The 113,991-nt window shown below is 68.2% G+C and carries 110 protein-coding genes and 1 pseudogene (2 of these 111 running past the window's edge); 42 read left to right on the forward strand and 69 right to left on the reverse strand.

Annotated elements, in window-relative coordinates; all coding sequences use genetic code 11:
• The 5 genes in view from B7R24_RS15175 to B7R24_RS15195 are tightly spaced (at most 52 nt apart) and all read right to left on the reverse strand, a layout consistent with a single transcriptional unit that may run on beyond the window.
• On the reverse strand, positions 1-475 hold the 5' portion of the coding sequence (locus tag B7R24_RS15175) for a cysteine hydrolase family protein (protein ID WP_253259489.1). Its footprint begins 239 nt before the window's first position; the window shows 475 of its 714 coding nt (coding positions 1-475); it begins with the start codon at positions 473-475; its stop codon lies beyond the left edge, outside the window.
• Positions 472-1,638, reverse strand: a complete 1,167-nt coding sequence (locus B7R24_RS15180) for an LLM class flavin-dependent oxidoreductase (RefSeq protein ID WP_116419801.1) — start codon at positions 1,636-1,638, stop codon at positions 472-474. Before B7R24_RS15180 ends, B7R24_RS15175 begins: the two co-directional genes overlap by 4 nt.
• A complete protein-coding gene (locus B7R24_RS15185; protein WP_116419802.1) occupies positions 1,635-2,741 on the reverse strand; it encodes an ABC transporter substrate-binding protein in 1,107 nt (368 codons plus the stop codon). Before B7R24_RS15185 ends, B7R24_RS15180 begins: the two co-directional genes overlap by 4 nt.
• A 52-nt stretch (positions 2,742-2,793) precedes the next feature.
• Positions 2,794-3,690 (reverse strand): ABC transporter permease, encoded by an 897-nt coding sequence (locus tag B7R24_RS15190; protein ID WP_116419803.1) that lies wholly within the window; start codon positions 3,688-3,690, stop codon positions 2,794-2,796.
• Positions 3,687-4,487: an ABC transporter ATP-binding protein gene (locus tag B7R24_RS15195; RefSeq protein WP_253259490.1), complete on the reverse strand. Its 801-nt coding sequence runs from the start codon at positions 4,485-4,487 to the stop codon at positions 3,687-3,689. The genes B7R24_RS15190 and B7R24_RS15195 overlap by 4 nt, the downstream gene beginning before the upstream one ends.
• Positions 4,488-4,799: 312 nt before the next feature.
• Between B7R24_RS15195 and B7R24_RS15200 the strand changes: the two genes are divergently transcribed.
• The gene (locus B7R24_RS15200) at positions 4,800-5,705 is read left to right on the forward strand and encodes a DUF4190 domain-containing protein (RefSeq protein WP_172582859.1); all 906 of its coding nucleotides are present in this window, start codon (positions 4,800-4,802) and stop codon (positions 5,703-5,705) included.
• Positions 5,706-5,865: 160 nt separating this feature from the next.
• On the opposite strand, the gene B7R24_RS15205 is transcribed toward B7R24_RS15200, so the two are convergent.
• From B7R24_RS15205 to B7R24_RS15230, 6 genes are all read right to left on the reverse strand, one after another.
• Positions 5,866-7,491 carry an HNH endonuclease signature motif containing protein gene (locus tag B7R24_RS15205; protein ID WP_172582860.1) on the reverse strand — a complete coding sequence of 542 codons (1,626 nt, stop codon included), beginning with the start codon at positions 7,489-7,491 and terminating at the stop codon, positions 5,866-5,868.
• Between the two features lie 166 nt (positions 7,492-7,657).
• Positions 7,658-8,542, reverse strand: coding sequence for a hypothetical protein (locus tag B7R24_RS15210; protein ID WP_147304065.1), 885 nt, complete (start codon positions 8,540-8,542; stop codon positions 7,658-7,660).
• The gene (locus B7R24_RS15215; protein WP_116419807.1) at positions 8,539-9,363 is read right to left on the reverse strand and encodes a heavy metal-binding domain-containing protein; all 825 of its coding nucleotides are present in this window, start codon (positions 9,361-9,363) and stop codon (positions 8,539-8,541) included. The genes B7R24_RS15210 and B7R24_RS15215 overlap by 4 nt, the downstream gene beginning before the upstream one ends.
• Entirely contained in the window at positions 9,363-10,289 is a 927-nt protein-coding gene (locus B7R24_RS15220; protein ID WP_116419808.1) for a heavy metal-binding domain-containing protein, read from the reverse strand. The genes B7R24_RS15215 and B7R24_RS15220 overlap by 1 nt, the downstream gene beginning before the upstream one ends.
• A gap of 210 nt (positions 10,290-10,499) precedes the next feature.
• Positions 10,500-10,913 (reverse strand): hypothetical protein, encoded by a 414-nt coding sequence (locus tag B7R24_RS15225; protein WP_116419809.1) that lies wholly within the window; start codon positions 10,911-10,913, stop codon positions 10,500-10,502.
• A 45-nt stretch (positions 10,914-10,958) separates the two neighbouring features.
• Entirely contained in the window at positions 10,959-11,300 is a 342-nt protein-coding gene (locus B7R24_RS15230) for a DMT family transporter (protein ID WP_116419810.1), read from the reverse strand.
• 40 nt (positions 11,301-11,340) lie between these two features.
• On the opposite strand from B7R24_RS15230, the gene B7R24_RS15235 reads away from it, so the two are divergent.
• Entirely contained in the window at positions 11,341-12,600 is a 1,260-nt protein-coding gene (locus B7R24_RS15235) for an MFS transporter (protein WP_253259491.1), read from the forward strand.
• Here B7R24_RS15235 and B7R24_RS15240 read toward each other — a convergent pair whose 3' ends face one another.
• Positions 12,601-13,239, reverse strand: a complete 639-nt coding sequence (locus B7R24_RS15240) for a TrmH family RNA methyltransferase (protein ID WP_116419811.1) — start codon at positions 13,237-13,239, stop codon at positions 12,601-12,603.
• Positions 13,240-13,365: 126 nt separating this feature from the next.
• On the opposite strand from B7R24_RS15240, the gene B7R24_RS15245 reads away from it, so the two are divergent.
• Entirely contained in the window at positions 13,366-14,676 is a 1,311-nt protein-coding gene (locus B7R24_RS15245; RefSeq protein WP_253259506.1) for an Nramp family divalent metal transporter, read from the forward strand.
• A 9-nt stretch (positions 14,677-14,685) separates the two neighbouring features.
• Here B7R24_RS15245 and B7R24_RS15250 read toward each other — a convergent pair whose 3' ends face one another.
• Positions 14,686-15,366: a metal-dependent transcriptional regulator gene (locus B7R24_RS15250; RefSeq protein WP_116419813.1), complete on the reverse strand. Its 681-nt coding sequence runs from the start codon at positions 15,364-15,366 to the stop codon at positions 14,686-14,688.
• A 125-nt stretch (positions 15,367-15,491) separates the two neighbouring features.
• Here B7R24_RS15250 and B7R24_RS15255 point away from each other — a divergent pair, with 125 nt between their 5' ends.
• From B7R24_RS15255 to B7R24_RS15265, 3 genes are all read left to right on the forward strand, one after another.
• Positions 15,492-15,725 (forward strand): hypothetical protein, encoded by a 234-nt coding sequence (locus B7R24_RS15255; protein WP_116419814.1) that lies wholly within the window; start codon positions 15,492-15,494, stop codon positions 15,723-15,725.
• 71 nt (positions 15,726-15,796) lie between these two features.
• Positions 15,797-16,675 (forward strand): KPN_02809 family neutral zinc metallopeptidase, encoded by an 879-nt coding sequence (ypfJ, locus tag B7R24_RS15260; RefSeq protein ID WP_116419815.1) that lies wholly within the window; start codon positions 15,797-15,799, stop codon positions 16,673-16,675.
• Between the two features lie 72 nt (positions 16,676-16,747).
• Positions 16,748-17,548, forward strand: coding sequence for an HAD-IIA family hydrolase (locus B7R24_RS15265; protein WP_116419816.1), 801 nt, complete (start codon positions 16,748-16,750; stop codon positions 17,546-17,548).
• 22 nt (positions 17,549-17,570) lie between these two features.
• Here the strand turns inward: B7R24_RS15265 and B7R24_RS15270 are convergent, their stop codons facing one another.
• The 4 genes from B7R24_RS15270 to pyrE form a co-directional block, all read right to left on the reverse strand.
• On the reverse strand, positions 17,571-19,382 hold the full coding sequence (locus tag B7R24_RS15270) for a leucine-rich repeat domain-containing protein (protein WP_116419817.1): 1,812 nt from the start codon (positions 19,380-19,382) through the stop codon (positions 17,571-17,573).
• A gap of 94 nt (positions 19,383-19,476) precedes the next feature.
• The gene (locus tag B7R24_RS15275; RefSeq protein WP_172582861.1) at positions 19,477-21,393 is read right to left on the reverse strand and encodes a DUF2207 domain-containing protein; all 1,917 of its coding nucleotides are present in this window, start codon (positions 21,391-21,393) and stop codon (positions 19,477-19,479) included.
• Between the two features lie 36 nt (positions 21,394-21,429).
• On the reverse strand, positions 21,430-22,062 hold the full coding sequence (locus B7R24_RS15280) for a septum formation family protein (RefSeq protein WP_116419819.1): 633 nt from the start codon (positions 22,060-22,062) through the stop codon (positions 21,430-21,432).
• A gap of 11 nt (positions 22,063-22,073) precedes the next feature.
• Entirely contained in the window at positions 22,074-22,622 is a 549-nt protein-coding gene (gene pyrE / locus B7R24_RS15285) for an orotate phosphoribosyltransferase (protein ID WP_116419820.1), read from the reverse strand.
• A 53-nt stretch (positions 22,623-22,675) separates the two neighbouring features.
• Here pyrE and B7R24_RS15290 point away from each other — a divergent pair, with 53 nt between their 5' ends.
• Positions 22,676-23,515, forward strand: a complete 840-nt coding sequence (locus B7R24_RS15290; RefSeq protein WP_116419821.1) for an exodeoxyribonuclease III — start codon at positions 22,676-22,678, stop codon at positions 23,513-23,515.
• 37 nt (positions 23,516-23,552) lie between these two features.
• Here B7R24_RS15290 and B7R24_RS15295 read toward each other — a convergent pair whose 3' ends face one another.
• The 4 genes from B7R24_RS15295 to B7R24_RS15310 form a co-directional block, all read right to left on the reverse strand.
• Entirely contained in the window at positions 23,553-24,653 is a 1,101-nt protein-coding gene (locus B7R24_RS15295; RefSeq protein ID WP_172582862.1) for a GNAT family N-acetyltransferase, read from the reverse strand.
• A gap of 108 nt (positions 24,654-24,761) precedes the next feature.
• Positions 24,762-25,304, reverse strand: a complete 543-nt coding sequence (locus B7R24_RS15300; RefSeq protein ID WP_147304066.1) for a hypothetical protein — start codon at positions 25,302-25,304, stop codon at positions 24,762-24,764.
• Positions 25,305-25,341: 37 nt separating this feature from the next.
• Positions 25,342-26,262: an AEC family transporter gene (locus B7R24_RS15305; protein ID WP_116419824.1), complete on the reverse strand. Its 921-nt coding sequence runs from the start codon at positions 26,260-26,262 to the stop codon at positions 25,342-25,344.
• A 73-nt stretch (positions 26,263-26,335) separates the two neighbouring features.
• The gene (locus tag B7R24_RS15310) at positions 26,336-28,606 is read right to left on the reverse strand and encodes an acyltransferase family protein (protein ID WP_172582863.1); all 2,271 of its coding nucleotides are present in this window, start codon (positions 28,604-28,606) and stop codon (positions 26,336-26,338) included.
• A gap of 111 nt (positions 28,607-28,717) precedes the next feature.
• Between B7R24_RS15310 and B7R24_RS15315 the strand changes: the two genes are divergently transcribed.
• The 4 genes from B7R24_RS15315 (at position 28,718) to B7R24_RS15330 (ending at position 31,723) form a co-directional block, all read left to right on the forward strand.
• Complete coding sequence (locus tag B7R24_RS15315; RefSeq protein ID WP_116419826.1) at positions 28,718-29,164, forward strand: YdeI/OmpD-associated family protein; 447 nt, start codon at positions 28,718-28,720, stop codon at positions 29,162-29,164.
• Between the two features lie 5 nt (positions 29,165-29,169).
• On the forward strand, positions 29,170-29,571 hold the full coding sequence (locus B7R24_RS15320; protein WP_253259492.1) for a nuclear transport factor 2 family protein: 402 nt from the start codon (positions 29,170-29,172) through the stop codon (positions 29,569-29,571).
• Positions 29,568-29,993: a hypothetical protein gene (locus B7R24_RS15325; RefSeq protein WP_116419827.1), complete on the forward strand. Its 426-nt coding sequence runs from the start codon at positions 29,568-29,570 to the stop codon at positions 29,991-29,993. Before B7R24_RS15320 ends, B7R24_RS15325 begins: the two co-directional genes overlap by 4 nt.
• A 326-nt stretch (positions 29,994-30,319) precedes the next feature.
• Complete coding sequence (locus B7R24_RS15330) at positions 30,320-31,723, forward strand: DUF6421 family protein (RefSeq protein ID WP_116419828.1); 1,404 nt, start codon at positions 30,320-30,322, stop codon at positions 31,721-31,723.
• A 72-nt stretch (positions 31,724-31,795) separates the two neighbouring features.
• On the opposite strand, the gene B7R24_RS17685 is transcribed toward B7R24_RS15330, so the two are convergent.
• Positions 31,796-31,957, reverse strand: a complete 162-nt coding sequence (locus B7R24_RS17685) for a hypothetical protein (protein WP_172582864.1) — start codon at positions 31,955-31,957, stop codon at positions 31,796-31,798.
• A gap of 105 nt (positions 31,958-32,062) precedes the next feature.
• Here B7R24_RS17685 and B7R24_RS15335 point away from each other — a divergent pair, with 105 nt between their 5' ends.
• Positions 32,063-33,133 carry a threonine aldolase family protein gene (locus tag B7R24_RS15335; protein ID WP_116419829.1) on the forward strand — a complete coding sequence of 357 codons (1,071 nt, stop codon included), beginning with the start codon at positions 32,063-32,065 and terminating at the stop codon, positions 33,131-33,133.
• Between the two features lie 98 nt (positions 33,134-33,231).
• On the forward strand, positions 33,232-33,819 hold the full coding sequence (locus B7R24_RS15340; protein WP_116419830.1) for a nitroreductase family protein: 588 nt from the start codon (positions 33,232-33,234) through the stop codon (positions 33,817-33,819).
• A gap of 12 nt (positions 33,820-33,831) precedes the next feature.
• Here the strand turns inward: B7R24_RS15340 and B7R24_RS15345 are convergent, their stop codons facing one another.
• A complete protein-coding gene (locus B7R24_RS15345) occupies positions 33,832-34,275 on the reverse strand; it encodes a MarR family winged helix-turn-helix transcriptional regulator (protein ID WP_116419831.1) in 444 nt (147 codons plus the stop codon).
• Between the two features lie 196 nt (positions 34,276-34,471).
• Between B7R24_RS15345 and B7R24_RS15350 the strand changes: the two genes are divergently transcribed.
• The 4 genes from B7R24_RS15350 to acs are packed head-to-tail and all read left to right on the forward strand — an operon-like array spanning position 34,472 to position 39,918.
• Entirely contained in the window at positions 34,472-35,335 is an 864-nt protein-coding gene (locus B7R24_RS15350; RefSeq protein WP_116419832.1) for a bacteriorhodopsin-like, read from the forward strand.
• A 3-nt stretch (positions 35,336-35,338) separates the two neighbouring features.
• On the forward strand, positions 35,339-36,619 hold the full coding sequence (locus tag B7R24_RS15355; protein WP_116419833.1) for a lycopene cyclase family protein: 1,281 nt from the start codon (positions 35,339-35,341) through the stop codon (positions 36,617-36,619).
• Positions 36,616-37,791: a Brp/Blh family beta-carotene 15,15'-dioxygenase gene (locus B7R24_RS15360; RefSeq protein WP_172582865.1), complete on the forward strand. Its 1,176-nt coding sequence runs from the start codon at positions 36,616-36,618 to the stop codon at positions 37,789-37,791. Before B7R24_RS15355 ends, B7R24_RS15360 begins: the two co-directional genes overlap by 4 nt.
• 57 nt (positions 37,792-37,848) lie before the next feature.
• Complete coding sequence (acs, locus tag B7R24_RS15365) at positions 37,849-39,918, forward strand: acetate--CoA ligase (RefSeq protein ID WP_116419835.1); 2,070 nt, start codon at positions 37,849-37,851, stop codon at positions 39,916-39,918.
• A 58-nt stretch (positions 39,919-39,976) separates the two neighbouring features.
• Here acs and B7R24_RS15370 read toward each other — a convergent pair whose 3' ends face one another.
• Positions 39,977-42,142 carry an ATP-dependent Clp protease ATP-binding subunit gene (locus B7R24_RS15370; protein WP_116419836.1) on the reverse strand — a complete coding sequence of 722 codons (2,166 nt, stop codon included), beginning with the start codon at positions 42,140-42,142 and terminating at the stop codon, positions 39,977-39,979.
• Between the two features lie 143 nt (positions 42,143-42,285).
• Here B7R24_RS15370 and mptB point away from each other — a divergent pair, with 143 nt between their 5' ends.
• A complete protein-coding gene (mptB, locus tag B7R24_RS15375) occupies positions 42,286-43,836 on the forward strand; it encodes a polyprenol phosphomannose-dependent alpha 1,6 mannosyltransferase MptB (RefSeq protein ID WP_147304067.1) in 1,551 nt (516 codons plus the stop codon).
• A gap of 115 nt (positions 43,837-43,951) precedes the next feature.
• On the opposite strand, the gene B7R24_RS15380 is transcribed toward mptB, so the two are convergent.
• From B7R24_RS15380 to B7R24_RS15430, 11 genes are all read right to left on the reverse strand, one after another.
• The gene (locus B7R24_RS15380) at positions 43,952-44,833 is read right to left on the reverse strand and encodes a hypothetical protein (protein ID WP_116419838.1); all 882 of its coding nucleotides are present in this window, start codon (positions 44,831-44,833) and stop codon (positions 43,952-43,954) included.
• A gap of 166 nt (positions 44,834-44,999) precedes the next feature.
• Positions 45,000-45,416, reverse strand: a complete 417-nt coding sequence (locus B7R24_RS15385; protein ID WP_116419839.1) for a heat shock protein transcriptional repressor HspR — start codon at positions 45,414-45,416, stop codon at positions 45,000-45,002.
• Between the two features lie 84 nt (positions 45,417-45,500).
• Positions 45,501-46,508: a DnaJ C-terminal domain-containing protein gene (locus B7R24_RS15390; protein WP_116419840.1), complete on the reverse strand. Its 1,008-nt coding sequence runs from the start codon at positions 46,506-46,508 to the stop codon at positions 45,501-45,503.
• Positions 46,501-47,160 carry a nucleotide exchange factor GrpE gene (locus B7R24_RS15395; protein WP_116419841.1) on the reverse strand — a complete coding sequence of 220 codons (660 nt, stop codon included), beginning with the start codon at positions 47,158-47,160 and terminating at the stop codon, positions 46,501-46,503. The genes B7R24_RS15390 and B7R24_RS15395 overlap by 8 nt, the downstream gene beginning before the upstream one ends.
• A gap of 2 nt (positions 47,161-47,162) precedes the next feature.
• Positions 47,163-49,034: a molecular chaperone DnaK gene (dnaK, locus tag B7R24_RS15400; RefSeq protein WP_116419842.1), complete on the reverse strand. Its 1,872-nt coding sequence runs from the start codon at positions 49,032-49,034 to the stop codon at positions 47,163-47,165.
• Positions 49,035-49,174: 140 nt separating this feature from the next.
• Positions 49,175-49,954, reverse strand: a complete 780-nt coding sequence (locus B7R24_RS15405) for a triose-phosphate isomerase family protein (protein WP_116419843.1) — start codon at positions 49,952-49,954, stop codon at positions 49,175-49,177.
• A 49-nt stretch (positions 49,955-50,003) separates the two neighbouring features.
• Entirely contained in the window at positions 50,004-51,395 is a 1,392-nt protein-coding gene (locus tag B7R24_RS15410; RefSeq protein ID WP_437123535.1) for an MFS transporter, read from the reverse strand.
• Positions 51,396-51,405: 10 nt separating this feature from the next.
• Positions 51,406-52,269, reverse strand: a complete 864-nt coding sequence (locus B7R24_RS15415; protein ID WP_116419844.1) for a phosphogluconate dehydrogenase C-terminal domain-containing protein — start codon at positions 52,267-52,269, stop codon at positions 51,406-51,408.
• Complete coding sequence (locus tag B7R24_RS15420) at positions 52,266-53,063, reverse strand: sugar phosphate isomerase/epimerase family protein (protein ID WP_116419845.1); 798 nt, start codon at positions 53,061-53,063, stop codon at positions 52,266-52,268. Before B7R24_RS15420 ends, B7R24_RS15415 begins: the two co-directional genes overlap by 4 nt.
• Positions 53,064-53,085: 22 nt before the next feature.
• Positions 53,086-53,556: a ribose-5-phosphate isomerase gene (locus tag B7R24_RS15425; RefSeq protein WP_116419846.1), complete on the reverse strand. Its 471-nt coding sequence runs from the start codon at positions 53,554-53,556 to the stop codon at positions 53,086-53,088.
• Entirely contained in the window at positions 53,553-55,334 is a 1,782-nt protein-coding gene (locus tag B7R24_RS15430) for a dihydroxyacetone kinase family protein (protein WP_116419847.1), read from the reverse strand. The genes B7R24_RS15425 and B7R24_RS15430 overlap by 4 nt, the downstream gene beginning before the upstream one ends.
• Before the next feature lie 122 nt (positions 55,335-55,456).
• Here B7R24_RS15430 and B7R24_RS15435 point away from each other — a divergent pair, with 122 nt between their 5' ends.
• On the forward strand, positions 55,457-56,224 hold the full coding sequence (locus tag B7R24_RS15435) for a FadR/GntR family transcriptional regulator (protein ID WP_116419848.1): 768 nt from the start codon (positions 55,457-55,459) through the stop codon (positions 56,222-56,224).
• Between the two features lie 15 nt (positions 56,225-56,239).
• On the forward strand, positions 56,240-57,610 hold the full coding sequence (locus B7R24_RS15440; RefSeq protein ID WP_116419849.1) for an MFS transporter: 1,371 nt from the start codon (positions 56,240-56,242) through the stop codon (positions 57,608-57,610).
• Positions 57,611-57,631: 21 nt separating this feature from the next.
• Here B7R24_RS15440 and B7R24_RS15445 read toward each other — a convergent pair whose 3' ends face one another.
• Genes B7R24_RS15445 through B7R24_RS15470 form a run of 6 tightly spaced genes read right to left on the reverse strand, consistent with a single transcriptional unit; the run spans position 57,632 to position 63,397 of the window.
• Entirely contained in the window at positions 57,632-58,498 is an 867-nt protein-coding gene (locus B7R24_RS15445; protein WP_116419850.1) for a prenyltransferase, read from the reverse strand.
• A complete protein-coding gene (locus B7R24_RS15450) occupies positions 58,495-58,905 on the reverse strand; it encodes a lycopene cyclase domain-containing protein (RefSeq protein WP_253259493.1) in 411 nt (136 codons plus the stop codon). Before B7R24_RS15450 ends, B7R24_RS15445 begins: the two co-directional genes overlap by 4 nt.
• Positions 58,902-59,273: a lycopene cyclase domain-containing protein gene (locus B7R24_RS15455; protein WP_116419851.1), complete on the reverse strand. Its 372-nt coding sequence runs from the start codon at positions 59,271-59,273 to the stop codon at positions 58,902-58,904. Before B7R24_RS15455 ends, B7R24_RS15450 begins: the two co-directional genes overlap by 4 nt.
• 31 nt (positions 59,274-59,304) lie before the next feature.
• Complete coding sequence (gene crtI, locus B7R24_RS18180; protein ID WP_253259494.1) at positions 59,305-61,329, reverse strand: phytoene desaturase family protein; 2,025 nt, start codon at positions 61,327-61,329, stop codon at positions 59,305-59,307.
• Positions 61,326-62,330, reverse strand: coding sequence for a phytoene/squalene synthase family protein (locus B7R24_RS15465; RefSeq protein WP_116419852.1), 1,005 nt, complete (start codon positions 62,328-62,330; stop codon positions 61,326-61,328). The genes crtI and B7R24_RS15465 overlap by 4 nt, the downstream gene beginning before the upstream one ends.
• Positions 62,327-63,397 (reverse strand): polyprenyl synthetase family protein, encoded by a 1,071-nt coding sequence (locus B7R24_RS15470; RefSeq protein ID WP_253259495.1) that lies wholly within the window; start codon positions 63,395-63,397, stop codon positions 62,327-62,329. Before B7R24_RS15470 ends, B7R24_RS15465 begins: the two co-directional genes overlap by 4 nt.
• Positions 63,398-63,434: 37 nt before the next feature.
• Between B7R24_RS15470 and idi the strand changes: the two genes are divergently transcribed.
• Positions 63,435-63,992, forward strand: coding sequence for an isopentenyl-diphosphate Delta-isomerase (idi, locus tag B7R24_RS15475; RefSeq protein WP_116419853.1), 558 nt, complete (start codon positions 63,435-63,437; stop codon positions 63,990-63,992).
• A 32-nt stretch (positions 63,993-64,024) separates the two neighbouring features.
• On the opposite strand, the gene B7R24_RS15480 is transcribed toward idi, so the two are convergent.
• From B7R24_RS15480 to B7R24_RS15495, 4 genes and pseudogenes are all read right to left on the reverse strand, one after another.
• A complete protein-coding gene (locus tag B7R24_RS15480; RefSeq protein ID WP_116419854.1) occupies positions 64,025-64,783 on the reverse strand; it encodes an HAD-IA family hydrolase in 759 nt (252 codons plus the stop codon).
• Between the two features lie 119 nt (positions 64,784-64,902).
• Positions 64,903-65,946, reverse strand: coding sequence for a hypothetical protein (locus B7R24_RS15485; protein WP_116419855.1), 1,044 nt, complete (start codon positions 65,944-65,946; stop codon positions 64,903-64,905).
• Positions 65,947-66,307: 361 nt separating this feature from the next.
• A pseudogene (dcd, locus tag B7R24_RS15490) lies at positions 66,308-66,883 on the reverse strand (dCTP deaminase); the annotation flags it as partial.
• 61 nt (positions 66,884-66,944) lie between these two features.
• The gene (locus B7R24_RS15495) at positions 66,945-68,519 is read right to left on the reverse strand and encodes an FAD-dependent oxidoreductase (RefSeq protein WP_116419856.1); all 1,575 of its coding nucleotides are present in this window, start codon (positions 68,517-68,519) and stop codon (positions 66,945-66,947) included.
• A 114-nt stretch (positions 68,520-68,633) separates the two neighbouring features.
• Between B7R24_RS15495 and B7R24_RS15500 the strand changes: the two genes are divergently transcribed.
• Complete coding sequence (locus B7R24_RS15500) at positions 68,634-68,894, forward strand: DUF4190 domain-containing protein (protein ID WP_116419857.1); 261 nt, start codon at positions 68,634-68,636, stop codon at positions 68,892-68,894.
• Positions 68,895-68,905: 11 nt separating this feature from the next.
• On the opposite strand, the gene B7R24_RS15505 is transcribed toward B7R24_RS15500, so the two are convergent.
• The 5 genes from B7R24_RS15505 to B7R24_RS15525 form a co-directional block, all read right to left on the reverse strand.
• On the reverse strand, positions 68,906-70,192 hold the full coding sequence (locus B7R24_RS15505; protein WP_116419858.1) for an ATP-binding protein: 1,287 nt from the start codon (positions 70,190-70,192) through the stop codon (positions 68,906-68,908).
• A gap of 122 nt (positions 70,193-70,314) precedes the next feature.
• Entirely contained in the window at positions 70,315-71,334 is a 1,020-nt protein-coding gene (locus B7R24_RS15510; RefSeq protein ID WP_116419859.1) for an ABC transporter substrate-binding protein, read from the reverse strand.
• A gap of 67 nt (positions 71,335-71,401) precedes the next feature.
• A complete protein-coding gene (locus B7R24_RS15515; RefSeq protein WP_116419860.1) occupies positions 71,402-72,277 on the reverse strand; it encodes an ABC transporter ATP-binding protein in 876 nt (291 codons plus the stop codon).
• Complete coding sequence (locus tag B7R24_RS15520; protein WP_216363724.1) at positions 72,274-73,410, reverse strand: FecCD family ABC transporter permease; 1,137 nt, start codon at positions 73,408-73,410, stop codon at positions 72,274-72,276. The genes B7R24_RS15515 and B7R24_RS15520 overlap by 4 nt, the downstream gene beginning before the upstream one ends.
• Positions 73,407-74,462: a FecCD family ABC transporter permease gene (locus B7R24_RS15525; protein ID WP_216363726.1), complete on the reverse strand. Its 1,056-nt coding sequence runs from the start codon at positions 74,460-74,462 to the stop codon at positions 73,407-73,409. The genes B7R24_RS15520 and B7R24_RS15525 overlap by 4 nt, the downstream gene beginning before the upstream one ends.
• A 57-nt stretch (positions 74,463-74,519) precedes the next feature.
• On the opposite strand from B7R24_RS15525, the gene B7R24_RS15530 reads away from it, so the two are divergent.
• A complete protein-coding gene (locus tag B7R24_RS15530; RefSeq protein ID WP_253259496.1) occupies positions 74,520-75,389 on the forward strand; it encodes a siderophore-interacting protein in 870 nt (289 codons plus the stop codon).
• Positions 75,390-75,430: 41 nt separating this feature from the next.
• Here B7R24_RS15530 and B7R24_RS15535 read toward each other — a convergent pair whose 3' ends face one another.
• From B7R24_RS15535 to ppk2, 6 genes are all read right to left on the reverse strand, one after another.
• Positions 75,431-75,883 (reverse strand): SRPBCC family protein, encoded by a 453-nt coding sequence (locus B7R24_RS15535; RefSeq protein ID WP_172583002.1) that lies wholly within the window; start codon positions 75,881-75,883, stop codon positions 75,431-75,433.
• Between the two features lie 124 nt (positions 75,884-76,007).
• Positions 76,008-77,021: an NAD(P)/FAD-dependent oxidoreductase gene (locus B7R24_RS15540; RefSeq protein WP_116419863.1), complete on the reverse strand. Its 1,014-nt coding sequence runs from the start codon at positions 77,019-77,021 to the stop codon at positions 76,008-76,010.
• 38 nt (positions 77,022-77,059) lie between these two features.
• Positions 77,060-77,428 carry a hypothetical protein gene (locus B7R24_RS15545; RefSeq protein ID WP_116419864.1) on the reverse strand — a complete coding sequence of 123 codons (369 nt, stop codon included), beginning with the start codon at positions 77,426-77,428 and terminating at the stop codon, positions 77,060-77,062.
• Positions 77,429-77,493: 65 nt separating this feature from the next.
• Positions 77,494-77,754: a hypothetical protein gene (locus tag B7R24_RS15550; protein ID WP_116419865.1), complete on the reverse strand. Its 261-nt coding sequence runs from the start codon at positions 77,752-77,754 to the stop codon at positions 77,494-77,496.
• Entirely contained in the window at positions 77,751-78,098 is a 348-nt protein-coding gene (locus B7R24_RS15555; RefSeq protein ID WP_116419866.1) for a DUF7882 family protein, read from the reverse strand. The genes B7R24_RS15550 and B7R24_RS15555 overlap by 4 nt, the downstream gene beginning before the upstream one ends.
• A gap of 92 nt (positions 78,099-78,190) precedes the next feature.
• Positions 78,191-78,982, reverse strand: coding sequence for a polyphosphate kinase 2 (gene ppk2 / locus B7R24_RS15560; RefSeq protein WP_253259938.1), 792 nt, complete (start codon positions 78,980-78,982; stop codon positions 78,191-78,193).
• 124 nt (positions 78,983-79,106) lie between these two features.
• Between ppk2 and B7R24_RS15565 the strand changes: the two genes are divergently transcribed.
• Positions 79,107-80,087, forward strand: a complete 981-nt coding sequence (locus tag B7R24_RS15565) for a diacylglycerol/lipid kinase family protein (RefSeq protein ID WP_116419868.1) — start codon at positions 79,107-79,109, stop codon at positions 80,085-80,087.
• Positions 80,088-80,098: 11 nt separating this feature from the next.
• Positions 80,099-80,866 (forward strand): alpha/beta fold hydrolase, encoded by a 768-nt coding sequence (locus B7R24_RS15570; protein WP_116419869.1) that lies wholly within the window; start codon positions 80,099-80,101, stop codon positions 80,864-80,866.
• Positions 80,867-80,989: 123 nt separating this feature from the next.
• Here B7R24_RS15570 and B7R24_RS15575 read toward each other — a convergent pair whose 3' ends face one another.
• Positions 80,990-81,271, reverse strand: a complete 282-nt coding sequence (locus B7R24_RS15575) for a GlsB/YeaQ/YmgE family stress response membrane protein (RefSeq protein WP_116420017.1) — start codon at positions 81,269-81,271, stop codon at positions 80,990-80,992.
• A 148-nt stretch (positions 81,272-81,419) separates the two neighbouring features.
• Between B7R24_RS15575 and B7R24_RS15580 the strand changes: the two genes are divergently transcribed.
• From B7R24_RS15580 to B7R24_RS15585, 3 genes are read left to right on the forward strand one after another with little or no spacing between them, the layout of a single operon-like run.
• Positions 81,420-82,091 (forward strand): response regulator transcription factor, encoded by a 672-nt coding sequence (locus tag B7R24_RS15580; RefSeq protein WP_253259497.1) that lies wholly within the window; start codon positions 81,420-81,422, stop codon positions 82,089-82,091.
• A complete protein-coding gene (locus tag B7R24_RS18330) occupies positions 82,073-82,207 on the forward strand; it encodes a hypothetical protein (RefSeq protein WP_301182493.1) in 135 nt (44 codons plus the stop codon). Before B7R24_RS15580 ends, B7R24_RS18330 begins: the two co-directional genes overlap by 19 nt.
• A 25-nt stretch (positions 82,208-82,232) precedes the next feature.
• Positions 82,233-82,487, forward strand: coding sequence for an ANTAR domain-containing protein (locus tag B7R24_RS15585; protein WP_216363729.1), 255 nt, complete (start codon positions 82,233-82,235; stop codon positions 82,485-82,487).
• 119 nt (positions 82,488-82,606) lie between these two features.
• Here B7R24_RS15585 and cls read toward each other — a convergent pair whose 3' ends face one another.
• Positions 82,607-84,070 (reverse strand): cardiolipin synthase, encoded by a 1,464-nt coding sequence (cls, locus tag B7R24_RS15590; RefSeq protein ID WP_116419871.1) that lies wholly within the window; start codon positions 84,068-84,070, stop codon positions 82,607-82,609.
• Positions 84,071-84,098: 28 nt separating this feature from the next.
• A complete protein-coding gene (locus tag B7R24_RS17690) occupies positions 84,099-84,557 on the reverse strand; it encodes a PCC domain-containing protein (RefSeq protein WP_172582867.1) in 459 nt (152 codons plus the stop codon).
• 43 nt (positions 84,558-84,600) lie between these two features.
• On the opposite strand from B7R24_RS17690, the gene B7R24_RS15600 reads away from it, so the two are divergent.
• The 9 genes from B7R24_RS15600 (at position 84,601) to B7R24_RS15640 (ending at position 94,150) form a co-directional block, all read left to right on the forward strand.
• Positions 84,601-85,431, forward strand: a complete 831-nt coding sequence (locus B7R24_RS15600; protein WP_172582868.1) for a GntR family transcriptional regulator — start codon at positions 84,601-84,603, stop codon at positions 85,429-85,431.
• 236 nt (positions 85,432-85,667) lie between these two features.
• Positions 85,668-86,744 carry an ABC transporter substrate-binding protein gene (locus tag B7R24_RS15605; protein WP_116419873.1) on the forward strand — a complete coding sequence of 359 codons (1,077 nt, stop codon included), beginning with the start codon at positions 85,668-85,670 and terminating at the stop codon, positions 86,742-86,744.
• Positions 86,744-87,565, forward strand: a complete 822-nt coding sequence (locus B7R24_RS15610; protein WP_116419874.1) for an ABC transporter ATP-binding protein — start codon at positions 86,744-86,746, stop codon at positions 87,563-87,565. Before B7R24_RS15605 ends, B7R24_RS15610 begins: the two co-directional genes overlap by 1 nt.
• Positions 87,562-88,350 (forward strand): ABC transporter permease, encoded by a 789-nt coding sequence (locus tag B7R24_RS15615; protein WP_253259498.1) that lies wholly within the window; start codon positions 87,562-87,564, stop codon positions 88,348-88,350. The genes B7R24_RS15610 and B7R24_RS15615 overlap by 4 nt, the downstream gene beginning before the upstream one ends.
• Entirely contained in the window at positions 88,350-89,138 is a 789-nt protein-coding gene (locus B7R24_RS15620; protein WP_116419875.1) for an ABC transporter permease, read from the forward strand. The genes B7R24_RS15615 and B7R24_RS15620 overlap by 1 nt, the downstream gene beginning before the upstream one ends.
• Before the next feature lie 14 nt (positions 89,139-89,152).
• Entirely contained in the window at positions 89,153-90,379 is a 1,227-nt protein-coding gene (locus B7R24_RS15625; protein WP_116419876.1) for a metal-dependent hydrolase family protein, read from the forward strand.
• A gap of 90 nt (positions 90,380-90,469) precedes the next feature.
• Positions 90,470-91,564, forward strand: coding sequence for an adenosine deaminase (gene add, locus B7R24_RS15630; protein WP_116419877.1), 1,095 nt, complete (start codon positions 90,470-90,472; stop codon positions 91,562-91,564).
• A 34-nt stretch (positions 91,565-91,598) separates the two neighbouring features.
• Complete coding sequence (locus B7R24_RS15635; protein ID WP_116419878.1) at positions 91,599-92,771, forward strand: acyl-CoA dehydrogenase family protein; 1,173 nt, start codon at positions 91,599-91,601, stop codon at positions 92,769-92,771.
• A gap of 2 nt (positions 92,772-92,773) precedes the next feature.
• Entirely contained in the window at positions 92,774-94,150 is a 1,377-nt protein-coding gene (locus tag B7R24_RS15640) for an LLM class flavin-dependent oxidoreductase (protein WP_116419879.1), read from the forward strand.
• Between the two features lie 101 nt (positions 94,151-94,251).
• Here B7R24_RS15640 and B7R24_RS15645 read toward each other — a convergent pair whose 3' ends face one another.
• Genes B7R24_RS15645 through B7R24_RS15660 form a run of 4 tightly spaced genes read right to left on the reverse strand, consistent with a single transcriptional unit; the run spans position 94,252 to position 99,803 of the window.
• Complete coding sequence (locus tag B7R24_RS15645) at positions 94,252-95,277, reverse strand: ketopantoate reductase family protein (protein ID WP_116419880.1); 1,026 nt, start codon at positions 95,275-95,277, stop codon at positions 94,252-94,254.
• Positions 95,274-96,053 (reverse strand): SDR family NAD(P)-dependent oxidoreductase, encoded by a 780-nt coding sequence (locus B7R24_RS15650; RefSeq protein WP_116419881.1) that lies wholly within the window; start codon positions 96,051-96,053, stop codon positions 95,274-95,276. Before B7R24_RS15650 ends, B7R24_RS15645 begins: the two co-directional genes overlap by 4 nt.
• A gap of 37 nt (positions 96,054-96,090) precedes the next feature.
• Positions 96,091-97,596, reverse strand: coding sequence for a dihydrolipoamide acetyltransferase family protein (locus B7R24_RS15655; RefSeq protein ID WP_116419882.1), 1,506 nt, complete (start codon positions 97,594-97,596; stop codon positions 96,091-96,093).
• On the reverse strand, positions 97,596-99,803 hold the full coding sequence (locus B7R24_RS15660; protein WP_116419883.1) for an alpha-ketoacid dehydrogenase subunit alpha/beta: 2,208 nt from the start codon (positions 99,801-99,803) through the stop codon (positions 97,596-97,598). Before B7R24_RS15660 ends, B7R24_RS15655 begins: the two co-directional genes overlap by 1 nt.
• Positions 99,804-99,925: 122 nt before the next feature.
• Here B7R24_RS15660 and B7R24_RS15665 point away from each other — a divergent pair, with 122 nt between their 5' ends.
• Together B7R24_RS15665 and B7R24_RS15670 are read left to right on the forward strand one after the other, a co-directional pair.
• A complete protein-coding gene (locus B7R24_RS15665) occupies positions 99,926-100,459 on the forward strand; it encodes a VOC family protein (RefSeq protein WP_116419884.1) in 534 nt (177 codons plus the stop codon).
• A gap of 2 nt (positions 100,460-100,461) precedes the next feature.
• Positions 100,462-101,118 (forward strand): GntR family transcriptional regulator, encoded by a 657-nt coding sequence (locus B7R24_RS15670; RefSeq protein ID WP_253259499.1) that lies wholly within the window; start codon positions 100,462-100,464, stop codon positions 101,116-101,118.
• A 36-nt stretch (positions 101,119-101,154) separates the two neighbouring features.
• Here B7R24_RS15670 and B7R24_RS15675 read toward each other — a convergent pair whose 3' ends face one another.
• From B7R24_RS15675 to B7R24_RS15695, 5 genes are all read right to left on the reverse strand, one after another.
• Positions 101,155-102,672 carry an NAD-dependent succinate-semialdehyde dehydrogenase gene (locus tag B7R24_RS15675; protein ID WP_116419886.1) on the reverse strand — a complete coding sequence of 506 codons (1,518 nt, stop codon included), beginning with the start codon at positions 102,670-102,672 and terminating at the stop codon, positions 101,155-101,157.
• A 60-nt stretch (positions 102,673-102,732) separates the two neighbouring features.
• Positions 102,733-103,887: a zinc-dependent alcohol dehydrogenase gene (locus B7R24_RS15680; protein ID WP_216363731.1), complete on the reverse strand. Its 1,155-nt coding sequence runs from the start codon at positions 103,885-103,887 to the stop codon at positions 102,733-102,735.
• Positions 103,884-106,451 carry an ATP-binding cassette domain-containing protein gene (locus tag B7R24_RS15685; protein ID WP_216363732.1) on the reverse strand — a complete coding sequence of 856 codons (2,568 nt, stop codon included), beginning with the start codon at positions 106,449-106,451 and terminating at the stop codon, positions 103,884-103,886. The genes B7R24_RS15680 and B7R24_RS15685 overlap by 4 nt, the downstream gene beginning before the upstream one ends.
• Positions 106,452-106,527: 76 nt before the next feature.
• Positions 106,528-107,634, reverse strand: a complete 1,107-nt coding sequence (locus B7R24_RS15690; RefSeq protein ID WP_116419887.1) for a substrate-binding domain-containing protein — start codon at positions 107,632-107,634, stop codon at positions 106,528-106,530.
• A gap of 140 nt (positions 107,635-107,774) precedes the next feature.
• Complete coding sequence (locus tag B7R24_RS15695) at positions 107,775-108,797, reverse strand: ABC transporter permease (RefSeq protein ID WP_116419888.1); 1,023 nt, start codon at positions 108,795-108,797, stop codon at positions 107,775-107,777.
• A gap of 227 nt (positions 108,798-109,024) precedes the next feature.
• Here B7R24_RS15695 and B7R24_RS15700 point away from each other — a divergent pair, with 227 nt between their 5' ends.
• Positions 109,025-110,107: an SDR family oxidoreductase gene (locus tag B7R24_RS15700; protein WP_253259500.1), complete on the forward strand. Its 1,083-nt coding sequence runs from the start codon at positions 109,025-109,027 to the stop codon at positions 110,105-110,107.
• Between the two features lie 67 nt (positions 110,108-110,174).
• Positions 110,175-110,762, forward strand: coding sequence for a VOC family protein (locus tag B7R24_RS15705; protein ID WP_116419889.1), 588 nt, complete (start codon positions 110,175-110,177; stop codon positions 110,760-110,762).
• Between the two features lie 10 nt (positions 110,763-110,772).
• On the opposite strand, the gene B7R24_RS15710 is transcribed toward B7R24_RS15705, so the two are convergent.
• Entirely contained in the window at positions 110,773-112,452 is a 1,680-nt protein-coding gene (locus B7R24_RS15710; RefSeq protein ID WP_116419890.1) for an alkaline phosphatase family protein, read from the reverse strand.
• 302 nt (positions 112,453-112,754) lie between these two features.
• Between B7R24_RS15710 and B7R24_RS15715 the strand changes: the two genes are divergently transcribed.
• Positions 112,755-113,991: the 5' portion of a phosphoesterase gene (locus B7R24_RS15715; RefSeq protein WP_116419891.1), read on the forward strand. It continues 260 nt past the right edge of the window; the window shows 1,237 of its 1,497 coding nt (coding positions 1-1,237); the start codon lies at positions 112,755-112,757; its stop codon lies off the right edge, out of view.

Below are 113,991 nucleotides of genomic sequence, written 5' to 3' on the forward strand. Positions count from 1 at the left end.
GTTCGGCCTCGAGGGAGGTGCCGAAGAATCCGCTGTACCCGCGCTTGGTGACGACGAGCTCGTCGTCCAGCGGTGCCATGCCGTACCACTCGGCACCCGGCGTGCCGAGAACGCAGGGTTCGTCGGAGCCTGGCCACGGGGCGTCAGCGGCCACGCCTCGGAGCCACAGCGATGACATCCACGGCCGGTCGGCGCTCTGGCCGAGCTGGATCCAAACGACGGGCACACCCGCGCGCCGGGCGTCGTCGACCAGTGAGGCGACGGCCTCGACAGCCGAAGCGATGACGGGCAGGTGGTCGGCCGCGACCCACGGCAGGTAATCGGGGTCGGCGAAGGACCGCTGCACGTCGACGACGAGCAGCGCACCGGAGACACCGGGTTCGGTCAACGCCGCGAACTGGCGCTCGCGTATGCCCGAATCGGCATGTTCGCTCGCGTGCAGGTCGGCTTCGCCGGAATCGGCCACGGCAGTCACAGCGACATCCGCTCGTCGAATGACGCGAGGAGACCCGAACCTGGTGTGTTCGCAGAACTTCCGGCTCCATCGGCCTCGCCGTCGTCTGTCGCGAGTCGCCCGGTCGGACCGGGCGCCGCGCCACCCCGCAGCCTGGGCATGACCAACTCGCCGAACGGCGGCAGGTCGTCGTGGTACTCGGGAAAGATGATCATCAGCCCGTCGATGTCGGAAGCTTCCATCAGTTCGTCGATGCGCTCGTGAACCGTCTCGGGCGAGCCCGTCACGACGGCGGTCTGGAATGCCTCGAATTCCGGTTTGTCTGCACTCATCGACATCGCCTTGTCGAGCGGGAGCCCCCACGACAGCTTCATGTTGACGATGGCCTCGGTGTCGACCCCGCGGCCGTACTCCCTGAACCGGGTCTCGGCACGAGCATCCGTCTCGTCCATCACGACCGTGAGCATCGAATACGTCTTGATGTCACGGCCCTGGGCCGCGGCGAGCCCCTTCACCTCGAGGCTGTTCTCGCGGAGGCCGGGCATGTCGGCGGCCGTCAGGAACGAGCCGTCGACGAACTTCGACTGGAAGTCGAGGCCGCGCGGCGATCGACCCGCGCTGATGAGGGTGGGATGCACGGCCGGGTGCGGTCGCGACTCGCAGTCATCGAGCGTGAAGAACTCCCCGTGGTGCGTCACGGAATCCTCGCTCCACAACCGTTCGATGACCTCCACCCACTCCTCGGTGTAGCGGTACCTCGTGTCGTGGTCGAAGTCGCCCCGCCACATGCCCATCTGCTCGAACTCCCGGGCGTATGCCCCGACGACGATGTTCACGCCGGCGCGGCCATTGCTGATCTGGTCGAGGGTGGTGAACATCTTCGCCGCGACCGCGGGGTGGATCAGGTTGGTGTGCACGGTCGCCCAGATCTTCACCCGGGTGGTCGCCTCGGCGAGCGCCGCCATCAGCGTGATCGATTCGAGGGTCTGGCCCCAGTGGTCGGTCGTTCCGTCATAGCCGCGCCACTTGGCCATCGACATGATGAAGTCGAAGCCGTGCTCCTCGGCCAGCACGGCCGCCCTGCGGTTGTAGTCGTAGGTCGCCTGGGGGTGGGGTGCCGTGCTCGACATCACCCACCCTCCATTGCCGATGGGCAGGAAGATGCCGTATTCGCGCTGTTTCACGGTGCAGGCCAGATGAGGTCGGCGCCGTTGTAGATCGCCGAGACGAGCGACGGATCGGTGAACGCCGTCACATCGGGTGCGCTGGTCAGCTGCGTGCTGTCGATCAGAAAGCTGATCTCCTTGGCCATGAGGTCGGTGTTCAGCGAACCGAGCGGTGTGCCGGCGGGAAGCGAATCCTTCACGAGGCCGGTCTCGGTCTGCCAGACCTGCACGTTGTGGTCGACGTCGTAGCTCGCGCCGCCGCCGGCGAGCGCTGCGGCGTACCCGACGCACTCCTGGGCGTTCGTCTCGCAGTAGTCGTACGCGTGGAAGGCCGCGCGCAGGAAGTCCTCGGTGGTGGTGGTGTTCGACGTGACGAAGGCGGGGTTCGCCACGACGGTGCCGAAAGTACCCGGAATGTCGTAGTCCTCGGGGTTCCACTCGGTGATCGCGTCGCCCGCGGCCTTGAGCGTCAGCGGTTCGTTCGACTTGTAGCCCGTCAGCGACTGCACCTGGCCGCGGGGCAGGATCGTCGGGTCGTAGCCCACCACGACCGAATCGATCTTCGACATGTCGACACCGTTCTTCACCAGCATCGCCTCTATCTCCGGGGGAATCTGGCCCTTCTGGCCGAGGGTCGTGCCCTCGAGCTGCTTCAGGTCGGTGATGTTCGTACCGGTCATTAGGGTGGTGATCGGTACCTGGCCGTAGGTGGCGATCGCGGTCACGTTCACGCCATTCGCCTGGGCGAGCAGCAGGTCGGAGTCGCCGCCGAGATCGGTGATGGTCGCGGTACCGGCGGCGACGAGTTGCGCATTGCCGGCCGTGTCACCCGTGCCGGGCTGGATCTCGACGTCGAGGCAGAGGGCGTCGAAGTAGCCGAGCTGCTTGGCCGCGAGGATGTCGAGAATCGAGGCGGAGGCCTGGTACTGGAACCCGGTGATGTAGGTGATCTTGCCGGCGGCCTTGTTGGTCGCGCACCGGTCGGCCGAGATCGCTGAGGCGGAGGATGCGGCGGGTGTCGAACTCGAGGTGGTCGAGCCCGAGCATCCGGTGAGCGCAAGGGCGGCAGCCGCGACCAGCGATGCGGCGGTGATGAGGCGGGAGGTACGTCGGGTAGGCATATCTGACTCCTGGTTGTGGGGAAGGGGTGTGCAGGTACGGTGCGGGTGGGAGTCAGCGGCGCGTGAGCAGCTGCGACTCGTGCCAGCGCAGAACGCGCTTCTCGAGCAGCGTCACGAGAAAGAGCAGAATCGAGCCCATGATCGCGAGGCAGAGGATGGCGGCGTAGACCACCGCGAGCCGGGAGTTGGATGACGCCACGCTGATGACGGTACCGAGGCCCTTTGCGGCACCCGGCGCCGAGAACTCCGCAACGACCGCACCGACGATCGACAGGGGGAAGACCACCTTGAGGGCCGCGAACACGAAGGGAAGGCTCGAGGGCAGCCTCAGCCTCGTCAGCACCTCGAGGCGCGAGGCACGCAGGGTTGTGAACACCTGCAGGATGGGCGGCGACACCGAGTTCAGCCCGGTGATGACGTTCATCAGAATGGGGAAGAACGTGATGAGCGCCGTCACGATCAGCTTCGGACCGGGCCCGAATCCGAACGCCACCACGAGCGCGGGTGCGATGGCGACCACCGGCGTGACGTTCAGCACGACCGCGAGCGGCATGATCGCGCGGCGCAGCACGCCCGACTCCGTCACGATCACCGCGACGATGAAAGCGGCGGCGAAGCCGATGAGAAGGCCGATCAGGGCCTCCGACAGCGTCACTCCAGCGTTCTCGAGGTAGAACGCCGGCTGGGTGATGATGGCCTGGCCGATCATGCCGAGCCGGGGCAGCAGATAGGTGTTGTTGATCGCGATGATCTCCCAGAGCACGCCGGCCACGAGCAGGGCCACCACGGCCGGTACCCAGACCGTCGGGCGGAACACCGAACGGCCCGGCGCCCTGCGACGAAGGGATGTCGCTGAAGCCGTCGCCCCGGTGACGACCGCTGTGTCGATCGCATCGGCCGGGAGGGCCGCGTCGGTGGTACCGGCGTTCTCGACGACAGGGTTGCTCATGCCGTCACCGGCCCCGATGCCCAGGCGGTCTGCAGCCTGGCGCGGATGAGGTCTTCGTATTCGTGCACAGCCGCCGACTCGAGCAGGCCCTGGCGACGCGGCCGGGGCAGGTCGATGTCGATCACGGCCTCGATGCGACCGGGCCGGGCCGACATCACCACGACCCTGTCGCTCAGCACGACGGCCTCAGAGACCGAATGCGTCACGAACACGACAGTGGTGCGCATCTGCTCCCAGAGTTCGAGCAGCTGCACCTGGATGGCTTCGCGGGTGAACTCGTCGAGGGCTGAGAACGGTTCGTCCATCAGCAGAACGTCGGCCTGGATGGCGAAAGCCCGGGCGATCGCGACGCGTTGCTGCATGCCGCCCGAGAGCTGGTGCGGCAGACGGTCGAGGGCGTCACCGAGCCCGATCTTCGCCAGCAGGGCGCGCGGGTCGGCGGCGTCGCGCTGGACGTGCCCGGGGAGGGTGCGCCGCAGAGCATCCGCCCGCCGGTTGACCTTGGAGGGGAGGGTGACGTTGCCGACCACCGAAAGCCAGGGCAGCAACGCAGGGACCTGTGGAACGAAGCCGATCATCTTCGCGGCGCAGGCCCGGTCAGGGTCGGCGCCGAAGACCGAGACCTCACCGGAGTCGGCCTTCTCGAGGCCGGCGATGAGGCGCAGCAGCGTGGACTTGCCGCAGCCGCTCGGGCCGATGATGCTCACGAACTGGCCCCGTTCGACAGTGAGGTCGACGTGTGAGAGCGCCGTGACCTCCGCGGTCTTGCCGCCGTAGATTTTGAGCGCGTCGGTCACGACGATCTGGTCGGGTTTGACGGATGCGGGTTTTACGGACGCGGGTTTTACGGACGCGGGTTTTACGGACACTGTGAGCCTCCGGCTTCATGAAGCGGCCTGGAGTCCATTAAATCGTGAATTCGGCCCATGCGGCCCTCCGGTGGGTTTCTCGAGTCTCGAGACGACGGGAGAGCGGGCGGAAGCAGCTGTCGACGGCCCGCGGGATTGTTGACATTCACGACTCTAGGGGGGCTGTGTTTCGCGGAGCCGACCACCCGTGTTTCGGGCGTGTATCTTCTGCCGCGTGCGGCTGCCCCGTATCGTGTGCTCGTGACCAATCTCATCGGGCCCGCCCCCGCCGCTCCGGCCCCGCAGCCTCCCCAGCCGTCGCCGCCCGCACCGTACTTCAACACCCTCGCCATCGTCTCGCTCGTCTCGGCATTCTTCGTCTCCCTGGTCGCCGTGATCACCGGGCACGTCGCGCTCGTGCAGATCAGGCGCACCGGCGAGCGCGGGCACACAGCCGCCCTCGTCGGTGTGATCCTGGGCTACCTGGGGATCGGGTTCTGGCTGGTCGTCGCCGTCGTGGTCATCGTCGGATCGGTGATCGGCGCGGCATCCGGGTTGCACTTCCCGGGACTGCCCGGGCCGGCCGGCACCCCTCGCTCGTTCGCCACGGTCGCACCCACCGCCCCGCCGGGTTCCAGTTCTGGGTCGGACTCCGGTTCTGCGTCTGGTGGTGATCTCTCGTTCGACGACGGGCGTGACGTGCTGGCGGCCGCAACGCCCCAGATCAGCGACGGAATGCTCGGCGACCGCGACTGGGCGCTCTCCATTCCCAAGGCCGACGGAACCTGGGGTTACGCCTCGAAGGACGGCACGTGCAGTGTCACCTTCCACCAGGGCGACCTCGACGCGGCCGTCGCCGTCGACAGCACGGACGACCTCGCCACCACGAACAGCTACCTCGGGCTCATCACCGGCGAGGGAGCCGACCTCGTCGACCAGAAGGGGAAGAACGACTCCCTCGCTCTCGGGCAGCCCGACGCGGGAACCTTCGTCGAGACCCGCGGACTCAGCCGCACCGACGCCGACGGAAAGCCCCACATCACCGTCGCCCGGGCCTTCGCCGTGCCGAAGAAGGGCGTCTCGATCGACGTCACCTGCACCACCCAGGACAAGACCGTCGACGGCTACAACCACGTTCTCTCCCGCACGGGTCTCATCATCAGCTGACCGGCCTGCGGCCCGCTCGAGCTGTCTTGGAGATCGCCCTGGCCTCACCGGCCCGAGCCGGAGCCGGAGCTGGCCGCCGGGGTGGCCGACGGGGTGGCCGCCGGGGTGGGCGTCTAGCCGGTTCAGGCTCTGACAGTCGAAGCGATTCGAACGGGTGGCGTCAGAAAGGAGCCTGGCCGACGAGATGACCCTCCCGCCTTCGCACCGTTGCCGGTTCAGGAATTCCATCGGCGGGGTCTTCGGAGTGGTCAACGAAGGACACCCTTCGGGACGGGGCCGTCACGGGATGGGCCGTCACGGGATAGTCCGTCGCGGGACAGTCCTTTGCGGGGAGGGCTGTCGCCGGGCGGGCAATCGGGGTGGGGTTCACGGTGTAGACGAAGCCTGCCGGTGAGGTCCAGGTGATGGGGCCGGCCGAGCCGTCGGCGCCCGGATGCTGCTCGATCTTCCAGGCGGTGTGGTGTTTCACCCTGTGGTGGCTGGCGCAGAGCGGGCTGAGGTTGCCGAGGCTCGTTTCACCGCCGTCTGCGAAGGCGACGGTGTGGTCGAGGTCTGCTGTAGCTGCCGAGGTGCAACTGAGGGGAAAGGTGCATTCGGAGTGCACGGTGCGCACGAGTTCATCGAGTGCGGCCGGTGCCCTGTACCGGTCACGCCCGAAGTTCAGTGCGATCCCGGTCGCAGGGTCTGTCAGCACACGGTAGAACGCGGGTGCGTCACGCGTGAGCTCGAGCGCGGTGAGCCGGTCGATCGGGCCGTATCCGTCGAGTATCGCCGGGCCGGCATCGCCGGTGCCGGTGCTGGTGCTGGTGGTGGTGCTGGTGCTGGTGGTGGTGCTGGCAAGGCTGGTGTCGGTGCCGGTGCTACCAAGGCTGGTGGTGGTGCTGGCAAGGCTGGTGTCGGTGCCGGTGCTACCAAGGCTGGTGCCGGTGCTGGTGCTGGTGCTGGTGCTGGCTCTGCTGCTGTGGCCGCGTCTGTTGCCGAGGAGGGTCAGGGCGGGGACGGTCACGCGCACGTGGGCTCGCACACCGCGCGGCGCACCGGGAATGGATGTCTCGCCGTTCAGCGCAAGGTCGGCGAGCACGTCGGCCCGCAACTGGGCGAGAGTGCGTGGGTCACGTGAAGAGCGGAGTGCACGGCCGAGTTCGGTCGCTCGGTTGTAGAGGGCGACGGCTTCGACGGCCGGAAGGAAGAGGGTCAGCCACGCCATTCCGTCGGCAGCCGGGTCAAGGGTGAGACAGCGGCCGTCGGCGGCCTCGGCGTGCCGTTCGATCGCGGTGGTCGGTTGGGCCTCCTCGACGGCTGCCCGGGCCTCGCGCTCGAGTCTTTGAACGGTGACGTGCTGAGCCGTGGGCAGGAGGCGGGCTTCGTAGTCGGCGACGGATTCTGGCGGGAGAAGCATGCCGTGCTGCACGATCTTCTCGGCGTGCCGGTAGGAGATGAGGCCTCGCTCCAGCGCAGAACGCGTCTCGCGGTACGGCCCGGCGAGACCTTCGGCCGTGTCGATCTTTCGGCGGGCGTCAGTCTCACTGAGGTGGGCGCCGACCGCCAGCTCGGTGACGATGGTGCGCTGCACGACGACCTGTTGCGACCACTGCGGACCACCGGAGGACTGGTCGACGAAGTGCAGGGCGAGCCCAGCCACGCGCAGTCGCTCAACCTGCGCGAGGTGCGCCGCGGCGGCTCTCGCGGCCTCGCGTTCGCCCGCCATTACGGTGCGGGCGGCGTCTGCGAAGTCAGCGCGCAGCCGTGCCTGCCGCGTCGGTTGACTGAGTAATTCTCGGTTCATGCATTGATTCAAGCACGCAAGAACGGTGTAGTGGGGCACTCCGCAGAATCTGTGGAAAGCCCGCAATTGGGTCCACCTGTGAGGGAGAGAAGCCCGGGCGATGCCCCGGCACGGGCCCGGCACGGCACGGGCACGGCGCGGCACGCACGGCAGGACCCGAGCCGACTCAGTGCAGGTCGAGCCGAGGCGGAGTGAAGCGTGCCGCGAGAAAACGCCCGTTCGTGAGCAGAGCGGCCGCATCATCCGCGATCGCTGCGTCGCGCACCTCGGCGACCGACGTCTCGAGCAGCGCGAGCTGCCGCTGGAGCTGGGCCGCGGGAGTGCTGTGGTCTGTGAACTCGTGACCTTCCGCCCAGTCCGGCGGAAGAGTGAGGTAGGCGCGCACGGTGTCGGGCAGGTAGACCGTCGCAGCGCGCAGCACGGTCGCCTCGGCCTCACCGCGACCGGCGACCCGGGGTACTGCATCGAGGAGGAGCGTCGTGATGCGCCGGAGCGTCGCGAGCGCATCGGGCGGGAGCCGACCCTCGAGCAGAGCGGGCAGCGCACGCAGGTCGGGTTCAAGGGTGGGCTCGTCGACTCGCAGGTCTGCTGCGGCGTTCGGGATGCCCAGCTGCCCGAGTGCCACGGCCGCCGACCGGGCATCTCCCGTGGTCTCTGCCGCGATCGCGGCCACTCGCCCCGCGAGGGCCGTGAGCCACTCCCCCACGGGCAGGGTTCGCCGGGCGATCGTGACGCCGCCGGAGACGCGCTCGACCTCGGCGAGAAAGCCGCCGAGAGCACCGCCGCCACCGACACCACCGCCGCCCCCACGACCACCGCCGCCGCCGCCGCCCGCCGGGGCCAACGTGAGAACCTCCCGCGCATCCCTCAGCCGCAGGCGCGCGATCGAGCCGGGTCGCCCGGCGATCCGGTCTCCGAGCGACCGGTCACGCGCGACCACCAGCACCCCCGAGGCCTCTGCCCCGGGCAGCGCACGCCCCACGCCGGTTACGAGCTCAGCGAGGAAGCGCTGCCGATCATCCGCACCCCCGGGAGGAACAGAACCGCTCACCACCGGCCCCCATCCGTCAGCGGCAGCACAAGGCTCGGCACCGCAATCACGTGGTCGGGTCGCAGCGACCGCACGGCAGTGCCGATCGCGAAGAACTCGGTGGTGTGCCCACCCCAGCGATGGGGCAGCGAGAGCAGCTGCATGCCGACCACCCCCTCGGCCTCGAGCGCCTCACCCTCGGCCTGCATGCGGCCCATCGCCAACTCACGGGCGTCGTAGAGCGCCTCGGTGAACTGCGTGATCTCGACGTTTGCACCGATGTTGTTGAGCGACGACATCACGCCCTGGTGGGCGATGTGGTAGACGCAGGTGCCCATCACGAGGCCGAGCGGCGCGTAGCCCGCCTGGATGAGCGTCCAGAAGTCCTGGCCCGACAGGTCTGAGGTGAACGGCAGCCCCTTGTTGTTGCGCCAGACGCCGTTCGCGGGCGGCTGTTCGGCCACGACGGCCGTTCCGACCGCCACGAACTCGGCCAGGTCGTTGCCGTATTCCTTGAACTCGATCTCGAGACGCACGCCGACGATGCCGTCGGCACCGAGGGCATCCGCCTCGGCCTCCATGCGCGTCATCGCGAGCTCGCGGGCGTGGTACATGGCCGCGCTCAGCTTGTCGAGCTCCATGTTCTTGCCCCACCGCCGGGCCTGGATGCCGACGTGGTAGACACTCGAACCGAGCACCAGCCCCACCGGCCTGAACCCCGCCTGCCGCACGAGGAGGAACTCATTGACCGAGAGGTCGGAGGTGAAGAGGTGCTTCTTGCCGTCGGCCAACCGGGCCCTGGCATCGGCGGGAATCGAGACATGTGAGAGCGGATCGCTCATCAGAGCTTCCTTTCGTCGCTGAGCGGGAGGATCGTGAGCACCGAGGGCGGCGCGGTGTTGCGACGGAAGCGCGGGATGGGCACCAGCGTGGTTCCGACGGTCACCGCTTCGGCGTGGAAGTCCTTGCCCTCCTGCCCGCCGCAGGGGGTCTCGAACTCGTGCAGGGTCATGTCGGTGACCACGAGTTCGGCCCCTCCGGTGTGGGTCGCATGAGCCGCCAGTCGAACCCGCGACTCGTGCCTCGCGGACTGGATGAGCTGCGACATCCCGCTCACCTCGCCGTTGACCCAGCTCGTGCGCTGCTGGCGCAACTGCCAGTCCTCGTGCTTGGTCGAGATGGAGATGCCGAGCACGATCTCCTTCGGCTGGAACCCCGACAGGATGCTCGAGGCGGTGTCTTCGGCGTTCAGATTCGTGTGCCAGACCTCCCCCGCAACGGTGGGAAACGGCACCTTCAGCGGGTCGATGGAACGCACCGCGGTGCCGAGCGCCGTGAATTCCCAGGTCGCGCCGGCGAGGTGGGAGCGCCTGATCTGCACCCCGACCACGCCGTGCGCACCGAGCGCGCGGGCTTCGGCGAGCATCCGCTGCAGCGCCCCGTTCCAGCCCGTCTCGTAGGCCTTCGTGTACGGGGCGAATCCGCTGTACGCGCCACCGCGGCCCGAGGTGATGATGGGCGAGACGGATGCCGCGCCCAGGAATGCGCCGAGACCGCCGGTCGGTAGACCCCGCCAGCCGCACCCGGTGCCGGCCCAGCCCATGTTCATCACGAGGCATCCGAAGACTTCGCCGACGGGCACGAGCCCTGCGCTCTGCACGCTCGCGGCAGCGGGGGCCGAGAGCAGGGAGCCCGCGGTGCGGCTGGCGCGCTGTCGCTCGACCCGCTCGTGCGCCGCGCGGGGCAGACCACCGACCCAATCGTTCATGCGATCATCCAAGCACGCCCGAGGTGACCGCTGACCCCGGTGTTTCTGAGAGAACGTTCAGCTCTCGGGGCGGGCCACGAGTTCGAGGTCGATTTTCGTCGGGGTCATGCAGCGACAGGACGACCACGCCGAAGTCGGGCAGCGGAGACCTCCCCCGTGCTGAGTAATCGCGTGACATCGCCACCCTCACAACGGCGGATGCAGAGCGCCTCAGAGCGCCTCGACCGCCCCGCCGGGCGACGCTACGTAGACCTCCAACCGCAGGTCGCGCGCCGCCTGCGCGAGCCACGCGGGGTCGCGGAAGAAGCGGCCCATCGGCTCGCTCACGCAGAGCGCGATGCGGGCTTCGGCGAACAGGGTCGCGCGCAGCCAGACGAGTTTGAGAGCATCCGCCATCGCCTTGTTGCGCTGCGACGACTTCACCGCGCCCGTCGCCGAGATGCACTGGACCAGCAGGCTCTCAGCGGTGTCGACGCCGTCGATCTCGACGCGCACCCCCTCGGGCAGGGTGACGAGCCGCTGGGCGAGGGGGGTGCCGAGGTGGGCGGCGAGCGCCGAGAGCAGCGCGGCAGCAGGGTCGGGGGCGGCGGGCGCTGCGGGGTCGAGATCGAGTGGAACGGTCATCCGTCGACTCTAGGTCGAGCGTGTTTCGCGGCGGTTTCGGGCATCCTACTCGTGCTTGCCGCCGAGCTCGAGCAACAGCACGCCACCGAACACGAGGGCGATGCCGATCAGCTGCACGACAGTCAGGAACTCCTTGAACACCAGCCAGCTGATCAGCGTGACGAGCACGACGCCGGCGCCCGCCCAGATCGCATAGGCGATTCCGAGGGGAACTCCGCGTGACAGCGTGAAGCTCAGCATGACGAACGACAGGATGTAACCCACCACGACGATGATGTAGGCCCACCAGCGGTTTGCGAATGTCGCACCCTCACCCGACGTGAACTTCAGAAATGTCGTCGCGACGACCTCGGAGGCGATCGCGAGCGCCAGGAAGATGTACCCCACGCGCGCCAGCCTAGTGGGGGCGAGTGTTTAGGCTGGGGCGGTGGTGCGAAACAGATCCGAGGCGAAGGTCGAGCCGGCGTGGAGCGGGCACGAGAAGGGCAGTCCCGCCTACCGGCGCCTGCTCGCCGCGCTGTTCTTCGCCGGCATCGCCACGTTCGCCCAGCTCTACTCGCCACAACCGGCCCTGCCTGAGATCGCCGATGATTTCGGCATCGGGGCGGCCTCTGCGGCGCTCGTCGTCTCGGCCTCGACGATCGGGCTCGCGGTGGGCGTCATCCCGTGGTCGGTGGTCGCGGATCGCATCGGGCGACTGCGCTCCATGTCGGTCGCGGTCATCGCCGCCTCGGTGCTGGGGTTGCTCGTTCCTTTCGCCCCGACGATCGAGGTGTTGCTGGCCGGGCGCTTTCTCGAGGGAATGATGGTCGGTGGCGTGCCGTCGATCGCCATCGCCTACCTCAGCGAAGAGGTCATCGCCGCGCACGCTGCCCGGGCCGCGGGAACCTATGTGGCAGGCACGACGATCGGCGGCCTGCTCGGGCGCCTCGTCGCAGGCCCGCTCGCCGAGCTGGCGGGCTGGCGCACCGGCGTCTTCACGGTGGCGGTGCTGTGCAGCGTTTCGGCGGTGATCTTCATCCGGCTCGCCCCGACACCGCTCGGCTTCATACCGCGGGCGCTGCGGGCCCCCGGCACCGATCTGCCGCTCGCCCGCCGTCTCGCGGTGAACCTGCGCTCACCACGGCAGCTGGTGCTCTACGCCCAGGCGTTCCTTCTCATGGGGGCGTTCGTCGCGCTGTACAACTACCTCGGCTTTCGACTCGTCGCCGCCCCGTTCTGGCTGCCGCCCGCAGTCGTCAGCCTGGTCTTCATCGCCTACCTCGCCGGAACGTGGTCATCATCACAGGCGGGTGTGCTGGCGAGCCGCGTCGGGCGCCGTCCCGTGCTGCTCGTTTCGATCGGTGTCATGGTCGCAGGCGTCGCCCTGACACTGTCCCCCCTCCTCGTGCCCGTACTCGCAGGCCTGGTGCTGGCCACCGCCGGGTTCTTCGGGGCGCACTCCGTCGCCTCCGGCTGGACAGCAGCCGACGCTACGCTCGGGCGCGCCCAGGCCTCGTCGCTCTACAACCTCTTCTACTACGGCGGTTCCAGCCTCTTCGGCTGGCTCGGCGGCCTGTTCTTCGAAACTTCGGGCTGGACGGCGACGGCCATCATGATCGGCGCCCTCGCAGTGGCGGCAGGGTGCCTGGCCGGCGCGGGCCTCGGCGGTGCCGAGGTGCGCACGACGCCGGGGGGCGACGGATGATCAGCCGAAGCTCACGTGCTGCAACACCCAGGCATGCATGGCGACGGCTGCCGCGGCCGAGGCGTTCATCGACCGGGTCGAGCCGAACTGGCTGATCTCGACGATGGACTCAGCCGACGAAGTCGCCGCGGGTGAGAGCCCCGGCCCCTCCTGCCCGAAGAGCAGCACGCAGCGCTCGGGGAACGAGAACGTCTCGATGATCACGCTGCCGGGAACGTTGTCGATCGCGATGATCGGCAGGGCATCCCGTGCGGCGAAGGCCACGAAGTCGGCCACCGTCTCGTGGTGCTGGATGTGCTGGTAACGGTCGGTCACCATGGCACCGCGACGGTTCCACCGCTTGCGACCGATCACATGAACGGTGTCAGCGCCGAACGCATTCGCGCTGCGCACGATCGACCCGATGTTCATGTCGTGCTGCCAGTTCTCGATCGCGACGTGGAACGGATGCCTGTGCAGGTCGAGGTCGGCGACGATGGCGGCCATGCTCCAGTAGCGGTACCGGTCGATCACGTTGCGCGAGTCGCCCCGCTCGAGGAGTTCGGGGTCGTAGAAGCTCTCCGACGGGAGCGTGCCGACCCAGGGACCGACCCCGTTCGTGGTGAGTTCGAGGGAGGGGTTGTCTCGGGCGTCGGGCATTCGTCAACGGTAGCGGGTCACCGCGACATCCATTTGTTAGATGCATCGAACATTTCCTCCGAACTGCGCTAACATTGCCGGATGACAGCGACCAAGACGTCTGCGGGCACAGGTTCGACGGCGAACATGCCCGCCGCCCGTGCACCCCGGCTGTTCTTTCTGCTCGGTCCGGCCTTCGTAGCGGCCATCGCCTACGTCGACCCCGGCAATGTCGCTGCCAACCTGACGGCCGGTGCACGATACGGATACCTCCTGGTGTGGGTGCTGGTCGTGGCGAACGGCATGGCCATGATCATCCAGTACCAGTCGGCGAAGCTCGGCATCGTCACGGGCCGCAGTCTCCCGGAGCTGCTCGGCGAGCGCATGAGCACACGCAGCCGCCGCGCGTTCTGGGTGCAGGCCGAGCTCGTGGCCGCGGCCACCGACCTCGCCGAGGTCATCGGCGGTGCGATCGCCCTGCAGCTGCTGTTCGGGCTTCCGCTGCTCGTCGGCGGGGTCATCGTGGGGGTGATCTCGATGGGTATCCTCGCGGTGCAGTCGCAGCGTGGGCAGCGGCCGTTCGAAACGGTCATCATCACGCTGCTCGCGATCATCGCCGCGGGGTTCCTGGCCGGTCTGGTGGTGAGCCCGGTGAGCCTGGGCGGTGTGGCCGAAGGGCTCGTCCCCCGGTTCGACGGTGGCGACACCGTGCTGCTGGCGGCCGGGATGCTCGGGGCCACGGTCATGCCGCACGCGATCTACCTGCACTCCTCCCTCGCGCGCGACCGGCACGGGGCGTCGCTCGGGGCACACCGCGGCGCGCTGGGGGCGTCGCTTCCGTTGGTGGAACGTGAGGGGCTGGTGCGCACCGAGTTCGTGCCGACGCCCGGCCTCACGGCGGGCATCCGGCGCCTGCTGCTCGCGACGCGATGGGACGTCGTGGTGGCACTTCTGCTGGCCGGTGCGGTGAACATCTCGATGCTGCTGATCGCGGCAGCGAACCTGGGCGGCGTCGACGGAACCGACACCATCGCGGGCGCCCATACCGCGATCACCGCAGCGCTCGGCCCGGTGATCGGCGTGATCTTCGCGGTCGGGCTCCTGGCGTCAGGTCTCGCGTCGACCTCGGTCGGCTCCTACGCCGGCGCGACGATCATGTCGGGGCTTCTGCACGTGCGCATACCGCTGCTCGCGCGGCGGGTGGCGACGCTGATTCCAGCGCTGATCATCCTCGGAATCGGCGTGAACCCCACCTGGGCCCTCGTGCTGTCGCAGGTCTTCCTGAGCCTCGGCATTCCGTTCGCGCTCATTCCCCTGTTCCGTCTGACGGGCGACCGGATGCTCATGGGGCCCTTCGCGGATCGCCTGCCCCTGCGCATCCTCTGCTGGGCCGTCGCGACCCTCATCGTGACTCTCAACGTGGCGCTGATCGTGCTGACGATCACCGGAGCCGGCTGACGCCGAAAGTCAGGACGCGGCCGGGCTGACCCACACCGCATCGGAGGCACGCTCGCCCAGCTCGACGGGGTCACCCCGCTCGCCGAGCCGCACCGCGACGTCACCCGCGAAAGTGCGGTGTTCGTCGACGGTCAGCCGGACATCCAGAACTACACCCTTCTCGGCCACGTACCGCAACAGGGCCGGGTCGGAGTCGGAGATACGCGAGACGACGAGCGGGAGCCCCGGCAGAGCGTCGCTCAACCGAACGGCGTCCGGGCGGCGAGGGCGGCCATCGGCCGTGGGGATGGGGTCACCGTGGGGATCTCGCGCGGGGAAGCCGAGTTGGCGGTCGATGCGATCGATGAGGGTGTCGGAGACAGCGTGTTCGAGAACCTCGGCCTCGTCGTGCACCTCGTCCCAGGAATAGCCGAGCATCTCCACCAGGAAAGTCTCGACCAGACGGTGCCGGCGCACCATGCCGATGGCGACGGAGCGCCCGGCGTCGGTGAGCTCGATGCTGCCATAGGGCTCGTGCTCGATCATTCCGAGAGCCGCGAGCTTGCGAATGCCATCGGAGACGGTCGCCGTACTCACGCCCGTGCGCTCGGCGAGCTGTTTCACCGAGACGGGTTCGGGGGCCCATTCGGAGGCGGCCCAGATGACCTTCAGGTAGTCCTGGGCAGCGTTGGTGAGGTTCGGCGCGGCCATGCCGACAGTGTATCGGCGGGGCGATTTCGGGAGCTGGGGTGTGCCGCGCAGGCACAAACCGTCTCGGATCTCAATCCCTGCCCGCCGATCATTAGCAGACATAAACTTTCGTTGTGGCTCAGACAATGAAGACAGGCAACAACGGTGCAGCGAACACGCGCATCGTGCATCACAACGGAAACCAGTACCTCGCGACGGCCGAGATGGCCGAGATCTTTCTCGCCAAGGCCGTCGGCATCACCGAACAGGGCGACACGCAGCTCGTTCCGCTGCTGCACAGTCAAGGCGTCGATCTGCTGCTGATCTCGCCCGCGACGGTGTTCGCTGTCGCGATCATCGAAGTGGGGCGCGCGGCCTGACCGCGAATACCGGCTGGCCGGTGCGGGTACAAGGGCACGCACCGCGACGCGGTACCCAGTAGCGTCTCAGCATGACGTTCAACGACAATTCGAAGCTCGACACGAGCCGGGTCTCCAAGCGGGGCAAGACCGGTATCGCGGTCGGCGGCGGTGGCGCCGTGGTCGTGATCGGGCTCTTCCTGCTCTCACAGGTGCTCGGGGTCGACCTGACGGGGTTGGCCGGCGGGACAACGTCGCAGAGCTCGTCGACGGAGGAGGCGCTCGACTGCCAGACCGGTGCAGACGCCAACGCACGCGTCGAATGCCTGATGGTGGGGGCATCCAACTCGCTGGATTCGTACTGGCAGAAAGAGGCTCCCCAACTCGGTGTGACCTACCAGTCGCCGGCCGACTTCGTGCTCTTCGACGGCTCGACCAGTACAGGATGCGGCCAGGCCTCGAGCGCCACCGGACCGTTCTACTGCCCGCCCGACCAGACTATCTACGTCGACACGTCGTTCTTCGACGAACTGCGCAACCAGTTCGGCGCCACAGGAGGCACCCTCAGCGAGATGTACGTGGTCGCGCATGAGTGGGGTCACCACATCCAACAGATTGCGGGCACGTTCGCGCAGACCGACCGCAGCGGCACCGGAGCCGCCTCGGATTCCGTGCGCACCGAGCTGCAGGCGGACTGCTACGCCGGCGCGTGGGCAGCATCCGCCTCGCAGACGACCGACGTCGACGGCAATACGTTCCTCAAGCCCATCACGCAGCAGCAGATCGCGGATGCCCTCAACGCCGCGTCGGCGATCGGCGACGACCGCATCCAGCAGCAGAGCGGTGGAGCGGTGAACTCCGAGAGCTGGACGCACGGATCGAGCGAACAGCGGCAGCGCTGGTTCACGAACGGGTTCAGCGGAGGGGCGGGCAACTGCGACACGTTCGCCGCCGCGGACGGCGCCCTCTGACCCCGACGCCGGCGCCCAACCACCTCATGGACGACCCGCAGTAGCCTAGGGATGAGCACCTGAAGGAGCGCCATGTCCCGTCGTGACGAAATCGAATGCTGGCTGACCGACATGGACGGCGTGCTCGTCCATGAGAACCAGGCCCTGCCCGGCGCCGCCGAGCTGCTTCAGCAGTGGCGCGACGAGGGTAAGCCCTACCTCGTTCTGACGAACAACTCGATGTTCACCCCGCGTGACCTCAGTGCGCGGCTGCTGGCGTCGGGCCTGACCGTTCCGGAGGAGTCCATCTGGACCTCGGCGCTCGCCACTGCCGCCTTTCTGAAGTCGCAGCAGCCGGGCGGGTCGGCATTCGTCATCGGCGAGGCCGGCATCACGACGGCGCTGCACGAAGCGGGCTTCATCCTCACCGACACGAACCCCGACTACGTGGTCGTCGGGGAGACGCGGAACTACTCCTTCGAGGCCATCACGCGCGCCATCCGCCTCATCTCTGCCGGCGCGCGGTTCATTGTCACGAATCCGGATGCGACCGGGCCGAGCGCTGAGGGCCCGCTGCCCGCAACGGGTGCTGTCGCGGCGCTTATCACCAAGGCCTGCGGCAAGGAGCCCTATGTCGTGGGCAAGCCGAACCCGATGATGTTCCGATCGGCGCTGAACAAGATCGGTGCCCACTCCGAGAACACCGGAATGATCGGCGACCGGATGGACACCGATGTCGTGGCCGGTATCGAGGCGGGCCTGCACACGATCCTGGTGCTCACGGGTATCAGCGACCAGGCCGAGATCGCGCGGTACCCGTTCCGGCCCGACGAGATCCTGAAGGGCGTCTACGAGCTGCTGGCGCCGGAGCCCGTCGAGTCCGACGAGATCTGATCAGCGGCGGGGCAGCGGCAGCCTACTTCGGCGACAGCGCCGGCGCGCTGGTTCGAACCACCGTGGCGTACCCGCTGCGGCTTCCCTCGACGGTCACCGTGACCTTTGTGCCGAGGTCGGCGGACGTGACGAGGTAGGTCGCCTGGCTGGCGCCGGTGATCTCGACGCCGTTGCGCTTCCACTGGTAGTGGTAGGTGATCGGCGCGGGCGTCCAGTCCCCGGTCACAGCAGTGAGCGTCTTGCCGGGCGCGAGCGCCCCACCGATCTTCGGCACCACCGGCGAAATGGTGCCACCGGTGACCGTGGCCGTGGGTGCGCTGGTCTTCGTGACCGAGGTGTAGCCGCTCTTCGCTCCCGTCACGCTCACCGTGAGCACCTGCTCGGCGTCGGCGTTCGTGACGGCGTAGGTCTTGTTCGTCGCTCCGGCGATGGGTGCCCGGCCACGCATCCACTGGTAGGTGAGAGCCACCGGGGCGGGGCTCCAGGTGCCGGTCAGCGCGTTCAGGGTCGAGCCGACCTTCGCCGTGCCCGCAATGGTCGGAACCGGCGTGGCCGTCAGGGCCCTCGCCGTGACCGCCGCCGTTGCGGCGCTCACCATCGTGACGGCGTATGAGGCCTTCGAACCGGTCACGGCGACGCTCATCGTCTTGCCGAGGTCGCCGGGCGCAATGACGTAGCTGCTCGCGGTGGCACCGCCGATGTCGAACCCGTTGCTGCGCCACTGGTAGGCGAGCGCGACAGGGGCTGGGCCCCACGCTCCCGCACTGGCGGTGAGGGTCTCACCGAGCCGCGGCGTTCCCGAGACGGTCGGGGTGGGTGCCGTGAGTCCACCCCGCGTGACGGTCTGCGTGAAGTGGCCGCTGAACGAGATGACGTTGCCGCCCGGCCTCGTGTCGGTGTCTGCCCAGATGAGTTGGCCGACGCCATCCGATCGCCAGGTGAAGCCGCCCGCATCCGCGCGCCCGTTGGCCTGCGAGAGAGCCGAGAGCTGCACCGCCACGGGATCGAGCCGTGCGTTCCGCACGACCGGCAGCGCCTGGGGCACGTCGACGGCGATCGGCGACAACTGCACCGACTGGTTCTCGAGGTTGACGGTGGCCGCCGACGACCCGAGCGGAACAGCGCCCGTCACCCGGTTGTACGAGAGGTTCAGCAGCGTCACCGTCGACAGGCGGGAGGTGAACTGGATGTCGCTGAGGAGGTTGAAGCTGAGATTCAGCTCCCGCAGAACGGCGCCCGGCGTGAACGACGGTGCCGAAGCGATCGAGTTGTGCGACAGGTCGAGGAAGTCGAGATCGTTGAGGGTGGAGAGGTCGCCCACCGAACCGATCGAGTTGTACGGCACTCTGAGCGTCTGCAGCGAGAAGAGGCTGCGGAGCACGCTGATGCCCTGGATGCGGTTGTAGCCCGCATCCAGATTCTCGAGCGCGCTGAGCCCGGCGAGGCTGCCCAGGTCGGCGAGCTCGTTCTGGGAGAGGTCGAGCTCGACGAGCGCCTTCAGCTTCGAGAGGGAGGGCAGCACGGCGATCGAATTGCTGCTCAGGTCGAGGCTGGTCAGCGCTGTCGCCTGGGCGAGCGGCGTCACATCTGTGATGCCCGCCCCCGAGCAGTCGAGCCCCACGATGCCCTGCAGGTCGGCGAGGGTGACGTCGGGCCCGGGCAGGCCCAGAGTAGCGAGAACGCAGGCCTTCAGCTTCGCATCGGCAAACGGAACCACCGGGCTTGCCGCGACCGCCGGTGTGACCGCCCCGAAGACGGCGATGCCGGCCAGCACGAGGGAGGTGGCTGCTGCTGCGAGGCGCCTACGGCGGCTGAGGGTGACTCTGGGTGACATCTGCTGCTCCTGATCGGCCCGGCGGGCTCGTTCAGCTTATTGAGCATTCGCCACTTTCTGCAAGCAGTAGGTGAGAATTCGACAACTTCTTCACTTACACGCCTGACGTACCGCCACCGCCGCCTCCTCCCCCGGAGAATCCGCCGCCTCCCGATCCGCCGAACGAACTGCTGCTAGAACTCGAGGCGAGGCTCGTGCTGACGGCTCCCGAGAGCGAACCGATGCTCGACACGAACAGGGCGGAGTTGAAGGCACCGACGTTGCCGCCGTACCAGTCGGGCTGGGTACCCAGGCTCTCGTAATACGTGCCCAGCACTTCGGACCACTCCTTCTCGAGGTCGAGCAGCACGGCGAACGGCAGCAGCTTCTCGTAGATTCTGACGACCTGGCCCCGGTCGGGGGCGGACACCCGCGTCTTCAGGGCGCCCTCCGGGCTCTGCAGCATCTCGAAACGATCCTTCTCAGCCAGCCGGATGTAGAGCTTCAGACCCGAGAGGTAGTCACGCAGCTCGGCGCCCTTCGCCGTGAACGGCTTTCGGAAGCCGACGAGGAACACCACGATGACCGCGAGGATGGAGACGACGATCACGACGATCGGGCCGGCCCCGCCGTAGGCGCCGTCGAGAGCCGCAATCCCCGAAACGAAGGCCCCGACGGTCGCGGCGATGCTCCCGAGAAGGCACAGCCACGTGACGAAGTACGTGCCGCCGCCGCGTACGTATCCCTCTGTCTCGGCGCCCTTGCGGGCCTCCGTCATCAATCCCGCGATTCCCTGGGCGAGTGCGGTGTCGCGCTTCGTCAGCTGCTTCCACGCGCCGGAGGCGAGAGGCTCGCCGAACAGCTGTTTCGCGAGGGCGAGCTCGGCGGGGTCGAGCCCCTGGGCCGTCACGAAGCGCAGCCAGTACGCCGCGTCACCCCGCCCCTCGGCGGGCTGCTCCACGATCTGGATGTTGCGACGCACCGCCAGGCTCACGAACGCCGCCGCGGGGCCGCGCTGGGTCTGCCTGGCGATCACCGAGGCGAGCAGCAGGTTCACACCGGGCGGAGGGGTGTACTCGGCGATGATCGTCGGACGACCGGGGGCGTTCTTCAGCCGCACCGCGCGATTGACGATGGCGCCGATCGCGAAGAGCAGCGCGATCGACATGAAGACCAGCGCCGCGATCGCGGCACCGGAGGCGAAGAACGTGCTGTCGCGGGCGGTAAAGGTGCCGGGAGCGAACCCGATGACGACCGAGACGTTCTCACGCGCGGCGAGTTGCCGCGGTGCCGTGCTGAACGCGGTGCCGCCGCCGGAACCGGCCGCCGACGAGATGTCGCAGCGGGCCGTCGAATCGAGGGGGCCGTAGTAGCAGGCAGTCGACCCGCTGAGGCTCGACGACAGTTCGGCGGGCACATGCACCGTCGCGGTCGCCCGGGCGACCGGCTGTTCGGCGGCGGTGCCGATCGTGTCCCAGTAGAACTCGTCGTCGTCGGTGTCGGCGAAGTAGTCGGTGACGTACTTCTGGGTGAAGGTGAGAACGTAGGTCTGCTGCCCGTGCACGTAGTCATCGCCGGCCAGAGTCACGGCGAGCAGGTCGTCCTCGGACTCCGTCGAGTACGGCCGCGCACCGCCGGCGCCGTCGGTGACCGACACGAGGGTCAGGTCGGTCGGATGCTCGTGGTACTTCTCGGGGAGGTACCGGATGAACCCGCGGTTCTGGTCGGCATCCGGGAACTGCGCGACGACGGTCTCGACGGTCGTCAAGGTCGAGTGGCCTTCGGCGTCGCTTCCGAGCGTGTAGTCGCCGTCGAAGCTGGTAAAGGTGAAATCGTTGAGACCCGTGCGCGAATCGTGGGCGGGGGGCGCGGGGGCCGCCGCCGGTGGGTTCGCACTCGTCGCAGCTGCTGCGGTGACCGCGCTCCCCAACACCGGCGCACCCACTAGGGCTGCGAACAGCAGCCCGCCGAGAAAGGCACGACGGGCAGACGCTCGCCGCTGTCGTCGCTTGCGCACGCGCGGGCCTCGCATCCTGAGCATCCTTCGGTTCGATGCCCTCCCCCGAACCTACCCGCTGACGGCGGGCGCGGCAAAGCTGCCCAGGAGCGGCAGCGAACTCGAGCGACTCACGAAGCAGTAGTAGGTGCGCTGCCCTGCTTTCCACTGCGCCTCGTTCACCGGGTAGCCGGCCTGCCAGACAACATCCGGGTACGCGCCCAGGATGCTCGAATCGACGTTCTCCGGTTTCTGGCACAACAGGTTGAGCGTCTCGGAGAGTGCGGCCTGCCCAGGATAGGCGGCCGTTGCGTCAGTGCTCAGCGAGCCGGCGCCCATGACCTGCGCGCCGTGCGGAACCTGGCAGTCGACAACCGTGAACCGCTGCTGCCAGGCAGACGTGAAGGGTGCGATGCACTCCCCGCCTCTCAGCTCGAACCACTCGAACGTTCCGGCGAGCTGCGGGCCCGCGGTGGAGGTCGGCGCGGGCGTCGGGGTGGGGGTGGGCGTCGCGCTCGTCGCTGCAGGGTGGGCCAGCGACGCCGGGGCCGGGTTCAGGATGCCCGGCAGACGCGTTCCGGCGAAGAACAGTGCCGCCAGAACGACGAGGGCCAGCACCCCGGCCACAACACGCCGCCGCGCGCGCCGGCGCCGCCGGTCATCCGGAACCGCGGTCGTCTCGCCCGGGGTCGCTTCGGGGCTCACCGGCGCCCGTGCTAGCTCAGGCCGAGGTCGTCGAGGCCGATGGCGTAGAAGTAGGGGTAGCCGGCCGACTCGATGCGCTCGCGCGCCTCGGTGTTGCGATCGACGACGACCGCCACGCCCACCACGATCGCTCCGACCTTCTCGAGCGCCTCGATGGCTTTCAGCGGCGATCCGCCCGTGGTCGAGGTGTCTTCGATGACCACAACGCGCTTTCCTTCGAGGTCGGGGCCCTCCACCTGCTTGCCGCGGCCGTGGTCCTTCGGCTCCTTGCGCACCACGAAGGCGTCGTAGGTCGCGCCGCGCGCCGCACCCTGGTGCAGGATGGCCGCCGCCACTGGGTCGGCACCCATCGTGAGGCCGCCGACCGCGAACACGTCGGGAATCGCGGCGATCACCTCGAGCATGACCTGCCCGATCAGCGGCGCGACGCGGTGGTCGAGGCTCACCTTGCGGAGGTCGACATAGTAGGTCGCCTTCTTCCCGCTGGTGAGGGTGAAGTCGCCGTGGAACACGGCCTCCTCGGAGATGTACCTGATGAGCTGGTCGCGAGCGTCGGTCATGCCGCCAGTTTAAGCGGCCGGCCACCCCTGGGCAGCCAAATAGACTGGGGCGCATGCGTGTTGCGACCTGGAATGTGAACTCGATCAGGGCCCGCGTCGGCCGCGTCACCGAGTGGCTGGTGCGCGAAGACATCGACGTTCTGGCCATGCAGGAGATCAAGTGCAAGGAGTTGCAGTTTCCGTTCGAGCCCTTCACGGCCGCCGGCTACGACGTCACCCTGCACGGGTTGAACCAGTGGAACGGTGTCGCGTTCGCGAGCCGACTGCCGTTGGAGGACGTCGCGGTCGGCTTCGAGGGAGTGCCCGGCTTCGGCAAACCCGATGCCGAGGGCGCGCTCCCGACCGAGGCCCGCGCCCTGGGCGTGACCGTCGACGGAGTGCGGCTCTGGAGCCTGTACGTTCCGAACGGCAGGGATCTGGAGAATCCGCACTACGACTACAAGCTGGCCTGGCTGAAGCAGCTGGCGGCTGACACCCGGGCGTGGCTGGCCGAGCATCCGTCGACCCCCCTCGCGCTCATGGGCGACTGGAACATCGCGCCCCTCGACAGCGATGTGTGGGACCTCGCGGTCTTCGAGAACTCGACCCACGTGTCGGCCCCCGAGCGTGCCGCGTTCGCCGAGTTCGAAGACCTGGGACTCACCGATGTGGTGCGCCCGCTCGTGCCGACCGGCTACACCTACTGGGACTACAAACAGCTGCGCTTTCCGCGGAACGAAGGCATGCGCATCGACTTCATCATGGGGTCGAAGGAGTTCGCGTCGCTGGTTCAGGATGCCCGGATCGACCGCAGCGAACGAAAAGGTGTGGCACCGAGCGACCATGTTCCCGTGGTGGTCGACCTCGACCTGGGGCCGGGCGAAGACGACGACCGGCCGATGATCTTCGGCTGAGGCGCAGACAGCTGGTGCGGGACGCCCACCGAGGGCGTCAGAGGTCGAGGCGCCAGGCGCCCTCGTAGCCGATCGGCACGAAGCCCATCGCTTCGTTCACCCGCAGCATGAAGCGGTTCTCCTCGGCGTTCCAGGTCAGAATCGACGGATGACCGGGGGCTTCGCTCTGCAGATGGTCGAGGTTCGCGAGCTTCACCAGGGTGCCGGGACGGTGTCCGCGGTGCTCGCGGAGCACGAGCGTGTCCTGCTGACCGACGGGCCTCGAGGTGTCGAGTGGCACGGCGAGTTGATTGAAGGCCACGAGCCGTCCGGTCGCGCGGTGCTCGACGGCGGCGGTGAAGGTGACGCGCGGTCCGTCGTTCTCCCGGCGCTCGTGGTCGGCCAACCGTTCGACCGTCCACACGTCTTCGGGCTCGTCGAGACCGGCCGTGGGAGCATCCGTCGACATGCGGGTGAGCATCAGCGCGACGTCGCCGAGCCAGCGCTCGAGCGTCGCACCCCGCCAGAGATGAACGTCGTACTCGGCCGAAGCGGCGGCCCGGGCATCCTGGCGAAGGCCCCCATCGCCCAGAGGGTCGGCGGGCAGGGCCAGGCGGCTCGCTCGCTCGACCTGCTCGAGCCGGTAGCCGCGCGCGAGGAGAAAGCGCACCTCACGGTTGTCTGACGGCACCGATCCGTAGCCGGTCGGCGGAACGAGGCGGCGCTCGGGGAGGGCGTCAGTGTCGGTGTTATCCGCGCTGTGCGTCGACGAGACCACGTAGGTCAACAGCCGCGACTCGCCGAGGCCGCGGGCGTGCTGCTCCACCGTCTCGGCGAGGGCCCGACCGATGCCGCGCTGCTCGAAGAGGGGATGCACGTCGACATCGAGCCAACCGACCTCGGCCGCTGTCCGGAGCTGAGTCTCATGGATCGCCCGGCCCACGATCCGCCCGTCGACCCGCGCCACCCAGAGCACCTTGGGCGCGTGTTCGTCGTGCCAGTTCGGAAAGAGCTCCTCTGCTGAGTATTCGACTTCCGCCGTGCCGTAGGCGCGCACCTCGCTGGCGTTTCGAACAGCGACGCCCTCGCGGAAGTCCGCGCCGCCCGGGCCGTCGAGCGTCGGCGGTATCTCCAGCCGTTCGATCGAGAATCCGGTCACGATGCACCCCCCGTCGAGGTCGAAAGCGGTCTCTCAAGCGTAGCCGGGCACCCGCGGACCGGCTATGCCTCGCGGGGCGGGCGCGGTCTTCGGTCTGACGCCATGGGTTCAGTGGGTGAAGACCACCTTGAGGGTGACGATCACGATACTGACCGCCGCGAGAGCGAACCCCGCCCAGAGCACTCCGGCCGGTGAGCGGTTGTCGGAGAGGCGCTCGACCTCGATGCCCGTCAGGGCGATCCGCACGACGAGTATTCCGCCCGCCACGAGCTGGGCGAGGAATGGCGGCAACACTCCGAGAGCGCCGAGCACCAGCACGATCACCGGCAGCACACCCGAGCTGAGGATCGGCAGGGCATCCCGCAGCTCTGTGCTGAGATGCAGTTTCACCTCGGCGTCTGAGCGACCGATCTGCTGGCCGATGCCGTGCGAGACGACGTGCGCGAGGAAGGTCGTGACGGTCGTCGCTGCCACGACGACCACGGCTTCGCCGTGCAGGATTGCGTCGTCTGAGACGGCGACGACCGCCGCAAGCACCAGAATGTTGCCGTAAAGATAGGCCGCGACGCGGCTCCGGATGCTCGGCAGCGACAACTCGCCGGAGCTCCGCAGCCAGCGGGGCAGGCGAGGACTGTGCGGGGTATCGGTCACCCGCCCAATGTAACGCGCTGCGGGGTGTGTCTCGGGATCAGGGCGCGAGGAGTGCGGCGATGACGAGCAGTACGGGGATGGAGCTGATCGTCGTGAGCAGCACGATGTCGCGAGCGAGCGCCACGCCGACCTCGTAGCGATGGGCGTAGTTGAAGATGTTCTGAGCTGTGGGCAGTGCCGCGAGCACGACGACGCCGAAGAGGTGGATGCCGTCGAGCTGGAATGCCCGCCCGAGAATGTATGCCACCAGCGGCATCACGACGCTCTTCAGCACTGTCGCGACCACGATCTCGCGGCGGTCGGATCCGGCGGCGAGCGGGCGCTGGCCCGACAGCGACATTCCGAAGGTGATGAGCACGACCGGTACCGCCGCGCCCCCGATCAGAACGAACGGCTCGAGCAGGGCATCCGGTAGGTGCCACCCGCTCAGCGCGATGAAAAAACCGGCGAGCGACCCCAGGATGATCGGGTTGCGCACCGGCTGCATGAGGATGGTCTTCATCGAGACACTGCCCCGCGTCGAGACGTCGAGCAGCGTGAGGGTGATCGGGGCCAGGATGATCAACTGGAACATGAGCAGCGGAGCGACGAACTGCGCGCTACCCAGAACGTAGACCGCCACGGGCAGGCCGATGTTGTTCGCGTTGACGTAGGAGGCGCCGGCGGCACCGATCACGGTCTCGGCGAGGGGGCGGCGAAAGAAGACCTTCGAGACGATCAGGTAGAGCCCGGCGGAGACGGCGACGCAGATGATCGTGACCACGAGGAACGACGAGAAGATCACGCTGAGGTCGGCCCGGGCGATGACCGTGAACAGCAGGGCGGGGCTCGCGACGAAGAACACGAACCGGTTCAGCGAGGTCGGGGCATCGGCGGGCAGGATCTTCGCCCGCTGCACCACATAGCCGACGAGGATGATGAACCCGATGATCGCGAAGCCGACCAGCACGCCACTCATGCGCGGCCGCCGGCGAGAGCTGCGCGGTTCGCGGGGGCGCCTGCGCCCCGGCAGGCGCGCCGGCGGAGCGCGTTCAGCGGTTCAGGGCCGCGTCGAGCGCGGTCTTGAAGTACGGCGCCAGCGTCATCGCGAATGTGTTGGTCAGGTGGTCCTGGTCGCGGTAGACGTTCGCCCCACCGATCACGGCCAGGCAGTCGTCGGCCGTGCAGAACGTGTCGGTGAAGTCGAGCAGCGTCACGTTCTGGCCGTCGGCGGCGGAAGCGGCCGCAGCGAGGGCGACCGGCTCGTCGGCGACGAGGCCGTCGGCGCGGGGTTTCGTGCAGTCCGCCGGGTCGGAGGTGCGCAGGCATTTGTTCGGGTCGTCGGACCACGACGGGTTGTCGACCATCGTGATGACGGGAGTGCCGGTCGCGGTGACCTGCTTCCACGCTGCGGCGAACCCGGTGGCGAGCGCCCGGCCCTCGACCGAGGTGCCCGGCGCGGTCTCGTCGGCGAGCGACGCAGTGAAGACGGCGTCGTAGGGCCGGGCATCCTGCAGCTCGGCCGTGAGATTCGAGCGCCAAGTGTTGCAGGAGATCGAGAAGGCGTCGGCGCCGGTCATGGCCTCGGTGTTCCAGGCGCAGCCGCCCTTGATGTAGGTCGTGAGCGCCCAGCCGTTCTCGTCGGCGAGCTTCATGAACGGGCCGAGCAGCGCGTAGGCGTGGCTGTCGCCGACCAGGGCGATGCGCTTCGCGGCCGGGTCGGTCGAGCCGAAGTGGCACGCGAAGAGGTTGGAATCGTTGAGCGTGACCAGGCACTCGGGGTGCGTCGGCCGGTCGGCGTTGCCGAAGCCGGGCGACGGGATGATCGTGTCGGCCAGTGCCGGGTTGGTGCACCCGGGCGTGGTGACCGCGGCCTGACCGGATTGCACGCCGAAGATGACCTGCTGCAGGGCGCCGGTGATGACGGGAGACGGCCCGGCGGCGGCACCGAAGCACTCCGGCGGATTCGCCACCGTACTCACGAGCTCGCTGGCGGCCGCCTCGTACTTCGGCTGCTGCACGGCCGAGACGCCACCGATGACAAGGCTCGCCACGGCCATCGCCGCGATCATGAAGCCGAAGGTGAAGCGGGGCTTACGCAGGGTCCAGAAGCTCCAGCGACGGGTGGGGTCTTCGACGAACCTCTTCGTCAGCCAGGCGAGGACGAAGCAGATCGCCAGCAGGGCGATGCGGTTGTAGATCGACAGGCCCCAGCCCGGAACGTAGGGTGCGATGACGATCAGCGGCCAGTGCCAGAGGTAGAGCGAGTAGGAGATGTCTCCGATGAAACGCGGCACCCGACTGCCGAGCACGCTCGCGGCATCGAGCCGGCGCTCCGCCCGGTGGGAGGCGATGATGGCGGCGGTGCCGAGCACGGGGAGCAGGGCGGCCCAGCCCGGGAAGGGCGTGTTGCGGTCGTAGACGAAGGCCGCACCGATGACGGCGATAACGCCTGCGTAGCCGAGCAGGTTGCTCTGCCAGACGCGGGCCGGCCGGAGGCGCGGCAGCAGCGCCAGCAGGGCCCCGATGCCGAACTCCCAGACGCGGGTGAAGGTGACGAAGTAGGCAGAGGCGGGGTCGTTCTGGGTGAACACCACCGAGAGCACGAACGAGGCGACGGTGGCGAGCGCCACGAGGGTGATCATCGCGTTCCACCGATCGCGCCCGACGGCGTGGCCGCCCGCGGCGATGCCCGCTGCCAGCCCCTGCGACGTGCCCGCGCCCGCCGCCCCAGCCGCACCGACCGAACCCCGAGAACGGCGCCGCGCGAACCGCCGGACGCCGAACGCCGACGCCCCCAGCAGAAGGATGGGCCAGACGAGGTAGAACTGCTCCTCGAGCGACAGCGACCAGTAGTGCTGCACCAGCGACGCATCGTTCGACGCCGCGAGGTAGTCGACCGAGTTCGCTGCGAGCGCCCAGTTCTCGACGTAGAACGTGCTCGCCAGGATCTCCCTGACGTTCTCGGCAAGCGCGCTCAGCGGCATCACCGCGAGGGTCGCCACCGCACTGAAGAGCAGCACCAGAAGCGCCGCCGGCAGCAGGCGCCGCACCCGTTTCGCCCAGAACGTGGGCAGCCTGATGCGGTCGGTTCGCTCGAGCTCCCGCGACAGCTGCTGGGTAATGAGGAACCCGGAGATGACGAAGAACACGTCGACGCCGATGTACCCGCCCGTGAGCCGGCCGGGCCAGAAGTGATAGATGACGACGAGCAGCACGGCGATGGCCCGAAGACCCTGGATGTGCGGCAGGAAGTGCGCCGAGACACCGGTCGCTCGGGCAGCGCTCGCGGGGATGGTGCTGCTGGTGCTCGTCGATTTCATATGGCCCCATGCTACTTTGCGCGTTCTGCACGGAACCTCCGGCGCCACGACCGGTGCAGAACTTTGCAGCGCATCGTGGCTGTGGAGGAGCGGAGGTTGCATACTCCTCTTATGGCATTCCGTACGACGCTCCTTCTGAGCGGCAAGACCGCAACCGGCATCGTCGTCCCCACCGAGGTGTACAACGCTCTCGGGCCGGCCAAGCGCCACGCCGTCGCCGTGACCATCAACGGCTACACCTACCGCAGCACCATCACGCCCTACCGCGGCCAGATCATGCTTCCGGTCAGCGCTGAGGTCAGGAAGGGCGCCGGAATTGCTCCCGGCGAAGAGTTTGACGTCGACATCGTGCTCGACGACCAGCCGCGCGAGGTCACCGTTCCCGACGACTTCGGCGCCGCCCTCGACTCCGCACCCGCCGCCCGAACCTTCTTCGAGTCGCTCTCCTACTCCAACAAGCGCGGCTTCACCCTGCCGCTCGACGAGGCCAAGACCCCCGAGACCAGGCAGCGACGCCTCGACAAAGCCATCGAGACCCTTTCGTCTGGAAAGCTGTAGGCCCGGTGTCTGACACAACCGAACCCCGGGCATCCGGAATCACCGGCTGGCTCGCCCGCTACCGCACCGCCTGGGAGTCGAACGAGCCTGCCGACATCCGCGCCCTCTTCACCCCCGACGCCGATTACCGCACCGAGCCCTACTCGACCCCCTGGCACGGCCACGACGAGATCGTCGCGGGCTGGCTCGGCGCCGAGGATGCCGCCGGCTCGACCTCCTTCACCTGGAACGTCCTGCGGGCCCCCGACTCGTACGTGCCCGACGATCTCGCCCTCGTGCAGGCGACGACCGTCTACGCCGGCGGACCCACCTACAGCAACCTGTGGCTGATCAGGCTGGCTCCGGATGATCGGGCCACCGACTTCACCGAATGGTGGATGGAACACCCGAACGAGGCACCGAAATGACCGGGGTCGACGCGACCGGCGTGCCGGTCTTCGCGAAGAAAGACAGCGGATCGGGCAAACTCAACGACTTCAGCTACGACATGCGGCCCAAGAACGGGCGGGTGACCGTTCAGCTGGCAGGGAGCGATCCGCACCAGGAGGCCATCGGCGACGTTCTGGCGAAAGGCCCGGGCGAACTGGTGGTGTTCATCGGCCGGCGAACCGCCGAAGAAGAGCGAACGGATGCGCCTGTCGCCGTGCGCTTCTTCGTCGACTCGCGCATGACGCCGATCGTGGGGTACATGCCGCGTGGGCTCGAGGCCGTGGCGCTCGACACGCTCTCGCGGCTGGAGGAGCTGGGGCGGTCGACGCGCATCCCGGCCGAGATCGTGAAGACGCGGAGCGGCCTGCGCGTGAACCTGCTGTTCGGCCTGACCCGCTGAGCTCACAGCAGGCAGCACGCAGCACGCAGCACGCAGAAATTCAGGCGATACGCTGCGCCGAGCACCCTGCAGACCCGCCCGCGTGACTGACCTGAATTGCGGCCACCCGCGGCGCCGGGCGGGCGTCGCTGACGCAACGAACCGCCGCGCGGGGCCCGAAAGGCGCTCGATAGTCGCCCGGGCCTGCGGAAAGCACGGCGTGAATCCTCTTATGCTCGTCGGCAAGCGGGGGCGAGCCACGCCCCAGCCCCACCCCAGCAGGTCCCACGCGAACGGAGGTTCTCCTGTCCAAGCCCGCGCTCGAAAGCGTCTCGGCCCGTGACGCCATCATCGGCGAGCCGGAGGTCGTCGAAGACTCCCGCACCGCCGCCGAGACCCCCGCAGCGGGCCTTCCCGCCGCCGCCCAGCCGCACTGGCTCACCCTGAAGAACGCGATCGTCTGCCTGCAGGGCCACCAGCTGAAGGACGGATCGGCCGATCCGCTCGCCAGCCGCGACGACCTGGCCGCTCTCGTCTCGCAGGTGACGACCGAACTGCGCATGCTCGCCACGTTCTTCGAGCACGACGCCGGCTACCTCCACGCGAGCGCCGCCGACTTCGAGCGCTGGGCCGCCGGTGACTTCGCCGTGCCCGACTTTCTCGACTCGCTGACGGCCTTCCAGCCCCAGCAGCACCGGGTCGACGGCCTGCAGCACGTCGTCGTGTTTCCGATGTACACCCAGAACGGCAGCGCCGACCGGCTGTTCGAGGCCGTCGCCGTCGAGGTGATCTGGCCCGAGTTCGTGGCCCGGCTCGAGGAGACCGACTACTCGAACGCGCTGTTCGTGCCGATTCGCTTTCTCGACTTCACGCCCGGGTACGACACGAACTCGGCGGTGCTCTTTCCCGAGACCATCGCGATGCGAACGGTACCGAGCTTCACCTGGGGCGCGATCTTCGCCGACCGCGAGGCCGCCCGCTTCCGGCTCGTCGTCACCGCAGCGGCCGAGACGACCCGGCTCGAGCTCCCCGCTGACGCACGGGTTCTGCTGGCCGACCAGCACCTCGCCGAAGAGACCTTCGTGATGTGGGACCTGATTCACGACCGCACCCACATGCGCGGCGATCTGCCGTTCGATCCGTTCATGATCAAACAGCGCATGCCGTTCTTTCTCTATTCGCTCGAAGAACTGCGGTGCGACCTGACAGCATTCCGCGAGGCCGTGCGCATCGAGCGCGAGGCGCTGTACTCCCCGCACACGGTCGAGACGGCGAAACGCGTGCAGTACGCGATCCTCTTCGACCGCATCTTCCGTTTCGCCATCACCGGAACCCGCGTGCGCAACTACGACGGGCTCGGCGGCCAGCTGCTGTTCGCATGGCTGCACCAGCAGCGCGTGCTGCACTGGACCGACACGCGCCTCAGCATCGACTGGGAGCACGTCGCCGGCGCTGTCATCGCCCTCGGCGAGTCGATCGACGACCTCTACTGGCGCTCGATCGACCGGCCCAAGACGGCGCACTGGCTCGCTGCCTACGCGCTGGTCTCGTCGACGCTCACCCCGAACCCCGCGTCGGTGTGGGCGAAGGGTCCGGATGCTCTGCCGCTCGATGGGCCGCCGAGAGGCCTCACCGACCAGGTGCTCCCCGACGAGTTCCCGCTGTCGATGTTCTACGAGGCCCTGGAGAAGAAGATGAACGGCGTGATCGAGTCGACGAAGGGCATCACCGGCCAGACCGTGCTCGGCTGACGAACCGGTGGGGGTGTGGGTGGCCGCATCCCCGCCGGCCGCATCCCCGCCGGCCGCATCCCCGCCGGGCGCCTAGGGCGAGAGCGGCTGCGCAGGGATGTCGCGGGGCGGGCTCTCAGGGCCGGCCGGCGCCCCCGGGATGACCTGCGACACGGCCAGGTAGATGACCAGGGCGATCGCGGCGAGCACCACCAGCGAGCCGATGAAGAACACGCCCGACTTCAGATTGCGCACACTGCCTCCCGCATTGACGAAAAGGCGCCCGGCACCCCCACACCTACGAACTATGCCCTACCCGTGAACCCCCGCGCACCCGCCGTGCGCGAAACTGGAGACGTGATGAACTTCGACCCCGCCCTGCGCCTGCACGATCCCGCCCTGCGCGGCTTCGCCTCCGACAACTATGCGGGCGTGCATCCGCTCATCGTCGAGGCGATCGCCGCGGCGAACGAGGGCCACCAGATCGCCTACGGCGAAGACGTCTACACCGCGCGCCTGCAGCAGGTGATGAAGCAGCACTTCGGTGAGGCAGCCGAGGCGTTCCCCGTCTTCAACGGCACCGGTGCGAACGTGCTCAGCCTGCAGTCGATGCTGCCGCGCTGGGGAGCCGTCGTGTGCGCCCAGACCGCGCACATCAACACCGACGAGAACGCCGCCCCTGAACGCATCGCGGGGCTCAAGCTGCTCACCGTCGAGACGCCCGACGGCAAGCTCACGCCCGAGCTCATCGACCGCGAGGCCTGGGGCTGGGGTGACGAGCACCGCGCCCAGCCGCTCGCCGTCTCCATCACCCAGACCACCGAACTCGGCACGCTCTACACCGTCGACGACGTCAGGGCCATCGCCGAGCACGTGCACGCACGCGGTATGACGTTGCACATGGACGGTGCGCGCCTTTCGAACGCGGCGGCCGCCCTCGGGGTTCCGCTCCGCGACTTCACGACCGACGCCGGTGTCGACATGCTCTCGTACGGTGGAACCAAGAACGGCCTGCTGTACGGCGAGTGCGTCGTCGTACTCAACCCCGCAGCATCCGTGGGCCTGACCTACCTCCGCAAGATGAACATGCAACTGGCGAGCAAGATGCGTTTCGTCAGCGCCCAGCTCGTCGCACTGCTCGACTCGGGGCTCTGGCTCGAATCGGCCACGCACGCGAATGCGATGGCCGCGCGGCTGCAGGCGGCGGTCGAACGGATGCCCGGGGTCACCCTCACGCGGCCCGCCCAGGCCAACGCGGTGTTCGCCATCCTCCCTCCCGGGGTTGCCGATCGCCTCCGCGAGGTGTTCCGCTTCTACGACTGGGACAACGCCACGGGCGAAGTGCGGTGGATGTGCGCGTTCGACACCACCGAGGCCGATGTCGACGCCTTCGTGGCCGCCCTCGCCACCCTCCTCGCCGACGCTGCGTGAACCATACGTTCGCATGGAATACCGGGGCGCCTAGGATGGTTGAGTACCGCGAAGGACAATGGCGCCCTAATGACACCCCCACTGACAGGAGCAACGCCATGACCTTCACCGACACCACGACCCGCACCGCCGAAACGAGCGCACCGATTCTCGAGGTGCTTGCCGGGCGTTGGAGCCCGCGCTCGTTCGACAAGACCGCCGAGGTCAGCGAGACCGTGCTCACGAGTGCACTCGAAGCCGCACGCTGGTCGGCGTCGGCCTCGAACACCCAACCGTGGAAGTTCATCGTCGGCCGCCGCGGAACCCCGGTGTTCGACCTCATCAACAAGAACCTGATGGTCTTCAACCAGGCGTGGACGCCGAATGCCAGCGTGCTGATCGTGAACGTGGCCGAGGTGGTCGACGAGACCGGCAAGGCCCGCCGCTGGGGCATGTACGACCTCGGCCAGGCGGTCGCCAGCCTGACGGTGCAGGCGCACGCCGACGGCCTGCACGTTCACCAGATGGGCGGCATCGAGGTCGAGGGGCTCCGTGAGGCGTTCGACCTCGGCGAGCGCTGGGAGCCGTTGACCGTGACCGCTCTCGGTGTGCTGGCGCCGGCCGAGAACCTGCCCGACGAGAAGACCCGCGCCCGCGAGGTCGCGCCGCGCGAGCGCAAGCCGCTCAGCGAGATCGTCGTCTCGTAGGTCGTCGCCGCGTCAGCGCGCGCTTATCGACTCCGTGACCTGGCGAAGCGCTGCGCTGAGCGTTTCGAGTTCGCCGGGGTCGATGCCCTCGACCGCGACGCTCAACATCTCATTCAGGCCTGCGTGCATGTCCCGCATGGTCTCGTGCCCCCGGCCGGAGAGCGTCAGGTACAGACTGCGCCGGTCTCCGGGATGAGCCTCTCGCTGGAGCAGACCGGCGGCGATGAGGCGGTCCGAGAGCCCGGTGATCGCTCCGTTCGTCACGCCGAGGTCGCTCGCCAGCTGCTTCGGAGTGATCTCCCGGGTCTCTGCCACCGCGAAGAGAGCCCGGAATTCGATGCTCGACAGGCCGTGGTCGGCAGCCGCCCGCAGCCTACTGGCCTCCATGGCCCGAATGAAGGGGATCACGGCACCGGGAAAGCCCATCAGTTCGTATCGCGCATCCCCGTCGTTCATGCACCCTCCGGCCGGTGCTCCTGCACCCTGTGTCTGTCAATGGCCCCACGACGGTGTCTGCGCACCGCGCCAAATGATACTCGACCAACCTCCACAGGGGTAGCCATATATTTTAGTTTGTAAAAGATTTAGCGTCTGAATTACAGTCGAAGCTCCGGTAACCAACCGGCGACGCGACTCTCTCTGGAGGATTCCTGTGATTCCCGACACCCTGTCGAACGGGCAGTTCGAAACCGTCTACAACTTTCTGTCACTCGTGATCGCATCGCAGCTGTTCACGGCGGTGTTCCTTCTTATCTCGTTGCCGCGCATCCTTCCCCGGTACAGGCAGGCGATCACCGTGGCGATCATCGTCTGCGGTATTGCCGCCTATCACTACTTCCGCATCTTCGACTCGTTCAAGGGCGCGTTCGTCACCGACTCGGTCGGGGGAACCGGCACCTACACCCAGGCCATGGGCGAGGGTTTCAATGAGGGGTACCGGTACGTCGACTGGCTGCTGACCGTTCCGCTCCTGCTGGTCGAGCTCATCGCCGTGCTCGCCCTGACGCGCAAGATCCAGTCCAAGCTCCTCATCCGTCTCGTTCCCGCCGCGGCGCTCATGATCGCTCTCGGATACCCCGGCGAGATCAGCGGGGACAACGGCCTCCGCGGACTGTTCGGCATCCTGTCGACCATTCCGTTCGCCTACATTCTGTTCGTGCTGTTCACGCAGCTGAGCAAGTCCCTCGTGAACCAGCCGGCCGGAGTGCGTGGAACGCTGGGGCGTCTTCGTTTCCTGCTGCTGCTCAGCTGGGGCGTCTACCCGATCGCGTACCTGCTGCCCCTGCTGAACATCGCCGGCTCCGACGCCTGGGTGGCCAAGCAGGTCGGCTACTCGGTCGCTGACATCGTCGCCAAGGCGGTCTATGCGCTGATCATCTTCCACGTCGCCCGCATCAAGTCGTACGATGACGACCACGAATTCGCGGCGATCGAAACGTCTCGCGACGAGGTTCCCGACGAGCTGCGCGCCACTGGACACGACAGCGCGCGCACGTCCGCTCCGAAGGTGCGCTGACCCGTGACACTCTCCTCGACGACAGCCCATCTGCCACGAGGGGCTGTCGTCGAGGTTCCCCCGGAGCTGCTCCTGCCCGCCGGATCCACCGCGAACGGCGCAATCGGTCTGCACGACTACGTCATTCTCGGGGGAGGCTGCGCCGGGCTCTCCGCCGCCATCGCGCTCCTCGACGCGGGCGCTTCCGGCTCGATCCTGATCGTCGACTCACGTGTCGACTACCGGGATGACCGCACGTGGTGCTTCTGGGATGTGGAACCGACGCCGTTCACACATCTCGCACGGGGTCGCTGGAACTCGTGGGAAGTGCGAAGCGCTGGCTCCCGCGCAGTCTCATCCCCCTCCGCCGGTCGAACCGCCTATGTGAGCATCGCGGCGAACGATTTCTACCTGTACGCCCTCGATCGTCTGGTCACAGCCGGCACCGTGAGGCTCCTGTTCGGCGAACCGGCTGAAGCCTACGTCGACACCGAAGACGAGGTCATCGTCACAACCGCCCGACACTCGCTCCGAGCCAGGCAGGTCATCGACGCCCGCGGGCTCGGCATGAGCGGGGTCGACAGAGCGCGGTCGAAGACCTCGGGGACCTCCTTGCCCCAGGCGTTCGTCGGCCTGCACATCGTGGCCGATCATCCGGTGTTCGATGAGGACTCGTGCCTGCTGATGGACTTCACGGTCGACCAGTCATGCGGACTGCGGTTCATGTACGTCGTTCCGGTCAGCGCGACCGAAGCCCTCGTCGAGAACGTCTTCCTCACCGAAACAGGGCTGAGTGAGGCGGCGTATGTGGCCGGTATCGAGCTGTATCTCGCTCGGTCGTTCGGGCTCGAGGCTCACCAGTACCGAGTGCTCTCCCGCGAGCGGGGGTGCATCCCGATGACCGACAGTGCCTTCGACAACCGCCCCTCCCCCCGGGTCACCCTGCTCGGGACTCTCGGCGGGGCGACCCGGCCGAGTACGGGGTACACCTTCCTCCGAATCCAACGCAGCTGCCGGGCCGCGGCGGCGCGGTTGGTGAACGGATCGGAGCGGGGCGGCGAGAGCGACCCGTGCTCGCTCCTGGACTCCATCTTCCTGCGGTTCCTCCGAGACCATCCCGAGCGAGCACCCCGGGTTTTCCATCGCATGTTCGACGCCGTCGACCCGAACGCACTGGTACGTTTTCTCTCCGACCAGAGCGATTGGCGCGACATCGCGCGGCTGATCATCGCCCTGCCGAAGATCTGGTTCTTGGCCGCGGCTCTGAAGGTGCTCGTCGGGAGGCTCGGGAACGTGGCCCGGTGAGAACGCCGGGTGGCGACCTCGCCGTATGGCAGCTGGCGCGACGTCAGCTCTTCCTCCCGGTCGGCGTGCTGTTCGCCTGTCTCTCGATCGTCAGCGGCCTGGGCGTGCAGATCCCCGAACTCGTCCAGCTCCTGCCGTTCGCCGTGGGCCTGATCGTTCTGGGCCTTCCCCATGGCGCGTTGGACCACCTCGTACCGGCCCGGCTCGCGGGTCGACCCGCGACCTGGCGTACGATCGCGCCGGTCGTCGTGCTCTACGGGGTTCTCGGTGCGGTTGTGCTCGGGCTCTGGTGGGCGGCCCCTGGCCTCGCCTTCGTGTTCTTCATCGGGCTGACCTGGTTCCACTGGGGCCAGGGTGACCTGTTCGTCGTCACCCGCTGGAGGCAGGGTGCCGAGCCCGACCCCGGCTCTCCGCGGCTCCTCACACTCCAGCGGGCGGCAGATGCCGCAACCCTCGTTCTGCGGGGCGCCCTGCCGATGCTGGTGCCGCTGGTGGCCTTTCCGCAGACGTACCTGGCGACGGCGGCGAGCGCGGCGAACCTCTTCGCTCCCGCCGGAGCGACTCCCGAGTCGGCGACGTCGAGCTGGACCGTGGTCACCGTGGCCGCTCTCACGTCAGAATCCGGCCGGGTCGCCATCGCTGTCGTGCTGGGTGCGGGAGTGCTCGGCACGATCATCCTGACCCGCCTGCAGGTGGCTCGGGTGGACGGTGAAGCGGCTGGGTCTCGGCTGCACATCGCGGGTCTTCGGGCGTGGCGGTGGGAGAGCATCGAGACGCTCGTTCTCGCGGTGTTCTTCAGCACCGTGCCGCCCGTGCTCGCGGTGGGCCTGTACTTCTGCCTGTGGCACTCCCTTCGCCACGTGGTGCGCCTCTGCCTGCTCGATGAGGCCCTGCGGGCGCCGCTGGCGGAGGGGCGGTTCCCCGTGGCCTTTGCCCGGTTCACCCGCCAGGCGGCCCCCGTCACCCTCATCGCCCTCGCGCTTCTGGTCGCGCTGTACGCCCTTGTTCCCCACCCGGAAGCCGACCCGACGTCGCTGCTCGGGCTGTATCTCGTGCTCATCTCCGCCCTGACCCTCCCACACGTGGTGATCGTTGCGCTGATGGACAGGGTGCAGGAGCGGGGCGCGAAGGTCGCCGCGAGCGGGATGATCGCCCTGCGCGATCGCGCTTGATGACGACCCGTGACGCCGCTGCACGAGCGGCCGCGCGGCGGCGGGTAGCGTGAGACGGTGCCTTTGACCATCGAGAACCTCCTGAGCGAGAACCGCGTCTATCCACCGCCTGCGGGCTTCGCCGAAGCGGCCAACGTGGACGCCGGCGAGTACGACCGCGCGGCGGCCGACCCCGTGGCCTTCTGGGAGCGCCAGGCCGGGCGCCTCGACTGGGCCGAGCGCTGGCACACCGCGCACACGTGGGAGCCGGCCCTTCCGCTCGACGGGCCGCTCGCCGGGCCGGGCGCCGAGCCGGGCGCCGACGGGCAACCGCTGCTGAGCATCCCCGCGGCCGAGTGGTTCGTGGGTGGCCGGCTGAACGTCGCCGTGAACTGCGTCGACCGGCACGTCGATGCCGGGCAGGGCGACACTGTCGCCATCCATTTCGAGGGAGAACCCGGCGACCGCGAGACAATCACCTACGCCGACCTGCAGCGCCGCGTGGCGCGGGCCGCGAACGCCCTCGAAGCTCTCGGCATCGTGGCGGGCGACCGCGTGGTCGTGTACCTTCCGGTCATTCCCGAGACCATCGTCATCACGCTCGCCATCGCCCACATCGGCGCGATCCACTCGCTCGTGTTCGGCGGCTTCTCGGCCGAGGCGCTGAAGTTCCGCGTCGAAGACACCGGTGCGAAGCTGCTGGTCACGAGCGACGGGCAGTTCCGGCGGGGTGCCGCCGTCGCGGTCAAGGCGAACGCCGACGAGGCGGTCAGCGCCAGCGCCACCATCGAGCACGTGCTCGTCGTGCGCCGCACGGGCGACCTCACTCCCGACATCCCGTGGCAGCAGGGCCGTGACGTGTGGTTCCACGACGCGATCGCCGCGGCTCCCGACACCCACGCGGCGCAGAACTTCGACTCCGAGCATCCGCTCTTCATCATCTACACAAGCGGAACCACCGGGCGACCGAAGGGCGTCGTGCACACCAGCGCCGGCTACCTCACCCAGGCGAGCTGGAGCCACTGGGCCGCCTTCGACGCCAAACCCACAGACGTCTACTGGTGCACCGCCGACCTCGCCTGGGTCACCGCACACACTTACGTTCTCTATGGCCCGTTCTCGAACGGCGCGACGAGCGTCATCTACGAGGGCACGCCGAACACCCCGCACACCGGCAGGCACTTCGAGATCATCGAACGCTACGGCGTCACCACGTACTACACGGCGCCGACACTCATCCGCACGTTCATGACGTGGTTTCCGGATGGTCTCCCGCCCCGGTTCGACCTGTCGACCCTGCGCCTGCTGGGCACGGTCGGCGAGGCCATCAACCCCGAGGCGTGGGTGTGGTTCCACCAGAACGTCGGCGGAGGGCGGGCGCCGATCGTCGACACCTGGTGGCAGTCCGAGACGGGGGCGGCCGTCATCGCCCCCCTGCCCGGCGTCACGGTGCTGAAACCCGGCTCGGCGACGTTCGCGCTACCCGGCATCACCGTGCGCATCGTCGACGAACAGGGCGTGCAGGTGCCGAACGGGTCGGGCGGGTACCTCGTGATCGACGGCACCTGGCCCGCGATGGCGCGTGGCGTCTGGGGCGACCCGCAGCGGTTTCGCGACTCGTACTGGAAGAAGTACGCCGCCCAGGGCTACTTCTTCGCGGGCGACGGGGCGAAGTACGACGCAGACGGGTACATCTGGCTGCTCGGACGGGTCGACGACGTCATCAACGTCTCGGGCCACCGTCTCTCGACGATCGAGATCGAGTCGGCCCTGGTGTCGCATCCGTCGGTCGGCGAGGCCGGCGTCGTGGGTGTGACCGACCCGGTGACGGGCGAGGCGATCGCTGCGTTCGTGATCCCGTCGCGCGATGTGGCCGTTCAGGATGCTGGGGACCCCGCGTTCTGGGCCTCCCTCGAGTCGGAGCTCAGCGCCCTGCTGCGGGCCCACGTCAGCCGCGAGATCGGCCCCATCGCGAAGCCGCGTGACCTCATCGTGGTTCCGGATCTGCCCAAGACCCGCTCGGGCAAGATCATGCGGCGCCTGCTCGGTGACCTCGTCGACGGCCGAACCCTCGGCGACACCACCTCGCTGCAGGACGAATCCGTGCCCTCCCGAATAGCGGCCATCCTGGGGGCGAGAGGACGCTGAGTGCCCGTCTGACCGGGATCCGGAGCAGTCGGCGTCCTCCCCGCCAGGGTGCGGCGGGTCAGACCTCGTCGGGAACCAGCACCACCGGGCCGACCGTGAGGCCGAGGCCGTCGTCGGCGAGACCGACGTAGACGGTGTCGCCGTCGCGGATGGTGCCCGAAAGCAGCGCCATCGAGAGTCGGTCGTCGATCTCCTTCTGCATCAGCCGGCGAAGCGGCCGGGCCCCGTACGACGGGTCGTACCCCTGCTCTGCCAGCCAGGAACGGGCATCCGGAGTCACCGCCAGCGAGAGGTTGCGCTCCGACACCCGCCGGGCGAGCCGGTCGACGTAGAGAGACACGATCTGCGCCAGGTCGTCGTGCGTGAGCGCCGTGAACACCAGGATGTCGTCGAGCCGGTTGATGAACTCGGGCTTGAACGCCTGGCGCACGACCTGCAGCACGGCGGACTCCCGTGCCCCATCGCCGAGCGACGGATCGACGAGGTACTGCGACCCGAGGTTCGACGTCAGAATCAGGATGGTGTTCCTGAAGTCGACCGTGCGGCCCTGTCCGTCGGTCAGCCGGCCGTCGTCGAGCACCTGCAGCAGCACGTCGAACACCTCGGGGTGGGCCTTCTCGATCTCGTCCATCAGCACCACGGAGTACGGCCGGCGCCGCACAGCTTCGGTCAGCTGCCCGCCCTGCTCGTACCCGATGTACCCGGGAGGGGCACCGAGCAGCCGGGCGACCGAGTGCTTCTCGCCGTACTCGCTCATGTCGATGCGGATCATGGCGCGCTCGTCGTCGAACAGGAACTCGGCGAGCGCCTTCGCGAGCTCGGTCTTGCCCACACCCGTCGGCCCGAGAAAGAGGAACGAGCCGGTCGGCCGGTTCGGGTCGGAGATGCCGGCCCGCGTGCGGCGCACCGCGTCGGCGACGGCACGAACGGCGGGCCGCTGGCCGATCAGCCGCTTGCCGAGCTCCGCCTCGAGGTTCAGCAGCTTCTGGGTCTCGCCCTGGGTGAGCCTGTCGACGGGAATACCTGTCCATGCCGCGATGACGGAGGCGATCTCGGCCTCGGTCACCTGGTCGCTCACCATGCGCTCGTCGGGGTTCTGCTCGGCACTCTCGGCCTCGCGCAGCTTCCGCTCGATGACCGGGATCTCCCCGTAGAGCAACTTGGAGGCGCGCTCGAGGTTGCCCTCACGCTGCGCCTTCTCACTCGACATGCGGGCGGCGTCGAGCTGCGTCTTGAGCTCGCCGACCCGGTTCAGGATGGCGCGTTCGTGGTCCCAGCGCTCCTGCAGTACAGCGAGCTCCTCTGAGCGGCCGGCCAGGTCGGCCCGCAGCTTCTCGAGACGCTGACGGCTCGCGTCGTCCTTCTCCTTGTTGAGGGCGAGCTCTTCGAGCTTCAGCCGGTCGACACTGCGGCGCAGCTCATCGATCTCGACGGGAGCCGAGTCGATCTCCATACGCAGCCGCGACGCCGCCTCGTCGATGAGGTCGATCGCCTTGTCGGGCAGCTGGCGGCCCGAGATGTAGCGGTTCGAGAGGGATGCCGCGGCCACGAGGGCCGCATCCGCGATCGACACCTTGTGGTGTGCTTCGTACCGCTCTTTGAGACCGCGCAGGATCGCGATGGTGTCTTCGACGGTCGGCTCGCCCACGAACACCTGCTGGAACCGGCGCTCGAGCGCCGCGTCTTTCTCGACGTACTCGCGATATTCGTTGAGCGTGGTTGCGCCGATCAGGCGCAGTTCGCCGCGGGCGAGCATCGGTTTCAGCATGTTCGAGGCCGCGACAGATCCCTCGCCGCCGCCCGCGCCCATCAGGGTGTGCAGTTCGTCGACGAACGTGATGATCTGGCCGTCGGCGTCGTTGATCTCCTTGAGCACGGCCTTCAGCCGCTCTTCGAACTCGCCGCGGTACTTCGCACCGGCGACGAGAGCGGCGAGATCGAGTGAGACGAGCTGCTTGCCCTTCAGCGAATCGGCGACGTCGCCCGCGACGATGCGCTGCGCGAGCCCCTCGACGACAGCCGTCTTGCCGACACCGGGCTCGCCGATGAGCACGGGATTGTTCTTGGTGCGGCGGGTCAGCACCTGGCTGACGCGCCTGATCTCGGCGTCTCGCCCAATCACCGGGTCGAGCTTGCCGCTGGCGGCGATCTTCGTCAGATTGACGCCATACTTCTCGAGGGCGCTCTGCTCCTCGACGTTCTGCTGACCGCTCTGCGGCTGCATCGGAGTGTGTCCCTTTCATCGTACTGACGGAGGCTCGTAAACTTGAGCCCACCTAACTCAAGTTTAGCGGGGAATGCGCGCCCACGCCACCAGTTCCCTGCCGATCCCAGCGCGAACCGGTGCTTCGACATACAGTATTGACAGTGAGAAATATTCTGAGGCGCGAACTCGGGTCCCCCCTTCTGATGGGGTTGGTGGGCTCGTTCTTCATCGTGCTCGGTTCTCTCGCCGTCGGCTGGCTCGGGCCCGGTTCGAACGTGCGCAACTGGGAGCCCATCCAGGCCATCCGCAGCAATGACCTGCTCGTGCACATCTCCACCTTCGTGGTGATCGGCGCCGGCCTCCTGCTCGTCATCGCCTGGCTGAAGCTCGGCTCATCGCTCCGACAGAAGCCCGCGGATGCCCTGCGGCGGGTCATCGTCGCCTCCATCGTCTGGGCAGTGCCCCTCGCCGTCGCCGTACCGCTGTATTCGCGTGACCTCTTCGCCTACGTCGGCCAGGGCCGGCTCATGGCGGGCGGCTTCAACCCCTACCTCGACGGCATCTCCGCCATCCAGGGCTGGTTCAATATCGGGGTCGACCCGATGTGGGCGAACGCGAAGACCCCGTACGGCCCCATCTACCTGTGGCTCGAGCAGCTCACCGTGATGGCCTCGGGCGACTCCCCCATCATCGCCGTCGGCCTGTTCCGCCTGGTGGCAATCGTCAGTGTCGCGGTGATGGCGTTCTACGCCTACCGCATCGCCGTGCTGCGTTCCGTCGACCCCTCGAAGGTGCTGTGGCTCGTTCTGGCCAGCCCCGTCGTTCTGTTCAACTTCGTCGTGGCCGGCCACAACGACGCACTGATGCTCGCCTTCCTCGTCGCGGGCGTCTACTACGCGCTGCAGAAGCACCCGATCATCGCCGTGCTGCTGGTGACCGCATCGATCGGCGTGAAACCCATCGCGGTCATCGCGCTGCCCATCGTCGGCATCATCTGGGCGGGCCAGAACCGCACCATGCGAAGCACCGTGAAGTACTGGGTGATCACCGTCGTCGTCTCGGCGGCCGTGCTGGGGGTGCTCGGCTTCGCGCTCAACATCGGCTTCGGCTGGGTTCTCACCCTCGCGACGCCCGGGTCGGTCTCGCACTGGTACGCACCGGTCAACATCCTGGCCATTGCGATGGGCGGGGCGTTCGGTGCGTTCGGGCTCGACGGCGAGCTGCCGGCGAACATCGTGAAATACGTGGCGGTCGGGGCGATGGTGGTCGTCGTCGCCTGGGTGATGCTCACGAAGCGCAACATCGACCCGGTGATGCGCCTCGCGCTGGGGTTCACAGCCACGGTCATCCTGTCGCCGGTCATCCACCCCTGGTATGCGGCGTGGTGCATCATCCTCTTCGCGATCGTGGGCATCCGTGAGGGCCTCGCCACGCATCTGGCCGTCTCGGCGTCGATCTTCTTCGCGTGCGTGAGTATCGCCGAGGGCATGGACATCTCCGACTCGGTGCAGGGCGACATCCTGGGCTACGTGATCCGCACCGTGTTCATCACGGGCGGCGGGGTGGCGCTGATCGTGGCGTACTGCATCCACGAGGAGCTCTCGGTGCGGCTCATCGGGCAGCGGGTGCGCGAGTACCGCGAGCGCCGCACCCTGGCGAAGCTGCAGCGGGCGGCCGCGGGCGCTGTCGCGAAGCACCGCACCCCGGCCTGAGCTCGGGCACGCGCACGCGGCACGGGCACGAGCTCGGACAATCGACGCAAATCTGGGCATCCTCCGCAGCATGCGGCGAGGATGACCGCTTTCGTGTCGGTGCCGTCGCCGTCGGCTACAGCCCGAGCTTCTTCACCCAGTACGACAGGAACGCGGCACCGGCCTCGTCGTGGATGAGGTCGCCCTCGATCACCACCGGATAGGGCTTCTCGAGCACCCCGTCGGCCGGTCGCACATCGACGTGCGCCACGTCGTACCCGGCTGCATAGAGATAGTCGGCCATCTTGTAGTCGCTGCGCGAGTCTCCGACCGACCGCCACAGGTCGGGCAGGCCACCCTGGCTCTCGAAGTGGGCGAGGGCGCGCTCGGCGCCGCGATCCTTGTCGAGCAGAACCGATTCGACGTCGGAGGAGATGATCGTCGGGTCGATGCGGAACGGAACCTCACCGGCCGCATCGGGCACCTCCCTGTCGCCATAGCGAACCCCGAGCCCCCGCTCGACGAGAGCATCGAACGCCACGTCGTTGTACTCGAGCTGCAGGGGCTGGTACTCGGCCATCGTCAGCGTCGTGAGCTGCTCGACCGACACCATGGCGAGCTTGCCCTCATCGAAGAACATCGAATCGGCGTAGCGCTTTCCGACCATCGATCGGATGTGGTCGCGGAACTCCCCGGGCAGCGCCACGGTCCGATCGACCTCGATCTCACCCGGGCCATCGGCGCCGAGCGCGAACCACACCGCACCCTTCTCGCAGACCACGAACATCCGCCCCCCGTCTTGCAGGGCGGAGTCGAGCCCGGCCGCGCGAAGCGGCGCCACGACCTCTTCGAGCACGAAATCTGCGGAGCGACCCGTGATGAAGGCGATCGGAACACCGCCGGCCACCAGGGTCAGCAGGTCGCTCAGGATGCTCGGAATGGCGATCGACCGCGAAACGGGCGACGCGATCGGTCCGTCGATGTCGAGCAGCAGGCCGAGTGCGGGGGTGTTCGTCATGCCCCCATTCTCGCAAAGGTCACGCACGCCCCCTCACCCGCGCGCCCGCCCCCCGCTCCCCTTCCCCCTCGGGTTTTGCGCAAAAGCACCCACACGGAACGTCGTGGGTGCTTTTGCGCAAAACAGGCGAAGGGGGCCTGGGCGGCTCGGGGGCTAGGGGATGGGGCTAGGGGCGCCAGACCACCACTTCGGTGCGGCGCTGGGTGCGGGTACCGTTCTTGAGCGAGACGATCTCGCCCTCGGCCCCGGCCGCGAACACGCGGCGGCCCGGCCGGTTGAGCAGCTCGTCGGCGAGCGCCGTCTCGAGTTCGCGCACCCGCTTCGCGAGTTGCTGGTTGACGTTCTCGAGCTCCAGGATGCGGCGGATCCCCTCGAGGGTGATGCCCTCTGCACCGAGTCGCGCGATCTCGCGCAGCTGCATCACATCGCGCAGGGAGTACCGACGGGATTTGCCTGCGGTGCGCCGCGGCACCACCAGCGCGAGCCGGTCGTACTGACGGAGGGTCTGCGGGTGCATCTCGGCGAGCTCGGCCGCGACGGCGATCGCGAAGATCGGTGCGTTCTCGTCTACGGGTGCATCCATCACCGGCCTCCGGTCGTCATCGAAATGCCCGACGTGCGCTGCGCGGCCCCCGTTGCCGGGCGGCCCTCGCAGCGCACGCGGGCACTACTCCTGCGCTTTCGCGAGCAGTTCTGCCCGCGGGTTCTCGTTCGGCTCGAGGGCGTGGAAGGCCACCAGGGCCTCGCGCGCCTCGTCGGTGAGGTGCGACGGCACCGCCACCTGAACGACGGCGAGCAGGTCGCCCACACCCTTCGGGGTGTCGACGCCGCGGCCCTTGACCCGCAGCACACGACCGCTGGGCGTGCCCGGGCCGACGCGCAGCTTCACGGGGTCGCCGCCGAGGGTGGGAACCTCGATGGTCGCACCGAGCGTCGCCTCGACGAACGTCACGGGCACGGTGACCCGGAGGTTCAGGCCGTCCCGTTCGAACACAGGGTGCTTGCGCACTGACACCGTGAGAACGATGTCGCCGGCCTCGCCGCCATCCTGGCTCTGCTCACCCTTGCCGCGCAGCTTGATCTTCTGGCCGTCGGAGACGCCCGCTGGGATCTTCACCGTGATGGTCGCGCCGTCGGCCGTCTGCAACTTGATCGTGTCGCCCTTGGTGGCGGTGAGGAAGTCGACGGTGGTGCGCGCCGTGACGTCGCGGCCCCGGGTCGGGCCACCGAAACCTCGGTACCCGCCGGTCGGCTGTCCGAACCCGCGGCTCTGGCCGCCGAACATGCCGCCCAGCAGGTCTTCGTAGCCGGCCTGCTGGTAGCTGTAGTTGGAGCCGGCGCTGCCGCCCGCCCCACCGCGTGCGCCGCCGAACATACCGCCGAAGACGTCTTCGAAGCCGCCCGACTGGCCCTGGCCGCCCGCCGTGAAGCGAGCACCGGAACCCATCGCACGGATCTGGTCGTACTCCTTGCGCTGTTCAGGGTCAGCGAGAACCGAGTTGGCCTCGCTGATCTCCTTGAACTTCGCCTCGGCGGCAGCGTCACCCGGATTGGAGTCGGGGTGGTACTGCCGCGCGAGCTTGCGATACTGCTTCTTCAGGTCGGCCGCAGAAACGTCTTTCGATACACCGAGTACCGAGTAGAAGTCTTTGTCGAACCAGTCCTGGCTAGCCATTCGGCACCGCTACGACGACCTTGGCCGCACGGAGCAGGGTCGAGCCGAGGTAGTACCCCGTCTCGACGACGTCGGCGATCGTCTCGACCTCCACACCCGGTGTCGGCTGCTGGAAGATCGCCTCGTGCTCCTTCGGATCGAAGGGCTCTCCGACCGCTCCGAAGGGTTTCAGCCCGAGCCGCTCGACTCCGACGCGGAGCTTGCCCGCGATGGAGGCGAAGGGACCCTCAGCGAGGTCGCCGTGCTTCTCAGCCCGGTCGAGATCGTCGAGCACAGGAAGGAGGATCTTGACGACATCTCCCACGGTGCGCTCCCGCTCGACCTCGCGGTTCGCCTCGGTGCGCTTGCGGTAGTTCGCGTATTCGGCGGTGATGCGCTGGAGATCGGCAAGCCGTTCGGCAGCGAGCTCATCGGCTGCACCCGAGCTGACGGCGTCGAGAAAGCTCAGGTCTTCGTCGCTCAGGCCGCCCTCGGTGGAGCCGCCCTCGGTCGAGGTCTCGACATCGGGGCCCTCGGCCTCGATGAACGCACCGTCTTCGACCGGCTCACCCGTTGCCGGGTCTGAGGAGAAAGCCTCAGACCCGGCGGGGATGTGCTGGCCCGACTCGTCATCGCCGGGGGTGTTCTCGCCCCGTGACTTGTCTCTGGCCATGATTACTTCTGCTCTTTCGACTCTTCGTCGTCGACAACCTCTGCGTCGACGATGTCTTCGTCAGACGCGCCCTCGGCGGGTGCGGGTTCCTCGGCCGCGGCGGATGCTGCGGCCTCGTCGGCCTGCGTGTTGGCGTAGATGGCCTGGCCGAGCTTCGACTGGCTCTCGTTGAGCTTGTCGAACGCGGTCTTCACGGCCTCGTCGTCATCGCCGGCGAGAGCGCTCTTGAGAGCATCCACATCGGCCTGCACCTCGGTCTTGACATCGTCGGGCAGCTTGTCTTCGTTGTCCTTGATGAGCTTGTCGATCGAGTACGCGAGCTGCTCGCTGGTGTTGCGGGTCTCCGCAGCCTCGCGACGCTTCTTGTCTTCGGCGGCGTGCTCCTCACCCTCGCGCACCATGCGGGCGATGTCGTCCTTCGACAGGCTCGAGCCGCCCGTGATGGTCATCGACTGCTCTTTGCCGGTGCCCTTGTCTTTCGCAGACACGTGCACGATGCCGTTGGCATCGATGTCGAAGGTGACCTCGACCTGCGGGATGCCGCGGGGGGCCGGCGCGATACCGGTCAGCTCGAAGGTTCCGAGGTTCTTGTTGTCGCGGGTGAACTCGCGCTCGCCCTGGAAGACCTGGATCGCGACAGACGGCTGGTTGTCGTCGGCCGTGGTGAAGGTCTCGCTGCGCTTGGTGGGGATGGCCGTGTTGCGCTCGATGAGCTTGGTCATCATGCCGCCCTTGGTCTCGATACCCAGAGACAGCGGGGTGACGTCGATGAGCAGAACGTCTTTGCGCTCGCCCTTCAGCACGCCGGCCTGCAGGGCGGCGCCGACGGCGACGACCTCATCCGGGTTCACACCCTTGTTCGGCTCGCGACCACCGGTCAGCTTCTTGACGAGTGCGACGACGGCGGGCATACGGGTCGAGCCACCGACGAGCACGACGTGTGCGATGTCGGCGACCGAGACACCGGCCTCCTTGATGACGTCGTGGAACGGCTTCTCGGTGCGGGCCAGCAGATCGGCGGTCAGCTCTTCGAACTTCGCCCGGCTGAGGGTCTCGTCGAGGTTGGCGGGGCCGTTCTCGGTCAGCGAGAGGTAGGGCAGCTGGATGGTGGTGCTCAGCGAACCCGAGAGCTCCTTCTTGGCCTGCTCAGCGGCCTCCTTCAGGCGCTGCTTGGCGATCTTGTCGCCGGAGACATCGACGCCGGTCGAGTCCTTGAAGCGCTTGACGAGGTAGTCGACGACGCGCTGGTCCCAGTCGTCGCCGCCGAGGCGGTTGTCACCGGCGGTCGAACGCACCTGGATGGTGCTGAAGTCATCGTCTTTGCCGACTTCGAGCAGCGAGACGTCGAACGTTCCGCCACCGAGGTCGAAGACCAGGATGAGCTCGTCTTCCTTGCCCTTGTCGAGGCCGTAGGCGAGCGCCGCGGCGGTCGGCTCGTTGATGATGCGCAGCACGTTGAGGCCCGCGATCTCGCCGGCCTCCTTCGTGGCCTGGCGCTCGGCGTCGTTGAAATAGGCCGGAACGGTGATGACCGCGTCGGTGACCTTGTCACCGAGGTACGACTCGGCGTCGCGCTTCAGCTTCGCGAGGATGCGCGCCGAGATCTCCTGGGGGGTGTACTTCTTGTCGTCGACGGCGACACTCCAGTCGGTGCCGATGTGGCGCTTCACACTGGAGATGGTGCGGTCGACGTTCGTGACAGCCTGGCGCTTCGCGGTCTCACCGACGAGCACCTCGCCGTCTTTGGTGTACGCCACGATCGACGGCGTGGTGCGGAAGCCTTCGGCGTTCGCGATGACGGTGGGTTCGCCACCTTCGAGCACGGAGACAACAGAGTTGGTGGTTCCGAGGTCGATACCTACTGCACGAGCCATGTGCTTTACTCCTTCTTGGCCTCGCGGCCGGTTCTCAAGTTCTGCGAGACAACCCGTTCAGAGTTGAGTCTCTTAGCCTCAAGTTTACAGAAGGCCCTTTCGGTGTCAAGTCGGATCAGCAAAACCTGAGTCGATCCGGCTCAACTCTCAGGTTGGTGCAGGGAAGCAGCCTCGTCGAGGATCACGCCGAGAGCGGCGGGGTCGTGGGCGAAGCGGCCGAGGAAGATGCCGTCGACCGCCCGGCCGAGGGTGGTGAGCAGCCCGGGGCCGGCGCTGCCCCCGTAGATGACCCTGCCGTCGTCGAGGCGCTCGTCGGCGTCGAGATGGTCGCGGAGCGCCCGGCAGACGGCGACGATGTGGCCAGCGGGCGCAGGCTGGGCAGCTCCGATCGCCCAGTGCGGCTCGTAGGCGACGATGACCGCACTTCCACGAGGAGTGCCCTGCAGGGCACTGTCGAGCTGGCGGATGACCTCGGCCGCAGCATCCGGAGCCGTGCCCTCGACCGCCTCACCCAGGCAGAGCACCGGCGTGATGCCGTTGCGGAGGGCGGCCTGCGTCTTCGCAGCTGTCACCTCCTCGGTCTCACCGAACAGGCGACGGCGTTCGGCGTGCCCGACCTCTGCCAGCGTGCAGCCGATCTCCGCGAGCATCGGGGCGCTGACCTCACCGGTGAACGCTCCGCTGTCGTCGGTCGCGACATCCTGTGCCCCGATGCGCACCGGCGTGCCCGAAAGCATGCGCACCACCTCGGGAAGCGTGGGGTACGACGGGATGACGAAGAGCTCGACCGTCCCGTCGGTGACGGCCGGATGCGACGAGGCCAGGCCCGCCATCGCTTCGGCGTACTCGATGGTTCTCGCGAAAGAGAAGTACATCTTCGTACTGACGCCGATGGTGAGGGCGGGCCCGGTGTTCGTCATGGATCGATTCTCGCGTCTTTTCGAAGGGCCTGGGTCGGAGGACCTGCTGCTAGTGCACGCCCGCGCCGAACGACGCGGCGTCGACACCCGACGCGTCGACGCGTTCGGTGCGACGGGCGAGGACGACCATCAGCAGGGCCGACAGAAGCATGAACGCGCCGACGACGAACATCGGAACGACGTAGCTGCCCGTCCAGTCCTTCAACGCACCCGTGATGAACGGGGCGCTGAACCCGGCGAGGTTGCCGATCGTGTTGATCAGCGCGATACCGGCCGCCGCAGCGACACCCGTGAGGAACTGGGTCGGCACCGTCCAGAAGTTCGGCAGGGCCGCGAAGATCGCGCAGGCGGTCACGGTGATGATGGCGATGGTCGCCACCGGCGAACCGGCGAGCAGGGCGAGCGGGATGCTCACACCACCCACGAGCGCGGGAACGGCGATGTGCCACGTCTTCACTCCCCGGCGCGTCGCGTCCCTCGACCAGAGCCACAGCACGATCGCGGCCGGCACATACGGGATCGCCGTGATGAGCCCCTTCTGGATGAAGTCGAACTTGACGCCCGCCGTGGCCTGGAAGCCGTCGATGATCGTGGGCAGGAAGAAGGCCAGGGCGTAGAGGCCGTAGATGAAGCCGAAGTAGATGAAGGCGAGCATCCAGACCCGTCCGGTGCGCAGTGCGCTGAATGTGCTCGACTTCTTGCCTCCCGCCTGGATCTTGATGGCCTCGGTCTTCTCCTTGACGACGTTCTCGTCATCGAGAGCCGTGAGCAGCCAGGTGCGCTCAGGGCCCGTCAACCACTTCGCCTCTTTCGGGCTGGTGAGGTAGAACCACGCGATGATGCCCACGATGATGGCCGGGATGGCGACGACGAGGTACATGAAGCGCCAGCCCTCGAGGCCGAACACGCCGTGGGTCTGCAGCAGCACTCCGGCGAGCGGGGCACCCACGACACTGGTGAGCGGCTGCGCCAGGTAGAACAGAGCGAGGATCTTCGAGCGGTGCTGCGACGGCACCCAGAGGCTCAGAAAGAGGATGGCGCCCGGGAAGAACCCGGCCTCGGCCACACCGAGCAGAAAGCGCAGGATGGCGAGCTGCTCGAAGTTCTGCACCCAGGTGAACAGGGCGGCGACGATGCCCCACGAGACCATGATGCGGGCGAGCCAGCGCCTCGCGCCGAACCGTACCAGCGCCACATTCGAGGGGACCTCGAGCAGGATGTAGCCGATGAAGAACACGCCCGAGGCGAACCCGAACTGGGCCGCAGTGAGCCCGAGGTCGTCGTTCATGCCGTTCGGCGCGGCGAAACCGACCGCGGTGCGGTCGAGGTAGTTGATGAAGAACATCAGCGCGACGAACGGCACGACGCGCGTGGCGACCTTGCGGATCGTCGATTTCTCCAGGGCGGACTGCTCTGGTTGGGGAGTGGCGACAGTGCTCACGGTGTCATTCCTAACGTTCGATGGTGTCGAGGTGCAGCATCCGGCTGAGAACGAGGTCGAGCTCGTCGTCGCGGAAGATCTTCTTCCAGTCGTCTTTCACGATGGACTCGCGGCCGTAGTCCATGGCGATCAGGCAGGCGTCGGAGAAGGGGTTGTCGCCGTTCAGCGAGTTCGCCAGGGCGACCTGGGTGTGGCCGAGAAGGATGGCGCGGGCAGCGGGGTAGGGCACGCCCATGGTGTTGACGGCCTCGTCGAGCGACTCTTTGAGCAGCCCCCCGATCATGCAGGCGATGGTCTCGACGAGGGTCGGCTCGAGCTGGGCGAGCTGCTTGACCGTGACCCAGTGCACATCCACGACGGGCGCGTAGATGACCTTGATGGTCGCCTCGGCGATGGCCCGCTTCGACTCGTCGTCGCTCTCGATCGCGGCGACGACATCCTGCGGCGCCGCGATGCCTCCGAACGTGTCGGCGTACTCCTCGGGTGTGTGGCGCTCGAGGAAGACCGAGGGGTGGCAGGGATGCGCGACAGCGAACACGATGTCGTCGCGCGTGGCGAGCAGGCCCGCATAGGCGGCGGCCGGGTCGAGCGTCAGCAGCACGGTGCCGGGCTTCAGCAGCGGAACGACCAGCGCGGAGACCGCGGCGAGGGCGAGGTCGGGCACGGCCAGCACCACGACGTCGGCGTCTTTCACGGCGTCGGGCGTCTCGGTGATGGTGCGGCCGGCGTCGAGCGTGCGCTGCTGGCCGGCCGGCGAGTTCTCGCTGTAGAACACGGTGTGATCGGTCTTGGCGAGGTTGTTGGAGACGCGCATCCCCATCTTCCCGCCGGCTCCGATGACCGCGATGGTGAGGCTGTCGGTGAGTGTCGTCATATGGTTCTGCTCCTCAGGTGGTTCAGGGTGTGGGTGTTCCAGGTGTTCTCTTCGCGAACGGTCTCTTCGTAGGAGGCGCCCAGCGGAAGCCAGTGTTCGATGATCTGGTTGATGCCGCGCTCGTTCGGGCGCACGGTCTCGACGAGGTACTCGTAGTCGAGAAGGCCGGTGCCGAGCGGCGCGCCCTCCAGAGTGAAACCGACCCAGCCGCCGCGGCGGGTGAAGGCGAAGTCCTTGACATGCACGTTCGCCACGAAAGGCGCCGTGCGGTCGATCACGTCGCGGGGGTTCTCGAGCAGCGCGACCGTGTTGGCGGGGTCGAGGCAGATGCCGACCCGCGGATGCCCGATCGCCTCGATCAGCGAGACGAGATCGTTCGTCGGCAGCTGTTCGTATGTCTCGAGCGCGAGCGTCACGCCGGCGTCGTCGTACGCCCGCGTCACGGCGTTCAGGTCGCGCTCGGCCTCGGCGAGGGTGGGGCGGTACCCGGGCGAGAAGACCATGCTGCGCACGAGCGTCGCGTCGAAGGTCTTCGCGAGCTCGAGGTACCGCAGCAGGTGATCGGGCGAGACGCCCTTCGTGCCGAGTTCGATGCCCACCCCGAGGTCGCCGGCCCGGAGCGCGACGTCGGCCAGGGCATCCGGGGTCAGCTCATCCAGCGGAGCGTAGTCGCAGATCTGCAGCAGCCCGACGCCGCGGTCGCTCACGTCGGCGAGCACCCCGGCGAGGTCGAGCCGCCGCGGGTTCGAGGCGTGCAGCTGCCAGAAGTAGGCAAAGGTGCTGAGGCCGATCACGAGACAGGCTTCCGGATGCTCATCAGCAGCTGCCCGTGTTCTCGTACTCGCTCAGCACGGCGACCTTCTCCGCGCTGGCGCTCGACTCGTCGAAGCGGTAGGTCAGCCACTCGCGCACGAGGCGGCGGGCCAGCTCGATGCCGATGACGCGCTGGCCCATGGTGAGCACCTGGGCATTGTTGCTGAGCACGGCACGCTCGACCGAGAAGCTGTCATGGGCGGTGACGGCGCGGATGCCGGCGACCTTGTTCGCCGAGATGGCGACGCCGAGGCCGGTACCGCAGAAGATCAGAGCGCGGTCGGCCCTGCCCGAAGCCACGAGTTCAGCGGCAGCGATGGCCACGCGCGGGTAGGCGGTGTGGCCGTCGGCATCGACGCCGACGTCTTCGACACTCGCGACGAGGGGGTTGGTCTCGAGATCCTTCTTCAGGATCTCCTTGTAGTCGAAGCCGGCGTCGTCGGAGCCGAGGGCGATGCGGAGTGGTTCGGTCATGCGGGGTCTCCTTGCAGGGTGGTGTCACGGTGGGCAGCAGCGGCCGGCACGGTCGCCGAGTGGGCGGTGAGCACGTCGGCGACCACGGTCACGATGAGGGCGAGAGAGTGCGCGCCGGCGTCGGGGGTGCCGAGGCTCTTCTCGGCGTGCGGGCGGGCGCGGCCCATGCGCGGCAGCAGGGCGGCGGTCGCGGCTGCGGCCTCAGTGGCGGCCGTGGCGGCGAGGGTCCAGGCGGCGGCGAGGGATGCTCCGCCGGCTATCTCGCGGCTGAGAACGTCGCTGAACGGAACGAGCGCATCGACCATCGTCTTGTCGCCGACTTCGGCACCGAAGGTGAGGATGCCGTTCTTCGCGGCCAGCACACCGGCTGCGACAGATGCTGCGGTGGGCTTCGCGGTGTCGCCGAGCTCGGTGCCGACGGCCGTCAGCGCGACGCCCCAGAGGGCTCCGGATGTTCCGCCGGCGCGATCGGACCACGCATCGGCCGCACGCCGGAGCAGGGTCTCGGCCCCCGCACCGGCTTCGAGCACCGTGAGGGCTGCGGCGGTCGCGGCACGCGAGCCCCGCAGCATCCCGATGCCGTGGTCACCATCACCCGCCACGGCGTCGATGCGACCGAGCTCGTCGGCGTTGTCGGTGACGACCGCCTGCAGCGCTTCGAGGGCCAGCTGGGCCAACCGGGCACCCGCCTGCGATTCGGCGGAGGCGTCGGGGATGGACACCTCGACCTCGGCTTCGACCTCTGCGGCATCGAGCTGTTCGGCGACCCGCACCGAGCCCTTGCGATAGGCCGGAGTATCGGCGGGAGCCCGCCAGAAGCGCTCGAGTTCGTCGTCGAGCCAGAACAGGGTGAGGGAGGCCCCGGCCATGTCGAAGCTGGTGACGAGCTCGCCCACCTCGGGTTCGACGATCGTGACCCCGGCCTCGTCGAGCAGGCGCGCGACGCCCCGGTAGACCACGAAGAGTTCTTCGTACTTCACGGCTCCGAGGCCGTTCAGGATGAGCCCGACACGCTGGCCCTCGGCCTGCGAGATGCCGTCAGGGAGTTCGGCGAGCAACGCTTCGACGAACTGGGTCGCCAACCCGTCGGCGGTGGGCACGTCGGTCTCGCCGATACCGGGTTCACCGTGGATGCCCATTCCCACGGCCATCCGCCCCTCGGGAACGGTGAAGAGGGGGTCGGTGGCTCCGGGCAGGCTGCAGCCCGAGAACGCGACCCCGAACGAGCGGGTGCGCTCGTTCGCGAGCTCGGCCACCCGCACGACCTCGTCGAGCGGGTAGCCCTCTTGCGCCGCGGCGGCGGCGGACTTGAAGACGGTCAGGTCGCCGGCGATGCCACGGCGCTTCTGCTTCTCGGCGACACTCGCGCTGGAGATGTCATCGGTCACCACGACGGTGCGTGTCGGCACGCCGGCGGCGGTGAGGGCATCCTGGGCCTGGCTGAAGTGTAGAACGTCACCGGCGTAGTTGCCGTAGCTGAGCAGCACCCCGCCTCCCCGGTGGGCTGCGCGGGCGACGGTCTCGACCTGGTGAGCCGACGGTGAGGCGAAGAGGTTGCCCATGGCCGCGCCGCTGGCGAGACCCTGCCCGACGGGCCCGCCGAACGCGGGGTAGTGGCCCGAACCTCCGCCGATGACGAGCGCGACCTGGTTCTCGGGGGTCTTCGTGCTGCGGACGACGCCACCGGTGACGCGCCTGACCTGGTTCTGATTGGCGGCGACGAAACCGTCGATCATCTCATCGGCGAAGTCGGCCGGATCGTTGTACAGGCGTGTCATGGGGGGTAGCAACTCCAGCGGTGCAGGGGGTGGGCGACGGTGGCTGGGCACAACTATAGCTCAACCGGTTGACCAATTTGCAAGCGATCGGAGAAACTTTCTTTCGTTGATAGCCTGACGACATGCCGGCCTACCCAGACCAACCCACTTCGCAGATCAGCTCGGCGCTGGGGTCGATCGCCACGGGCAGTGCGGTCTCGGCCGTGGCGAAACGGCTGCTCGACCTGTTCATGAGCGGCGACATCGAGGTGGGCACACGCCTTCCCCCCGAGCGCGAACTGGCGGCACGCCTGCAGATCGGGCGATCGGCGGTGCGCGAGGCGCTGGCGGCGCTCGAGATCCTCGGCGTGGTCGACGTACGCCCGGGCAGCGGAACATACCTGCGCGGCACGACCTCGGAGCTGCTGCCCGAGACGCTGAGCTGGGGTCTGATGATCGGCGAACCGCGCACCCGCGACCTCATCCAGGTGCGCGGGGCCCTCGAGGTGTTCGCCGCGCAGATAGCGGCCGCGGCGATCTCCGACGAATCGCTCGCCCGACTGAAGCAGCACCTCCAGACCATGCACGATGCGGGCGAGAACCGCACCCGGTTCATCGAGGCCGACCTGAAGTTCCACCTCGAGATCGCGAAGAGTGCGGGCAACAAGGTGCTGATCGACCTGTTGCAGAGCATCCGCTCACTGCTGCGCATCTGGGTGGAGCGCGGGCTGCAGGCGAGCGCCGACGCCGACAGCGCCCTCGCAGAGCACGAGCGCATCTACGAGGCGCTGCGGGTGCGCGATCCGGAACTGGCGAGCGCGGCGATGACCCTGCACATGAAGACGGCCGGGGAGCGGCTGGGGCGCACGCTCGACGCGAAGCACGAGGTTCACCCGCCGTTTCTCGCTTGAATGTACTGTTCTCCCATGACAGGCATTTCGGGTGCGCCCGACACCGTCTCGGGCGGCGAGGGCTCGGCACGGGCATCCACAGCAGACGACCGCGTGATACCGGGGCGTCGCATCATCGCCTGGGCCCTCTGGGACTGGGGCGGGGCCGCCTTCAACGCGGTCGTCACGACCTTCGTGTTCACGGTGTACCTCACCGGCAACGCAACGAACCACCCGTTCGGCGACGAGGCTTTCGTCTCGGCCCAGCTCGGCTGGACGCTGGGGGTCGCGGGGGTCGTCGTCGCCCTGCTGGCGCCCGTGACAGGCCAGCGCTCCGACACGTCGGGCAACCGCAAGCTCTGGCTCGGTGTGAACACGTACATCGTCGTGCTGATCATCGCGCTGCTCTTCTTCGTGCAGGCGACGCCGGAATACCTGTGGCTCGGGCTGCTACTGCTGGCCGTGGGGTCGGTGTTCTTCCAATTCGCCGAGGTGAACTACAACGCCATGCTCTCGAGCGTCTCGACGAGGCGCACCATCGGCAAGGTCAGCGCTTTCGGCTGGTCGATGGGGTATTTCGGCGGCATCGTGCTGCTGCTGATCGTCTACTTCGGTTTCATCCACCCCGACGTGGGGCTGTTCGGCGTGACGAGCGCGAACGGCCTTTCGGTGCGGGTGTCGATGCTCATCGCCGCCCTGTGGTTCGGGGTGTTCGCGCTGCCGGTACTGCTCGCGGTGCCCGAACTGGTGCCCAACGGGTCTGCGGCCCGAGCGAAGGTAGGCTTCTTCGCCTCCTACGCGCGGCTCGGGCACGACATCGCGGGGCTCTGGCGCACCAACCGCCACACGGTGTACTTTCTGATCGCGTCGGCAGTGTTCCGTGATGGGCTGACCGGCGTCTTCACCTTCGGCGGGGTTCTGGCGGCCGGAACCTTCGGTTTCTCGCCGGGCGAGGTCATCATCTTCGCGATCGCGGCGAACGTCACCGCCGGGGTCTCGACGGTGCTGGTCGGTCGACTGGACGACCGGGTCGGGCCCAAGCCCGTCATCGTCGTGGCGCTGGTCGGGCTCGTCATCTGCGGGTCGGCCGTCTTCTTCCTGCACGATGCCGGGCAGGCGGCGTTCTGGGTCTTCGGCCTGGCGCTCTGCCTGTTCGTCGGGCCGGCGCAGTCGGCCAGCCGGTCGTTCCTCGGGCGGGTCATCCCGGCCGGCCGGGAGGGCGAGATCTTCGGGCTCTACGCCACGACCGGCAAGGCGGCGACGTTCCTCGCGCCGGCGGCCTTCGCCCTGTTCGTGACCCTCGGCGGCGCGCAGTACTGGGGCATCCTCGGCATCGTGCTGGTGCTGCTGGTCGGGCTGCTGGTACTCATCCCGGTCTCCTCGAAGCAGAAGCAGCTCGCCGACTGACACGGCTGCCTCCCGCGGCGGTCAGCCGTTGATCAGCACGAACCAGATGAGCAGCATCGTGACCAGAAAGCCCGAGACGAAGTTGAGGTAGAGAAACCTCCTCCAACCCACGTTGGCCCGTTCGGCATCCCGGTCGGTGATCGACCAGTAGGGCAGCACGCTGAACGCGTACGGAAGGGCCAGCAGGCTCGCGAGCGGGCCGGGCCAGCCGGTGAACAGCATCAGGATGCCGCCCAGCACGTAGGCGAAGAAGGCGAAGCGCACGGTCTGCCGCCCCCCGATCACGGTGGCGATCGACGAGATACCGCCCTCGCGGTCGGCCACGATGTCCTGTACGGCGCCGAAGGCGTGGCTGGCGATCCCCCAGAGGAAGAACGCGGCGAGGATGGCCCAGAGCGCCGGGGTGAAGGTGGCACCGGCGAGCACGAGGCCGTAGACGGCAGGGCTCACGAAATGGGTGCTCGAGGTGAGCGAGTCGACGAACGGCCGCTCCTTGAAGCGCAGCTTCGGCGCGCTGTAGGCGATCACCGCGAAGATGCTGATCGCGAGCACCAGCCAGGAGAGCGGCGAGCCGACGATGACGAGATATGCCAGGAACGGAATATTGGTCGCGGCGGCACTGACGAGCGTCACGCGGTGCAGCGACCGACTGAGCACCGCGCCCTCGACACCGCCCTTCCGCGGGTTTCGCATGTCGGATTCGTAGTCGAACACGTCGTTGATGCCGTACATCGCGAGGTTGTACGGCACGAGGAAGTACAGGGTGCCGAACACGAACGTCAGGTCGATCTCACGGGTGGTGAGGAAGTAGCCGGCCGCGAACGGAAAGGCGGTATTGATCCACGACAGCGGCCGGGAGGAGAGCACGACCTGGCTGAAGGTGCTCATCGGGTGGCTCCCGGTTCAGCCCCGCGCGTGCGCGTATTCAGGCCACGGACGCCGTCGCGTTCGAGTGGCGGCTCATCCGCCTTGCGGCCTGAATTGTGAGGTGCCTCGGTGGGGCGGCGGGCAGGGAGGAGCGTCCACAGGGCCGGCAGAAGGAGGGCGGCGCCGATGACGTAGGCGAAGTCCTCGAGCGGGGCGATACCGAGGAACGCGCCGGAGATGAGGCTGCGGTCGTAGCCGACGAGGCCGATGCCGATCATGACGTTGTCGAAGACGACACTCACGACGAACAGCACGAGCGCGGTGATCACGACGGGCAGCCGCCGGGGGTGCCGCCTTGCCATGCGCGCGAGCACAGCCACCGCGACAGCGATCACCAGGAAGATCGTATTGAGCGACCAGTAGGTCACGGGCGGCCACCTCCGCTTCGCACGGCGCCGGATGCCCGGCCGGTGTCGGTCGCGCGGGCCCTGCCGAGCATCCGCCCCACCGTCTCGAAGAGGTTCATCGTGAGATAGCAGAGCAGGGTCAGAAAGAAGACCTCCTCCAGCGGCAACTCGGGGCCGACGAGGATGCCCGTCATGAACGAGGTCTCGCCACGGAAGAAGATGCCTGCGGTGATACCCGACACGTCCCAGGCGAGGAAGAACAGCACGCCCACGACGAGCACGATCGCGGCACGTCGGGCGTCCTGCCAGAAGAACAGGCGAAAGCGCCGGTCGAGCATGACCATCCCGGTGAGGGCGACGAGCAGCGCGAGCAGGTAGAGGATGCCCATCAGCGGCTGCGCGGTGTCGGGGTGGCGGGGGTCACAGTGGTTCCGGGAGGGCCGTGGTGGAGGTGTCGCCGCGCAGGCGCTTGATCACGAGTTCGGCGCTGATCAGGCACATCGGCAGGCCGATGCCGGGGATCGTGGATCCACCCGCGTAGTAGAGCCCGCCGACCTTCTTGCTCACGTTGCCCGCGCGAAAGAATGCACTCTGTGCGAGCGTGTGCGCCGGCCCGAGGGCGGTGCCGTTCCACGTGTTGAGGTCGTTCGCGAAGTCGGCGGGGCCGATGGTCCGCCGCACGGTGATGCGGGAGGCGAGGTCGGGGATGCCCGCCCACTCCCCGATCTGCGCGATGGCCTCATCGGCGATCGCCTCGACCCGGGCGTCGCCGCCACCGTCTTCCCCGCCCGATCCGATACCGGGGTCGGCGGGGATCGGTACGAGCACGAACAGGTTCTCGCTGCCCTCGGGCGCCACCTCCGGATCGGTCGCGCTGGGACGGCAGACGTAGATCGACGCCGGACTCGGAACCGAGGTCGTCGCCTTCCGCCCGATACCGACGGCCTTGGCCAGACCGGCCACGACGCCGCCCCTGCCGAAGATCTTCTCGAAGTCGGCCTTCCACGACTTGGTGAAGAACAGCGTGTGGTGGGCGAGCTCGGGCACCGCACCCGAGACGCCCAGGTAGATGAGGACGGCGCTCGGGCCGGCCGTCTTCTTCGCCCAGTACTTCTCGGGGTAGGTCTGCAGCTCCGGGAGGAGCATGGTGGTCTCGACGTGGCGGAGGTCGGTGGCGGCGACCACGATATCGGCGTCGATCGAGTGAGCGGCGCCGGTGCTGTCGAGATACTGCACGCCCGAGACGCGGGCAGGCGTGCGGTCGGCGGGTGCGACCCCGGATGCCGCGGCCCTCCCCCGGGCGGCGGCCGGGGTCGGCGCGGTCGGGGTCGGCGCGGTCGGGGTCGCGGAGGTGGGAGCTGGGGCGGCGGCCCACGTCGCGTCGGGCGCACTCTCGGCCTCCCCCTCGAGCACCCGGCGCAGCTCGTCGCGGTCGACCACATTGGTGTCGAACTCGGTGGTGTCGTAGTCGTACGGGCCGGGTGCGGGCTCCGGGTGCGCGGCCGCCTCCACCCCGTCATCGGTGGTGACGATGCGCGACACCGCAGCGCCCGTGACGATCGTGACCCCGGCCGACTCGGCGAGCTGGCGGATGCTCTCGATCACCCGGGCGAGGCCGCCCTGCGGGTAGAGCACACCGTCTTCGAGGTCGAGATGGCTCATCAGGTGGTACATGCTCGGAGTGGAATACGGCGACGACCCGAGGAACACGGCCGGGTAACCGAGGATCTGCTGCAGCCGCGGATCACGCACGGTGCGACCGGCGAGACTGCTCAGCGACTCGAGCAACAGCCGAACGAGGCGGGGCGAGCGCTTCAGCACCGGCCCCTTCACCAGCGGTCGGAAGTCTTCGAACGTCGAATAGAGGAAATACTCCTTGGCGAGTTCGTAGGTCTCGGCGGCAGAGTCGAGGTACCCCGCCATGCGCACGCCCGCGCCGGGTTCCATCGACTCGAAGAGCTCGAGGTTCTCCTCCCGGGACGCCGCGATGTCGACGGGGTGGAACTCGTCCTGGAACAGCACCCGGTAGCCGGGGTCGAGCTTGGAGAGGTCGAGCTCGGCGTCGGCAGACGAGCCCATCAGCTTGTAGAAGTGATCGAACACCTCCGGCATCAGGTACCACGACGGGCCGGTGTCGAAGCGGAAGCCGTCTTTCTCCCAGAGCCCGGCGCGCCCGCCGACCGTCTCCTGCTTCTCGAGAACCGTCACGCTGTAGCCCTCACGTGCGAGGAGTCCCGCCGTGGCGAGTCCACTGATGCCGGCGCCGATCACCACGGCCGTCTTGCCCACTCCGGGCCGGCCGGCGGAGGCGGCAGGCTGTGTGGAGGCGCGCTGGTTCTGCAGCACGAAATCTTTCGGCAATCGGTCGATGACCTCGGTCTCTCCGTCGACGAGGTCGTCGAAGCTGTTGCCCTGGCTGGGCCCTCGGTCGTGCTCGGAACTCAACGGTTCTCCTCGGCTGTAGCGGTGGTGGTGGATGGTGGGGGGGATGTCGCGGGGCCGGTGCCGCGCGTCGCGGAAGCGAAAGCCGAGGCCGTCGCCGTCGCCGAGGCCGTCGCCGAGTACTCTCGCGGCAGGCGCCCGGCCGAAGCCGAGGCCGCGATGCGCAGTTTCACGGGGTTCGGCACACGGATGCGCGTCTCGGCCAACACGGCGGCCGGCGTCTCCCAGAGACGCCGGGTCAGCTCGCCGAACAGGCCCTGCGCCAGCGCAACGGCACGCCGCGACGTCGACGGCAGCAGCGGCAGGCTCGCCCGGGCGATGCGCAGATCGTTGTCGATGTCGAGCAGGATCCCACGCTTCGCCTCTTCTCCGAAGGTCTCGACGTTCACCCCGGGGAAGTAGCTGCGACCGAGACCGGCGAAGTCCGCTGCCAGGTCGCGCAGGAAGTTGATCTTCTGGAACGCGGCACCGAGGTGCCGGGCGCCGTCGACGAGGGCGCTCCGCCGATCATCCGGAATCGTATGCCCCCCGAGGAATGCAGCGAGGCACATCAGACCCACGACCTCGGCCGAGCCGTAGACATATTCCGTGAACGATTCGGGAGTGTGCTCGGTGGCGGTGAGGTCTGCCCGCATCGAAGCGTAGAACGGCACGACCAACTCGGGCCCGAACGAGACCTGCCGGGCGGTCAGCGCGAAGGCGTGCACCACGAAGTTCGTGCTGTAGCCGACCCGCATCGCCTGAAGAGTCTCGTTCTCGAGCGTGTCGAGCAGGCGGGCGATCTCGTCGGGGCCGAGTTCGGCCGAGGCCGCCACCCCATCGACGACCTCGTCGGCGAGCCGAACCAGAGCGTAGATGTTGTCGACGTGCCGCCGGATGGGCGCCGACAGCAGCCGTGACGCGAGCCCGAACGACGTCGAGTACCGGCGGATCACGATGGCCGCGGTCTCCATGGCGACCCTGTCGTACAGGCGCCGTGCGCGCTCGAGGTCGGCGGTGGTCATCGCACCCGCCGCAGCACGGCCTCGATCACGGGCTGGAACTCGATGCGCGTGGCGTCAGGCAGAGCATCCGAAGCCAGCTCCTCGATCGCCCGGTTCGCGAATTCGTGCGCGAGGTCTTCGGCGTAGGCGCGGGCCCCGCAACTCTCGAGCTGCGAGCGGACGACGGCCGCCTGCTCGCGGGTCAGGTCGGGCAGCCCGACCCAGCGGGAGATCTCGCTCCATTCGGGGCAGGCCGAGGCGTAGGCGATCAGAACCGTGCGCTTGCCCTCCCGGAGGTCGCCGATGGTCGTCTTGCCGGTCGACTCCTCGTCGCCGAAGACGCCGAGGAGATCATCCACGATCTGGTAGGCGATGCCGATGTTGCGCCCGAACGAGGCAAGGGCGCGAACCGCCTCGTCGCTCGCGCCGGCGAGCACGGCTCCCGCCTCGCAGGGACTCTCGAACGAGTAGACGGCGGTCTTGAGGCGCTCCATGTCGACGATCTCCTCGACCGTCGGGATGGCCTCGCGCTGCGAGAAGTCGACGTCGAACAGCTCACCGGCGGCCGAGGCGAAGAGTGCCTCGTCGAAGATGTCGTGCAGTCGCCGGCGCATCTCGTCGCCCACCCCGGCCTTGTCGACCATGCGGAACGCGTTCGAGAGGGCGAGGTCGCCCGCAATGACGGCCACCGACATGCCGCGATGCTCTGCGGCGGGAATCGGGATGCCGGCCGTCTGGGCGAAGTCGCGGTAGACGCCCGACACGTTGACGCCGCCGCGGCGGATGAAGTCGCGGTCGATGACGTCGTCGTGCACGATCAGTGCCGTGTGCAGCAGCTCGAAGGCCGCACCGATGTGGGCCGCTGCCTCGGAATCGGTGCCGCCGAGCGACTCGTAGGCGCCCATGACCATGCCCGGCCGAAAGCGTTTGCCGCCGGCCGTGTTGCGCTCGAGGGTCTGCCACAGCGTGACATACCGGGGCCCGATAGCCGAGGCGCGGTTCTTGGCTAGGCTGAAGAAGCGGTCGAGCACGTCGTCGACATGTTTCTGTCGGCGGGTGCTTGCCACCACGAGGTCGTGTGGGTCCACCTTTTGAGAGTAACCCACCCAGTGAGAAGAGGGCGCTATGGCTGTCTCAGATGAGCAGGTCGTGCTACTGTCCGACGCCGGAATACCGATCGGAGTCGCTCCCAAGGCGACCGTGCACACGGCCGACACTCCCCTGCACCTCGCGTTCTCCTGCCACGTGTTCGACGTCACGGGCCGCGTTCTCGTGACGCGCCGCGCACTGTCGAAGCGCACGTGGCCCGGGGTCTGGACGAACTCGTTCTGCGGGCATCCCGCACCCGGTGAATCGTTCGAGGGCGCGCTGGAACGCCGCGCGCTCGATGAGCTCGGACTGGGGTCGGGCGCGCTCACGAAGGTCGAGGTGGCGCTGCCCGACTTCCGCTACCGAGCGGTCGACGCGTCGGGCATCGTCGAGTACGAGATCTGCCCGGTGTACTCGGCGGTGCTGGAGGCTCCGGATGATCTGCAGTTCAGTACCGACGAAGTAGTCGAGGTTCAGTGGTGCGAGCCGTCCGCGCTGCTGGCCTCCATCGAGGCGACGCCGTGGGCGTTCAGCCCGTGGCTGACGCTGCAGCTCCCCTCGCTCATGGCGGCCCGCGCCGAGCTCGCGGCCTGAGCCCCTTCGCGAGACGAGCGGGGATGGCGTGGTCAGACCTGGATGCGGAATCCACCCTCGACAGGGATGAAGCGCACGTCGGCGAGGCTGTCGACCACGAGGTCGGCATCGAGTTCTGACGCGGAGTGGGTTCCGACGACACCGATGGTCGTGCATCCGGCAGCCCGGCCTGCGGCGAGCCCCGCGGGGGCGTCTTCGAACACCAGACAGTCGCGCGGATCGACGCCGAGACGCCGGGCGCCCTCCAGGAACGGGTCGGGATTGGGCTTCCCCAGCGGGGTGTCGTCGATTGTGACGACGGTGGCGGGCGCAGGGATGCCCGAGGCCGCCAGTCGTACCCGAGCCAGATCGCGCGTGCACGAGGTGACGATCGCGCGGCGCGGGTCGGGCAGGCTGCCGAGGAGTTCGGCAGCACCGCCGAGCGGGGTGACGCCGTCGAGGTCGACGAGCTCGAGTTCGAGGATGCGCGCGAACGCCTCGTCGACGTGCTCTGGCGCGATGACCGCGGCGACGAGACCGAGGGCGGGCTTGCCGTGCATGCCCTCCCGGAACGCAGGGTCGAGGCCGTACTCGCGGCCCCAGGTGGTCCATGAGCGGTCGACGGCGGGGGTGGAGTCGATGAGGGTACCGTCCATGTCGAAGAGCGCGGCGCTGAAGACGCGGTGCCGGATGCTGGTGGCCGGGTCGCGTGGGGCGGGGTCGCGTGGGGCCGGGTCGTGCGGGGCCGGGACGCGTGGGGCGCGGACCGCCTCGGTGGGGTGGTGGGTGTCGCTGGGGTGGGGCTGGGTCATCGGGTTCCTCCCCGTCGAGCGTAGCGGCCAGCGCGCGGGGCGGGGCGGCAGGGGGGCGCGTCCGCACGGGAGGCCATCCGGGTCGCGGGCCGGGTCGGCGCGGGCGGCCGGGGCTGCACTCAGTCGCGGTCGTAGGGGGTCGACTGGTCGAGGGTGAAGTTCCCGTCGGGTTCCCAGCGCGCCGAGAGCGCGACAGCCGGAACGAGCAGGCCCGTCTGGTCGCGATGGTCGGTCGTCGTGAGAGAGACCTGAAGCCCGCGGGCTGCGACGACAGCGACGTTCGCGCAGGTCGTGCCGTAGTCCGTGGCGTTGCCGTAAACCACGAGGCACACTTCGTTCGCCGTGTTCACGGCCGCGTAGACCGCGCCCGCGGTGTACTGGCCGCTACTCAGGGAACGAAAGGATGCCGGCCGCAGATCGACCGGCAGCGGCTCAGGCGGGAGATCTGCCGCCGACTGAGGCTGCGAGAAGATCGCCGCATACGAGTCGGCACCGATGCCGGGTGGAAAATTCGGGAACGGGGAGGCAGTCAGAGCCGGCGCAGCGGCGGCCGTCGAACTGTCTGCGGCGCCGTTCTCCCCGGCGGTGCCGTACGACGTACCGGAGCGGTCGGGGGCACTGGTGGAACCGGCCTCCCCCTGGCTCGCCGACCCGGCCGACGACGACCCGGGCCCCGCTCCCCCACCGAAGACCGCCGCGGCCGCTAAAGCGAGTCCGCCGGCCAGGCAGACCGCGGCCACGATGGCGCCGGCCACGACGAACGTCCGCCTCCGCCCGTGCTCCGGTCGGGCATCCGGAACCGCCGCATCGACCGCCTCGAGCGTGTCCCGGCGGTCACGTTCGATCATGGCCTCGAACGCCTGGAGCACCTCCAGCGCCCGGCCCTCGCGCTCCCCCGCGCCGCCGGCCTCGCCCGGTACCCTGCCGCCCGCGCCGCCCGCCTCTCCTCGAACCGCCGACCCACCCGCGTCGGGCCGGCCGTAGGCGGCGCGCTGCAGACCGGCGAGCGGGGCGAGGGGGGAGGCCGTGCCACTCGGTGCATCCAGCTCCGGATGCTCGAGCCACCACAGCGCGTCACCGACGTCGTGGCGCCCTGCGTACGCTTCGGCCACGGCCTCCCGGAACGCCGCATCGCGCTCGAAGCGCGCGTACCAGTCGCTCACTCGGCCCTCCGCTCGTCGTGCTCCCATCTTCGCCTGCCGAGCTACGCCGCGCCACCGCGCCCGTCACGACACCGCGCCCGCCGCGCCCGCCGCGCCCCGCCCCGCCCCGGCGCCGGCGGCGGCACGGGGTGGGTCAGCCGTGGCCGCCGAGGGTGGTGGGTTCGGAGGTCGAGGGCCGAGCATCCGGTGCCGTGCCCACCGCAGGAGCCCCCGTCTCGACCGCATCGGCATCCGGGGCCGCACCCGCGGCGAGACCCCCCGTCTCGAGCGCAACGGCGGCCCGGGCCACCTCGGCTGCCTCGCTCAGCTCGGCGACGCCCGCCGGGGTACCGGAGTCGTCGGCGGGGGTGGGCGCAGCACCCGACACGTCGGTGCGGTGGAAGTTGAGGTGCGACCGCGACGCCGTGGGGCCGCGCTGGCCCTGGTAGCGCGAGCTGTAGACGCCCGAGCCGTACGGATGCTCGGCGGGCGAGCTGAGCTGGAAGAAGCAGAGCTGGCCGATCTTCATCCCCGGCCAGAGTTTGATGGGCAGCGTGGCGACGTTCGAGAGCTCGAGGGTGACGTGGCCGGAGAACCCAGGGTCGATGAAGCCCGCGGTCGAGTGGGTCAGCAGGCCGAGGCGGCCGAGGGAGCTCTTGCCTTCGAGTCGCGCGGCGATGTCGTCGGGCAGCGTGATGAGCTCGAAGGTGGAGCCGAGAACGAACTCGCCGGGATGCAGGATGAACGGTTCGTCGGCCTTGGCCTCGATGAGCCGGGTGAGCTCGGGCTGGTCTTCTGCGGGGTCGATGAAGGGGTATTTGTGGTTGTCGAACAGCCGGAAGAACCGGTCGAGCCGCACATCGACGCTCGACGGTTGCACCATCGCGGGTTCGTAGGGCGCCAACCCCACGCGCCCACTGTCGAGTTCGGCCCGGATGTCGCGATCGCTGAGAAGCACGCCGCCAGCCTACCGACACGGCGCGACCCGGCACGGTCCGGCGAGGCGGTCCGCACAAGGGTCAGTACGACTGCGGCTGCGTGAAGAGCCCGTTCGGGTCGTACTGCTGCTTGAGGGCTGTCAGGCGCGGCAGATTCGCTCCGAAGTAGGCGGTCTGGGCATCCGGAACCGCCTGGTCGCAGTAGTTCACGTAGGCCCAGTTCTGCCAGTGGCTCGTCATGGTGCCGCGGAACGAGCGCACGTACGCGTCGAACGGGGCGGGGTCGGCTCCGACCGCGAATGTCGCCGTGTACTGCACCGTCATCAGCGCCCTGCGGTGCACGAATGCCGTGGCCAAGGGGTCGATCGTCGAGACGGCGCCGCCGAGGGCATCGAGCGAGATGCCTCCCTCGGTCATCCCGCCCACGGACTGCGCACCGTTGACGGCAGCAATGAGATCGGAGATACCCGAGGCGTCGAGCGTGGCGTAGGCGACATTCGAGGTGGCGGATGAGGGTTCCCGCGTCAGCGCTCCGCCCTCGCCCGTGTTGCACTGTGCGATGGGCGTGTTCTGGCAGCCCGCTTCGATCATCATCGCCTCGAGGTAGGTGTGCGGGAACGACTGGTTGTCTGTCGGATCGCCGGTCACACCCGCGAGAAGGGGCGCGAGCAGGCGCTCGAGATCGCCGATGTCACCGACGAGGGTGCCCGAGACCGAGACGCTGGGGTCGCCCGCGTGGGTCTCGCCGCCCAGCAGCTTGAGGGTCGACCAGAGGCGGTCATCGGCCCCCGGCGCCCACCCCTGCCATGACTCGATGACCTCGGATGCTCGGGACCACGGCCATTCGACGTACCAGGTGTTCACGTTCGGCGCCGATTGCGTAGCGAACGTGAGGCCCGTGACGACGCCGAGCTGGCCCCCTCCGCCACCCCGGCAGGCCCAGAAGAGGTCGGAGTCGGTGCTCTCGCTGGCCTGGTGCACCGTTCCGTCGGCGGTGACGATCTCGACGGCGGTGAGCTGGTCGCAGGCCAGGCCGAATGATCGCACCAGAACCCCGACGCCGCCGCCGAGGGTCAGGCCGGTGACGCCGACGGTCGCGCACGATCCGCCCGCCACGGCGCGCCCTGCGGTGCCGACGGCGTCGTAGACCTGCGCGAGCGAGGCCCCCGCGCCGATCTGGGCCGTGGTGCTCTCGCCCGATCCGCTGAGGGTGACGTCGGTGAGCGTCGCGGTGCTGATGACGAGGGACGGGGCGACGCCGGTTCCGGATGCCCCGCCCGCCGAGTAGCCGATGTAGTTGTGTCCGCCCGAACGAAGGGCGAGTGGCAGCGCATATTTCGTCGCGAACGCCAGCCCTGCGGCGACGTCGGCGGCGCTGGAGGCTTCGAGGATCGCCAGCGGCTGCGCGTCGTCGAACCGGGGGTTCTCGGTCAGCTTGACGGTGCCGTAGCCGGCGTCTGCGGGCAGCACCAGGGTGCCCTGCACGGCACTGGCGAGTTCGTTCCACACCGGCGGGCCGGCCGGAACGACAGTGGGGGTCGGGATGGTGGTCGCCGGCGGAGTGTGATCGGGCCCGGTGCACGCCGAGAGCAGCGCCGTCACAGCGGTCGTACCGCCTGCCGCGAGAACGAAGTGCCGCCGTGAGACCCCTGACATGCGGCAACACTATCCCCAGCCGGGCCTCACCCGAACCGGCGAATGTACATCTGTGACAAAGTCTCGTATTCTTGATGGGAAAGCGACACTTACTCACTAAAAGAAGGACTCCTCATGAGCGGAACACCCTACGCCGGCGCCAACCCGGTCAAACTCAACACCCTGGCCATCGTGGCGATCATCGGCGGCTTCGTCTTTCCCCTCGCCGGGATCATCTGCGGCGTGATCTCCCTCCGGCAGATCAAGGAGACGGGCGAGCGCGGGCACGGGCTCGCTCTCGGCGGCATCATCGTCGGAATCGCGGTGATCATCATCGGGCTGCTGGTCGGCATCATCAGTGCCGTCGCGGGTGCGGCGATGGGCGCCGGGTACTAGGCGATCGCGCGCTAGAGGCGGGCGATGCTCGTGATGTCCTCGAGGAACGCCTCGGCGACCTCCGGCGAGACCGTCGCCCGTGTCTGGCGCACCGCGCGCAGGTAGTCGTCGGTGCGGGGGCCGGTGGCAGCGCGTGCTTCGCCCACGGGGTACAGCGCGTTCTCGAGCGCGTGTTGCGCTGCTTTGTGCGCTGCGTACTCGATGTCGGCGGGTGAGAAGCCTTCTGTCTGCTGCACGAGGGCAGCCACATCGACGTGCGGCAGGGCCTCGGCGGGAATGTACCGCGACCAGATCGACTCCCGGGCCTTCTCGTCGGGCAGACCGATGGGGATGACGTAGTCGAACCGGCCGTGCCGGAGGAAGGCCGAGTCGAGCGAGCGGATGAAGTTGGTGGCGCAGACGAGAAGCCGGTTCGGCTGGTCGCGGAACGTCGGAATGATCTTCAGGAGTTCGTTCGTCACGCCCTGCATCGCTGACGGCGGTTCGCCGCCGCGCTGGACGGCGATCTCCTCGACCTCGTCGATGAAGACCACGGCGTGCTCGAGGTGACTGATCTTCTCGAACGTCTCGCGCAGAGCGCCGGCAAGGCCCGCGGGGTCAGAGGCCAGGCGCGAGGGGAAGACCTCGACGAACGACCACTCGAGCCGCGAGGCGATGGCGCGGGCGAACGTGGTCTTACCGGTGCCGGGGGGCCCGAAGAGCACCACCGCGCTGGGCGGCACGACGCCGAACTGTTCGGCCAGGTCGGCCTTCGCGAGGGGCATCACGAGCCGTCGCTCGAGCAGCTCCTTCTCGGTCTGCATTCCGCCGATCGACTCCCAGAGCCCGCGCGGGAGGATGCGTCCGCCGAGCTCGCTGAGCGCGCTGAGTTCGTTGCGCTGCACCGGGATGCGGCGCTCGAAGTAGAGGAGGTTCTGCTTCGCCTCGAACCCCTGCTCACGCAGCGAGTCGACCCGCAGCGCGGTGTCGGGAACGAGCACCGACAGCTTCGAGAGCCCGAGCGGCGCCATCCGTTTCTCGAGCGCCTGGAGCAGCTTGCCACCGACTCCCTGTCGCTGGTGCGCCGCGGCAGTGGAGAGAAAGACGATCCAGCCCTGTGCGTGGGCCGCACGGCCGACCGCAGCACCGATGATGACATCGTCCTGCACCGCGACGACGGCGTGGTCCGCCTGGCACGAGGCGAGAACCTCGCTGAGTCCGTACACCGGTTCGTACTGGGAGTCGCGCATCTCCGTCCAGAGCGTGAGAACGTCGTCGATGTCGTCGGAGTGGAAATCCCGGATGGTGAACGAGGCCATGTCAACTTCCCTGTCGATTCGAGTAAGGCTACCGTCGCCGGGCACGCCGGAGGAAGTCGGCGACCACCGCGGTCACGAACTCCCGCCGTTCATCGAACAGATCGTGCGTTGCACCGGGCACGCTAGAGCTTCTTCGACGACCGGAGAATCTCGGCGAGCTCGGTCATGTGCGCGGCCTGGGAGGCGTAGTCGAGGGCGGCACCGTTCCAGGAGTGGATCTGGCCGGCCTGCAGGGCAGGGTCTGAGGCGAACGTGGCCTGCATGAGCAGGTCGCTCTGCTGGTAGCCCTCGACGTTGACGAGCAGAACGTCACCGCTCATCACCTGGCCCGCGTTCTCCCAGCTGTAGATGTCCCAGTAGTAGTAGCCGTCGGGGTTCCTGTCGGTGAAGTCGACGCCGAGGCTTTCATAGAGCTCAAGCTCGGGCTCGTCGTTCGGCTTTGCTACGTAGAGGCCGTCTGCGTCGGCGTAGAGCTGGGTCACCTCGAGGTCGGTCTCCTGTGCAGCGGCAGTGAGGTCGGCGGCAGCGGTGTCGTACTTCGCCTTCGCCGCGGCGACCGTCTGCTCGCTGGCCCCGAGCGACTCGGCGAGCCTGTTCATGCTCGCGATGACATCGCTGCCTTTGCCGCCGATCTCGATCGCCACCACGGGGGCGATCTTCTCGATCTGCGCCTGCTGCTCCGCGTCGGCGAACGCATACAGTGGCCCGGCCAGGTCGAGCGTTCCCTCGCGGTCGGTCGGGTAGATGCCCGTCACGATGAGTTCGGGTGCTGCTTCGGTGAGGGCTTCGAGGTCGATCTCGCCGTAGCTGTTGCCGACGATCGCCGTGTTCTCTATGTCGTACGACGCGAAGCGAGGGTCGCTCGCGACATCCGTTCGGCCGAAGATCGCGACGGGGTCGATGCCGTAGCTCAGAAGACCGAGGGCGTAGTCGGCGTAGCTGGCGACCTTCTCGGGGCGCTGGTCGAGGGTGACCATCTTGCCGGTGTCGTCGGTGTAGCTCCAGGGGCCCGAGGCGACGGAGTCTGCGACAGCAGCGGAGCCGGGGGAGCTCGGGGTGGAGCAACCGGCGAGGCCGACGAGCGCGAGTGCGGGGATGAGGAGGAGGGCGGCGGACCGTCTGAGAGAGGGAAGGATTTTCACATTAGTTAGGTTAGCCTATCCTTACTAAGCCTGTCGACCGTCCTCCGGCAACGGACGGGCTCGACGCCTACCTGTGCTCGGTGTCCACGGGTACGACGAGCGGCGATCCGCAGCTCGGATCGGGAATGACGAGAGCCTCGAGATCGAAGGCCTCGCGCAGGATCGCGGGCGTGAGAACCTCCCACGGCGTGCCGTCTGCGATCACCCGTCCGCCGCCGAGAACGACGAGTCGGTCGGAGTACCGCCCGGCCAGCGAGAGGTCGTGCAGCACCATGACGACGGTCGCGCCATGTTCGCGGTTGATGCGCCGCACGAGGCGCAGTACGTCGAGCTGGTGGCTGAGATCCAGGAACGTGGTGGGCTCGTCGAGCAGGATGGTCGGCGCCTCCTGGGCGAGGATGAGCGCAATCCACGCCCGCTGCAACTGCCCGCCCGACAGCGACCCGGCGTCGCGGCCCTCGAGCCCTCGCAGCCCGGTCGCCGCCAGTGCCGCGTCGACCACCGCCGAGTCGTGCGGGGTGAACGGTCGCAGCAGGCTCTGGTGCGGGTGCCGCCCGCGCGAGACCAGGTCGCGCACGGTCGTGGCGGAGGGGGTGAGCGGCTTCTGCGGCAGGATCGCCAGCCGACGCGCCACCTCCCGTGTCGACAGCGAGCGCACCGGATGGCCGTCAAGTTCCACTGTTCCCGCACCCGGGGTGAGCAGGCGACCGAACGCCTTGAGCACCGTGGACTTGCCGCTGCCGTTCGCCCCGACCAGCGTGGTCACCCGGCCGCGCTCGATCCGTAGGTCGAGCCCATCGAAGATCACCGACTTCTCATACGAGAGCGTCACGCGGCGCGCCTCGAGCGCCGCAGAGTCCGCCGCAGAGCCATCCGCAGAGCCAGCCGCAGAGCCCGCCGGCGCCCCGGCCCGGCGGAAACGGGGGGTGGATGTCGCGGTCACAGGGTGCTCTCCTTCGTGTTGCGGCGCGTCAGCAGCCGGATGAGGTACGGCGCGCCGACCACGGCCGTGATGATCCCGACGGGAATCTCGCCGGGCAGCACTCCCCGCGCGAGCGCGTCGCCGCCCACCACGATGATCGCGCCCACCAGCGCGGAAGCCAGGAGCGGCGGGCGCCCCGAGCGCGCCACACGCCTGGCGATCTGCGGGGCGACGAAGGCGACGAACTCGATCGGGCCACTCGCCGAGACCGCCGCCGCCGTGAGCAGCACAGCGCAGAGGATCACGATCAGCCGATGACGCTGGAGGGCGACGCCCAGCCCTGTCGACACGTCGTCACCGAGCTGGCTGACCTCGAGATTCGTCGACTGCAGCAGCGCGATCGGCGTGACCACGACCAGCACGATCAACACCGGCCAGACGCTGGCCCACGAGATGCCCGAGAGGCTGCCCACCAACCACTGGGCGGCGGCCGCGGCATCCGTGATCTGCGCCTTCGCGATGAGGTAGCTGGTGATGCCCGTGAGCGTCGCCGTCGCGCCGATACCGATCAGGATGAGCCGGTAGCTGTCGACCCCTCCGCGCCACGAGAGGCCGTAGACGGCCGCGGCGGTGACCAGGGCGCCGAGGGTCGCCACGAGCGGCAGGCCGAGGCTCAGCAGGCCGGCCGCAACCGAATAGCCGCCGCCCGCGAGCACGATCGCCGAGACGGCGCCGAGGCTGGCTCCGGATGTCACGCCGATGATGTCGGGCGTCGCGAGTGGATTGCGCGCGAACGTCTGGGTGAGCGCCCCGGCGAGACCGAGAGCGGCCCCGACCAGCAGCCCCGCTGTCACGCGCGGCAGCCGGAGGTCGAGCACGATGAGACGCTCCGCGCGGGTGCCCCCGCCGACGAGGGTTCTCACGACGTCGGGAACCGTGAGCGAGCTCGACCCTGCAACGATGCCGAACAGTGCGGCGGCGATCGCGAGGAGCAGGCAGACCGCGGTGACGACCACCACGCGGCCCTGCCACTGGCGGCCGAAGAACCGGTGGCCGTCTCTCGACGGCTCGGCGCGGCGAGGCCGAGGGCCGGGCCGGGACCCGGGCCCGTTCCCGGGCTGCGGGGCGGGCTGGTTCGCGGTCGTCGCGGTCACAGGGTCGCCATCTTTCCGCGGCGCACGATGGCGATGAAGACGATACCGCCGACGACCGTGAGCACGACACCCACCGAGACCTCGGCGTTGCCCCCGATGAGGCGGCCGATCACGTCGCAGACGAGCAGCACCACCGCCCCGACGAGTCCCGAGGCAGGCAGGAGCCAGTGGTGGTCGCCGCCGACCAGGCGGCGGGCGATGTGCGGTGCGGTCAGTCCGACGAATCCGATCGGTCCCGAGATGGCCACGGCGCTCGCGGTGAGCAGGGTTATGCCCGCGAGCCCCACGAGACGGGCGCGCAGCAGGTTCTCGCCGAGGCCGTGCGCAAGTTCGGTGCCGAGCGCCAGGTTGTTCAGGGACCGGATGTTGGCGGCTGCGAAGACCATGCCGACGCCTGCGAAGAGCAGTGCGGCATCCACACCGGCCAGCGAACGGCCCGAGAGCGAACCCACCACCCAGATGCGGTAGGCGGCGAGCGTGGTCTCGTCGGAGAGCACGAGGAACGACGTGAGGGCCACCAGGAGGGAGGAGACGGCGGCACCCGCGATGGCGAGGGGCACCGGGCTGGAGAGCCCGCGGCCCAGGGCGGCGACCGAGAACACCACCACGCTGGCCACGGTCGCTCCGGCGAGGGCGAGCCAGAGGGTGGTGAGCACCGAACTCGTGCCGAGCACGTAGACGCCGATGACCACGGCGAAGCTGGCTCCGGCGGAGACCCCGAACAGGCCCGGGTCGGCGAGCGGGTTGCGCGTCTGGCCCTGCATCATCGCTCCGGCCACCCCGAGGCACACCCCGACGAGCAGGCCGAGCACGGTGCGCGGCACCCTCGAACCCCACACGACGGATGCGACATCCTGAGCCGGATCGAACAGGCCGGCCAGTACCGCAGTCGCGCTGATGAGGTTGCTGCCGAGCATCAGGCTGACCAGGGCCGTCGCGAGCACGCCGATGCCGAGCGCCAGCAGCACCAGGGGGCGCCGGGCGTGCGTCGACCGCCGCCGAGGATCGCCCGTCAGAGCGGTCGGGGCGAGGGCAGTGGGCGAGATGGGCACTTGGTAAGCTTAGCCTTACCTAATACGATGGCCGATATGGCCCGTTACCCCCGACTCATGCCAACCGACCCTCGACTCTTCACCGCGGAGGTTCTGCGGTCGGAGCGCCTCGCGCCGTCGTTCCAGCGCGTGACCGTCTGCGGGCCGGAGCTCGCCGGGTTCGAGTACAACGGCTTCGACCACTGGTTTCGGCTCTTCCTGCCTCCGCGGGCGGGGCTGCCGCTACACCTGCCGGCCGTTGCGGGTCGCGGTTGGTACAAACCGTATCTCGCCATTCCGGAGGGGACCCGCCCGCACTGCAGCAACTACACCGTGGCCGGCGTGCGCACGATCGACGGGCGCACGGAGCTCGACATCGATGTGGTCATCCACACGGATGCCCGGGGCACGGTCGCCGGAGCGGTGGCCATCTGGGCGACCACCACCACGCCCGGGTCGCCTGTGGCCCTCCTCGACCAGGGGACGCTGTTCGATCCACCGACCGACATGGAGGGCGTGCACCTCGTGTCGGACGAGAGCGGGCTGCCCGCGCTCCGCGGCATCCTGCGCCACCTCGGAGGACACCAGTCGGGCACGGCGATCATCGAGGTGCCGACGGCCGGCGACATCGAGCAGCTGGTCGCGCCCGCCGGGGTCGCCGTGACCTGGTTGACGCGCGATGCGGGCACAGATACGGGCACGGGGGCCGTCGCTGGAACGGCGCACGCCCCAGCCGCCGCCGAACACCATTCCGCACCCGGCCGGCGCGCCCTCGAGGCGCTCTGCGAAACCGTCACGCCGCACCCGCGGGACTACGCCTTCGTCGTCGGCGAATCGACCCTCGCGACCGAGGGCCGCCGCGCACTGCACCGCGCCGGCCTGCCGAAGTCGCGCATCACCTTCTCAGGCTTCTGGAAACACACCCCGCACGCCCACGCCGCCCCCTGAGCCGCAGCGCCCCGCCCCGGCCCGCCCCGGCCCGGCCCACCTCAGCGGAGGGGGTGGGGAAGGCCGTCGCGCACGGCCACCTCGACGTGGGCCCTGAACGCCGAGAGCTCACGCCTGACGATGAGGGAATCACCGCCGAACATCGACGCGAGGTGCTCGAGCGGACCGCGAGGGGTCCACTCGATTCGCATGAGGAGGCGAGACGACGTCTCGGTGAGGGGGTCGAAGACCGCCCGCCCGGCGAGCGACACCTCGCCCGAGGTGGTAATCCACTCGAGCATCCGGCCGGGGTCGTTGGCGGTGATCAGCGCGTCGTACTCCCAGTCCAGACCGGCGACCCGGAGTTCCCAGACCGAGTGCAGGGCGTCGGTGACCGTGACCCTTGTGACAGCGCCCATGAACGCCGGAAACTGGGCGAAATCGGTCCAGGCATGAAAGGCCTCCTCATGACCGATGGCGAGGTCGACGCGGTGATCGATTCTCTTCACAGACACTGCTCCCCCTCTCACGGACGCTCGCCGCGAGCCTACGCGCGGTCGACCAAGCTCCCGGCCCCGTGTCGCGGCGCGTCAGTCGGATGGCGCCTCGGGCGACGCCGACCGGCTGAGAGACCGCCGGTCAGGGCTGGGCGAGGGCCTGACCGAGGGCCGTTCCCGATTCCCAGGCGGTCGAGACGGCGGAGCGGGCACCCCACGCGTCGCCGCAGACACCCACGCGCACGCCGCCGGCGCGATCGGTGCGACCGGGGGCCGCGCCGTCACCGCCGCTGAGGAGGAACAGGTCAGGGTGCTGGGTGGCGGGCGAGGAGAAGGTCCAGCGGTGCGCGGAGGTCGAGACCGGGGCCTCCGACAGGCCGAGAAGTGCGCCGACCGCCTCGACGACAGGGGCGACAGCAGACTCCGGATGCTCGAGGTGCGCCCGTGCGAACGGCGCAGTGGTGTGCGCGACCAGTACCGGGGCTCCGTCGCCCCGACGGTCGCCGTCGTCGGCGACGAAGGCGAGCACCTCGGAGCCGTCGACGAAGGCCCCGTGCAGGTCGGCGGGCCAGAGCCGCTCGCGCCAGCGAGCGACCACGGTGATCGTGGGCTGCCAGTCTCCCGCGTCGGCGAGGCTGGCCGCGGCGATCGAGCCTGGCAGAAGCATCCGCTTCGCCTGCGGATCGGGCATGGCCAGCACGACAGTGTCGTACCGCGAGCCGAGAACGTCGCCGCCCTCGGGGATGCCTGCAACGTCGACCTCCTGGTCGAGCGGCACCCCGTCAGCCTGCAGCCGGTCGGCGAGGTCAGTGGCCAGCGAACGCAGCCCGGCGGGGGCGGCGTACCGCATCGGGCCGGACTTGGGCTCGTGCGAGCCGTCGGTCGCGTAGACCCAGAAGGTGTCGGTCCAGGGCCGCACCAGCCCGCGCGTGATCCAGTCATCGACGACGGAGGCGAAACCCGAGCCGTCTGGCACGGTGAAGTACCGGGCACCGATGTCGACGGGGCGATCATCCAGTCGCTTGCTGGCCAGTCGGCCACCGACCACCCGGCCGCGATCGACGACCCGCACCGCCACACCCGCGTCATGCAGGGCCCGGGCGCACGCAAGACCGGCGATGCCCGAGCCGACGACAAGAGTGTCGGATGTCGACACCCGGCCGGGCGAAGGGGACGCGGTCCCCGAAAGCTCACTCACTGTTGCGGGTCTGCGTCGAAGCCCTCGTCGATACCCTGGGGCACGTCGTCCTCGATTCCGAGTTCGACGGTATCGCCTGCGACGGGCTTCGGGTCGCCGAGCAGAGCCGCCCGGGAGTTGAGCGCGACGATGAAGGTGGCATCGGACACATCGGGGTCGTCGCCGGGTTCGGGAACAGCGACGAGCTGGCTCGCCGGCCCGAGCAGCATCGAGACCACACCGACCGAACCGTCTGAGAGCAGGGCGGGAACCTCCACCGCGGCAGACGTCTTGCGGCGAGCGAGCGCTTCGGCGTAGTGGATCACCGCATCAGCGATGTCGTCACCGGTACGGACTTCGCCCCCCGCAAAATGTACGACTTTCATTACTGAAACCTACCCACCGTCACGTCCGTCGAGAAAGGGATTGCGCATCTGCCGTCGGAGAACGACTATCGGGCGGGCGGCGGAGGCGACTCGTTCGAGACCTCGTCTGGCTCCTCGTCCAGAGCCGGCACCGGGATGACCGCGATGTCGATCCCGCGCGTGAGTGCCAGCAGCGCCTGCCGTGGCCTGCCTTCCCCGACATTGACGCTCAGCCATCGCGTTTCGTCGGAACCGAGGCCGGCAGCGATCTCGGCGAGGAGTTCGTCGAGGTCGCGGTTGCCGACGCTGTACGGCTGGCCGCCGTAGAAGAGATTGATGCGCTTCACCTCGTACCCCCGTTGCCGCTGCTGCTGCCGCCGCTGCCGCTGAGGGGTGAATCCGGTTCGGGAACGAGCTGCAGGCCCCCGTTGGAATTCGCGGTGTCGCTGAGAACCTGGATCCACGCCGGATTGATGCGCGGCATCTTCCCGCCGTTGTACTTGTAGACGATCGGTAGCGCCGGATGCACCCAGACCGTCGTGCGCCCGTCGCCGATCGCCTCGTCGTCACGCCAGCTGAAGTTGAACGACTCGCCACGGCGGAGCTTTGCACCGATGACGATCTGGATGTGAGCCAGCACCCGGTCTTCGAAGTCGACCTTGAGAACCGAGTCGTAATTGAACGTTCCCATGAAATCTCTCTGCTTCAGGCGCCGACGCGGCGCGACCTCAGACTACCGGGCTTCGGGGTGCGAGCTTCGAGAGCGCGCAAACGCGTCGCCTGTCACAAGTCGGCCGCGTGATCGGGCACGTACTTGTAGCGGGCGCGGTCGGGGCGCTCGTAGTCGTCCGCCGACGGGCGGGGCGGGATGTCGACCTTCTCGGGAACGCGCGGCTCGTAGGGCACCTGCGAGAGCAGATGGCTGATCGCGTTCAGGCGGGCCTTGCGCTTGTCGTCGCTCTCGATGGTCCACCACGGCGCATCCGCGTGGTCGGTCGCCTCGAACATGGCATCTTTGGCTCGGGAGTAGTCCTCCCACTTGGTGATCGACACGACATCGGTCTCCGACAGCTTCCAGCGTCGCATCGGATCGTTCAGTCGCGAGTGGAAGCGCTCCTCCTGCACCTCGTCGGACACCGAGAACCAGTACTTGACGAGGATGATGCCGTCTTCGACGAGCATCCGCTCGAAGGTCGGCACCTGGTGCAGGAACCGGCGGTACTGCTCCGGAGTGCAGTACTCCATCACGCGCTCGACGCCGGCCCGGTTGTACCAGGAGCGGTCCATCAGCACGATCTCGCCCGCGGTCGGCAGATGCTCGATGTAGCGCTGGAAGTACCACTGCCCCTTCTCGCGATCGTTCGGCGTGGGCAGTGCGGCGACACGAGCCTGGCGAGGGTTGAGGTACTGCATGATGCGTTTGATCGCGCCGCCCTTGCCCGCGGCATCCCGCCCCTCGAAGATGACGACCACGCGCGTGCCGGTCTCGACGACCCACTGCTGCATGCTCACCAACTGGATCTGGAGTCGCTCGAGCTCTTCTTCATAGACGTGCTTCGGCATCCGTTCGATCATCTTCCCACTCTGGCCCATCGGTGGGCACCCCGTGTGGGGGTTGTCGAGATTCGGTCTCTGTGCAGGCCTGTCAACCCACTCCGGGGTGTGTTTGTGTGAATACTCAGCACTCTAGGCTTGCCACATGACTGAACCCACACTCAAGACCGCTGCAGTCATCTACAATCCGATCAAGGTCGACCTCGATGCGCTCCGCGAGGCCATCGACTCCGCAGCACGCGACGCCGGCTGGGGCGAGTCCGTCTGGCTCGAGACCTCAGTCGACGATGTCGGCCAGGGCGTGACCCGCCAGGCCATCGAGCTCGGTGTCGACATGGTCATCGCGGCCGGCGGCGACGGAACCGTTCGCGCGGTCGCCGAGGCGCTCCGCGGCAGCGGCATCTCGCTCGGGCTCCTCCCGTCGGGAACGGGCAACCTTCTCGCCCGCAACCTCCAGCTCACGCTGAACAACGTTCCGATCGCCGTCACCACAGCCTTCACCGGCACCGACCGGGCGATCGACCTGGGTGTCATCGACATCGAACGCAGCGACAAGAGTCGCGACCGGCACGTCTTCGTCGTCATGGCCGGCATGGGCATCGACGCGAAGATGATCGCCAACACCGACGACGACCTCAAGGCCAAGGCCGGGATCGCGGCCTACGTCGGCGCGATCAGCAAGTCACTGCGCGACCCGCATGAGCTGCACATGCAGTTCAGACTCGACGACGAGCCGCCCAAGCGCACCACCGTGCACACGGTCATGCTCGGCAACTGCGGGTCGCTGCCGGCGAACATCCTGCTGATGCCCGACGCGAAGATCGACGACGGCCTGCTCGACCTCATGCTGATGAGGCCCGGTGGCGTGCTCGGCTGGATCCGCGTCTGGGTGAAGGTCGCCTGGCTGAACGGTATCGTGCGGCGCACCAAGGCCGGTAAAGCGCTCGCCGGTGAACACCGGAACGACGGCGACCTGCACTACCGCACCGGGAGAAAGTTCACGGCACGGCTGTCGCGCCCCGAGGAGATCGAGCTCGACGGTGACGGTTTCGGTAAGGCGACCGCGTTCAGAGCCTGGATCGAAGCCGGCGCACTGAATGTGCGCGTTCCGGTCGACGCCTCCTGATCGGCGCACCCGTGCAGCAGTACAGGGTGTTCCGGATGCCCGTGCGGGCCGGGGGCGATCGACCCACGTTCCTGCTGCTGCACGGTATCGGGCTCTCGCACCGCTCCTTCACGCGGGCAGCGAAGGTACTCGCCGGGCACGGTGACATTGTGGCGATCGATCTGCCGGGGTTCGGCGGCACGCCGCGGCCGAAGCATCCGCTGAGCGTGGAGGACGTCGCGCGGGGCGTCGGCGACGTGCTCGTGCGCACCCGCACCGGGCCGGTCATCGCGGTGGGCCACTCGATGGGAGCGCAGTTCGCCCTCGAACTCGCGCTGCAGCGCCCCGAGCTCGTCACGGCCGTCGTGATGATCGGGCCCGTGGTCGACCCGCTGCGGCGAACCCTGTGGCAGCAGGCGATGGCGCTGCTCCGGGATACGGCGTTCGAGCCGCTCCGCACGAGTCTGATGGTTCAGTTCGACTACCTGCGCTGCGGGCCGCTGTGGTTTCTCGCGGAGACCCGGGCGATGCTCGCCTATCCGACCCACGAACGCCTGCGGGCACTGACGCAGCCGCTGCTGGTGCTGCGGGGGGCGCACGATCCGATCGCCGACGAGGCGTGGGTGGTGCGGGCGGCAGCACTCGCGGGGTCGGGCGGGGGCCCGGTGTCCAGCGGCGGCGGCGGCCCGGCGATCAGCATCCCGGGCTTCCGGCACAACGTGGTGCACTCCGGGCCCGCGGCCACAGCGGGGCACATCGCCCGCTTCGCGGCCAGGCTCAGCGCGAGCGATGTCGAATGAGGGGCGGTGCCGTCGCCTGAGAGACACGGCACCCTGCGCGGAGCGCTCGAACACCGCGCCCGCCACCTGATTCAGGCGCGGCGGGCACGGTGTCTTCGCGAGTCACAGGCGCGAGCGCGTGCGCTACGAGCGGCGTACGGCGCCACGGCCCGCGAAGCGGGTGTAGATGACGAGAACGATGATCGCGCCGATGATCGATCCGATGATGCCAGCGGGCTGGAAGAAACCGTCCATCGGGTCGTGCTGGAAGATGAGGAAGCCGAGGAACCCACCGACGAACGAACCGATGATGCCCAGGAGGATTGTCATGGGGATGGAGATGTTCTGGCGACCGGGAACGATCAGGCGGGCGAGTGCGCCGGCGATGAGGCCGACGACGATGAGGCTGATGATGAGACCGAGCATGGTGTGCATCCTTTGTTCTCGCGCCGGGGGGGGCGCTTCGGGTACCGCTCGGGATGAACGGCTAGGTATAGCGAACCACCCCGGGAGGTGGCCCGAACCACCCCTAGGGGTGGTCTTTCCGCCCCAGGGGTGCTGTAGCTTCGTAAGGGTGAGCGAAACGACAGCGACCCGGCCCATCCGCGTGGCGCTCGTCGACGACTACGACGTCGTGCTCACCGGCCTCGCGCACATGTTCGACCGCTATCGCGATCGCGTGCTGGTCTGCGAGATCGACGCCAACGCCGAGCTGAGCGACGAAGTCGACATCGTGCTGTACGACTCGTTCGCGCAGCCGGAGTCGGACCACCAGGAGCTCAGCGCTCTCGTCGCAAACCCCCGGGCGAGCCGGGTCGTCGTCTACACGTGGAACTTCCAGCCCGAGCTCGTCGACAGCGCACAGCGCCAGGGCATCCACGGCTACCTCTCGAAGACCCTGCCCGCCCGTGACCTCGTGGCGGCGATCGAGTCGGTGCACGCCGGCGAGACCGTGATCAGCGACGCTCCGAAGCGCGCCGGCAGCGCCCTCGGCCTCGACTGGCCGGGCCGCCACGAGGGCTTCACCGACCGCGAGTCCGAGATTCTGGCGCTGATCACGCAGGGCAAGAGCAACGCCGAAGTCGCGACGCTCACCTATCTCAGCGGCAACACGGTGAAGTCGTACATCCGGAGCATCTATCGCAAGATCGATGTGACGAGCCGCACCCAGGCCGTGCTCTGGGGCATCGCGCACGGCTTCGCGCCCGACCACCACCGCATCGACCATTGGCTGGGCGGCCCCTGACCTTCGAAGATCGACTCGCGGCCTCGTCGTCTGAGCGCATCCGCAACATCGAGCTGTTCGAGCTGCAGGTCAACGAGGGGCCGTGCCTCGACTGCTTCCGTACCGGTCACCCGTGATCAACGCGGGCATCACGGAAGCGAGGTGCTCGCCGAGCAGCTGCAGACCGCGCTGAACAACCGTGTTCTGATCGAGCAAGCGAAGGGAATGCTCCCGGCTCGGGCGAACATCTCGCCGAACGCGGCATTCGACGTCATTCGCTCACACGCCCGCGCGAACAACAACCGGCTGCTCCACGATGCCCAGCGCGTCATCGACGGAACCCTGGTGCTGCGAACGGGCGTACTCGTCGACCAGCCCGCGCCCGCATCCGCGCCCGCATCCGACATCACCCCATGACTGCCGAGCAGCTCACCGCCGATCAGCACGATCGCGCGCGAGGTCGTCAATCTCACCCTGCAGGTCACCTGAGAACAGGGTGCCGCCGCACCGGGAGCACCGGGAGCTACTGCACAGGGCTATTGGACAGAGGCGGTCAGCCGGGCGAGGTTGTCGAGCACCTGTGACCGCACGGGGCGCTTCAGCCACTCGTCGAGCTCGAGTTCGTGCGAGCGGCTGCGGTAGCTGTCTTCGACGCGGCGCAGGGAGTCGACGAAACGCTTGCCCCGCACGAGCAACGACACCTCGAAGTTGAGGCTGAACGAGCGCATGTCCATGTTGCTCGAGCCGATCACCGCCACGTCGTCGTCGATGGTGAAGTGCTTCGCGTGCAGCACCACCGGTTTCTCGTAGAGGTAGATGCGCACGCCGGCACGAAGCAGGGTCTCGTAATAGCTGCGCTGAGCGTGGTAGACCACAGCCTGGTCGGCGACCTCGCAGGCGAAGAGCTGCACCTTGACGCCCCGCTCGGCAGCGGTGGTGATCGCGAAGAGCATGGAGTCGTCGGGCACGAAGTAGGGGCTCACGATGACGAGTCGCTCCTGCGCGGAGTAGAGCAGCGCGTTGAAGAGCCGCAGATTGTTCTCACCCTCGAACCCCGGGCCGCTGGGCACCACCTGGCAGTCGAGGGACTCGTCGGAGGGCACGACGCGAATCGGGTCTGCCTCACGGCTGAGCAGATCGTCTGTCTCGCTGTACCAGTCGGTGATGAAGATGGCGTTCACGCCTGCGACGACCGGCCCCTCGAGCCGCACCATCAGGTCTTTCCACTGCAACTTGCGCTTGATGTTCCCCCGCGTGTTGTAGCTCGGGTCGACCATGTTCTGCGAGCCCATGAACCCGATCAGACCGTCGACGACGAGCACCTTGCGGTGGTTGCGGAGGTCTGGCCGCCGCCATTTCGTTCGGAACGGATAGAACGGCAGCATCTCGTGGAAGTCGATTTCCGCCGCGCGCAGCCACCTCCTCGTCGCACGCCCCTTCGGGCTGCGGATGGTCGAGATGTGGTCGTACAGTACCCGCACCTTGACCCCGCGGCGGTGCGCCGCGAGCAGGGCCTCGAAGAACGGCTTCGTCGTCTCATCGCGGCTCAGGATGTAGAACTCCGCGTGCACGTACCGCTCCGCCGTCTCGACCGCCGCCGTCATCGATGCGATGGACTCCTCATAGTCGGGCAGCAATTCGGCGTCGTTGCCACCCACCAGGGGCATCGCACCGAGAGTGCGATTGAGCTCGACGACTGACTTGAACCACTTCGGCCAGGTCTTCGTCTTCGACACCCGGTCGAGCCCGGCCGTGGTGTCGAGAATGTAGTCGTTGATCTCCTGCTGCTTCTCCAGCCGTTCCTTCGGCAGTTTCGTCGTGCCGAAGAGGCTGAAGAACAGGCTGCCGGGGATGGGCGCCACGAAGATCGCCATCAGCCACGCCATGGCCGCCGTCGGCCGCCGGTTGGGCGGCACGATGATCACCGCCGCGATGCGGATGAGCACCTCCACGATCAGGATGACTGCCGGCAGCGATTTGGGCAGTCGTCGGCGTTTCATGTCTGCACCATATCGTCTGAACCACAGGTCACTCGAACCGCAGATTCTCCAGGCCGTGGGCAGCGCTGTCTGCCACCCGCACCATACGGGGAGCCAGCACCTCCTCCAGCACGAGCTCGACCGTGTAGTGGGTCGTCGCAGCGAGCAGATGGCCGGCTGCGGCGAGCCCGGCCCGGTCTTTGGCGCCGACCGCGACATGCAGGTGCACGGTGGGCGTGCCGGTCTGCTCGTTCCAGACCAGGGAGCCACTGCCGATGCCCTCGGTGTAGGCCACCTCGACGGCAGCGGGCAGCGGTGGCTCGGGGTCGGCGATGGGTTCGTGGCTCGCAATGAGACGCACCGAACGGAAGGCCCCGAGGAACACGGGGATGTACCCCTGCCGCACGTCGTGCTGCCGGCAGGCTTCGACAATGGAGCCGATGACGTCGTCTCCCGCCTGGAGCACGACGCCGATGCGGCGACCGGTGGTGAGTTCTCTGCTGATCATGGTGCCCCCAGGGTGCGACCGGCCTTCTGCTGGTGTCACCACTGTGGCAGAACATCGAGGTGCGCTCGACATAGGCTGGCGGTATGACGTCGACTTCGGCCGTGAGGGAGCACCGGTGACAAGCACCTTCCCGGGCATCCCGACGCCCCGGCGCACCACCGACGACGAAGACCGGATCCGAAGCGCGGTGCTGCGGCATGTCAGGGAGGCGGCCGAGAACCGTCGCCCGCTGCCCGGTGAACTCGAGCTGGCCGCGACACTCGGATGCTCCCGACAGCAGTTGCGGCACTCCCTCCTCGAGCTGGAGCGTTCGGGCATCCTGCGTCGCCGACAGGGTGCGGCAACCACGGTCGACCCTGTGGCCCTCCGCATGAGCGTGCGGATGGAGGAGCAGTTCGAGCACGCCGAACTGCTGACGCGCATGGGGTACACGGCCACGGTCGAGGTGTTGTCGCGGTCGGTCGGGGCCATCCCTGTCGAGGTTCAGGCGCTGCTCGAGAGCGACCCTGCCTCGCTCTGCCTGTTCACCGTCAAGCGGTGGCTCGCCGACGGCGTGCCCGCGATGGTGGCCGACGACCGGCTGCTGCTGCCCCCGGGCATGACCCAGGAGCCGGGCGGCTCCGTCTTCTCGGCCGCCGCCGATGTCTGGGGCGAGCCGGTGATCTGGGAGATCGCCACGCCCGGGGCCGCCATCGTCGATGAGCGCATGAGCGGGCTGCTTGCGCTGCCCCTCGGTTCGGCGGTGATGACGCTGGAGCAGATCGGCGTCAGCGCGAGCGGCCGCCGCCTCTTTCACACCGTCGAGTACCACCGGCCGGGGATGGTGAACCACTCGCTCGTGAGAACGGTGCGCCCACCCTGGTGCACCAGCTGAGTACACCGCCGACACACTCACTTGTTTACAAGTTCGTCACACGGTTGTAAAAGAGGGTGACGGATGGCACTGCAGAGTAGAGGAGGGCCCTCCTGAGGGCTCCGGGAGACCGAGACGGGTGATGCAAGCGTCACCGTGTGTCTCTGTATTTCGACTTGTTGACTAGCTTCGGCGCCCGCTCCCTAGGCTTTGGGCATCCGCTCCCCTGCTCTCACACCCGACCCTGAGGACACGCCATGACCCACAGCTCCCCCGCCCGCCAGCACACGCCCAGAGGACGGTTCGTCGCCATCCTCGCCGCCGGTGCCGCCCTGGCGCTCGCTCTCACCGCCTGCTCGGGCGGCAGCAGCAGCACCGGAACCGCCTCAGGGTCGGCCGCTGTGAGCTACGGTGACATCGACATCCAGCTGTCGTACCTGAAGAACACCGAGTTCGCCGGCGAGTACTACGCCGACAGCAAGGGCTACTTCACCGACGCGGGCTTCGGCACCGTCACGCTGACCGCGGGCGGGTCCTCGGCCGTCTCGGCCGAGGCGCAGGTGGCGACGGGCAAGTCGATCATCGGTATCAGCTCGCCGCTCATCACCGCTCCCGCCGTGGTGAAGGGCGCCGCGATCAAGATCGTCGCCGCCGACTACCAGAAGAACCCGTTCGACGTGGTCTCCCTGGCGAGCGCACCGCTGACGACCGCCGCCAGCCTGAAGGGCAAGACCATCGCGGTCGCCGACTTCAACAGCCTTGTCTGGCAGGCCTTCCTCGCCGCCAACAACCTGAGCGCCGACGACGTGAAGACGGTTCCGTGGACGAACGGCCCCGACCAGCTCGCCAGCGGCCAGGTGGACGGGTACAACGGCTACACCACCGGCTTTCGCGGAACCGTCGGTGCGGCAGCGGTCCCCGCGGTCGAGTTCCTCCTCGCCGACCAGGGCCTCCCGCTCGTGGGCGAGACCCTCGTCGCCTCCCAGGACACGATCGACAACCACCGCGACGAGCTTAAAGCCGTGCTGACGGCGATCGTGAAAGGCTGGAAGGATGCCGTGGCCGACCCGCAGGCGGCAACCGACCTGACCGTCACCGACTACGGCAAGGACCAGAACCTCGACCCTGTGACGGAGCTCGCGGCGATGACCAAGCAGAACACGCTGATGGTCACCGACGACTCCGCAGCGAACGGGTTGCTGACGATCACGCCTGATCTCATCGACCAGTCGATCGCCGCTCTGAAGCTCGCCGACATCGACATCACCGCCGACCAGCTCTTCGACACCTCGATCATCGACGAGGTCTTCGAGGACGACCCGAGCCTGAAGTGATGAACATCCCCGCACCCACAGAGTCGCCGGCGGCAGAGGGCGTCGGCGTCGCCATCTCCGGCCTGTCGAAGACCTTCAGGCTCGGCCGCTCGAGCGTCACCGCGCTCGACGGTATCGACCTGACGACTCCGCGCGGGTCGTTCGTCTCACTGCTCGGCCCGTCGGGGTGCGGAAAGTCCACGATCCTCCGCATCCTGGCCGGGCTCGACACGCCCACCACGGGCACCGCGAGCGTCAACGGCGAGACTCCCCGCACCGGTCGGAGCCGCGCGGGGAGCAATCTCGGTATCGCCTTCCAGGACTCCGCACTGCTGCCCTGGCGCTCGGTGCGCACCAACATCCGGCTGCCCCTGGAGATCATCGGCCGCCGGGACGAGGCGGCCGTGCAGGAGCTCATCGAACTGGTGGGCCTGTCCGGCTTCGAGGATGCCCGCCCGGCCCAGCTCTCGGGCGGCATGCGGCAGCGCGTATCGATCGCCCGCGCTCTGGTCGTTCGGCCCGACCACCTGCTTCTCGACGAGCCGTTCGGCGCGCTCGACGACATGACCCGCCAGCGGCTCAACCTCGAACTGCAGCGCATCTGGAGCGACCGGCCGGTGACCACCCTGATGGTGACCCACGGCATCCATGAGGCCGTGCTGCTCTCGGACTATGTGGCGGTCATGTCTGCCCGCCCGGGCCGCATCGTCGAGATGGTCGAGATCGCGCTGCCCCGGCCCCGCCCGGCAGAGATCATGCGCTCGCCGGAGTTCCACGAGATCGTCGACCACCTGAGCGAGCTGCTCTTCGAGGCGCACGGCCGGCGCGAGGCGACCGCGTGACGACGATCTCCGCCCCCGTGGTGCGGGCCCTGGCCAGGCCGTGGCTGGGCGGCGCCGTCGGCATCGTGCTGCTGCTGGTCATCTGGGCGGCCTTCTCGACCGTGCTGCCGAGCAGTTCGATCGTGCCCACCCCGTGGGCGACAGCGGCCAGCGTGTTCAAGGACTTCGGTCCCTACTACTCCGGCAACCTCGCCTCGACGCTCGGCCGTGCCGGCTGGGGCTACCTCTGGGGCAATCTCGCCGGGCTGCTCGTCGCATCGATCGTGCTCATCGTTCCGCGGCTCGAAGAGATCGTCACGCAGCTCGGAGTGGTCAGCCAGTGCCTGCCGATCACCGCGGTCGGGCCCATCATCATCCTCATCTTCGGTGGTCGGTCGGCCGCGATCTTCCTCGCCGCTCTGCTGGTGTTCTTCACGACGATGATCGGCGCGATTCTCGGGATGCGCGCGGCTCCCCGGGCCGCTCTCGATCTGGTCAGCGCCTACGGTGGCAGCCGGTTCACGCAGATTCGCAAGGTGCAGCTCGTCTCGGCCGTTCCCGCCGTGTTCACTGCCCTGGCGATCGCGGTGCCCGGAGCCCTGCTCGGTGCGGTGGTCGGTGAGTACCTCGGCGGAATCGACAGCGGAATCGGAGTTGCCCTGAACGCCGCCCAGCGCAACATCGACCCGCAGCGCGTCTGGGGAATGAGCATCCTGGCCGGCCTGATCGCGCTGCTCGGCTACGCACTCGTGTCGCTGATCGGCCGCTGGGTGACACCGTGGGTCCGCCGCGGAGGCTCGCACTGATGCCCACCATCCCCCGGCTGATCGTCAACCGTGTCGCGCTTGTCGTGCTCGCGGCCCTGATCGCCACCGGAATCTGGGTCGCGTTCCTCCCGCTCTTCCACGTCAGCCCGCTGATCGGCAAGAACCCGGCCGATGTGTGGGCCTACCTCGTAACGGGCAAGAACGCCGGCAAGAACCTGCCCGAGATACTGGGCTACCTGCTGCAGACCATCCGCGACTTCGCCGTCGGCTATGCCGTCGGACTCGCCATCGCCTTCCTCGCCGCCGTGGTCTTCAGCCTGTCGGTGACGCTCGAGAACATCCTGATGCCCACGGCGACCATCCTCCGTTCCATCCCGGTGATCGTCATCACCCCACTGATCACGCTGATCTTCGGGGTCACCATCGGCGGGGTCACCGCGATCGTCACCCTGGTCGTGTTCCTGCCGGCGCTGGCGAACATCCTGTATGGGCTTCGACGAGCCCAGGCCCAGCACGGCGACCTCGTGCACGCCTACGGCGGCAGTTCGCTGCAACTGCTGTGGAAGGTCGCGCTGCCCGGGTCGCTTCCCGCGGTGATGGCGTCGGCGCGCATCTCGGTTCCGGCTGCGGTGACGGGCGCCATGATCGGCGAGTGGCTGGCCACCGGCGGTGGGCTCGGCGGGTTCATCTCGCGCTCGGCCGGCAGTTTCGGCTACGACGCGATGTGGGCGTCGGCCGTCTTGATCACGGGCTTCACGATGCTGGCCTATACGGTGGTCAGCATCCTCGATGCCCTCGTCGACCGGCGCTTCGGCGCGCTGGTCTGAGTGGAGAACCAAGAATGAACGACGAGACCGACACCCGCGCAGAGGGAACGATCGACGGCATCACGGTGTGGAACGGCGAGCGCTCGCTCGGCCCGTCGAGGATCACCTGGCGGGGCGACACGATCGAGGCCGTCGAACCGGCCACCGAACGCTTCGAGGGGCTCGCGGTCATCCCGGGCCTCGTCGACACGCACGTGCACCTCGACACTAGCGTGCTCGACGGTTCCGGCCCCGGTGACGCCTGGCCGCTCGTCACGCCCGACGAGGAGAAAGCGCTGCACGTCGCCGGTCACGCCCAGCGGTTCGCGCGCTACGGCGTCACGACCCTCCGCGACCTCGCGGCCTCCCCGGTTCAGATCGCGGTCGGTCGGGCCTTCGACCAGGGCGTGATCGCGGGGCCCCGGCTGCTCTCGAACGGGCCGGTCGGCATGACCGCCGGCCACGGCGACCTGTTCACGCCGCCGCGTTTTCGCGACCGGCCACCCGTGGCCGACTCCCCCGACGAGTGCCGCCGGCTGGTGCGCCAGTGGGCCCGCGAGGGTGCGACGGGCATCAAGATCTACACCAGCGGCGGCATCCTCTCGATGGGCGACCAGGTCGGCTGGCGCAACCAGACCCGTGCTGAGATCGCCGCCACGGTCGACGAGGCGCACGCGCTCGGCATGCTCGTCGCCGCGCACAGTCACAGCGCTGCGGGCATCGACATCGCCCTCGCCGTCGGTGTCGACTCCATCGAGCATGCCACCGGGCTGACGGATGCCCAGCTGCCGGCACTCGTCGAGGCGAACGTCTCTGTGGCTCCCACGCTGCTCGTCAACGACATCGTCGCCGCTGGTGGCGGCGGTGTGCGCGCGGAGTCGGCGGAGAAGGCCCGGGAGGCGATCGCCGATCGTGACCCCGCCTTCCTCCGAGCCGGCCGGGCGGGCGTGCGCTTCGTGCTCGGAACCGACGCCAACGGCCGCTTCGTCGGCCACGGGGGCCAGCTCGAGGAGGTGCGCCTGATGCGCCGGGCTTTCGACTGGAGCGCCGAGCGCACCCTAGTGGCCTCCACCTCGGATGCCGCCGCAAGCGTCGGCCTCGCCGGGCGGGTCGGGATGCTCGCGGCCGGCTTCGCGCCCGACCTCATCGTCATCCGGGGCCGGCCCTGGCTCGACATCGACGACCTCCAGCTCTCCAACATCGTCGCCGTGGTGAGCCGCGGGCGGGTCATCTCCGGGGCGCTGCCGGTGCGCGAGCGATGAGCCGCCGCACGGTCGGCTCCCGAACGGTGAGCCGCAGCATCCCTGCCCGGGCCCACCCGACCGACGATTCTTCGAGCCAGAGAGCCCAACATGCACATCGATGAGAACCTGATCCGCGCCCTCCCCAAGGCCGAGGTGCATGTGCACCTCGAGGGCTCCCTCGAGCTCGCCGACCTGCTCGAGCTGGCCAAGGCCGCGGGAGCACCGCTTCCGGGCCCGGCGGCGACGCTCTTCGACGTGAGCACGCACGACAACCCCGGCGCCTTCGAGAACGGCACCGGCGGCGGGGCGAGCAACGGCATCGGTGTCACCGGCCTCAGCGGTTTTCTGCAGTTCCTCGACTGGGAGGGCTCGCTCGTGCGCTCGCGCGAGCAGCTCGCACGCATCGCCTACCGGTTCGCCGCGCGGCAGAGCGCATCGGGCGTTCGGTACACCGATGCGATCATCAATCCGACGCACTGGGCGCCCTGGGCCTCAGACGTGGCCGGTCTCTTCGACGCCCTGGCATCGGGGCTCGACGAGGCGGAGGCCGACGGACTCGCTACCGTCAACCTCTGCTACTCCCTGCTGCGCACCCAGAGCGCCGAGGCGGGCGTGCGGGCGGCGACCTGGCTCACCGAGAACCGCCCGGCGCGGGTGATCGCCCTGTCGATCGACGGTGACGAGCGCTCGGCGGGCAGAACGGGCATCCGGTTCGCCGAGGCGTTCGACATCGCAGCACGCGGAGGGCTCCGCCGCACCGTGCACGCCGGCGAATCGAGCGGGCCCGAGGGCGTGTGGGACGCGATCAGGCTGCTGCACGCCGACCGCATCGACCACGGGGTGCGGGCGATCGAAGACCCCGAGCTGGTGGACTACCTCGCTGAGCACGAGATCCCGCTCGGCATCTGTCCGCGCTCGAACCTCACCCTGGGCATCTACCCCGACCTCGAGTCGCATCCGCTCGCCGAACTGCAGCGGCGCGGAGTCATCGTCACTGTGAACACCGACGACCCGGCCCCGCTCGGCACCCGGCTCGAGAACGAGTGGGCCCTCGTCGCGGGTGCCTACGACTGGGGCCTGCCCGAGCTCGTCACGCTGGCGAAGGCGTCGGTCGCGGCCAGCTTCGCTCCGGATGATCTGCAGCGCTCGATGCTCACCGCGATCGATGACGCCGCCGTCTCCCTCGCACCCGCCTTCCGCTGACACCCGCCCGCCACGCTCGCGCAGAGAGACCCCGATGACCACCACCCTCAGCACCGCCGCCTCGCCCACCATCGCCCTCTCGGCCACCCCGTTCGCTCTGGCCGGCTGGGAGAACGAACTGGTCGAGGCCGTCGTCGAGCTCGCCCGCACCTTCGCGATGACAGCGGCGCACTATGACGACAGGGCCGAGATCGCCGTCGGCAACCTCGTGTCGCTCCACGACGCCGGGCTCTCCGAGGCGATGCTTCCACAGGAGGTCGGGGGGCGGGGCCTCAGCTACCAGGCCTTCGGCGAGATCGTGCGGGTGATCTGTGAGGCCGACCCCGCCACCGGCACCATCTTCACCATGCACTCCGGCGCCGCGGTCAGCCTCGCCCTGCTCACGAAAGACACGCTGGGATCGTTCTACGCCGACGAGGTACTCGCCGGCAAGCGGTTCTCGAACGCGCTCTCGGAGCCGACCAGCGGCAACCGCTTCCTCAACCCGCAGCAGGCCGCCGTGCCCGTCGAGGGCGGCTGGGCTCTCGAGGGGGCCAAGCGGTTCGTCTCGGGCAGCGAGATCGCCGACTACCTCCTTGTGAACGCGCTGGTCGACGGTGAACCGGTGTTCTTCGGAGTCCCCACGGCCGACGACTCCATCTCGATCATCCCGATCTGGGACACGCTGGGCCTTCGGGCGACGCGCAGCCAGCTGCTGTCCTTCGACAACACCGTGCTGCGCGTCGAACAGCGCGGGCGCACGCCCCGTCTGACCGATTTCGCGGTCATTCCCGCAGGCCTGCCGATGATCTCCCTGGGCGTCGCCGACGCCGCGCTCGCCGCGCTCATCACGCACGCCCGGGGGCGCATCATCCTCGGCAAAGCGCTCAGCCACCAGCAGTGGCTGCAGTTCGAGGTGGCCGAGGTGCAGAGCCGACTCGAGGCGGTGCGGGCGTTCGTACGCCAGACGCTGTGGCAGGCCGACCACCACGAGCCCTCGTTCTTCTCGAACCTCTCGCGCGCCAAATACCTGGCCAACAAGGTGGCGGTCGAGGTCGCCCAGCTCGCGGTGCGTGCAGGCGGAGCATCCGGGTTCCTGAAGACCTCGCCCATCCAGCGGCACCTCCGCGACGCCGAGGCGGGCCAGCTGATGGCGTACTCCACCGAAGTTCTGGCGGGCGAGATCGGCCGGGACGTGTTCGGCATCGCGCCCGGTGAGGTCGACTGACCATGGCCGATCGGCCCCGCATGCTGTTCAACGCCTTCAACATCTTCTCGGCCTCCCACCACGACCAGGGCATGTGGGCCTGGCCGGGCAGCCGGCAGCTCGAATACAACGACATCGACTACTGGGTCGACATCGCGCAGCTGCTCGAGCGCGGGCACTTCGACACGCTGTTCTTTGCCGATGTGCTCGCACCCTATGACACCTTCGGGGCGTCGCGCGAGGCATCCGTCTACAGCGGTATGCAGTTTCCCATCAACGACCCTGGCGAACTCATCCCCGCCCTGGCCTACGCCACCCGTGACCTCGGGTTCGTGCTCACCCAGAACATCCTGCAGGAGCCCCCGTACTCGTTCGCGCGCAAGATGTCGACGCTCGACCACCTCACCCGCGGGCGTATCTCGTGGAACATCGTCACCACGTTCCTGCCCGGCGCCGGCCGCAACCTCGGTTTCGGCGGACTGCCCGACCACGGTGACCGGTACGCGCGGGCCGACGACTACATCGAGGTGGTCTACAAGCTCTGGGAGGCGAGCTGGGAAGACGACGCCGTGGTGCGCGACAAGGCCCGGCGGCAGTACAGCGACCCCTCGAAGATCCACGAGATCAACCACGTCGGCCCGTTCTACGACGTGGTCGGCCCGCACCTCAGCGAACCGTCACCGCAGCGCACCCCTTTCCTGATGCAGGCGGGCGTCTCGCCGCGGGGCCGCGACTACGCGGGGCGGAACGCGGAGGGGTTGTTCATCAACGCCCTCTCACCCGACGAGGCGGGGCCGGTGGTTCAGGATGTTCGGGCCGCCGCCGTTCGGCACGGCCGCTCGGCGCAGAACGTGAAGCTCTTCGGCATTCTCGGGTTCGTCGTCGGCAGCACCGAGGAGGAGGCGAAGCGCCTGCACGAGGAGATCACCGACTTTCAGAGCATCGAGGCGAACCTGGCGAAGCAGAGCGTCTTTCTGAACTACGACTTCAGCCGGCTCGACCCGGCCGAACCGATCTTCGAGATCGCCGCGCGCCCCGAGGGCCAGACCGGCGTCGTGGCCGATCTCATTGCGATGTCGCCGAACCCCCGCTACACGATCGGCGAGCTGGTGCGCTGGTACGGCAACCTGCGCGTGGTGGGCACGCCCGAGCAGATCGCCGACCACCTCGAGAAATGGCAGGATGCCGGTGTCGACGGAATGAACGTGCAGTACGTCGTCTCCCCCGGCACCTTCGAAGACTTCGTGGACCACGTCAGCCCGGAGCTCCGCCGGCGCGGCATGATGCAGGAGTCGTACGCACCGGGCACCCTCCGCGAGAAGATCTTCCCGGGCGCCGGGCCCCACCTCCCCGACGAGCACCCCGCCCGCGCCCTCCGCCGCGCCGCCTTCGGGGGCTGACGCCCGCGCGCCCCGCGCCCGCACGCGCTGCGCCCCGTGCGCGTTTTGCGCAAAAGCACCGAAGACCGGAGGTTTAGGTGCTTTTGCGCAAAACGGGGCGGTCAGGCGAGCAGGAGGGCGATGTTCGTCTCGCCGCGCTCGAGATCACCGGCCTCGATGCGGCGGGCGATCTCGACGACGCGGGCGTTGGCCGGGGCGCTGCCGCCCACCTTCGCCTGCTCGTCGACCACCAGGCCGTTGATCTCGTGCACCTCGTTGCGGCGACCCTTGACCCAGTCCTGCAGCGACGTCGTGCGCGTCGTCGGCGACGAGAATCGTTTCAGCACCTGGTCGAGCAGCTGCTCGGCGAACGCGTCGGGGTCGTCGAGCGCGGCATCCGTCATGCCGAAGATGGGACGCAGCCGACTGCCCGAGGCCACCGCCGTACGTGCCGCCTCGCTCCCGCACTGCAGCATGAACTCGTACATTCCGGGCACCTGGATGGCGCGAGCCAGCTCGAGGTCCAGGATGGCCGACGGCACCAGCTCGGCCGCATTCACGATGAGCTTGCCCCACTTCGACGAGCGGATGTCGTCGGAGATCTCCACGGTTCCGGCATGCCCGAGAGCGGCCGCGACGGGCGCCAGCCTCGCGGCGTCGACCGCCGGGTGGATGCCCCCGATCGCGAACCACGCGTGCTCCGGCGGGGTCTCGCGGTTGACGATCCCCGGCTCCCACATGTTCGACGCCACCTCGATGACGGCACCGACGGTTCGCTCCGGCCCCACGATGTCGGCGATGTCGTCGAGGCTCATACCGTTCTGCAGCCCCACCACGAGACCGTCGGGCGTGACCATCGGCTTGATCAGCTCGCACGCCCAACGGGTGTCGTAGGCCTTCATCAAGATGAAGACGATGTCGAACGCCTCGCGCAGCTCGGCGACCTCGTAGAGGTGTTTCACGACGACAGAGGTGTTCTCGGTGCGGTCGGGCATCACGACGGTGATGCCGTTCTCGCGCATGGCCTCGACGTGCACGGGCCACTGCTCGATGAAGGTGACGTCGAGCCCGGCGCGGGTGAGGTCGGCGGCGATACCGGCACCGTTGGCACCGGTTCCGACGAAGGCGATCTTCGGTGAGGCGCTCATACGAGGATCATCCCGCCCTCGATCGCGATGACCTGCCCGGTGATGTAGTCCGAGTCGCTCGAGGCGAGAAAGACCGCGGTGGGAACGAGGTCGGCGGGGGTGGCGGGCCGACCGAGCAGGATGTCTCCCGACATCCCCTCGAAGCCGGCGTCGGGCTGGCCCATGTCTGCAAGGTCCCGGTCGAGCTGGTCCCACAGCGGTGTCGCCACCACCCCCGGGGCGAAGGCGTTCACCGTGATACCCAGGCCTGCGAACGAGCGTGCGGCCGCCTGCGTCAGCGAGATGACGGCAGCCTTGGAGGCACTGTAGGGTGCAAAACTCGGGAAGCCCTGGCGGCCGGCGATCGAGGCAGTGTTGACGACCTTGCCGCCGCCGCCCTGGGCGATGAACTGCTTCACGGCCTGCTGGGTGCCGAGCACGACGCCGAAGCTGTTGACGTTCAGAATGAGGTCCCACTTCGCCTTGGTGATGTCGAGGAAGTTCTCGGGAGCGTTCAGCCCGGCGTTGTTGAAGTACACGTCGAGACGGCCGAACTCGGCCACGGCCGCGGCCACACCGGCGGCCACCTGATCCTCGTCGGTCACGTCGACGCGCACGGCGATCGCGCTGCCACCCGCTTCACGGATGTCACCCGCCACCGCCTCGGCCGCCTCGAGGTTCAGGTCGGCGATCACGATGTTCGCCCCCTCGGCCGCCATGCCGCGGGCGATTCCGGCACCGATACCCGATGCCGCTCCCGTCACGATGATCGTCTTCGATTGCAGTCGTGCTGTCATGTCGTACTCCTTCTTCAGATCAGGGTGCTGAGGGGCTTCAGATCAGGATGCTCAGGGGGTTCTCGATGCGCTTCACGAACGCCGCGAGCCACTGCCCGGCGAGCGCCCCGTCGATCACGCGATGGTCGGCCGAGAGCGTGACGGTCATGACGGTCGCGACCGCGAGGGCGCCGTCGACAACCACCGGAGCGGGCCTGGCCGCACCCACGGCGAGGATGGCGGACTGCGGCGGGTTGATGATGGCCGAGAACTCCTGCACGCCGTACATGCCGAGGTTCGACACCGAGAAGCTGCCGCCCTCGAGTTCGTTCTGGCGCAGCTTGCCCTCGCGGGCGCGGCCCGCCAGCTCGGCGATTCTCGCGCTCACACCGGTGACCGAGAGTCGGTCGACGCCGCGGATGACCGGGGTGAGCAACCCGCCGGGAGTGGCCACGGCCACGGCGACATCGACCTGCGTGTAGCGCGTGGTGCCGTCGTCGCCCCAGGTGGCGTTGGCCTCCGGAACCTCGCTGAACGCGCCCGCCACCGCCTTCACGACGAAGTCGTTCAGCGAGACCTTGCGCGGGGCGCTGGCGTTGACGGATGCACGCAGCTCCATCAGCGCATCGACCCTGCAGTCGGCGACGAGGTAGAAGTGCGGAACGGTCTGCTTGCTCTCGGTGAGCCGCCGGGCGATGGCGCGGCGCATACCGGTGTGCGGCACGAGCTCGGTGTCGCCGGCCGGCGCTGCGGGCGCCGCTTTGGCGGGCGCCGCCTGGGCGGGCGCTGCCGCGGCCGCCTGTGCGGGCACGACCTGGGCGGGCTGCGGGGCCGAGGCGGCCGTTGCCGGGATCGCCGGCGTCGAATCGTCGGCAGCCGGCGTTGCCGCCTCAGAGCCGACGGAGACGGCGCCGCGATCGGCGTCAGCCTCATCGGGAGCGGTGTCGGCGACGCCCGCGAAGTCGGCGACGGCGGTACGGTTCAGCCCCTCGAGGTCACGGCGCACGATGCGGCCGTCGGGGCCGCTGCCCGAGACACCGCTCAGGTCGAGGCCCTGCTCCCTGGCCATCCGGCGGACGAGCGGGCTCACGAACCGCCGACCCGTCTCGACCGGCTCCTGCTCGACCGGTGCCTGCTCGGCCAGCGCCTGCTCCGCCTCGACCGGCACGGCGTTGTGGGTCTCGACCTTGGCGGTCGGCTCCCCCGTCGTTCCCGCAGCAAAGGCGTCGGCCGCCGCATCCGGCCCGCCCGCGGCGTCCGCACCTGCGGGCGCCGAACCGATGCCGACCGATGCCAGGAGCGCATCGATGTCGGCGTCTGTCTCCCCGGGCGCCGCGATCACGGCGATCGGAGCACCCACGTCGACGGAGTCACCGGGTTCGATGAGCATCCGCACCAGCGTGCCCGCCGTCTCAGCGTTGTACTCGACCATCGCCTTCTCGGTCTCGAGCTCGGCCAGCGGCTGGCCCAGGGCGATGTCGTCGCCGACCTCGGCGAGCCAGCTCTGCAGTGCGGCCTCCGTGGCGTTCGCCAGCACCTCGGGCATGCGTACGATCGTGGGCATCAGACAGCTTCCGTTCCGCGCGGTTGCGCGCCCATTCCGCGCGCGATCTGCTGCAGACCGGCGACCACTTCTTCTGTTCGCGCGATGGCCGCCCGCTCGAGCACCTTCGAGATGCTCGGCGACGCCTCCTCGCCGGTGACCCGCTCGACCGGCTGGTCGAGCCAGTCGAAGTACCGGCGCTGGATCTCGTCGGCCAGCCACGCGCCGTACGACGTTCCCCGCGCGCCCTGTTCGACGATCAGCACGCTGTTCGTCTTCTTCACGCTCTCGCCGATGGTCTCCCAGTCGATGGACGCCCGGTCGAGCCAGCGCAGATCGATCACGTCGGCGTCGAACCCCGTCTCCTCGACCGCTTCGAGCACGTGCTTGACCATCGAGAGGTAGCTGATGATCGTCACGTCGTCGCCCGTACGCCGCAGCGCCGCCTTGCCGAACGGCAGGATGTAGTCGAGGTCACCCGCCGGAACCTCGCTCTGGTCGGCGTAGAGGTCGACGTGCTCGATCACCAGCACCGGGTCTTCGAGGAGCAGGGCCGCGTTCATCAGTCCCACGTAGTCGGCCGCCGTCGAGGGGGCGACGATGCGCCAGCCCGGGCTCGTGGCGAAGATGCCGGCCGGGTCCATCAGGTGCTGCGAGCCGTAGCCCGAGCCCATCGCGATCTTCGTGCGCAGCACCAGCGGCACGGGGTTCGCACCGCCGAACATGTGCCGGGCCTTGCCGATCTGGTTGAACACCTGGTCGGCAGCCACCCACATGAAGTCGGGGTACATGAATTCGATGACGGGGCGGTAGCGCCCGTCGAGCGCCATGCCGCCGCCGAGCCCCGCGAACGCGTTCTCGCTGATCGGGGTGCCGAGCACGCGGCCCTCGAACTTCTTCGCCAGGCCCTTCGTGGCACCGTTGGTACCGCCGTTCAGCCGGTGCACGTCTTCGCCCAGTACGACGATGCGGTCATCCTGTTCCATGCGGCGATCCATCACGGCGGCGACCGCGTCGACGAACTTGCGCTTCTCGAGCTCACCTGTGTACTCGAGGGGCTCGAGGGTGCGAACATCGTTCAGCTCGCTCGTGTCGCCGCGCACACCGACGTTCACGAAGTCGATGTCGGGCCAGAGGTCGAGCTTGATGCGGCGCTTGCCGGGCAGGTCGGGATTCGCCTCGATGAGCTGGCCCACGGCATCCGTCATCGCCGCCTGCGCCTGGCTGCGGATGCTCGCCACCGCCTCGTCGTCGAGCTGGCCGAGAGCGATCATCTCGCGGGCGACGCGGTCGAGCGGGTCGCGCTTCTTCCACTCGGCCTCCTCTTCTTTGCTCCGGTAGCCGAAGGCGCTGCCGGGGTAGGGCCCGTTCTGGTGGAAGAAGCGGTAGACCTCGACCTCGATCACCGCGGGGCCGTCACCGTTGCGCATGCGTTCGGCGGCCGCCTCCATCGCGAGGTGCACGGCCAGCGGATCCATGCCGTCGACCCGCCACGACGGAATGCCGAAGCCCTGGCCGCGACTGGAGAGGCGAGGCTCGCCGGTGACCTCGTCGACGCGGGTCGACACCGCGTAGAGGTTGTTCTCGATGAAGAAGGTGAGCGGCAGCTTCCAGGCGGCGGCGAGGTTCATGGTCTCGAGAACCGAGCCGATGTTCGTCGCACCGTCGCCGAAGTAACTCACCGTGACATCCGTGGTGCCGGCGTGTTTCTGCGACCAGGCGTTGCCCGCACCGAGCGGTACGCCGCCGCCGACGATCGCGTTCGTACCGAGCGCGCCGGCCTCGAACCACTGCAGGTGCATCGAGCCGCCGCGACCGCGGCAATAGCCCTGGGCCAGCCCGAGGATCTCGGCCAGCGTGCGCTGCAGCACGGTCTGGATGTCGTCGGTCACCAGTGTGCCGAGGTCGAGTGAGCCGCCTGAGACGTGGTTGATCGCCTTCGCGAGGAACTGGTGGTGTCCGCGGTGCGAGCCATTGATCGCATCCGTCGAGCGGAGACCCACGATGGATCCGACGGCGCCGCCCTCCTGGCCGATGCTGGAGTGCGCGGGGCCGTGCACGAGGCCCTCGCCGGCGAGTTCGAGCACGGTCTCCTCGAACGCCCGGATGAGGTGCAACTGCCCCAGCATGGTGGCCAGCAGGGCCGGGTCGGCCTTCTTGTAGTCGGCGGCGGTGGTGCTCAGTTCAACCCAGGGAGCGAGCGGCTCCAAACGTCGTTGTTTCGGCATGGCGGTGGTCTCCGTTGATCGCGATTGGCTCCAATGTACAGTCTGTGCGTCGATTTTACGAGGGTTTTTGCGATTCTGGCGCTAGATTGTATCCAACGCGGGTTCGAACAAAGGAGTGACCCATGGCATCCGGAATCCCCGGCCTCGTCGGCACCGAGCACATCGGCTTCACGGTTCCCGACCTCGATGAGGCGCAGGCGTTCTTCGTCGACGTGATCGGTTGCGAGTACATCTACTCGCTCGGCCCGTTCGTGAAAGACGGCGAATGGATGCTCGACCACATGAACGTCGACCCGCGCACGGTCATGCGGGAGCTCCGCTTCTTTCGCTGCCGAACAGGCCCGAACTTCGAGATCTTCCAGTACGAGCCGGCTTCGGCCGGGGCCGAGTCACCGCCCCTCAACAGCGACGTCGGCGGCCACCACCTGGCGTTCTACGTCGACGACCTCGACGAGGCCGTCGACTACCTCCGCGAGAAGGGTGTCACCGTTCTGGGCGAACCCACCGCGAGCAGCAGCCACAGCGAAGGCCAGCGGTGGATCTACTTTCTCACCCCGTGGGGCATGCAGCTCGAACTGGTGAGCTACCCGAACGGCAAGGCCTACGAGAAAGACGCCGACGTTCTGCTCTGGCACCCCGCGCGCCCTACGCTGTGAGGGTGAGCACCTCCCGCAACGGCGTCGCCAGCGAACGCATCGCGGGGGCCCTCCGCGACTCGATCCTGCGCGGCGAGCACCCGCCCGGCACCCGGATCCGCCAGGAGGATGTGGCGGCCGAATTCGGTGCGAGCCGCCTCCCGGTGCGCGAGGCGTTCCGCATCCTCGAGGCCGACGGGCTCATCACGCTGGTCGCCAACACGGGTGCGTGGGTGTCACGCCTCAGCCTCGCCGAATGCGAGGAGATCTACCAGCTGCGGGAGCGGATCGAGCCCCTGCTGCTCGGGTACAGCATCCTGAACCTGACGGATGACCAGCTGACCCGCCTCGAAGAGCTGGCGATCGCGATGCAGGCGCTCCGCGACCCCGAGGAGTTTCTGCGCCTCGACCGGGAGTTCCACCTGCTCTCGTACGCCGGCGCCACCACGGCGATCCTCGGCGACACCGTTCGCCGGCTCTGGAACACGACACAGCACTACCGGCGCGCCTACACCCGCCTGCTCGACCCCGACGGCAACCGCATCGTGCACGACGAGCACCACATGCTCGTGGCGGCCCTGCGGCTCGGCGACACCGAAGACGCCGAACGGGTGCTCTACGGCCACATCCGCCGCACCCGACTGGAGCTCGCGCGCCACCCCACCCTCTTCGACCCCTGATGCGCCCGGCCCGCGCGTGGCGGGCCGGGGCGGGGGTCAGGATGCGGGGATGAGGGTGTACTTGGTGCTGAGGTACTCGCGGATGCCCTCGGTGCCGCCCTCGCGGCCGAGGCCGGACTGCTTGACCCCGCCGAAGGGTGCCGCCGCGTTCGAGAGCACACCCACGTTGAGGCCCATCATTCCGGTGTCGAGCTTGTCGATCATCCGCTGTCCGCGGGCGAGGCTCTCGGTGAAGACGTAACTGACCAGGCCGTATTCCGTGTCGTTCGCCAGGCGCACAGCCTCCGCCTCGTCGTCGAACTCGACGATGGAGAGCACCGGGCCGAAGATCTCCTCGCGCAGGATGTCGCTGCCGAGCGCCACTCCGGTGATGACGGTGGCCTCGTAGAAGCTGCCGTCGCCGTCGACCGGATGCCCGCCGGTACGCACCGTCGCACCGCGTTCGACGGCATCCGTCACCAGCGCATCGACCTTCGTGACTGCGGCGTCGTTGATGAGCGGACCGATGGTCACACCCTCCTCGGTGCCCCGGCCCATGCGGAAGGCCGACACCCGCGAAGACAGTCGCGACGCGAACTCTGCGGCGACCGCGCTGTGCACGATGAAGCGGTTGGCGGCCGTGCAGGCCTGCCCGATGTTGCGGAACTTGGCGGCGATGGCCCCCTCGACCGCCTTGTCGAGGTCGGCGTCTTCGAAGACCACGAACGGGGCGTTGCCGCCGAGCTCCATCGACGTGCGCAGAACGTTCTGGGCCGACTGCTTGATGAGCTGCTGGCCGACGCCGGTCGATCCGGTGAAGCTCAGCTTGCGCAGGCGCGGGTCGGCGATGATCGGGTCGGAGACGGCGCTCGTTGTGCTCGTGGTGAAGACGTTGAGCACGCCCTTCGGCAGCCCGGCCTCCTCGAGCAGCGATGCCAGCAACAGGGTGGTCAGCGGGGTCAGCGAGGCCGGCTTGACGACGGCCGTGCAGCCGGCGGCCAGCGCGGGAGCGATCTTGCGCGTGGCCATCGCGAGAGGGAAGTTCCACGGCGTGATGAGGAACGCGGGGCCGACCGGGCGCTCGGAGACGATCATCGCGCCGGTGCCCTCGGGGTTGCGGCCGTAGCGACCGCCGATGCGCACGGCCTCCTCGCTGAACCAGCGGAGGAACTCGCCGCCGTAGGTGACCTCACCACGGGCCTCGGCGAGCGGCTTGCCCATCTCGAGTGTCATCAGCAGGGCGAAGTCCTCGCGGCGCTGCTGAAGCAGGTCGAACGTTCCGCGGAGGATCTCGCCGCGCACGCGCGGGGCGGTCTCGGCCCACTCCTCGGCCACGGCGACGGCGGCGTCGAGGGCGGCGAGCCCGTCTTCGGCCCGGGCATCGGCAATCGTCTTGATGACCAGCCCGGTCGCCGGGTCGTGCACGTCGAGCGTGGCGCCGCCACGGGCATCCACCCACTCACCGCCGATGAAGAGCTGCGAGGGAACGCGTGCGAGCAGCGCGGTCTCGGCGTCGGCGACGTCGGAGGGGGCTGCGGTGTCGGAGGGGGCTGCGGTGTCGGTCTGAAGAGTCATGGGGCCTGTTTCGCGTCTGGGGAGTTGAGGAGCGTGCGGGGAACGAGCGGGGAGCACCGCTCAGAGCCAGGGGTCGATCAATATCTTGCCATCGACCTGCCCGGCTGTCAGCCTGTCGAGCTGAGCACCGAGATCGCTGAGCGGTACGACGCGCTCCACCAGCTCCTCGCCGAGTGTCGTCGAGGCCAGGATGGCGAGCGCCGCCGGCAGGTCGGTCTGGCAGACGTGGGCGAGGCTCGAGTCGAGGGTGATCTCGCGAAAGACCAGCGAGTGCACGTCGAGCGTCGGCTGCACCTTGGGCAGACCGACCGCCAGCACCCGGCCGCCGTTGCGCACGAGTGAGACGGCTGCCGCAAGTTGGCCGGGGGCTCCGCTGGCCTCGATCACGACGTCGGCCCGGCCTCCGCCGAACGCCGCCTCGACATCGGCGGTGAGCCGCTCGGAAGGGCTGACGACGTGGTCGGCACCGAGGCGCAGCGCCCTCTCCTGCTTGGGGCCCGCGAATTCGACCACGGTCACCTCGACGTCGAGCAGGTGTTTCAGCCCGGCGAGCACGAACGAGGCGATCGCCCCGCCTCCGATCACGAGCACCCGGTCGCCAGACAGCGCACCCGAGCGACGGGCGGCATGGATACCCACCGCCAGCGGCTGGGCGAGCGCGGCTGAATCGAGCGGGAGTGCGGCCGGTACCGGCACCAGGGTGCGCACCGGAACCGAGACGTACCCCGCCATGCCGCCGTCGAGGCTGAGCCCGAGCGTGTAGTAGTTCAGGCACATGTTCGTGCGGCCCTCGAGGCAGCGGGCACACTCCCCGCACCAGACCCCGGCGCCGCTGGCGACGAGGTCGCCGACGGCGAACGCGACGGATGCCCCGGGGCCGGTGGCGAGGCTGCCCGCGAGCGACGGCGAACCGGCCGGGGCGGCGGGTGACGCGGCCTCGGCCGCATCCGGAACCTCGACGATCTCGCCGACGAACTCGTGCCCCAGGACCATCGGACCGTGGTGGTGCGTAACCGCGTGCTCGCTGGTGACGGGGAACACCTTCGGGCCGACCGACCACTCCGTGGCATCGGTGCCGCAGATGCCCGAGCGCAGCACCCGCACCAGCACCTCGCCGGCACGGCGCTCGGGCGTCGGAACGTCGGTGATGCGGATGTCGTGCGCACCGTGGTAGACGGCCGCGGGCATCCGTTCGCTGATTCCCGGCGAAGTCATGTGGTGAGTTCTCGCTTCTTCTTACGCTGGCGGGCGACGGAGTAGAGCACCGCCGCCGCGAGGATGAGCACGCCCTGGAAGATGTACTGCCACATCTGCGAGAGCCCGAGGAACGTGGTGGCGTTCAGCACCTGGATGAGCAGGATCGAGCCGAACAGCGTTCCGATGAACGTTCCCCGGCCGCCCAGCAGACTGGTGCCGCCCAGCACCACGGCAGTGATGCTCGTGAGCGTGTAGCTGACCCCCTGCGCCGGGTCGCCGACACCGATCTGCACCATCAGCATGATCGCGCCGAGAAACGCGAAGATCGAGGTGAGCATGTAGGCCAGCACCACCGTCTTGTTGATGTCGACACCGATGCGACGGGCCGACTCCTCGTTCGAGCCGGTGGCGCGCAGGCGTCGGCCCCAGCGGGTGCGCCGCAGGCCGAACTCGAGAGCGATTGCGACCACGACCAGCACGATGAAGGCGACCGGCACCGAGCCGACCTTGGTGGTCATCACTGCTGTCACACCCGAGCCGATGTAGCCGTCGGGCGAGTCGCGCAGGAGAAAGCTCAGACCCTGCAGCGCGATGTAGAGCGTCAGGGTGGCGGCGATGGCGGTGAACTTGCCGAACCGGATCAGGGCGCCGTTCACGAAACCCGTCGCTATCGCGAGCACGAACGTCAGCACGAGCCCGAGAGCGACGATCGAGAGCGGTTTGTCATCGTTGAAGAAGAACGAACCGACCACCACGAGGAACCCGGCGAGCGGGCCGACCGACAGGTCGATCCCGCCGATGATCAGAGCGATCGTCTGCCCGAGCGCGATGAACCCGAGGGCCGCGACGAGCGTCAGCACCGAGTAGATGTTGAAGGCCGAGAGGTACCGCGCGTTCTGGCTGAAGATGAATGCGCCGAGCAGCACGATGATGCCGACCAGCAGCACGGTCGGGGCATAGTCGCCCTGCACGAAGCGCGAGAACCCGGCCGACCGCGCAGCCCCGACGCCCGTGGCCGTCTTCGCGCGCGAGGGTCGCACCGACGGCATCTCGACCGTGTGCGCCGTCGAGCTCACCGCGGCCCGCACGATTTTCTCTTCGGTGATCTGGTCACCCGTGAGCAGGTCGACGGCGTGCCCGCGCGACATGACGATGACCTGGTCGCAGAGGCCCTCGAGCTCTTTGGCGTCGGAGGAGGCGATGATGACCGGGATGCCCGAGGCCGACACCTGGCGGAGGATCTTGTAGATCTCCAGTCGAGCGCCCACGTCGACGCCCTGGGTCGGCTCGTCGGCGACGACGATGAGCGGCTCGGAGAGCAGCGCCCGCGCCATGACCACCTTCTGCTGGTTGCCGCCCGAAAGAGAGGAGACCACCGCATCCATGGCGGAAGCCTTGACGTTCAGTGAATCGAGGGTGGCGCCCACCTTCTCGACCTCGCGGGGAGAACTGAGGAAGAGGGCGTTCTTGAACTTGCGGAGCGCAGTGATCGCTGCGTTCTCCTGCACGGTCAGCGTCATCATCAGACCTTCGCGATGACGGTCGGCCGGCATGTAGCCGGTGCGGTGCAACAGCTCGCTCGGGGTGACCTCGCGGTCACCGATCGTTGCCGTTCCGGTGAACGACTCCAGCCCGGCGAGGGCACGCAGCAGCTCGCTCTGGCCGTTGCCCACGACACCCGTGATGCCCAGGATCTGGCCGGGCGTGGTGGCGGCATTGACGTCTTCGAAACCGGGGCCGGTGAACCCGGTGAGGGCGAAGTTGATCGCCTCGGATCCGGTCGACTCGTGCTTGGGGGGGAAGGTCGACTCGAGCTTGCGGCCCACGATGAGGGCGAGGAGCTCATCGTCGGTGATCTTGTCGACGGCGGATGTTCCGCGAAAGCGGCCGTCGCGAAGCACGGTCACCCGGGTGGCCAGCTGCCTGACCTCGGCCATACGGTGGGTGATGTAGATGACCGACGTACCGGCGGCGACCACGGCGCGAACCCGGGCGAACAGAAGGTCGACCGAATCCTGTCCGAGCGGAGCCGTCGGCTCGTCGAGCACGAGGATCTTCGGCTTGAGCGCGAGCGCCTTCGCGATCTCGAGCAAGTGCTTCTGGGCGACGGTGAGAGACTCGACCCGGTCGCGGAGGTGGGCGGTGAGGCCGACCTCAGCGAGCATCCGGGCCGCGATCTGCTCTGTGCCGTCTGAGCCCGACTCCGCCTGGAAGGCCGACTTCGGCAGCGCGACCTGCAGGTTCTCGAGAACCGTCATGTCGGGCAGCACAGCGGGATGCTGGTGCACGATGGCGATTCCCGACGTTGCGGCCAGGGCGGGGGTGAGCACGTCGATGCTCTCACCGCCCACCCTGATGGTTCCACTGTCGGGCTGCACGGTACCCGACGCCACATTCATGAGCGTGGACTTGCCCGCACCGTTCTCCCCGAGGAGGGCGTGCACTTCCCCGGGGAGAACATCGAACGAGACGTTCTCGAGAGCGACGACGCCGGCATAGGTCTTCGTGATGTCGCTGAGCGAGAGTGTCGGAACCGACACCGTCACGATCGTCTCTGCCGAGACAGACGTTGTGTTGTTCAAGAGATCACCTTTGTTCTGTGGTGCTGGTGTGAAGCGGGGACCGCTTCTGGTGCGGGTGCTTCGTCTGGTGCGGGTGCTACTTGTTCAGCAGTGCTGCCTGGTCGGCGGCCGGCATCTCGGCTGAGAGGAAGATGTCACCGGGCAGGTCGCTCTTGCACTCGACAGGGTTCGGGGTGCCCGAGACCGAGTCCTCGAAGACGGGAGCTTCGAACTTCGTGGTCGACGGCAGGGTGCCGCCGGTCGCCTTCGCCACCGCGTACTGCACAGCCAGACGCACGTTGTCGTTGCCGGTGGCGACCGTCATCATCTTGAAGTCGGGGTTCGCCGCCTTGTTCTGCTCGTAGAAGCAGCCGAGCGAGTTGCCGTCACTGGTGACGAGGGCGGGGATGGAGCGACCGCTCTTCTGGAACTCGGGCAGCGCACCGAGCAGCGACGGGCCGAAGTCGGAGACGATGACGTCGATCTTCGGGTTCTTCGCGATGGCCGAGGTGAGCACCTGCTGCGACAGCGCCGGGTCCCAGTTGGTCGGCTCGAAGGGCGTCTCCCCGATGAACTTGTACTTGGCCGGGTCGAGGATGCCGGTCATGGCGTTGTACTCGTCCTCGCCCTGGCTGTTGCCCTTCGGCCCGCTCATGAACAGGATGTTGCCGCCGTCGGGCAGGTTGGTCTGGATCCACTTGGCCCAGTTCGCGCCGTCGGTGGTGAAGTCGGCGCCGATCCACGCGTCGTAGTCCACGCCATCCTTTCCACCCGGGTTGACGCGGTAGGGAACCGTGACGACCCCGGCCTGGTAGGCGCTGCGGAGCGCGGGCAGCATGGCTTCACCGGCATCCGGGAACACCACCAGGGCGTTCACACCCTTCGCGACCATGCCCTGGATGTCGGAGATCGACTTCTGGGTGTCGCCCTGGCCGTCGGCGTATTCGTACTTCGTGACGCTCGGGCATTTCTTCACTTCGTCGGCGCCAGCGGCCGTGGTGATGAGGCGCCAGCTGTTGCCGCCGAAGCCGTCGAGCAGACCGAGGGTGATCTGCTTGGGGCCGCACCAGCTGGGAGCGCCGGCGACGGTGCCGGTGGGTACCGGCTCGTCAGCGCCGGGGGCGCCGCTGCTGCAGGCCGTCAGCGCGACGGCGCTGAGTCCGATGGCCACGGTGAGGGACAAGAACCGCTTGCGAATGGTCATTCGTCGTTCCTTCTACTTGGTGCGGCTTCTCTGCCGCAGTGGGTGACTGCTCTGTCTTGTGAGGGGAAGGGGATGGCTTGTGGGGGGGGGAGAGAGACGGCTTGTGGGGGGCTGAGGATGCCCGCCGGGCGGCGCGCGACCTAGGCCGTGGTGGCGACCGGCTTGCTCTTGGTACTGCTGCCGAACCGGGCGCGAACGCGCGACCAGTCGATCGTGTAGAGCGCGACGCCCACCGCGAGGGCCGCGGCCTGAACCAGCGTGCGCACCGCATAGGGAACGCCGACCGCAAGATTGAACTGGTCCAGCTGGCTGAGAAAGACGGCAGCGACAACCGTGGCGAGCGGAAAGCCCCGGCCGCCGAGCAGGCTCGTACCGCCCAGCACCACGACCGCCACCGCGGGAATGAGATAGGTGTTGCCCTGGAACGCCGTCGGCTGGGCAGTGATGCCGGCGAGCAGGATGCCGGCGATGCAGTAGAGCATCTGGCCCCAGACATACGCGGCGGTCTGGTGCACCCTCACGCGGAGCCCCGTGGCACGAGCCGCCACCGGGTTGGCTCCGATCGCTTCGAAGCGCCGGCCGGCAACCGTCTTCTTCACCAGGACGATGACGATGACCGCAACGGCGGCGGCGAAGAACACGGAGTGCGGGATGCCGAAGGAGACGCCGCCAGCGACCGACTGCAGAAGGCGGGTGGTCGTCGTGGGCGACCCGTTCGAGATGCCGAGAACGGTTGCGAACAGCAGGGCGTTCGTTCCGAGCGTGGCGATGATGGCGTTCAGCCCCAGTCGCCCCACCAGGAAGCCATTGAGCAGACCGGCCAGGGCCGCGAAGCCGAAGGCCAGCAGCACCGCCGGAACCAGAAGGGAGTCGTCACCGTTCGGGATGCGGCTGACCACGACGATGGCCAGCGACACGGCGCCGGGTACCGACAGGTCTATGCCGCCCTGCTGCACGACGAGCATTTGGCCGAGGCCGACGACAGCGAGCACGGAGGCAAAGGGCAGCATTCCCAGAACAGCACCCTGCGAGATGCTCGAGGGGGCGAGAACGGCGCTCGCAACGAGCAGGATGACGAGGGCGACACCGACGGTGATGAGGCCTTTCGACGCCCGGCGCCTGGGCCGTGCAAGGCCTGTGACCTGCCGCTCCGTTGCGAACATTTCTTCTCCAGCTGCTGTTGTTGAGACTCTCGACGATGAGCTACAACGTTGAGTGTAGCTTTACAGACGACCAGACCGTTCACAAGGGCTTATCGGTAACGGTTTGGTCATGGTGGCGGTCTGGCCCGTCAATCCGCGGGAGTACACAGGGCTTTGCCACTGTGTAGTGGCAGTGTACATTCTGTAGGAGCACGCACCGCGTGGTTCCACAGAGAGGTCGATCCATCGTGACAGACACCATTTCCCCGGCACGGCGCGCACTCGTCGTCGGCGCCACCGGCATCGCGGGCCAGAGCGTTTCGCGCCAGCTCGTCGCCCTGGGCTTCACCACCTACGGCCTGTCGCGCGGCGGTGACAGCCTCACCCCCGGGGTGACGCCCGTGGCCGCGAACCTTCTCGACCCCGCCTCCCTGGCCTCGGCCGTGGAGGGGCTGGCTCCGGAGCTCGTCTTCATCACCGCATGGATGAAGAAGGACACCGAGGCGGAGAACATCGAGGTCAACTCTGCGACGGTCCGCAACATCCTGACCGCTCTGGAACCCCAGAAGTCGGTGCGCCACGTTGCCCTCGTCACCGGCCTGAAGCACTACCTCGGTCCGTTCGACAACTACGCGACCGGGGTGATGGCCGACACCCCCTTCAACGAAGACGAGCCACGCCTGACGTCACCGAACTTCTACTACAACCAGGAAGACGAGGTCTTCAAGGCTGCGGAGCGCGCGGGCTTCACCTGGAGCGTCCACCGCGCCCACACCGTCTTCGGTTACGCCGTCGGCAACGCCATGAACATGGTGCTGACCCTCTCGGTCTACGCCACCCTCTGCCGTGAGCTCGGACTGCCGTTCACCTTCCCGGGTTCCGCCACGCAGTGGAACGGTATCACCGACGTCACCGACGCCGAGCTGCTCGCCGAACAGCTCATCTGGGCGAGCACCGACCCCGCCGGCGAGAACGAGGCGTTCAACATCGCCAACGGCGACGTCTTCCGCTGGCGCTGGATGTGGCCGCGCGTGGCTGGACTGTTCGGCGTGGAGCCCGTCGGCTTCGACGAGGAACCCCGTCCCCTCGACGGACGGATGGCCGGAATGGAGGAGGCGTGGTCGCAGATCGCGGCTCGTCACGGCCTGGCCGAGCCGGACATCCACCGTCTCGCCTCGTGGTGGCACACCGACAGCGACCTCGGCCGCAACATCGAGGCGTTCACGAACATGAACAAGAGCCGCGACGCCGGTTTCATGAACTACCGCACGAGCTTCGCGAGCTTCGCCGACAAGGTGGCACGGTACCGCGAGGCGCGCATCATCCCCTAGACCGCTGCGCCCCGCGCCCCCGGGCGCGGCATCCCGACACCCCACAGCCATACGAAGGAGTATGCACATGGCCATTCTCGGCAGCCACCACGTCGGCGTCATCGTGAAGGACCTCGACCGGTCGATCCGGTTCTATCACGACACTCTCGGGCTCGAATTCGACAGCGAACCGAGCCCCTGGTTCGAGGGCGAGGAGCTCGCCCGGGGCGTCGGGGTGCCCGGCGCGCGCCTTCGCCAGGTGTGCCTGCGGGCATCCGACGGCCTCATCGTCGAGCTGCTCGAGTACGCAAACCGGCCGGCCGACAATGACACCCCCATCCAGCAGAACTACCTCGGCGCCATGCACCTGGCGTTCAGGGTCGATGACGTTCGGGCGACGAAGGCGGCGCTGGAGTCGGCCGGCGTCGACTTTCTCTCCGACGTCAACACCGTCGACGAGGGTGTGCTCGCCGGCTGGCGGTGGGTCTACCTGCACGACCCCGACGGCATCCCCCTCGAGCTCGTCGAAGTCGCCTACGTGAACGAGGCCGCCCGCGCCACGGGCATCGCGCGCTACCTCGCGACGCGCCCCGAGCCTCCCCTCACCGCCCGTTCGGAGCGTGTGTTCGACGTGAACCTGCCCCCGGACCACACCGAACCCGGGCTCGCCCGTTGACCCAGGGCACTCAGTCGCTGAGGCGCGGGAGCGTCTGGGTGCCTTCGATCTGCACGGCCTGCAACGCGTTCGGGTCAAGGCCCAGCGCCTGCAGGATGGTCGGTGCGATCTGGGTTGTCTCGACCGGAACACTGACGGTTCGCGGGCCCGTGATGCCAGCACCCGAGACGATCAGGGGAACGTCACGGTCGTTGCCGGTCGCGCCGCCGTGTTCGGCGATCTTCGACGTTCCCCCGGTGTAGACGACACCCGCCTGCACGAGGCCGAGCACGTCGGGGTAAGCGGGGTCGGTGACCTTCGCGTCGAAGTAGTTCGCGACCTCGGTGCCGGCGTAGATCTTGCTGAGGCCCGAGGCGGGAAGCGTTTTGGCTGCCCCGGTGATGTCCGCGCCGGCAGCTCGGTGAGAGACGAGGTAGTTCTTGGCGAACAGCGCAGCCTGCTGCGAGTGGTCCGACAGCCAGAGTTGCATGATGTCGTCGTCGGTCGAGAAGGCGACGAGGTCGGCCGCTTCGGGGTGACGGGTCTTCCATGCGGCGTTCAGCCCGGCGATGATCGCGCTGTCGGGTACGCGGGTGAGCGCCGAGGGGTTTGTCGGCGACTGGCCGTGCTTGGCCGACAGGATCACCGTGGTGCTGCCCGCCTGGCCGCTGGAGACCAGTGCCGCTTCCATGCGGCCGACCGACGCGTCGACGTAGTCGAGGGCTCGGCTCAGCAGCGGGCCGGGTACGGTGCCACCGGGCAGGTAGCCGCCCGTGAGACCGTCTGAGGTGGGGAGCTTCTCCGCTGTCGATACGACCTGGAAGTTCATGCCGAAGATTGCTGGGACGGCGGCAGTCATCGCGCCAGAGTGGTCTTTTCCGTCGATCTCGTTGAGAACCGACTGCACCTTGTAGCCGTCGTACTGCTGTGTCGCGGCGTTGTCCGTCGTCCAGTCGCCGGTGAACGGGGCCGGCGCGTCGCTGTTGATCTCGGGGGTGAAGAGGTCGTCGACGCCTTTGCCTGAAGGTCCGTTCAGGATCTCATAGGCGGGGTGCTTGTCGGACCAGGCGGTGGTGAGGCCGGCGTTCTTGGCGACCTCGAAGATGGTGTTGACGCGCAGGTACTGGTGAGGATAGACGGGTGTGCAGGTTCCCGGGTCGACGGGAAGCGCCGCGGGGTTCAGCAGCGAGGCGGGCTGGCCCGTCATGGTGAGGATGCTCGCCGGCAGGCCGGGCAGGCCCTGGCCGGCCTCGAGGGCGAGCGGGTCCTTGTCAGCGGCCTCGGTGAAGGCGACCTCGGCGCCGGGAACGGCATTCGCGCAGTCCGTGGTGCCAGCGGGAAGCAGTACCCGGTTGTAGGTGTCGTCGTAGTAGATGCCGGTTGTGCCGGGGTTTCCGCCGGTCACCTGACCGATGAGTCCGGGGAACGAGTCCGACGGCACCGGGGTCTGGGCATTGATGTAACTCGTGCCATGAGCGACGAGAGCCGCCAGCGCCGACGCCGGATGCGCTCTCACATACCAGTCGATGTCTTTCTGGTGCAGTCCATCCACAGACAACAAAAGCACATGCTTCGCCTTGGCACTGCTGGCCACGCCCGCGCTGTTCGCTGCGTTTTCAGCGGCGACCGCCGGGGCGGCGGCCGCTGCGGTGAGACAGACCGTAGCGAGGACAACTGCTGTGCGGGTCGCTTTTCGGGCGCGTGATCTCATCTGCAGTGACTCCTTCGCGGTGACGCAGCGGCCGGGAGGCCAAAGCATTCAGATGCGATTCTTCGCATTCCGTCAGCAGTTCGGAAGGCCGTTTGCGCCGAAGTAGGTGAAGGTTCACCCGCAGTTAATCATGTGGTTTCACACAGAAAAACGCTCCCTCCGAGCAGTCGCCACAGGGAGGTTTTTCCTTCGCTCGTGACAACTTCTTTTCGTCAGCAGATGTTCACCTGGGCAGCTCTTGCCGCACCGTAGCGAAAAACTCAGTATTAGAGCACGAGTCGCTAGCAGGAAGCAGGGAACTCATGAAGTTGTCACCCAGATATCGGCGTGCTCTCGCCGCAGCCGTCGCCGTGGGCGTCGTGGTGGGAGGTGTGGGTCTCGCCGCAGGCGTTCCCCAGTTCGCTTCCGCGAGCCCGGCCCTCTCGACCACCACCTACCGCCCCCCACAGATCGGTCACGTCTGGACGATCATGCTCGAGAACAAGTCCTACGAGTCGACGTTCACGGGTCTCAATCAGAACGACTACCTCTGGAAGACACTGCCGTCGTACGGAGAACTGCTGACCCAGTACTACGGAACCGGCCACTTCTCTCTCGACAACTACATCAGCGCCGTCTCGGGCCAGGCGCCCGCCCCAGCAAACCAGGCGGACTGCCCCCAGTACACCGATGTATCGCCCGGAACCGCGGTCGCTGACGGTCAGACGCTCGCGTCGAGCGGGTGCGTCTACCCCGCGTCGGTGCCGACCATCTTCAACCAACTCGACGGCGTGCACCTGCCCTGGAAGGTCTACAACCAGGACATGGGCAACGACCCGACCAGAGAACAGGTCTACAACTGCGGAATTCCCGGCAACCCCGCAGGCGCGGGCGTACCCGACCCGGGTGGCGCGACCGCAATCGACCAGTACGTGCCGAAGCACAACCCTGCAGCATGGTTCCACTCTCTGATCGACAACCCTGCCGACTGCGCAAAGGTGGTGCCGCTGGACGGCTACGCTGCGGCGCCCGGTCACGCGGCCATCCCGAGCATCGCGGATGATCTGAAGAGCATCAAGACCACGCCATCGTTCTCGTGGATCACCCCGAACAACTGCTCAGACGCGCACGATGCGACCTGCAAGGGCGACAACCTCTCTGGCGACCCCAACAACCACCAGGGCGGACTCTATGCGGCTGACCTCTTTCTCAAGAAGTACATACCGATGATCATGGCCTCTCCGGCCTTCCAGAAAGACGGGGAGATCCAGATCCTGTTCGATGAGGCCTTTCCGCCGTACCAGATGTACGGCAACTCGATCGCTGACGACCAGTACAGCGGTGACGCCGCCCTGGGCACGGACTCAGCGAACGGCAAACTCGTCCAGGGTGAGGCGAACACGGCCCAGTCAGTGGTTGCCTGTTGCGGCGAGCTCACCGGCCCGAACGTCACGCAGCCGGGCGACAATGCCTTCAACCAGGACACCACCCCCGGCGGAGGAATCACGGGCGCCGTACTGATCAGCCGGTTCATCACGCCGGGGTCAGTGAGTGCGCAGC

This window comes from Subtercola boreus, from assembly GCF_003399645.1.
GTDB lineage: Bacteria > Actinomycetota > Actinomycetes > Actinomycetales > Microbacteriaceae > Subtercola > Subtercola boreus_A.

Coding starts and splice junctions, on each gene's coding strand:
- B7R24_RS15190 (WP_116419803.1), bottom strand. CDS start 3,690: ATGAGCAACCCTGTCGTCGAGAACGCCGGTACCACCGACGCGGCCCTC.
- B7R24_RS15625 (WP_116419876.1), top strand. CDS start 89,153: ATGAACGACGAGACCGACACCCGCGCAGAGGGAACGATCGACGGCATC.
- B7R24_RS15695 (WP_116419888.1), bottom strand. CDS start 108,797: ATGTTCGCAACGGAGCGGCAGGTCACAGGCCTTGCACGGCCCAGGCGC.
- B7R24_RS15185 (WP_116419802.1), bottom strand. CDS start 2,741: ATGCCTACCCGACGTACCTCCCGCCTCATCACCGCCGCATCGCTGGTC.
- B7R24_RS15425 (WP_116419846.1), bottom strand. CDS start 53,556: ATGACCGAACCACTCCGCATCGCCCTCGGCTCCGACGACGCCGGCTTC.
- B7R24_RS15605 (WP_116419873.1), top strand. CDS start 85,668: ATGACCCACAGCTCCCCCGCCCGCCAGCACACGCCCAGAGGACGGTTC.
- dnaK (WP_116419842.1), bottom strand. CDS start 49,034: ATGGCTCGTGCAGTAGGTATCGACCTCGGAACCACCAACTCTGTTGTC.
- B7R24_RS15265 (WP_116419816.1), top strand. CDS start 16,748: ATGTCCCGTCGTGACGAAATCGAATGCTGGCTGACCGACATGGACGGC.
- B7R24_RS15660 (WP_116419883.1), bottom strand. CDS start 99,803: ATGCCGAAACAACGACGTTTGGAGCCGCTCGCTCCCTGGGTTGAACTG.
- B7R24_RS15675 (WP_116419886.1), bottom strand. CDS start 102,672: ATGACTCTTCAGACCGACACCGCAGCCCCCTCCGACACCGCAGCCCCC.
- B7R24_RS15640 (WP_116419879.1), top strand. CDS start 92,774: ATGGCCGATCGGCCCCGCATGCTGTTCAACGCCTTCAACATCTTCTCG.
- B7R24_RS15250 (WP_116419813.1), bottom strand. CDS start 15,366: ATGGCCGCGCCGAACCTCACCAACGCTGCCCAGGACTACCTGAAGGTC.
- B7R24_RS15255 (WP_116419814.1), top strand. CDS start 15,492: ATGAAGACAGGCAACAACGGTGCAGCGAACACGCGCATCGTGCATCAC.
- B7R24_RS15610 (WP_116419874.1), top strand. CDS start 86,744: ATGAACATCCCCGCACCCACAGAGTCGCCGGCGGCAGAGGGCGTCGGC.
- B7R24_RS15465 (WP_116419852.1), bottom strand. CDS start 62,330: ATGACCACCGCCGACCTCGAGCGCGCACGGCGCCTGTACGACAGGGTC.
- B7R24_RS15620 (WP_116419875.1), top strand. CDS start 88,350: ATGCCCACCATCCCCCGGCTGATCGTCAACCGTGTCGCGCTTGTCGTG.
- B7R24_RS15395 (WP_116419841.1), bottom strand. CDS start 47,160: ATGGCCAGAGACAAGTCACGGGGCGAGAACACCCCCGGCGATGACGAG.
- B7R24_RS15545 (WP_116419864.1), bottom strand. CDS start 77,428: ATGAAAGTCGTACATTTTGCGGGGGGCGAAGTCCGTACCGGTGACGAC.
- B7R24_RS15240 (WP_116419811.1), bottom strand. CDS start 13,239: ATGCCCGACGCCCGAGACAACCCCTCCCTCGAACTCACCACGAACGGG.
- B7R24_RS15455 (WP_116419851.1), bottom strand. CDS start 59,273: ATGGGCATCCTCTACCTGCTCGCGCTGCTCGTCGCCCTCACCGGGATG.
- B7R24_RS15575 (WP_116420017.1), bottom strand. CDS start 81,271: ATGCTCGGTCTCATCATCAGCCTCATCGTCGTCGGCCTCATCGCCGGC.
- B7R24_RS15315 (WP_116419826.1), top strand. CDS start 28,718: ATGGCATTCCGTACGACGCTCCTTCTGAGCGGCAAGACCGCAACCGGC.
- B7R24_RS15635 (WP_116419878.1), top strand. CDS start 91,599: ATGACCACCACCCTCAGCACCGCCGCCTCGCCCACCATCGCCCTCTCG.
- B7R24_RS15445 (WP_116419850.1), bottom strand. CDS start 58,498: ATGAGCACCTTCAGCCAGGTCGTGCTCTCCTCCCGGCCGCTGTCGTGG.
- B7R24_RS15335 (WP_116419829.1), top strand. CDS start 32,063: ATGAACTTCGACCCCGCCCTGCGCCTGCACGATCCCGCCCTGCGCGGC.
- B7R24_RS15505 (WP_116419858.1), bottom strand. CDS start 70,192: ATGGCCTCGTTCACCATCCGGGATTTCCACTCCGACGACATCGACGAC.
- B7R24_RS15345 (WP_116419831.1), bottom strand. CDS start 34,275: ATGAACGACGGGGATGCGCGATACGAACTGATGGGCTTTCCCGGTGCC.
- B7R24_RS15370 (WP_116419836.1), bottom strand. CDS start 42,142: ATGCAGCCGCAGAGCGGTCAGCAGAACGTCGAGGAGCAGAGCGCCCTC.
- B7R24_RS15710 (WP_116419890.1), bottom strand. CDS start 112,452: ATGAGATCACGCGCCCGAAAAGCGACCCGCACAGCAGTTGTCCTCGCT.
- B7R24_RS15390 (WP_116419840.1), bottom strand. CDS start 46,508: ATGGCTAGCCAGGACTGGTTCGACAAAGACTTCTACTCGGTACTCGGT.
- B7R24_RS15565 (WP_116419868.1), top strand. CDS start 79,107: ATGACTGAACCCACACTCAAGACCGCTGCAGTCATCTACAATCCGATC.
- B7R24_RS15205 (WP_172582860.1), bottom strand. CDS start 7,491: ATGAACCGAGAATTACTCAGTCAACCGACGCGGCAGGCACGGCTGCGC.
- B7R24_RS15435 (WP_116419848.1), top strand. CDS start 55,457: ATGCCGGCCTACCCAGACCAACCCACTTCGCAGATCAGCTCGGCGCTG.
- B7R24_RS15500 (WP_116419857.1), top strand. CDS start 68,634: ATGAGCGGAACACCCTACGCCGGCGCCAACCCGGTCAAACTCAACACC.
- B7R24_RS15705 (WP_116419889.1), top strand. CDS start 110,175: ATGGCCATTCTCGGCAGCCACCACGTCGGCGTCATCGTGAAGGACCTC.
- B7R24_RS15215 (WP_116419807.1), bottom strand. CDS start 9,363: ATGAGCGATCCGCTCTCACATGTCTCGATTCCCGCCGATGCCAGGGCC.
- B7R24_RS15245 (WP_253259506.1), top strand. CDS start 13,366: ATGCCCGCCGCCCGTGCACCCCGGCTGTTCTTTCTGCTCGGTCCGGCC.
- ypfJ (WP_116419815.1), top strand. CDS start 15,797: ATGACGTTCAACGACAATTCGAAGCTCGACACGAGCCGGGTCTCCAAG.
- cls (WP_116419871.1), bottom strand. CDS start 84,070: ATGAAACGCCGACGACTGCCCAAATCGCTGCCGGCAGTCATCCTGATC.
- B7R24_RS17690 (WP_172582867.1), bottom strand. CDS start 84,557: ATGATCAGCAGAGAACTCACCACCGGTCGCCGCATCGGCGTCGTGCTC.
- B7R24_RS15340 (WP_116419830.1), top strand. CDS start 33,232: ATGACCTTCACCGACACCACGACCCGCACCGCCGAAACGAGCGCACCG.
- ppk2 (WP_253259938.1), bottom strand. CDS start 78,982: ATGATCGAACGGATGCCGAAGCACGTCTATGAAGAAGAGCTCGAGCGA.
- B7R24_RS15290 (WP_116419821.1), top strand. CDS start 22,676: ATGCGTGTTGCGACCTGGAATGTGAACTCGATCAGGGCCCGCGTCGGC.
- B7R24_RS15225 (WP_116419809.1), bottom strand. CDS start 10,913: ATGACCGTTCCACTCGATCTCGACCCCGCAGCGCCCGCCGCCCCCGAC.
- B7R24_RS15430 (WP_116419847.1), bottom strand. CDS start 55,334: ATGACACGCCTGTACAACGATCCGGCCGACTTCGCCGATGAGATGATC.
- B7R24_RS15380 (WP_116419838.1), bottom strand. CDS start 44,833: ATGACGAACACCCCCGCACTCGGCCTGCTGCTCGACATCGACGGACCG.
- B7R24_RS15555 (WP_116419866.1), bottom strand. CDS start 78,098: ATGGGAACGTTCAATTACGACTCGGTTCTCAAGGTCGACTTCGAAGAC.
- B7R24_RS15270 (WP_116419817.1), bottom strand. CDS start 19,382: ATGTCACCCAGAGTCACCCTCAGCCGCCGTAGGCGCCTCGCAGCAGCA.
- B7R24_RS15665 (WP_116419884.1), top strand. CDS start 99,926: ATGGCATCCGGAATCCCCGGCCTCGTCGGCACCGAGCACATCGGCTTC.
- B7R24_RS15655 (WP_116419882.1), bottom strand. CDS start 97,596: ATGCCCACGATCGTACGCATGCCCGAGGTGCTGGCGAACGCCACGGAG.
- B7R24_RS15405 (WP_116419843.1), bottom strand. CDS start 49,954: ATGACGAACACCGGGCCCGCCCTCACCATCGGCGTCAGTACGAAGATG.
- B7R24_RS15645 (WP_116419880.1), bottom strand. CDS start 95,277: ATGAGCGCCTCACCGAAGATCGCCTTCGTCGGAACCGGTGCCAACGGT.
- B7R24_RS15495 (WP_116419856.1), bottom strand. CDS start 68,519: ATGTCAGGGGTCTCACGGCGGCACTTCGTTCTCGCGGCAGGCGGTACG.
- B7R24_RS15680 (WP_216363731.1), bottom strand. CDS start 103,887: ATGACTTCGCCGGGAATCAGCGAACGGATGCCCGCGGCCGTCTACCAC.
- B7R24_RS15310 (WP_172582863.1), bottom strand. CDS start 28,606: ATGAAATCGACGAGCACCAGCAGCACCATCCCCGCGAGCGCTGCCCGA.
- B7R24_RS15275 (WP_172582861.1), bottom strand. CDS start 21,393: ATGCGAGGCCCGCGCGTGCGCAAGCGACGACAGCGGCGAGCGTCTGCC.
- B7R24_RS15650 (WP_116419881.1), bottom strand. CDS start 96,053: ATGACAGCACGACTGCAATCGAAGACGATCATCGTGACGGGAGCGGCA.
- B7R24_RS15690 (WP_116419887.1), bottom strand. CDS start 107,634: ATGACCATTCGCAAGCGGTTCTTGTCCCTCACCGTGGCCATCGGACTC.
- B7R24_RS15325 (WP_116419827.1), top strand. CDS start 29,568: ATGACCGGGGTCGACGCGACCGGCGTGCCGGTCTTCGCGAAGAAAGAC.
- B7R24_RS15530 (WP_253259496.1), top strand. CDS start 74,520: ATGCCAACCGACCCTCGACTCTTCACCGCGGAGGTTCTGCGGTCGGAG.
- idi (WP_116419853.1), top strand. CDS start 63,435: ATGGCTGTCTCAGATGAGCAGGTCGTGCTACTGTCCGACGCCGGAATA.
- pyrE (WP_116419820.1), bottom strand. CDS start 22,622: ATGACCGACGCTCGCGACCAGCTCATCAGGTACATCTCCGAGGAGGCC.
- B7R24_RS15220 (WP_116419808.1), bottom strand. CDS start 10,289: ATGAACGATTGGGTCGGTGGTCTGCCCCGCGCGGCGCACGAGCGGGTC.
- B7R24_RS15415 (WP_116419844.1), bottom strand. CDS start 52,269: ATGACGACACTCACCGACAGCCTCACCATCGCGGTCATCGGAGCCGGC.
- B7R24_RS15385 (WP_116419839.1), bottom strand. CDS start 45,416: ATGGATGCACCCGTAGACGAGAACGCACCGATCTTCGCGATCGCCGTC.
- B7R24_RS15305 (WP_116419824.1), bottom strand. CDS start 26,262: ATGAGTGGCGTGCTGGTCGGCTTCGCGATCATCGGGTTCATCATCCTC.
- B7R24_RS15440 (WP_116419849.1), top strand. CDS start 56,240: ATGACAGGCATTTCGGGTGCGCCCGACACCGTCTCGGGCGGCGAGGGC.
- add (WP_116419877.1), top strand. CDS start 90,470: ATGCACATCGATGAGAACCTGATCCGCGCCCTCCCCAAGGCCGAGGTG.
- B7R24_RS15480 (WP_116419854.1), bottom strand. CDS start 64,783: ATGACCCAGCCCCACCCCAGCGACACCCACCACCCCACCGAGGCGGTC.